A 113,194-nucleotide genomic window follows, 5' to 3' on the forward strand; every position below is an offset into this window, starting at 1 on the left:
CCCTGCAAGGGATCATGTTGGAAACCAACCCCGGCGCGCTGGTGACTGCGCCGTCAGATGGCTGGATCGTCTATGCAGGCAATTTCCGCAGTTATGGGCAGATGATCATTCTCAATCCGGGCGACGGCTACCATGTTGTGCTGTCGGGCATGGAGAAGGTGAGCGTACAGACCGGACAATTTGTCGTGGCGGGTGAACCGCTTGCGACGATGGGTGCGAAAAGAGTCGCAAGTGCTGCGGCCTTGGCGCTGGAAACCGACCGGCCGACGCTTTACATTGAATTCCGAAAAGACGGAAAACCGGTTGATTCCCGACCATGGTGGACCGCAGCAGAGGTTGGAAAGGCGCGAAATGATACGTAGGGCTTCACTTGTTCTGGTCGGGGCGCTGATGGGTGCGACCGCTATGGGCGTCATTTATTCGGCTGTCGTTCCGGCCGTCGCGGCCAATACCTCGACTTATCGCGAGCTGGCGATTTTTGGTGACGTGTTTGAGCGCGTGCGCGCGCAGTACGTCACCCCTCCGCAGGATGACAAGCTGATCGAGAATGCCATCAATGGCATGCTCTCTTCGCTTGATCCGCACTCGAGCTACATGAACTCGACCGACGCCGAGGACATGCGCACCCAGACCCGCGGCGAATTCGGCGGCCTCGGCATCGAAGTGACGATGGAAGACGACCTCGTCAAGGTCACGAGCCCGATCGACGACACGCCCGCGGCCCGCGCCGGCGTTCTCGCCGGTGACTTCATTTCCAAGATCGACGGCCAGGACGTTCGTGGCCTGAAGCTTGAAGATGCGGTCGAGAAGATGCGTGGCGCCGTCGGCACCCCGATCAAGTTGACGATCCTGCGCAAGGGCGCCGACAAGCCGATCGAACTGTCGATCGTGCGTGACGTGATCGCCGTTCGCGCCGTCAAGTTCCGCACCGAAGGCGACGTCGGCTATCTTCGCGTGATCTCGTTCACCGAGAAGACCTACGACGACCTGAAGAAGGGCATCGAGAAGATCAAGTCCGAAGTACCGGCCGACAAGCTGAAGGGCTATGTCCTTGACCTGCGCCTCAACCCGGGCGGTCTGCTCGACCAGGCGATCAACGTTTCCGACGCCTTCCTGGAGCGTGGCGAGGTCGTTTCGACCCGCGGCCGCAATCCGGACGAGACCCGCCGCTTCAACGCGACGCCTGGCGATCTGACCGACGGCAAGCCGGTGGTCGTTCTCGTCAATGGCGGCTCGGCTTCCGCATCGGAAATCGTTGCCGGCGCCCTGCAGGACCTGAAGCGCGCGACCGTGCTCGGCACGCGCTCCTTCGGCAAGGGCTCGGTACAGACGATCATTCCGCTCGGCGAAGCAGGCGCTCTGCGCCTGACGACGGCGCTCTACTACACGCCGTCGGGCAAATCGATCCAGGGAACGGGCATCACGCCCGACATCAAGGTCGAACAGCCACTGCCGCCGGAACTGCTTGGCAGGGTCGAAGCCCAGGGCGAATCCGATCTGCGTGGCCACATCCAGGGACAGAGCGAAACCGACGAAGGTTCCGGCTCGGTCGCCTATGTACCGCCGGAAACCAAGGACGACCTGCAGCTCAACTACGCGCTTGACCTCTTGCGCGGCAAGAAGACCGATCCGGCCTTCCCGGCAAGCCCGGAGCAGGCAGAGCTCAAGAAGTAAGCCATTGAAGGCGCCGGGCTGGTCAACCCGGCGCCTTTATACTATGTGGGCTGCAGGTGCTGCCGGAAACCGCCGATTCTCTTAAAAACGGCGCATCCCTCACCGGCAACTCTCCTTCAGGTCGACCGAGGCTCCGTTTGGGAACAGATCTCAATGCCCCCCTTGGCCAGAACCGCCGGGAAAAGACCGCGCCAAGACGCGACCGTCGTTGCCTTCTCAGCTATTCCCTTGTCGGCATCTTTGCCCTTTCCATAATCGGCCTTTCCGTCTGGAACGCCGTCGCTCCGGATGGGTTGCGCAGGCAGGCGTCCGAACCGGGTATGGTTGGGCCGGAACCGGCCGAAACGGCACAAAAGACACCCAATTCCACAAGCGGGCAAGCATCGAACACCAGCGGCGGCACGCTGAAGCCGGGCACCGCCTTCTCCGGCGCTCATGTCGAGGAAACCCTGACAAACGACGGCGCGACCGTCACCAAGTTCACGCCGCGCCAACGCGACGGCAGCGGGCCTGCGCTGATCAATGTCGGCCCGATCCGCGGCCAGGACCCGCGCATGGCCGCCCTTCCGAATGACGACCTGCTGGAAGACAGCGCTGAGGGCCGGCTACCGATCACCGCCGCCGACGGGCTGCGGCCGATGGATCAATATGCCCGACCCTGGTCGGGTGCACGCGGCACCCGTATCGCGCTTGTGATCGGCGGCCTTGGCCTCAGCCAGACCGGCACGCAGAAGGCCATCCGCGACCTGCCGCCCGACGTCACCCTCGCCTTTGCCGCCGCCGGCAACAGCCTGCAGCGCTGGATGCAGGAGGCAAGACGCAGCGGCCATGAGATCCTGCTGCAGATCCCGATGGAGCCTTTCGATTACCCCGACAACGATCCGGGACCGCGCGCGCTCCGCCTCTCGCTTGGTTCGACGAAGAACCTGGCCGAACTGCACAAGAACATGGCGCAGATCACCAACTACACCGGCATCATGAACTATCTCGGTGGGCGCTTTCTCTCCGATGCCGATGCTCTCGAACCGGTGATGCGCGATCTCGGCAAACGCGGCGTGCTTTTCCTCGACGACGGCACGTCGGCGCAATCGCTGTCCGGCAAGCTTGCCGATGCCTTTGACGTTCCGCATGGCTTCGCCGACATGACCGTCGACAGCGAGCTCAGCCGCAGCGCCATCCTGAAAAAACTCGACGAGCTGGAACGCATCGCCCGGCGCAACGGTACAGCCATCGGTGTCGCCTCGGCATTCGACGAGAGCGTGGCCGCCATCGCCCAGTGGGCCGGCGAGGCGGAAGGGCGCGGCATCGAGATCGTCGGCGTTTCAGCACTCGTCAAGGACCCGCAGCAGAGATAGGTCAAGCGTGCCTTGAGCGCCGCGCGTCTTATTGGACGCGCAAAGGTCGCTGTAGCACTTTGAATTGCTGCATGTAGGGCGCCATGTCAGAAGCCCAGCGCCTCAGGCGAGGCGCACGAAATCATTGCGAACCCGAAAGATGGGTGCGATGAGACTTCACAAAGGTTCGAACACTTCAGGGCCATACGCTGCCGTGCGCGAGCAGTGGGTCACGCCTTGAGCCAGGAGAGGACAGCGGATGAGCAAGCATAACGACAAGAACCTACGGGCCGAAGACCTGCCCTATCGCCCCTGTGTCGGCGTCATGGTGCTGAACCGCGCCGGCCTCGTCTGGGCCGGCCACCGGATCGCCGTCGGCAATTCCGAATATGACGGCTCGCCGCAGCAATGGCAGATGCCGCAGGGCGGCATCGACAAGGGCGAGGATCCGCTGAAGGCCGCCTATCGCGAGCTCTATGAAGAGACCGGCATGCGCACGGTTTCGCTGCTCGCCGAGGCACCGGGCTGGATCAACTATGACCTGCCTTCACACCTGATCGGCATCGGCCTCAAGGGCAAATTTCGTGGCCAGACGCAGCGCTGGTATGCCTTCCGCTTCGAGGGCGACGAGAACGAGATCGCCATCAACCCACCGCCGGGCGGCCACGAACCGGAATTCGACGCCTGGGATTGGAAGCCGATGCGCGACCTGCCGGAGATGATCGTACCGTTCAAGCGCAAGGTCTATGAGGAGGTCGTTGCCGCCTTCGCCCACCTGGCGCCGTAACTACGCCTTTCGCAACAGGGGCCGGGTCTGCGCTGACATCGACCTTTCGCGGGGGACCCAGCCGACAACACGCACACCGCAAAGCGATGCCCTGGCATCCGTCGCAGATTGCGAGCTGCCAGCGGACGATAGGCGGCCGCTCGCAGCGCGCGCTTTTGGTCTTGCGATTGCCGCGGCAACCCTCACCGACCGCCTGGTTCCGGTTGAGGTTTTGCCCTGCCCGGCAGCAATGCCACTCTGGGGCCGATCGCCAATATCCGGCAGGTTGGTATCGAGCAGGCGCCGGCCGGCCCGATACCAATTCGGTGCAGGGCGCATCGCCGTTTGAAGACGCATGGAGAAATGCGCTCGAGCCTGAGGGTTCACAGACCCCCACCGGGCTCTTTGAGGGTCTGCATGCGGGCGAACCGTCAGCCCGCGCGCCCATTCTTTAGAGCGTTTCCGATTTAGACGGAACCGCACAAACGCTCTATCTCTTTGTTTTTACGCATTTCCTGACGGAAAACCGCTTCGCACTTTTCCTGGAAATGCTCTAAGCGCGTCAGGCAACGGGGCGCCATAGATCGTCTTGGCCCGAAAACCAGAAAGCCGCCGAGGTGATCGGCGGCTTTCTCGTGTGAATGGTGCGAGACGCTCAGTCGATCTCGGCTTCGTTGGCCGGTGCTGCGTTGAGCTGGCCGTATTTCGCTTCGCCGATGGTTTCGAGCAGTTCGAGTTGGGTCTCGAGGAAGTCGATATGACCTTCCTCATCAGCAAGCAGCTCTTCGAACAGCTTCATGGAGACGTAGTCTCCGGCGTCATGACAGATGTCGCGTGATTTCTTGTAGGCCGTGCGGGCATCGTATTCGCCGGCGAGATCCGCCTTCAGCACTTCCTTGACGTTCTGGCCGATGCGCAGCGGTCCGACCGTCTGCAGGTTCGGATGACCTTCGAGGAAGATGATGCGCGCGACGAGCTTGTCGGCATGATGCATTTCTTCAATCGACTCGGCACGTTCCTTCTTGGCAAGGAGCGTGTAGCCCCAATCTTCGAGAAGGCGGAAATGCAGCCAGTATTGGTTGACGGCGCCGAGTTCGAGATAGAGCGCTTCGTTAAGCTGCTCGATGACCTTTTTGTCGCCTTTCAAAATCCGCCCTCCGGTTGTCTTCATGGAATTGTTTGAGGCGGGCCATGAAATCAAATATCTCGACATCCGTCGAGTCGCGACGGCCGTGATATTGCTCGGTGGTGCGGATGATGATGTCGACGACGTTGGGGAAACAGCCGCAGCAGCGACCGCGTTTTTCCATCGCGTGATAGACTTTCGCCGGCACGATCAGCTGCCAACAGTCTTCATCGAGAAGGCTGACAATCATGTCCTCGATCTCTTTTTCCGTGATGAAATTGCAGCTGCAAACCAGCATGTCGTCTTGCCTGTGAAACGCAACGTCCTGAATTCGCTCATAAAGCAAAAGAGGACATTTATTGTCAACAAAAAACTCCACAAGCGGAACTTGCACGCAGATTAGAACGAATCTAAACATGACAAAAAACATCGTATTTTCAGAATATTAGCGTAGCATTGATGACCTTTCTTTCTGTGGATTTCCCGGCGATTGCCGCAGGATACTGCGACATTTTTACGCAGGAAGACCAAGGTGAGTGGCCGAAATCCGGTACGGCAAGCCCAGCTCCGGAAGGACGGGTCATGAAACGGCTGTGAGGGACCGAGCCTTCGAAGCCAAGCCGAGCCCATCGTGTCTGTTCATCAATGGAAGTTGCGGCCTTTCGGCATGACGTCGGCAATTTCGGTCGCGACGGCCTGATGATCGGCGCCGGCGGCACGGCGGGCAGCCGCAAGGCGCAGTTCCTTCAGCACCTTCTTATCGCGCGCGTCGGCCGTCGGTCGCAGCACCTCGTCGGCACGATCGTTGGCGCCGAAGCGGCGCTCCTCCTTGCGCAACAGCCCGAGCATCGGGGTCATATCCTCGATATACTCCGCCACCACGTGGATGACCTCGCTTTCACGCTGGAGCCGGCCGCGGATCTTGACGAGACGCGCACCCATGATCACCGGCCGGTATTTTTCAAAAACCTTCGGCCAGACGATGGCATTGGCGACGCCGGTCTCGTCCTCGATCGTCATGAAGATCACGCCCTTGGCCGAGCCTGGACGCTGGCGAACGAGCACCAGCCCGGCAACCGTCACTCTTCGGCCGACGGGTGCCGTGGCAAGCGCGCGGTTTTCGACCAGCCCCTGCCCCGAAAACTCCGCCCGGAGGAAAGAAACCGGATGCGCCTTCAGCGAGAAGGAGAGATAGCGGTAATCGTTGATGACCTGCTCGCCCTCCAGCATCACCGGCAGCGAAACTGCCGGCTCCAGCTGGAATTCGTCCTGCGTCGCCTGCTCGAAGAGCGGCAACCGCTCGGCAGCACTTTTCTCATCCAGCGCCTTTACCGCCCAAAGCGCGTTGCGGCGATCGAGCCCGATCGAACGGAACGCATCCGCATCGGCAAGCTTCTCCAGCACGGAGCGCGGCAATCCCGAGCGCAGCCAGAGATCGCGAACCGAGGTATAGCCCCGGCCGCGATGGGCGATAAGCTTGTCCACGATCTCCATCTCTCTCAGCCCCTTGACCTGGTTGAAGCCGAGGCGGATGGCCTTTTCCGTCTTGATCACACCCAGCATGTCCCGATGGCGCGGCTCCACCGCACCACGATCATGCCCGCCCCTCTCGAGGTCCGCATCCCAATTCGAATGGTTGATATCGACAGGCAGCACCCGCACGCCATGTTCGCGCGCGTCCCGCACCAATTGGGCGGGAGCGTAAAAGCCCATCGGCTGTGAGTTCAGAAGTGCTGCGCAGAAGACATCGGGATAATAGGTCTTCAGCCATGAAGAGACATAGACGAGCAGCGCGAAGGACGCAGCATGGCTTTCGGGAAAGCCGTATTCGCCAAAGCCTTCGATCTGCTTGAAGCAACGTACGGCGAAATCTCTGTCGTAGCCATTGTTGACCATGCCCTCGACCATCCTTTGCTCGAAGGTGTGGATGGTGCCGGTTCGCTTGAAGGTCGCCATTGCCCGCCTGAGCTGATCGGCCTGGCCCGGCGTGAAATTTGCCGCGGTAATAGCGATCTGCATCGCCTGTTCCTGGAACAAAGGCACACCAAGGGTCCGCTCCAGAACCACTTCCAGCTCCTTGCTCGGATATTCGATGGGTATGTTGCGATTGCGCTGCTCCCGCCGCTTCAGATAGGGATGCACCATGTTGCCCTGGATCGGTCCGGGCCGCACGATCGCCACCTCGATGACGAGATCATAGAAGACACGAGGCCTGAGCCGCGGCAGCATGCTCATCTGAGCCCGGCTCTCGATCTGGAAGACGCCGATCGTATCGGCCCGGCAGATCATGTCGTAGACGTCATCCTGCTCATCCTTGAACAGCGTGTGCAGGTCTTTCCTCACGCCGTAATGCCGCTCCATCAGCTTGAACGCCCGGGCGATGCAGGTCAGCATGCCGAGCGCCAGCACGTCGATCTTCAGGATCTTCAGCGTATCGAGGTCGTCCTTGTCCCACTCGATCATGTAGCGGTCGGGCATCGCCGTGTTCATGATCGGCACCACCTCGTCGAGCCGATCGCGGGTGATGACGAAACCGCCGACATGCTGAGAGAGATGGCGGGGAAAGCTCATCAGCGCGGTGGCATAGTCGAGCACTCGCACCGTCGTTGGATCCTTGACATCGAGACCGGCGGCCTTGGCCTCCCGTTCCGACAGGTCGGCGGCCGACCAACCCCAGACCGAACCGGCAAGCGCCGATTGCACGTCCTCGGAAAAGCCGAAGGCTTTGGCCGTTTCGCGACCGGCCGACCGCGCCCGGTAGCTGATGACGGCGGCCGTAAGCCCCGCATGCTCCTTGCCGTACGTCCTATAGATATGCTGGATCACCTCTTCCCGCTTCTCGTGCTCGAAATCGACATCGATATCCGGCGGCTCGTCACGCTCCGTCGACAGGAACCGGTCGAAAAGCAGCGTCGTCGAAAGCGGATCGACCTCGGTGATGGCAAGGCAGTAGCAGACCGTCGAATTTGCCGCCGAGCCGCGGCCCTGGCAGAGAATGTCGACGCTTCGCGCATATTCCATGATGTTGCGCACGGTGAGGAAGTAGGGCTCATAGCGCTTGCTGGCGATCAGCTCGAGCTCGTATTCGATCTGGGTCGAGACCTTCGCGGGAATGCCTTCGGGATAACGCACATGGGCGCCTTCCATCGTCAGCCGCCTGAGGGTCTGTGTCGTCGTCTCGCCTGCAAAACTCTCATCGGGATATTGGTATTCGAGTTCCGCCAAAGTGAAATTCAGCCGGCGGAAAAAATGCCCGGTATTGGCGATCGCCTCGGGGTAGTCGCGAAAGATGCGCGCCATTTCCGCCGGTGGTTTCAGATGGCGTTCGGCATTCGCCTGAAGCCGGAACCCCGCCTGCGCCACCGTCACATGCTCGCGTATGGCGGTGACGATATCGGCCAGCGGCCGGCGCGCCGGCGCGTGAAACAGCGGACTGTTGGTGGCGATCAGCCTCGTGCCCACGTTGCGGGCGATGGTCGCCAGCCCGGCAAAGACAAGCTGATCGAAACCGTCATAGCGCGGCACCAGCGCCAGATAGAGCCGGTCGGCAAAATGCGGCTTCAGCCGCTTGAGAAATTCCGCAAGGTTTTTAGCCTCCGACGCCCCGATCACCGGGTCGGGCAGGACGGCAATCAGGATATCCTCGCCCCATTCGACAAGGTCGGTCTCGTAGAGCGTACAGGTGCCTTTCTTCGCCCGCAGGTTTCCAGCACTCAGCATGCGGCAGAGATTGCCCCAGCCCCGACGGTTGCGCGGATAGGCGAGCACATCCGGGATGTCTTCGGCAAAGGAAAGCCGGGCGCCGGGCTGGAAGGAAAACGCCTCCACCTTGGCCTGCGCATGAGCGCGCACCACGCCCGCCACCGTATTGCGATCGGCAACGCCAAGGCCGGAAATACCAAGGCGGCTGGCGGCAACGATCATTTCGCCCGGATGGGAGGCTCCTTCGAGGAAGGAGAAATTCGACCAGGCGCCGATCTCGAAATAGGGCGTGCTCATGCGAAGACCCCATGCATGAACCAGCGCGGCTGTGCGGGCCCGCCATAATGCCCTTCTCGAAACAGCCAGAAGCGCCGGCCTTTTTCATCCTCCACCCGGAAATAATCCCGCTCGGCCGCCTTTTCGCCATCGACCCACCATTCGGCCGCGATCCGTTCAGGACCCTCGGCGCGCGCTATGCGATGAAGGCTCCGCCGCCAGCGAAAGCTTCTGGGCGGGCCCTCCGGCACCTCGGCCACCGCCTCCACCGGCTCCGGACTTTGGAACAGCCGCTGCGGTCGAACGGAAGCCATCCTAAGGCAGGCCGGAACAGTGGAAGCGGCTTCCTCGACCGTCTTCAGCATTTCCACATCCGCAAGCGGCTGAAAGGCGGCGGCACGCTCCGGCACGTGGCTCTGCGACAGGACGGGCAGAAACAGGCTTTCTGCGCCCAGCCGCGCCATGACCCTGTCGGCAAAGGCCGCAAGCGGCTGCTGCCGATCCGGCGTGCCGGAAAAATCCTCCTGCATCACCTCGTATTTTTCGCTTTTGGGAACCGACAGCCGCAGGATCTCGAAACCGAAACCGGCATCGAGATCCTCGTGCACCGCCTGCAGCCGCTCGCGGAAAAGGCCGGCAATGCGGCTCGGTTCAATCAGCGGCGAAGACGTTCCGGCAGCGATGCGAAAGACCCGGCCGTCGACGCGAAACAGCAGCAGTTCGAACAGCCGTCCGCCTTCGCCGCGCTTTTCCAGCTCCGGCTTCAGCCTTGCTGCCAGCTCCTGCGTCAGGCCGAGAATATCGTCCTCACCCTGGACCGGCTCGGAAAGCCGCCGCTCGGCCGAGAGGCTGGCAACGGGGAGCCGCGGCGAGAGCGGCTCGTCCTCCAGCCCCATGGCCTGATCGAGGCGCAGGAGCAGAATGGATCCGAAGCGGCGGGCAAGCGGCGCCCGCGGCGCCTCGATGATATCGCCGACCTGCTTGAGCCCGACCCGGCCGAGCGTTTCGATCATGTCGACTGGAAGCCTGAGGGCAGCCATCGGCAGTGGCGCAAGCACGCGTACGGCCTCCTCCGGAGCGATCACGCTTTGCGAGCCGAAGCGCGCCACCGCCCAGGAAAGCCCTGCCGAAGACGAGATCGCCGCACGCGCCTCGATGCCGAGATGAAAGAGCCGGGCGAGCAGGTCGTCGAGAAGCGATTTCTCGCCGCCGAGAAGATGGGCGCAGCCGGTAATGTCGAGATAAAGGCCGCTTTCGCCGTCGAGCGCCACCAGCGGCGTGTAGCGGCTGCACCAGTCCGCAAGCCCTTCCAGAAGGGCGCGATCCGCCGCCCGGTCGGCGGGCAGCACATCGACCTCGGGACACATGGCCCGCGCCTCGGCAACGCCCTGGCCCAACTGGAATCCTGATTTCTCGGCAAGGCCATCGAGCGCGACGAGGCGCATCGCATTCCTGACCCGGTCGGCAAAGACGACAGGCGGATGATCAGGACGCCCGCGGGAAAGCCAGGAGGTTCCCCAGCGGCTCCGCGCCACCCGGTCGGCCGGAAGATGCGGAAAGTCGAGCGACAGAATGCGCTGGTTGTGGGTCTGCCGCAGCAGCGGCTGGTAGGGGCTCGACGGGGTAAAAGCGGCGGTCATGGGGGTTCCACTCCAGGAAGAGGCCGACGGGAGCAGGAGACCTGCTTTTTTCGGCAATGACGTGAAAGACGGGATGGCCGATGCTGCCGCAAAGCATCGAACCGTCAGGGAGGGCGCGCTCGCGGGCGGGCGCCGGTTCGATATGAAGCCGGAAGAAGGCGCTGCTCGCCTCCTCGTGACCGGACTGACGCAGAAGAAGAAGAGGAATGCGTCCGGCGCGCGCGCGAACATGCAGGCGCCGGCTTTCGCTCAAGGCCAGCGATGCCGGATTGCCGCGAATTTCGAGAATGACGGCACAGAAGGCCGGGACGGAAAGCGCCGTCTCGGCGATCCACAGCGCGTCCTTCACCGTGCGCGGCAGGCTGAGGATCAGGCTTCGAATGTCGAGCCCGTAAGCCTTGAGACCAAGACCGTAGGGCAGGCCGGCCTCGGTCGAGGCCAGCGACTGGCTGACCCACAGAACCGGTGCCCCGGCATCGCCCTTTTGCTGGCGCGCCTGCTGACAAAGGGCGCTGAGCGCGGTTGCAAAACCGGCCGCAGCGCCGGCATCGCGCGTCTCGGAATTGCGGATCTCGGTCATACCCTCGAGCGGCAGGCCGCCCTCGAGGATATCGTCGAGTTCGGGAATGCCGAGCGGCAGGACCTTGCGGCCGGAGGACTGGTGACCTTCTTCCTTGCGCCGAAAGCCTGCGGGATCGGCCGCCTTGACCGCCTTCACGACGCCCGCAAGCCTGCGATTTTCGATCCTGGCTATGGTTTCGCGAAGCGAAAGAACGGTCTCCCGCTGCACGGCGTTCTCGGCCATGACGGTCAACTCCCATTTAAGATGTTCCTGTTATGTTCTTATAGATTCCAGAGCTGACCACATGAGTCAACAGCCAAGTTTAAGAATTTATTCCTCGCCCACCCCAGCCGGAATTCAACACTCGAAAAACAAAGGCAAAATCGCTATATGGAGGGCAACAAGGAGTGCCTATGGCCCGCATTGACCAGACCGATGATTGGCGGGAACGCCACGCACCGACGCTCACGACATTCGAACAACTCGCAGTGGAAGCCTACAGCCACCTGCCGCAGGAGTTCCGCCAACTGACGACCGACCTCATCATCGAGGTTGCCGATTTTCCAAGCGACGACGTCTTCGAGGACATGGCGCTGGAGACGCCGTTCGACCTGCTCGGCCTGTTCGAAGGCCGTGGCATCAGCGAACGTTTCACCATGGAGACAGGTGAGTTTCCGAACCGGATCATCCTTTATCGCCGCCCGATCATCGACTATTGGGCGGAAAACGAGGAAACGCTGGGCGACATCATCACCCATGTGCTGATCCACGAGATCGGCCACCATTTCGGCCTCTCCGACGACGATATGGAACGGATCGAGGCGAGCGTGGAGCACGTGGGCAACTAAGCCCCCATCCGCTCCGAGGCAGAGCCCCCGAAAAACAATCGGAAAACAAAAAAACGCTCCGGCCGGAAAGTCGAAGCGTTCCTGCTTTTTACTGTTCCGACAGCTTGATGTCGGGGTGGTAGTCCTTGCCTTCGACTTCCTTGAATACGGCCTGTCCGCATTGCATGTGCTGCGTATCCGCATTGAAGGCGTAGGTCGGTGAGCCGTGCAGGGACCAACCCTGGTTCAGTGCCGCCGTCACCTTATGGCAGAAGGACGCATCGTCGGGGCCGGTGAGGAAGCGGTAAAGTTTCAAAATCTTGCCTTTCGTTTTTCAATCATCTCCGCCTTGGCGGCGAGCTTCAGGGCCTGATCGAGATGCAGCCGCTCGATCATTCGGCCATGAAGATTGATGACACCTTTTTCCGCGTTCTCCGGCAGCGCGAAGGCGGCGATGATGGCGCGCGCCTCGTCGACGGCCGCCTGCTCGACGCCGAAGCGTTCGTTGGCCGGGCCGATCTGCAGCGGGTGGATCAGCATCTTGCCGTCATAGCCCATGTCGCGCCCCTGCCGGCACTCCTCGTCGAAACCGTCGGCGTCACGGAAATCGTTGAACACCGCATCGATGACGTCGAGACCGCTCCCGCGTGCGGCCAAAAGGATCTGCATCAGCCAGGGGATGAGGTACGGACGGCCGGGCCGGTCGGGAACACCGGTTTCCTTGCGCAGGTCGTTGAGGCCGACGACGAAACAATCGAGCCTGCCGCCGAAGGTGCGGCCGGTCTCGGCGATAACAGGCGCATTGACGACACCGCGCGGCGTTTCGATCATCGCCCAGAGACGCAACGCCTCCGGCGCATCGTTATCGGCCAGCCAGTCGGCGACGATCTGGATATCGGCCGGACTTTCGACCTTGGGCAGCAGGATTGCGTCAGGCTTTGCCGAAACGGCCGCCGCCAGATCCCGCTGGCCGAAGCCCGATCCGAGCGCATTGATGCGGATGATGACCTCACAATCCGGCCTGTTTTCGACGAGGTGGCGAACGAGGCCGTCCCGCGCCTCGGCCTTGCGCTCCGGCGCCACCGCATCCTCAAGGTCGAAGATCGCGGCATCGGCCGCAAGTTCCGCAACCTTGGCCAGTGCGCGGGCATTGTCGGCCGGCACTGAAAGCACCGAACGGCGCAGGCGAACGGGGTGATGTTCGATCGATTTTGTCATGCGGCCAGTTGTGCCCGCCTTTCCTTTTTTCCGCAAGACGAGGCGAACGGCCGCACCCCTCTTGCAAGCGGCGGCGGCAACACCCACATCCCGAGCAGAAAGGTGACGATCATGCAAAGCATACGTTCTGTTCTTTTTACGGCTCTCGCCATCACCATTACGCTGGCAGCCTTCGTCTTCACCGCATCGCTTGCGCTTGCGCTCGCCGGCATCGCCGCCGTTGTCGCGATCGGCAGCGCCATTGCCGCCCGGCTGAACCTGAAGCAGGCTCGAGCAACGGCCCGCCCGACCTCCGGCGCCGCCCCGCGCGAAATGCGCATCTGGAACGACGGTCGCGGCACGATCATCGATCTCTAGGCATCGATCTCCAGAGCGTTTCCGGTTTAGACGACGTCGCGGAAGCGCTCTATCTCCTTGTTTCTACGCACTTCCTGACGGGAACCGCTTCGCATTTTTCCCGAAATGCTTGAGTCTGCCCGACGCGGCAGCCCAATCTCGCTCGATTTTTTTGCGACACCCGTGTCGGCAAGACCCGCTTGCGTTCGTCCTTGGGTCAGGCCAGCAAAGGTCATGGCCACTGCATCATTCCCTCAACAGGAGCATGACATGGACAGCACGACGCAGAAAACAGACGCAAACCAGCTGCCGAAGGCCCTCAACGGCCTGGTGCCTTATCTCCAGGTCGACGGCGCGGCCAAGGCGGCGGAATTCTACAAGCACGCCTTCGGCGCAAAGGAAGCCTATCGGCAACCGGTCGACGACCAGGGCCGGACGATGCATATCCATCTCCACATCAACGGCAGCTCGCTGATGCTCAGTGACGCCTATCCGGAATACGGCCATGCCCTGGAAAAGCCGCAGGCCTTCAGCCTGATGCTGCCGGTCGACGACATCGACGCGTGGTGGAGCCAGGCGGTCGCCGCCGGCGCCGAAGTCGTGATGCCGATCGAATTGATGTTCTGGGGCGATCGCTACGGGCAGCTGCGCGACCCCTTCGGCGTGCTCTGGGCGCTGAACGCCCCAGTAAAAGCAGGCTAGAGTCAAGACAGGCTGAGACAGAAGCCAGACACCGGCCGATTTCGGCAAAACCCTCGGGCAAGGCGCCCAACGGATAAAACAACCGCGACAACACTTGCCGGGCAGGCGATTTCACCCGCCCGGCAAGCATCTTCGGGATAGATTTTCCTTCATTTCGGCGCAAAACTGATCTAAACGCTTACGCAACATTTCGCTGAAATCGAAGGCCTGAAGTTATGGAAAAGTTCGTCAAGCTCACCGGCGTCGCCGCTCCCCTCCCCGTCGTCAACGTCGACACGGACATGATCATTCCGAAGGATTACCTGAAGACGATCAAGCGCACCGGCCTCGGCACCGGACTTTTCGCCGAAGCGCGCTACAACGAGGACGGCTCGGTCAACCCGGATTTCGTGCTCAACAAGCCCGCCTACCAGAACGCCAAGATCCTGGTCGCCGGCGACAACTTCGGCTGCGGCTCCTCGCGCGAGCACGCACCGTGGGCGCTTCTCGACTTCGGCATCCGCTGCGTGATCTCGACCTCGTTCGCCGACATCTTCTACAACAACTGTTTCAAGAACGGCATCCTGCCGATCGTCGTCAGCCCGGAGAACCTGGACAAGCTGATGGACGACGCCTCGCGCGGCTCCAACGCCATCCTCTCGGTCGACCTGGAATCCCAGGAAATTACTGGTCCGGACGGCGGCACGGTCAAGTTCGAGGTCGATGCCTTCAAGCGCCACTGCCTGCTGAACGGCCTCGACGACATCGGCCTGACGCTGGAGAAGGCAACGGCCATCGACAGCTTCGAAAAGTCGACCACCGCCTCGCGCCCCTGGGCGTGAGCGACGGGATGACGCGCAAGCTCATCTCTTCCGGTTCGCCCTTCGAGAAGACGGCAGGCTATTCGCGTGCCGTCGCCAAGGGCGACTGGTGTTTCGTCTCCGGCACCACCGGCTACGACTACGCCACCATGACCATGCCGGAAACGGTGGAAGAGCAGGCGCACAATTGCCTGAAGACGATCGAGGGCGCGCTGAAAGAGGCGGGCTTCTCGCTCTTAGACGTGGTGCGCAATCACTACTACGTCACCGATGCCAGTTTCGCCGACCGGGTTTTTCCGATCTTCGGCGAGATGTTCGGCGAAATCCGCCCTGCCGCCACCATGATCGTCTGCGATCTCATCCGCCCGGAAATGCTGATCGAGATCGAGGTTACCGCCTTCCGCGGCTGACGTCTGACGGGTCGCAGCCAGCGGCAGTGACACCTGCACCGCTTATGCGCTACTGCAGAAGCATGACGACGGCCCTCGCCCGCAGGACCGTTTTCCGCATCACTATGACCGGAAGAAGCCCATGCAATTCGAAGGCACCGCCGACTATATCGCCGACAAGGACCTGATGATCGCCGTCAACGCCGCGATCCGGCTGGAACGGCCACTGCTCGTCAAGGGCGAGCCCGGCACCGGCAAGACCGAGCTTGCGCGGCAGGTTGCAGCTGCTCTGGGACTCGACCTGATCGAATGGAACGTCAAGTCGACGACCAAGGCGCAGCAGGGACTTTACGAATATGACGCCGTCTCGCGCCTGCGCGACAGCCAGCTCGGCGACGAGCGCGTCAACGACGTCAAGAACTACATCCGCAAGGGCAAGCTTTGGCAGGCCTTCGAGGCCGGGAAGCGTGTGGTGCTCTTGATCGACGAAATCGACAAGGCCGACATCGAGTTTCCGAACGACCTGCTGCAGGAACTCGACCGGATGGAGTTCCACGTCTACGAGACCAACGAGACGATCCACGCCCGCCAGCGGCCGATCGTCGTCATCACCTCCAACAACGAGAAGGAACTGCCGGACGCTTTTCTGCGCCGCTGCTTCTTCCACTATATCCGCTTTCCCGACGCAGACACGCTCGCCCGCATCGTCGAGGTGCACTATCCCGGCATCCGCAAGACGCTGCTTTCGGCAGCCCTTGCCGCCTTCTACGATATCCGCCAGGTGCCGGGGCTGAAGAAGAAGCCCTCGACCTCCGAAGCGCTCGACTGGATCCGCCTGCTCGTCGCCGACGAGATCGACCCGGCCGACCTGCGCGCCGATCCAAAGACCATGCTGCCGAAGCTGCACGGCGCGCTTCTCAAGAATGAGCAGGACGTCCACCTTTTCGAGCGCCTGGCCTTCATGGCACGCCGCGACGGATGAGACCGGACGCCAACAAGGTCCTGATCTACGCCACCTGGCGAGGGCATCTGCTCGTCTTCGACGAGCCGGACTTTCCCGATGTAGATCTGCAGGTCCCGGGCGGCACGATAGAACCGGGAGAAAGCCCTGAAGCGGCGGCCTTCCGCGAATTTGTCGAGGAGACCGGGCTGACGCCGCCGCCGGCATTATTGCCATTTAAAACGCAGGACTATCACTTCACGCAGAACGGCCGGAAAATCTGCCATCGCCGGCACTATTTCCATGGGCCGTTAGCCGGCGAACAAAAGGAACCCTGGCTGCACCGCGAAATGACGCCGGAGAGCGGTGGCCCGCCGATCCGCTTTCGCTTCTTCTGGCTCAGTCAGAGCGAGGCCGGCAAGCGGCTGGGATATGGCATGCAGAACGGTCTGGACTTGCTGCACCTAGCAACAGATTGCCCCTCACCCTAACCCTCTCCCCGCAAGCGGGGCGGGGGAACGCGGCGACCGCAACCTCATCACCTGCTGTAAGCCTGAAAGGGAGCCGAACGGCCGCGGCAATGTCCCTTCTCCCCGCCTGCGGGGAGAAGGTGGCGGCAGCCGGATGAGGGGCCAACCCACACGAATCGTTTTTCATTGACCCCCGCGGCCTTGCCGCGCTATCAAACAATCCGTGGTGATTTGGCCGGCCGGCTTGCAGCCACGTTAAACAAATCGCTAAAGGGCCGAGGAAACGTGGATTTTCCGAGGACCGGTCGCGATCAATCGCCGCCGGTTTTTTTGTATTGATCGAGTGGAAGCCCCATGCCCATCAAGATACCCGATACGCTGCCCGCATTCGAGACCCTCGCGACCGAGGGCGTGCGGGTGATGACCGAGACCGTGGCGATCCGTCAGGATATCCGCCCGCTCCAGATCGGGCTGCTGAACCTCATGCCGAACAAGGTCAAGACCGAGATCCAGATGGCGCGCCTCATCGGCGCCTCGCCGCTGCAGGTCGAGCTGTCGCTGATCCGCATCGGCGCGCACCGCGCGAAGAACACCTCCGAGGAACACCTGCTTGCCTTCTACGAGACCTGGGAGGAGGTGAAGGCCCGCAAGTTCGACGGCTTCATCATCACCGGCGCCCCGGTCGAAACGCTGGAATACGAGGACGTCACCTATTGGGACGAACTCAAGCGCATCCTCGACTGGACGACGACCAACGTGCATTCGACGCTGAACGTCTGCTGGGGCGCGATGGCGGCGATCTATCATTTCCATGGCGTGCCGAAATATCCGCTGAAGGAGAAGGCTTTCGGCGTCTACCGCCACCAGAACCTGCAGCCCTCCTCCGTCTATCTCAACGGCTTTTCCGACGATTTCGCCGTGCCGGTGTCGCGCTGGACCGAAGTGCGCCGCGCCGACATCGATGCGGTGCCCGACCTTGAGATCCTGATGGAATCGAAGGAGATGGGTGTGTGCCTCGTGCACGAGAAGAAGGGCAAGCGCCTCTACATGTTCAATCACGTAGAGTATGATTCCACTTCGCTATCGGACGAATATTTCCGGGATGTGGATGCGGGCGTACCGATCAAGATGCCGCATGACTACTTCCCGCACAATGATTCAACCCTGCCGCCGCAGAACCGCTGGCGCAGCCATGCGCATCTTTTCTTCGGCAACTGGATCAACGAGATGTACCAGACGACGCCCTACGAAATGGACCTGATCGGCAGGAACGAAAGCTAGGGCCGGAGCCGCGGATGTTCATCCCCTTCTTCCTCGAATTGAAGGCCGCGAAGATCCCGGTGACGCTCCGGGAATTCCTGTCCTTGATCGAGGGCATGGAGGCGGGCATTGCCACCTTCGATATCGAGGCGTTCTATTTTCTCGCACGCACGGCATTGGTGAAGGATGAGCGCCATATCGACCGCTTCGACGGCGTATTCCGGCATTGTTTTTCCGGCCTTGAGGCCATCAATCCGCCAGACGAGTTCGCGCAGGGTGAAATCCCCGAAGAGTGGTTGCGCAAGCTTGCCGAAAAATATCTGACCGAGGAAGAGAAGCGCCTGGTCGAAAGCCTTGGCGGCTTCGAGACCCTGATGGAGACCTTGCGCCAGCGGCTCAGCGAACAGGAAGGGCGCCACCAGGGCGGCGCCAAATGGATCGGCACCGCCGGCACCTCACCCTTCGGCGCCTATGGCTACAATCCCGAAGGTGTGCGCATCGGCCAGGACGGCTCGCGGCACCGGCGCGCGGTCAAGGTGTGGGACCGGCGCGAATTCAGGGATTACGACGACACGGTCGAACTCGGCACGCGCAACATCAAGGTGGCGCTCAAACGGCTCAGGCGCTGGGTGCGCCAGGGTGCTGCCGACGAACTCGACCTCTCCGGCACGATCCGCGCCACCGCCGAGCACGGCTATCTCGATGTCGTCACCCGGCCGGAACGGCGCAATGCTATCAAGCTCTTGATGTTCTTCGACGTCGGCGGTTCGATGGACGACCATATCCGCATCGTTGAGGAGCTGTTTTCGGCGGCACGCGGCGAATTCCGCCACATGGAGCACTTCTACTTCCACAATTGCGTCTACGAAGGCCTGTGGAAGGACAATCGCCGCCGGCGCGCCGACATCACCCGCACGGCGGAGCTGCTGCGCACCTTCGGCAGCGACTACCGCGCGATCTTCGTCGGCGACGCATCGATGAGCCCCTATGAGATCAGCCACCCCGGCGGTTCGGTCGAGCATTGGAACGACGAGGCCGGCGGGCTCTGGCTCTCGCGTATCGCCGCCCATTTTCCCCGGTCTATCTGGCTCAATCCGGTTGCCGAGCAGCATTGGGGCTACACTCAGTCGATCGGCATGATCAGGAGCCTCGTAGGCGGACGGATGTTTCCCTTGACGCTTGCCGGACTGCAGGACGCGACGAAACAACTATCACGCTGAATCTACCGCAGAAAATCTCGATTTCCGGTTGCCGATCCACCTGAAATGACGCAGGTTGCTTGTCGTGAGGACTGCATGTTTCCGTAAATCGTAGAGCATCCCGCTTTCAAGTGGAATCACTGAAAGCGGATAAGATGCTCTAGAATCAAAGTGCTAGAGCGTCCTTTGTGTGTTCATCTGAACGCACGGCGCTCTAGCCGATTTAAGGATACAACATGCAGCAGTTCTAGAGTGTACAGCGACCTTTGCGCGTCTGCTAAGACGCGCGGCGCTGTGGGGGAGCCAGGCGATGGACAAGCATGCGGATACGGAAATCTTCGGACACCTGCCATCGGGTGAGCCGGTTCATCGTGTCGTGCTCTCCGGTGGTGGCCTTACTGCCTATATCCTCACCTGGGGCAGCGTGATCCAGGATCTGCGGCTGGATGGCCATGAGCCGCCGCTGGTGCTCGGGTTCACCGATCTCGAAAGCTATCTCGACCATTCCCCCTATTTTGGCGCGACGCCCGGCCGCTGCGCCAACCGTATTGGCGACGGTCGCTTCACGCTCGACGGCAAAACCTACCAGCTCGAATGCAATGAAAAAGGTGTGACCCACCTGCATGGCGGCAGCGACAACATCGGCAAGCGCAACTGGACGATCGTCAGCCACACACCGGACAGCGTCACGTTGGCGATCACCGACCCGGACGGCCGCGCCGGCTATCCCGGCAGCTGCCAGATCCGCTGCACCTACCAGCTCAAAGCCGGCGGCGTGCTCAGTGTCGTCTACGAGACGGAGACCGATCGGCCGACACTCGCCAATGTCTGCCAGCACAGCTATTTCAATCTCGATGGCGGCACGGACGCGCTTGGCCACGACATCATGATCGCCGCCGACCATTATCTGCCGACCAACGAGTTCCAGGTCCCGACGGGCGAAATCCGCCCGGTCGAAGGCACCGCCTTCGATCTCAGGGAAATGACCTCGCTCAAGCGCCAGACCGAGGGCGAACGCATCGCCTACGACCACAATTTCTGCCTTTCGCCGGAGCGCATGGCAAAACACTCAGTCGCCTTTGCCCGCAGCCTCAATTCCGGCGTGACGATGGAAGTGCTGACGACCGAGGCTGGCGTCCAGCTCTATACCGGCTTCAAGCTCGACGTGCCGGTGCCCGGCCTCGAAGGACGCCGCTACGGCGCCTTTGCCGGTTTCTGCCTTGAAACCCAGGTGTGGCCGGACGCGGTCAATCACGAGGGCTTTCCGAACGCGGTTCTGCGCCCCGGCGAACTCCGCCGCCAGGAAACCGACTATGTCTTCATGAAGAGCTGACAGGCGAGCGCATCGGCGCTGACAGCAGAGACAAGACGGCTGCTGCGTTTCGCCCGGGGCGAATGCATTGGCCGAAGCCAAAAGCATTTACAAGTAAAATGGTTGGGAAAATTGGAGCGGGTGAGGCGATTCGAACGCCCGACCCCAACCTTGGCAAGGTTGTGCTCTACCCCTGAGCTACACCCGCTCATTACCTCGGTCCGGGGGTAGTCGGTGGACCGTGGGTGCCGCGCTGTCTTGCGGCGACGGGCGCTATATGGCCTAAGCGATTTTGGAATGCAACAGGGAAATGTCGAGAAAGCGAATATTTTTTGGAAGCCTCCCCGGGAAGCCCGCAAATGCCGCGTTTTCGCGCCGCGCCGCCGTCTCTGAGATTGCACGCCGCGGCCGTTCTCCCCTAAAGCAGACTGGAAAAAAACGGAGCGGCAGGAGAATCACCCTCATGAACGAAGCGCAGCCGAAGACCGCGGACGAACTTTTCCGCTTTCTCGACGACCTCGGCATCGAACACAGCACCAAAAAACACGAGCCGGTGTTCACCGTGGCCGAATCGGTGGCATTGCGCGACGAAATCCCCGGCGGTCACACCAAGAACCTGTTCGTGAAGGACAAGAAGGACAACTACTTCCTTTTGACCGTAGAGGAACACGCGACCGTGGATCTGAAGACGGTACACCAGGTCATCGGTGCTGCGAGCAAGGTTTCCTTCGGCAAGCCGGAGAAGCTGATGGAATATCTCGGCGTCATCCCGGGAGCGGTGACCGCACTCGGCGCCATCAACGACACCGGCGGCAACGTCAAGGTGATCATCGACGAGGAATTGATGAAGTTCGATGTGATCAACTGCCACCCGCTTTCCAACGACGCGACGACCTCGATCGGCTCGAACGACCTGTTGCGCTTCATGGAAGCGACGGGACATGAACCGCTTGTCTTGAAAGTGACAGCCTGACATACGATCTTTGGCGCGAATGCAGGAAGCCGGATCACGAGCCGGCGAGGAGAGAAGAATGACGGGCAACGACAATCCCTATGCAGGGTCCTTCGGCAACCAGATGACCGCTTCGGCTTCCTTCGGCGGCCAGCCGGCCGCGGCCGCCGCACCGGGCGGCGACCTGATCAAGGAAACGACGACCGCCAACTTCAGCAAGGACGTGCTGGACGCCTCGCGCCAGCAGCCTGTTCTCGTCGATTTCTGGGCGCCCTGGTGCGGACCATGCAAGCAGCTGACCCCCGTGATCGAAAAGGTCGTGACGGAAGCCGCCGGCCGCGTGAAGCTCGTCAAGATGAACATCGACGACCATCCGTCGATCGCCGGCCAGCTCGGCATCCAGTCGATCCCCGCCGTCATCGCCTTCGTCGGTGGGCGACCGGTCGACGGTTTCATGGGTGCCGTGCCTGAAAGCCAGATCAAGCAATTCATCGAAAAGATCGCCGGCCCCGCCGTCGACGACAGCAAGGCCGAGATCGAGGCAGCACTTGCCGACGCCAAGGGGTTGCTCGAAGCGGGCGATGCCGAGAACGCCGCCGGGCTCTTCGGCGCCGTGCTGCAGGCAGACCCGGAGAATGTGGTGGCTATTGCCGGCATGGTCGATTGCATGATCACGCTTGGCCAGATCGCCGAAGCGCGCGAAGCGCTTACGAGCCTGCCGGAAGATCTTGCCAAGGATGCCGGCATCAGCGCGATCGCCAAGAAGCTTGACCAGATCGAAGAAGCCCGCAAGCTCGGCGATCCGAACGCCCTGGAACAGCGGTTGGCGGCAAACCCTGACGACCATGAGGCGCGCATGATGCTCGCCAAGATCCGCAACGTGGAAGGCGACCGCAATGGCGCGGCCGACCACCTGCTGACGGTCATGAAGCGCGACCGGGCTTTCGACGACGATGGCGCACGGCGCGAGCTCGTCTCGTTCTTCGAAGTCTGGGGCCCGAAAGACCCGGCGACGATCGCCGCCCGCCGCAAGCTGTCGTCGATCCTCTTTTCCTGAGCAGAGCAGCAAGATCGGTGCGTTTTTCCCTTGAGATTTTCGAAGGGCGCACCATTTCTTGATCTGGTTGGCTATGCCTATGGGCGTGGCGGGGCAGAACCGGACATCTGCAAGGTCAATTGGAATGCATGTCGGAAATGCACGTTATCTTGGTCCGCAGGACTTGCCGGAGATCATTCCGGTGTTTCCGCTGACCGGTGCGCTGCTGCTCCCGGGTGCCCAGCTGCCGCTCAACATCTTCGAGCCACGCTACCTGGCGATGCTCGACGACGCTCTTTCCGGCAATCGGCTGGTCGGGATTGTCCAGCCCTCCTTCTGCGAAGGCCGCAACGACATCGGCGTCGGGCCGGTGCCCGCGCTCTGCGAGGTCGGCTGCATCGGCCGCATCACCTCCTTTGCCGAAACCGGCGACGGCCGCTACATCACCTCGCTGACCGGCGTATGCCGCTACCGACTGTTTAACGAGGTGGCCGGCACACGCGGCTATCGCCGCTTCCGTATCGGGCCCTTCACGGCCGATCTCGAAAATCGCGACGATGAAAGCCTTGTCGATCGCTCGGCGCTGCTGGCAGCCTTCAGGGCCTATCTGGAGGCCAACAAGCTGAAGGCCGACTGGGAGAGTGTCGAGCGCGCCAGCAACCGCACGCTGGTCAACTCCATGGCGATGATGTCGCCCTACGGACCGGCAGAAAAACAGGCGCTGCTGGAGGCCCCCGACCTCAAGACCCGCGCCGAGACGCTGATTGCCATTACCGAGATCGTGCTTGCGCGCAATTTCGGCGATGTCGACAACATTCTGCAGTAAGCGAGGGGTCATGGACGTCAACGCCAGCAAGGTCGATCCGAAACTGCTCGAACTGCTCGTCTGCCCGTTGACCAAGGGCCGGCTCAGCTATCGCGCCGAAGCCAATGAGTTGATCTCGGAAAAGGCACGGCTCGCCTATCCCATCCGCGACGGTGTGCCGATCATGCTGATCTCCGAGGCACGCAAGATCGAGGACTGACGCCAGCGGCCGATCCCACATCCTTTGACGATCAGTCAAGGAATAGCCCGTAAGTTGCCTGGACTATCGGTAGCTCGGCGGGACACGATGAACATCTGGCACTACGTCGTCGCGATCGTGACTCTGACCGCGCTTGGCGCGGCGGTCCATGTCTTCCGCTCGTCGTTCAATTTCATTCCCGATCGCTTCAATGCCGCGCCCGGCCAGTTCTGGCGCAATCACGCCATCGACGACATGCTGAGTGCGAACTACGGTTTCTGGGACATGGTCGCCGGGACCGAATACGACGAGGACGGATTTTACGAGTTCTTCAGCCGCAGAAATCTACGCATCTGCTTCACGTGGACGATCGCGATCGGCATGACATTGCTGTTGTCGTACCAGGATCTGCAAGACAAATTCACTGCCGTCGTCGATGTCGCGCCCGGCTGGCTCTGGGCGCTTTTCGTCTACCGGATCGAGAATCTCACCATCTTCTGACCCCTCAGATCGGCTGGCCGGAAAGCAGCCGCGGGTCCGCGTCGCCGGCAACGCCGGCCGCCTGGCGGATGAAGAAGCTTTTGAGGGACGGCAGCCGATCGACAAGACCGAGACCGAAGTCGCGGGCGATCCTGACGGGTGTAATGTCGTTCGAAAACAGTCGGTTGAGCACATCCGTGGTCACCCCCATGCGGAAGGTGTCGAACCGGCGCCAGCTCTGGTAGCGCTCGAGGATAGCAAGCGAACCGATATCGAGCCCGAGACGATCCGCCTCGACGATCGTCTCGGCCAGCGCCGCCACGTCCTTGAAGCCGAGATTGAGGCCCTGGCCGGAGATCGGGTGGATCCCGTGGGCGGCATCGCCCGCAAGCGCAAACCGCGGTTTTACGAAATCGCGCGCAAGGGTCAGGCCGAGCGGAAAGGCGCGACGGCCGCCGACAACCTTGAGATGGCCAAGCCTGTGGCCGAAGCGGCGCTCCAGCTCTTCTTCGAAGAGGAAATCGTCGCCCTTGACCAGGCGCTCCGCGTCCGCAGTGCGCTCGGTCCACACCAGCGACGAGCGATTGTTCTTGAGCGGCAGGGTGGCAAAGGGGCCGGCCGGCAGGAAATGCTCCTCGGCCGTGCCTTCGTGCGGGCGCTCATGCTCGACGGTGGTAACGATGCCCGACTGGCCATAGTCGAATTCGACCGTCTTGATGCCGGCCGCATCGCGCAGCTTCGAGCGCACGCCATCGCAGGCAACCAGCAGACGGGCCTCCAACTGCTCGCCGCCGGTAAGCGTCACCGCAACCGCATGATCGCCGCTCTCGAAGGTTTCGACCATGGTCGACTGCCGCACGGTTACACCAAACTCCTCGCAGGCGGCGCGCAGCGCGCCGACCATGGCCGTGTTCGGCACCATATGGGCAAAGGGCCGCCCCTCCTCCCCCTCGCCGTCGAAGGTGAGGAAAACCGGGCGCACCGGATCGGATGTCTTCGAATCGGTGATGACCATGCGCCGGATCGGCTCGGCCTCCGGCACAATCGCCTGCCACACGCCGAGAACATCGAGCATGCGCTCAGCTGCCGAGGCGACGGCAGAGGCGCGCTCGTCGCGCTTCCAGGCGCCTTCCGGCGCACCGTCTATGACGGAAACTTCGAGATGCGGTGCCGCCTTCTTCAGCGATACCGCGAGCGAAAGGCCGACATAGCCGCCACCGGCAATCAACACATCGATCATCCGCTTTCTCCCGTCGCACTTGAGCATCGTTTCATGCCTATATAGATCAATGCCATCGCCGTTCCTACCATCGGAGACAGCCGAAATGTCGCGCCCCACTGAGACCGCAACGCCCATGGATGCGCTGCTTGCCACACTCGACCTCGAAAAGCTCGAGGAGAACCTGTTCCGTGGCCGCAGTCCCCAGGTCGGCTGGCAGCGCGTGTTCGGCGGCCAGGTGATCGGGCAGGCGCTGGTCGCAGCCCAGCGCACTGTCGACGAAGGCCGCTACGTGCACTCGCTGCACGCCTATTTCATGCGCCCAGGCGATCCGTCCGTGCCGATCATCTACGAGGTGGACCGCATCCGCGACGGCTCGAGCTTCGCCACGCGGCGTGTCGTCGCCATCCAGCACGGCAAGGCGATCTTCTCAATGTCGGCGTCGTTCCAATATGACGAGGACGGCTTCGAACATCAGATCGACATCCCCAACGTGGCGATGCCGGAAACCCTGCCGGGCGAGCAGGAGCTGAAGGACAAGTTCCTGGCGCACGCCCCCGAAGCGATCCGCCGCTACTGGGAGCGGCCACGGCCGATCGAGATCCGGCCGGTCTCGCTCACCCACTATTTCGCCCGCAACGATGGTAAGCCGACCCAGGACGTCTGGGTCAAGGCCGTCGGCCATGTGCCCGACGAGCGCCACCTGCAGGCGGCCGTGCTTGCCTACCTCTCGGACATGACGCTGCTCGACACGTCGCTCTATGCCCATGGCACGTCGGTGTTCGATCGCAACCTGCAGGTTGCAAGCCTCGATCACGCCATGTGGTTCCATCGCCCCTGCAAGATGGACGACTGGCTGCTCTATACCCAGGACAGCCCCAGTGCCCATGGTGCCCGCGGCATGACCCGCGGCAGCCTTTTTGACCGTTCCGGCGTGCTGATTGCCTCGGTGGCGCAGGAAGGCCTGATCCGGAAAAAGGCAGCTGAACAGGAATAGGGCACTTATTCTTTTCTGCCTATTTTTTAATCTTCTAAAGTGACGATTTTTTAGCGCGTCGCGGCACCGTCGCTGTGCGTGATAATTTTCCCATGCCTTTTCATAGGTTTAGCGTGCCACGACGAATCTGGCACGCCCCTTGAATGTAGCTGTCCGGTTGCACGGCGCTTTCAGCGTTCCGCAGCAAGGAGAGATGGCCTCCGACCGGAGGCGAACAAGGATGGGAAACCGATGAAAATTGTGATGGCCATTATCAAGCCGTTCAAGCTCGATGAGGTTCGCGAAGCCCTCACTGCTGTTGGCATCCAGGGCCTGACCGTAACCGAGGTTAAAGGCTACGGCCGCCAGAAGGGACATACTGAAATCTATCGCGGCACCGAATACGCCGTGAGCTTCCTGCCAAAGCTGAAGATCGAGATCGCGGTCGCCTCGGAGGTCGTCGACAAGGCCGTGGAAGCGATCGCCGTTGCCGCCAAGACCGGCCAGATCGGCGACGGCAAGATCTTTGTCTACTCCATTGACCATGCCGTGCGCATCCGCACCGGCGAAACCGATTCAGAAGCGTTGTAAGCCACGCCGTTCAGGGAGCACTACTCGATGTCGTCAAGCAAACTTTCCACCTCTCTGGTCAGGATCGGCGCAGCCTCTGCCGCCCTTCTTGCACCGGTCGTCGCCTTTGCCCAGGAAGCCGCACCGGCAGCCGCCGCTGCCACCACCGCAGCACCCGTTCCCGACAAGGCCGACACGGCCTTCATGTTCATCTCCACGCTGCTCGTCTTCTTCATGCTGATCCCAGGCCTCGCGCTGTTCTACGGCGGCCTCGTTCGCGCCAAGAACATGCTGTCGGTCCTGATGCAGTGCACCGTCATCGGCGCAACGATGATGATCGTCTGGGTCGTCTATGGCTATTCGTTCGCCTTCGGCGGCTCGACCAACCCCTATTTCGGCGGCTTCGCCAAGATGTTCCTCGCAGGCGTCTCGGTTGACAGCACGTCGGCCACCTTCTCCCAAGGCGTGGTCATTCCGGAATACATCTTCATGCTGTTCCAGATGACGTTTGCAGCGCTGACGCCGGCCCTCATCATCGGCGCCTTTGCCGAGCGCATCAAATTCTCGGCGGCCGTGCTCTTCTCCGTCCTCTGGGCAACCTTCGTCTACTTCCCGATCGCCCACATGGTCTGGGACGGCAACGGCCTGCTCTTCGGCATGGGCGCCCTCGACTTCGCCGGCGGCACCGTCGTGCACATCAATGCCGGTGTTGCGGGCCTCATCGGCGCGATCATGGTCGGCAAGCGCACCGGTTTCGGCAAGGACATGATGGCACCGCATTCGATGACGCTGACGCTCGTCGGCGCAGCGATGCTGTGGTTCGGCTGGTTCGGTTTCAACGCCGGCTCCAACCTCGAGGCATCAGGCGGCGCGATGCTCGCAACCGTCAACACCTTCCTCGCGACCGCAGCAGCCATCCTTTCCTGGTCGGTCGTCGAAACCTTCACCCGCGGCAAGGCCTCGATGCTCGGTGCAGCCTCGGGCATGATCGCCGGCCTCGTCGCCATTACGCCTGCCGCCGGCATCGCCGGCCCGATGGGCGCGATCGTCATGGGCCTGATCGTTTCGCCGCTGTGCTACTTCTTCGTCTCGGTGGTGAAGAACAAGTTCGGCTACGACGACACCGCTGACGTCTTCGGCGTTCACGGCGTCGGCGGCTTCTTCGGTGCGCTGGCGACCGGCATCTTCGCATCGTCATCGCTCGGCGGCATCGGCTATGCCGACGGCGTCACCATGGGCGGCCAGTTCATGACCCAGCTCACCGCCGTCGCCATCACCATCATCTGGTGCGGCGTGGTCTCGGCCATCCTCTACAAGGTGGTCGACGCGATCGTCGGGCTCCGGGTCTCGGTCGAAGCCGAACGCGAAGGTCTCGACCTCTCGTCCCACGGCGAAGCCGCCTACCACAGCTAAGCCAATCGCGGCGCCGTCAACAGGCGCCGCTCAACGTCCCGTCGCGGTCCGTCTGATACGGATCGCCTTTGGCCCGGATCGACTGATCCGGGCTTTTTTTCCCTTTCATGCGGATTGCACGCCTCGCCCACCGGTATTTTAGCGGCATACACGCATGGTTAATGTCGCATTAACCGTGCTTCGCTTAGGTTGATTCCATGGCACGCAATGTGTCTTGAAGATCGAGACGGGCAGCAGGCAACATGAGCAGAAGCAATCCGGCAACGCTTGACAGCCGTTCCAACCGGTTCGTGCTAACCACATTCGTATGGCGACAGATCGCGTCGCTGGCGGGCTTTGCGCTGTTTGGCGCACTGGCGCTGGCAATCGCGGCGCTATCGACATGGAACGTTGCCGACCCGAGCTTCTCCTACGCCACCTCCGACGAGCCGACCAACGTGCTCGGTTATGCCGGCGCGGCCTTTGCCGACATCTTCATGCAGTTTTTCGGGCTTGCAAGCGTCGTCGCCCTGCTTCCGGCCGTTGCCTGGGCGCTGGTGCTGATCGGCGGCAAGCGCTTCGACAAGATCTTCAAGCGCCTCGGCCTCTGGTTCGTCGGATCGGTGCTTGCAGGCGCGGCCTTGAGCTGCGTCCCGGCGCCGATCACCTGGCCGCTGCCCAACGGCCTCGGCGGCGTCTTCGGCGACATGATCCTGCGGTTTCCCGCGCTGTTCACCGGCGCCTTCCCGACCGGCACCTTCGCTACCGTGCTTGCCTGCATCTTCGCCGCTCCTGCCGCCTGGTGCCTGATCTACAGCGCCGGCCTGATCGGTGTCGGCGAGGAGGAGGACGAAGACGAGATCGAGGCGCCGACGCCGAGCAAGGCGCGCACCGTGCGCGACGAACTGGACGAAGACGACAGCGAAGGCCCCTTCACCCTGCTGATGGGCTCTTTCGCCCACTTGCGCTACACCGTGCAGGCACGCGTCCGCCGCATCTTCGGCATGAGCGGTACCCGCACGCCGACGAAGCGCCAGTACGATGAGCCCTACGATTTCAACAATGACGAATTCGGCACGCTGAACGAGCCGGTCCGGCCGAAGCCGATGGCCGGCGACCGCATCGAACCTTCGCTCGACCGTTCCGAGCGCCGCATCGTCACGCCACCGCCGATCATGGCTGATGACGATGACGACATGCCCTTCGACATGGACGAGCGCCGCCCCGCCGGCATTCTGTCCGATGACGAGGACGACGATCTTGACGCAGCAGCCGACTGGGCGCCGAAAGCAGCACCGCCGAAGCAGGGTCTGCCGAAGGCCGGCTCGCGTGTTGCCACCCCGCCGCCTCGCCCGAAGACCAGCCAGCGGCTCGAGCGCGAGGCGCAGCGCTCCTTCGTCGAGGACGATGACGGCGATTTCGCGCTGCCGCCAATGCATTTCCTCGCCGAGCCGAAGAACGTCACCCGCGACGCTTCGCTCTCCGCCGACGCGCTGGAGCAGAACGCCCGCATGCTCGAAGGTGTGCTTGAGGACTTCGGCGTCAAGGGTGAGATCATCCACGTCCGCCCGGGCCCGGTCGTTACCCTTTATGAACTGGAGCCGGCGCCGGGCATCAAATCCTCCCGGGTCATCGGCCTTGCCGACGACATCGCCCGCTCGATGAGCGCCATTGCTGCCCGCGTCGCCGTCGTGCCGGGCCGCAACGCCATCGGCATCGAATTGCCCAACCAGCGCCGCGAAACCGTTTATCTGCGCGAACTGATCGGCTCGCGCGACTTCGAGACCAGCAAGGCGCGCCTGGCCATGGCGCTCGGTAAGACCATCGGCGGCGAACCGGTGGTCGCCGATCTCGCCAAGATGCCGCATCTGCTCGTCGCCGGCACCACCGGCTCGGGCAAGTCAGTGGCGATCAACACCATGATCCTGTCGCTGCTCTACCGCCTGCGTCCCGACCAGTGCCGCCTGATCATGATCGACCCGAAGATGCTCGAACTCTCCGTCTATGACGGCATCCCGCACCTGCTTTCGCCCGTCGTGACCGACCCGAAGAAGGCGGTCGTCGCGCTCAAGTGGACGGTGCGCGAGATGGAAGAGCGCTACAAGAAGATGTCGAAGATCGGCGTGCGCAACATCGACGGCTTCAACACCCGCGTCGAGCAGGCGCTGGCCAAGGGCGATGCGATCACCCGCACGGTGCAGACCGGCTTCGACCGCCAGACCGGCGAGGCGATCTACGAGACCGAGGAATTCGATCTGTCGCCGATGCCCTATATCGTCGTCATCATCGACGAAATGGCCGACCTGATGATGGTCGCCGGCAAGGACATCGAAGGCGCGGTGCAGCGGCTGGCGCAGATGGCGCGCGCTGCCGGCATTCATGTGATCATGGCGACGCAGCGCCCGTCGGTCGACGTCATCACCGGTACGATCAAGGCCAACTTCCCGACCCGCATCTCCTTCCAGGTGACGTCGAAGATCGACAGCCGCACCATCCTTGGCGAACAGGGTGCCGAACAGCTGCTCGGCATGGGCGACATGCTCTACATGGCCGGTGGCGGACGCATCCAGCGCGTCCACGGTCCCTTCGTCTCCGACACCGAAGTCGAGGAAGTCGTCGCCTATCTCAAGACCCAGGGCACACCGCAATATCTCGACGCGATCACCGAAGATGACGACGAGGACAATGACGGCGGCGGCCCCGCCGGCACGTCCAATCTTGCCGATTCCGACGACCCCTACGACCAGGCGGTGGCGATCGTTCTGCGCGACGGCAAGGCCTCCACATCCTATGTGCAACGTCGCCTCGGGATAGGCTATAATAGGGCCGCTTCACTGATCGAGCGCATGGAACAGGAAGGCATCATCGGCCCGGCAAACCATGCCGGCAAACGGGAAATCCTCGTGCCGACCGAAGCGGAAATCACTGGCCGGTAAACCCGGCTTTCGTCCCGGGCGATGATCCATGCCCGGTAACGGTCATGTGAGAGCGCGGCCCGCCGAAGGCCATGAAAAACGCCTTGAAGGTGCCGCACTTGCGCTCCAGATGATTCAGGAAATGAAGGAGACTGTGATGACAGAGACGAAAACCACCCTGGGCAGCAATCCGGCGATGTCGCGCCGTGTATTCGTTTGCGGCCTCGCGGCGCTCGCGGGCATGGGTGGCGCCGGTCTTGACGTCACCAAGGCCTTTGCCCAGGCCCCGGCCTCCGCCCAGAAGATCGCCGATCATTTCTCGTCGGTGAAGACCATGTCCGGCGAATTCGTGCAGTTCGGCCCGCGCGGCGAGCAGACCGGTGGCAAGTTCTACATCCGCCGCCCCGGCCGCATCCGCTTCAACTACGAGGCGCCTTCGCCGATGCGCGTGATTTCCGACGGCAAGTCGGTGGTCATCGGCAATATGAAGCTGAAGACCTGGGATATCTACCCGCTCTCCAAGACGCCGCTGAACCTGTTGCTCAGCGAGCGGATCGACCTGACCGGCAAGATGGTGCGCGACGTCAAGGAAGAATCAGACCTCATCACCATCGTGCTCGGGGATCGCTCGATCTTCGGCGATTCGACCATCACCATGATGTTCGATCCGAAGACCTACGACCTGCGCCAGTGGACGATCACCGATGCGCAGAAGAAGGACACGTCGGTGATGATCTTCAACGTCCGGACCGGCATCGCGCTCGACGACAAGGTGTTCAAGATTCCTTACGACGAGGTTCGCAACAAACGGGGCGGCTAAGACCGCCTCAGCATAGGCATTGTGGACATCGGCCGCCCACTGCATGTGTCCTCGGATCCGATCTAAGGATAAAACATGCAGCGCGTCAAAGTGCGCAGCGACCTTTTCATGCATTCCTTGTCCCGACGCGCCAGACCTGCTTAAACCTCCCCGACATCGAAAACATATCCGTCCTGAGCCGGCTTTCCATTCGTCGAACGCCCGGACCTACCCAATCATGGGGAATGAGCAATGGCCCTTTCCGTCGCCACGTGGAATATCAACTCCGTTCGCCTGCGCATGCCGCTGATCGAACATCTGCTGAAGACCTGGCAGCCCGACATTCTCTGCCTGCAGGAAACCAAGTGCCCGAACGACCAGTTTCCGTCAAAGCCACTCAAGGCACTCGGCTACAACCATATCGAGATGCACGGCCAGAAGGGCTATCACGGCGTCGCGACGATCTCGCGTCTGCCCCTGCACGAGCTTAGCGACCGCCGCGACTATTGCGGCGTCGGCGATGCGCGCCACCTTTCGGTGGTGTTCGAGGCGGGCGGCAAGAAGATCCGCCTGCACAATTTCTACGTTCCCGCCGGCGGCGACGAACCGGACAGGTCGATCAACCCGAAGTTCGGCCACAAGCTCGATTTCGTCGATGAGATGAAGCTGCTGCACGCCGAAGCCGAGGCGGGCATCTCCTCCATCCTCGTCGGCGACCTCAACATCGCGCCGCTCGAGGACGACGTCTGGTCGCACAAGCAACTCCTGAAGATCGTCAGCCATACGCCGATCGAAACCGAGGGCCTCAACACGGTGATGAACGGCGGCGCCTGGGTCGACCTGATGCGCCAGCATGCGCCGGCGCCGACCAAGCTCTATACCTGGTGGAGCTACCGCGCGAAGGATTGGGAAGCGGCCGACCGCGGCCGACGCCTCGACCACATCTGGTCGTCGGCCGACCTCGCGCCGAAGCTGACGCAGGTGGATATCCTGCGGGAAGCGCGCGGCTGGGAGCGGCCGTCGGACCATGTGCCGGTGATCGCGCATTTCGATATTTAGAGCGGCAACGCTCTACTGCGTGTTTCCTTAAATCCTATTCGATTTAAGGATAAAAACATGCAGCAATTCAAAGTGCTACAGCGCCGCGCGTCTAATAAGACGCGCGGCGCTGTAGCACGATCAGCTGCATCAAGAAAAGATGAGTAAAAATCTCATATTTTTCTTGATCCTGTTTTTCGAAGCGATTATCCCTTTTTGCGAGCGGCGGGGACACCGCCTCCGGCGGCTAAGCAGCCGTCGTTTCCATTGATTTTCGGGTGCTTCGCTCCGGGCCAGTCCGGAGGGCTTTCGTGCGCCCGCAAAAGGGGCCAGATCATGCGCAAGATTTTTCCGAACAGACCCGTTCGCACCTCGCTTCGTTCCCTTTCGGCAACAACGGCACTACTCGCGATCACGATCGGACTGCTATCAAATTCCGCCACCGCGCAGACGGCCACGAGTGAGAAGACGACGCGGCTGCAGAAGATCGAGGTTTCGGCCGCACAGGCGGCCACCAGCATCGCCGAGGACAATGATACCATCGCACCGTCGCGCAATATCACGGCGCTGAAGACCGACACGCCACTGGTCGAGACCCCGCGCTCGGTCTCCGTCGTCACCCGCAAGGAACTGGAGGAGCGTGGCGCCCAGGACATGATCCAGGCAACCCGCTATGCCGCCGGTGTTACCACCGGCGCCTTCGGCTTCGACCCGCGCTTCGACCAGATCTACATTCGCGGCTTCGAGACGACCACAACCGGCGACTTCCGCGACGGCCTGCGCCAGCCCTATATGAACTACGGCACCTTCCCGACCGAGATCTACGGTCTCGACCGCATCGAGATCATCAAGGGACCGGTGTCGGTGCTGTACGGCGCCGCCGGTGTCGGCGGCATCGTCAACCGCATTTCCAAGATGCCGCAGGACGACACGCACCGCGAGGTCGAAGTTCAATACGGCACGATCGGCCGCGCCCAGACGGCCTTCGATTTCGGCGGCCCGGCGACCGCCGAAGGCGACTTTCTCTATCGTATCGTCGGTCTGCTGCGGAACGGCGAAACCAGCTACGACGTTGCCGACGACCGCTACCTGCTGCAGCCCTCCTTCACCTGGAAGCCGGACGAGGCAACGTCGCTGACCGTCTACGGCCTCGGACAGAAGGGCGAGAGCGATGCCAGCCCGCGGGTGTTCGAATATGGCGGCAAGCTGCTGCGCTACAGCGATCCGGAATACGATCACCAGAAGGTGCGGCAGTATCAGGCTGGCTTCAAGCTCGAGCACGAATTCGACAATGGCCTGATCTTCCGTCAGCACGCCCGCGTCAGCGACATGGATTTGGACGCCCGCTATCTCGAGTTCGGCACGGCAACTGGCAATGTCTACGAGCGGTCGCCGGTCGCGATTACCGACAATCAGCGCACCTACCAGATCGACAACCAGTTGCTGGCGACCTTCGATACCGGCGCCATCTCGCACACACTGCTGACCGGCCTCGACTATACCTGGATCACGTCAGACTTCGGGCTCGGCTTTGGCGCCAGCGATCCGGCCTATCGCTTCGACCTCGACAATCCGACCTTCGGCATCACCGGCCCGACGCCCGCGCTCACCAGCTTCAGTGGCCGCGATCTGCGCCAGACCGGCATCTATGCTGAGGACCAGGCGGAATTCGGCAACTGGCGCGCCGTCGCCGGCCTGCGCCACGACTGGGTGGACCAGACGAGCACCAACAAGAACACCGGTGCAGTCGACCGCAAGGACGACGGTGAAGTCACCGGCCAGGTGGGCCTGCTCTACCTCTTCGACAACGATATTGCGCCCTACGCCAGCTACGGCACGTCCTTCGTGCCGAGCACGCAGCTCTCGGCAGATGGTACGGTTCTGGATCCGACGACGGGCGAGCAGATCGAACTGGGCATCAAATACCAGCCGGAAGGCGAGGCCTATTCGCTGAGCGCCGCCGTCTACCGGATCGTCGAAACCGGGGCGCCGCAATATGTCGCGGACGCGTCGCTGCCCGTCGGCTACTACTACAAATCTTCGGGCGAGGTGACCACCAAGGGCTTCGAGGTCGAGGCGCGACGCGAATTCGACAATGGCTTCAGCCTGATCGCCGCCTACACCTACAACGACGCCGAGATCACCGGGAACGTCAATCCCGCACTGATCGGCAACGTGCCCTCGACCAAGCCGCGCAACATCGCATCCCTCTGGGTGAACTACCTCGTGCCAGACGATACGCAGCTCGCCGGTCTCAGCCTTGGCGGCGGTATCCGCGCCACCTCCAAGTCCTTCACCTCCGACGACAATACGGCGGAAAACGGCGGCGCCGTCTACTTCGACGCGTCGATCGCCTATGATTTCGGCGTGAAAAATCCCGATCTGAACGGATTGTCGCTGGCCGTCAGCGCAACCAACATTGGCGACCGGCGCGAAGAAGTCTGCACCGACGGTTACTGCTACTTCGGCCAGGGCCGCACCGTGCTCGGCACGCTCAAGTACAAATGGTAGGTGAAAACGCCTGGCGTGCGACCGTCTATCGGGAGTGCGTCAGGCGAAACGGCCGGCCAGTGCGCCTGCGCGGCGGATCATCGCCTGCAGGTTCTCGCGGATGCGCGCCTCCACGAGGGCGGCAACTTCCGGGTATTCTTCCAGCATGCGCCGGAACAGCGGGCGATTGATGCGGATCACTTCGCTGTCTTCGTCCGCGGTCGCGGTAAACTTGCGTTCCACCATCGAGATCAGCGCCAGTTCCGAGAGAAGCGCGCCGCGGCCGACGGTGGTGACATCCTCCATCGCGCCGTCGGCATTGGCTTTCGAAAGCGAGAGGCTGCCGCTGGCAATGGCAAAGGCGCAATCGGCCGGAGCGCCCTCGCGAAACAGCTCCTGCCCTTTGAACACGCGTCGACGTTCGGCGCCAAAGGCAATCAGCCTCAGCTTGTCCTCGCTGATATCGGCAAAAAGCGGCACATTGGACAGAAGAACGATGTCGTCGTTGAGCGCCAAACGGCTAACCTCCCTGAATCACGATGCTCCGGGGTTCGAAACCCAAGAGCATAGCAATCGATGCAAATAGTCCGAAGCAGCTGACGTGCGGAGAAATCATCGGACGTCGCCGCCTCACGGAACGATCTTGTAGCCGCCGTTCTCTGTCACCAAAATCTCGGCATTGGAAGGGTCTCGCTCGATTTTCTGGCGGAGCCGATAGACATGTGTTTCGAGCGTATGCGTCGTCACGCCGGAATTGTAACCCCAGACTTCTTCGAGCAGCACGTCGCGCGTCACCACCTTCTGGTCGGCGCGATAGAGATAGCGGATGATCGCCGCTTCCTTTTCGGTCAGCCGGATCTTCTGGCCGTTTTCGAGCGTCAGCAGCTTCTGGCTCGGCTTGAACGTGTAGGGACCGACACTGAAGGTCGCATCTTCGCTCTGTTCGTGCTGGCGCAGCTGCGCGCGGATACGGGCGAGGAGGACGGCGAAGCGGAACGGCTTGGTGACATAGTCGTTCGCGCCGGCTTCCAGACCGAGGATCGTATCCGAATCCGTGTCATGACCGGTGAGCATGATGATCGGCGCCTTGAAGCCGCCCTTGCGCAAGAGCTTGACCGCCTCGCGCCCGTCCATGTCGGGCAGACCGACATCCATGATCAGCAGATCGACCTGCTGGGCGCGCGCCGCCTGTATCCCCTTGCCGGCAGTCGCTTCCTGAAGAAGATCGAACTCCTCGTACAGCGAAAGCTGTTCGACCAACGTTTCGCGCAGGTCATTGTCGTCGTCGACAAGAAGAATGGTACGGGTCGCCATGGGACAATTCCTGTTTGCTTCCGGTTTCAAACTAGCTCAAATGCCCGTGTTGGCAAGCGAACCGGTTTTGGAACCTCGTTATATATGCAACCGTGCTTATGGTGCCCGCCAAATCACGGACAATTCAAAAATCTGTGAGAGAGATGCGCAAGAAAACGTCGGGAAGAAGGCCAGTCAAATCCGTCATCACCGTCCGGCCTGCCCCGCTTGATCGCAGGCGTGCACTGGTTACCTTCGATGGCCGCACGGAGCAAGCGGCCATCGGCCGCAGCGGCATTACCAGCCGCAAGCGCGAGGGCGACGGTGCCACGCCGCGCGCCGCGATGAAACTCATCGGCGGCTATGTCAGGCGCGACCGCATCCTGCTGCCGCCGACGCCGCTGCCGATGCGGGCCACGCGTAACGGCATGCTCTGGTGCGACGCTCCCAGTCATGCCCGCTACAACCGTCCAGCCAATGCGCCCTTCGCGCCGAGCCACGAGGACATGATGCGCACGGACAGGCTCTACGACATCTGCCTGGTGATGGACTGGAACCTGACCAGCCGGCGCCGTTATGCCGGGTCGGCAATATTCTTTCACCTCATCCGCCCCGGATACGAGCCGACCGAGGGCTGCGTCGCCATAAGCCTTGCCGCCATGCGCCGGCTGATCCCGCATCTGCGTCGCGGCACCGTCGTCAAAGTTGTCTAATGTCGACGCTGCAATATGAGGCATGACCGGCGATCGAAAGAAGAATTCGGAAAGCATAGATCACGCGAGAAACCTCACCGGCCACAACCATCAACACTTCCGCAAGCTCTGGTGTCTATGTAGCCTCAAGCGAGATTTGCAGGACGAGTGCTGCCGATGCTGACCAAGACGGCCAAAGCGATACCGGCGACCGACGGACGGTTCTTCGGGATAAAAGAGGTTCGTGATAGCGCGGACGGCGTCTCGCAAGGTTCCGACATTGCGCAGCTGCTCGACTGGGTCGAATCCTATCTGATGGCCGGCCATTCCGATCTCGGACGAACCGGCGCTGTCTGCCCCTTTACCCGCCAGGCCGCCAAGATCGATACCGTCCGGTTGGCGATTTCTGACGCGCGCGCCGAGGACGAAGACACGGTCTTTGCGCTCATCCGTGGCGCATTCGGCGAACTCGAAGCCATCCCCTGCAAACCCGCGATGAAGCATTTCCGCACGGTGATCGTTGGCTTTCCTGACTGCGCCGATGCGGATGGGATCGCGATGTTGAAGCGCATCCAGCGGCGGCATCGGTTCTATTCACTCGCCCGCGCCCGGATGATCGGCATGATGCATGCAGGCTCCGAGGATCGCGGCCTGTGGAACCCGGACTTCCGACCACTGCGCTCGCCGATGCCGGTTCTCGCGATCCGGCATCTGGTCGAGAACGATGCCCCGTTCGCCGCTCTCCACCCCGCCCTCATGGTTGCCTATCTTGCCCGTTTCCCGATCAGAGGAACGCGGCGGCTCGTCAATCACTTCCGAAGCGGCTGAGCCATGCCCGGCCGAGCGACGTCGCCGATCGCCGACGCAGTTGAGATAACTCCGAGCTCTCAGCTTTTGGGCGACAATCTCCAAATCAGTTGCGTCACAAGTCTCGAAGGCTTCGAGGCCCTGCACAAGGAATGGGACGACCTGTTCGAGCGGACGGCGGAGCCTCAGCAGGTGTTCCAGCGTCATATCTTCCTGCGACACTGGGCGCGGCACTATCTCGATCCAAAGACGCAGCTCTGCATCCTCATCGGTCGTATCGACGGGCGTCTCGTCACCCTCTGGCCACTGGTGCGCCGGCGCAAGCTTGGTTTTGATGTGCTTGGTTTCATGGGAGCGCCGGTGACCCAATTCGGCGACGTGCTCGTCGAGGCCGGCGAGAACAGACACGCCTTGCTCGAAGCCGGCTGGAACGCCGTCGCATCGCTCGGCGCCGATCTCTTCGAAGCACGGCGGGTAAGAGCGGATGCTGCCCTATGCGGATCGGTGATCCCAAGCGGCGCCTCCTTGCCTGGCGACGTGCAGGCGCCTTTCGCAAGCCTGTCACGGCGGGTGACAGCCGATGGCCCCGGCATCGCCTATTCCGCACGCGAGCGCTCGAACTATCGGCGCCGGCTGCGAAGGCTGCGAGAGCACGGCGACATCACCTTTACCGAGCCGGAGCCGGGGTCAACAGCCGCAACGGCCGCAGCCGCTGCCATCACCATCAAGAAGAACTGGCTGCTCGAAAACGCGATCCTGTCGCCGACCGTCATGGACAGCCGCTTCCAAGCGTTCTTCGAGGACCTGGCCGGCGATCCCGGCGCCGGCCTCTGCGCCTCGACGATCGCCTGCGATGGGCGGCCGATCGGCGTCGATCTGTCCTTCGATTGCAAGGGCCACACCTTCGGACACGTGCTGGCAACCGACCCTGGCTATGACCGCGAGGGCCTCGGGCGGCTGCTGATCCACCGGACATTCGCGGCCGCCGCCGATCGCGGCAGCCGTGTCTTCGACCTGCTGGCGCCAGCGGATGGCTACAAGATGCAGCACGCCGACGGGCTGGTTGCCGTCAGCGACTATGCTTTCGCGTTCTCCTGGCGCGGCTGGCTGCTGCGCGAGCTTGTCATGGCGCGGCTGCAACCGGCGGCCAAGGTCTTGGCAAAGCGCCTTCCGTCCGCCCTTGTGCGCAGGCTGGCAAAACACAAGATCTGATCCAATCAGGCAAGCCGGCGCGGCCTCAGGCGAGTTGGCGCGGCGTGACGAAATCGATGAGACGGCACCGGCCCGATGCCAGGTCCTCCCAACTGGAGCCGTCGAACGCGAGTACGGCAAGCGCCGCTGTCGGAAACTTCTCCCGCATGCGCGCGAGCGCCTCCTGCCTGCCCGATCCGGCCAGCAGATGCGCAAGTTCCTCCATGCCCGGATTGTGGCCAACGACAAGCAGGTTACGGATATCAGGGTCAACGGCGCGAATGGTCGCCAGAATGGCGGGTGCCCCAACTTCGTAGATGTCGCGCGTCTCACGGGTGGGGATTGGCGGCGGCAGGTTATCCCGAACCAGCGCCCAGGTTTCCCGCGCACGTCGCGCAGTGGAAACGATCGCGAGCCCCGGGATCAGCCCTTTGCGCTTCATATCTGCGCCGATCAGTGGCGCCGCCTTGCGGCCGCGCTCGCCGAGCGGCCGGTCGTGATCCGGCACGCCGTCCGGCCATGCGGACTTGGCATGGCGCAACAGCATCAGGCGGTATGTTTTCGCCCCGCGATCCCCGGCCATCACGTCCTCCTTCGCAGCGAAGTACGATCTACTCCGTCAGGTCCATTCTGGCATCGCTTCGACGTTTTGTCCCCGTACTGCATAATTCCTTAAATCGGAATCGATTTAAGGAGGAAATTATGCAGCAGGTTTAATGCGCTACAGCGTCCTTTGCGCCTCATATCTGACGCGCAAAGGACGCTGTAGGAGTGAACCACAAAAAAGGCCGCCCCGAAGGGCGGCCATCAACGCCGGAAAGCTCAGGAACCGGCTTATTTCCACTCGCGCCAGCTTACTTCCACTCACGAATGTCGACGAAATGTCCGGCGACCGCTGCGGCCGCCGCCATTGCCGGCGATACCAGATGTGTGCGTCCCTTGAAGCCCTGGCGGCCTTCGAAGTTACGGTTGGAGGTCGAGGCACAGCGCTCGCCCGGCTTCAGCCGGTCGTCGTTCATCGCCAGGCACATCGAGCAGCCCGGCTCGCGCCAGTCGAAGCCCGCTTCCCGGAAGATCTTGTCGAGGCCTTCGGCTTCCGCCTGCTCCTTGACGAGGCCGGAGCCCGGAACAATCATCGCCGAAACGGTCGGCGCAACCTTGCGGCCTTCGACGACAGCGGCAACGGCGCGCAGATCCTCGATGCGGCCGTTGGTGCACGAGCCGATGAAGACGCGGTCGATGGCGATGTCAGTGATCTTGGTGCCGGGCTTCAGGCCCATGTAGTCAAGCGCGCGCCACTTGGAGGTGCGCTTGTTTTCTTCCGGGATCTCGTCCGGGTTCGGGACGATGCCCTGAACCGAGATGACGTCCTCAGGCGACGAACCCCAGGAGACGATCGGCGGCAGATCGGCAGCGTCGAGCACGACGACGCGATCGTAATGCGCGCCTTCGTCGGTGTGCAGCGTCTTCCAATAGTCGAGCGCCATTTCCCAGGCCTTGCCCTTCGGCGCGCGCGGCTTGTCCTTGATGTATTCGAAGGTCGTTTCGTCGGGCGCGATCAGGCCGGCGCGGGCACCGCCTTCGATCGTCATGTTGCAGATGGTCATGCGGCCTTCCATCGACAGCGAGCGGATCGCTTCGCCGGCAAACTCGATGACGTGTCCGGTGCCACCGGCGGTACCGATCTCACCGATGATGGCAAGGATGATGTCCTTGGCGGTCACACCTGGCGGCAGCTGGCCGTCGACGCGCACCAGCATGTTCTTGGCCTTCTGCTGGATCAGCGTCTGGGTCGCAAGCACGTGCTCGACTTCCGACGTGCCGATGCCATGCGCCAGCGCGCCGAAGGCACCATGCGTCGAGGTGTGGCTGTCGCCGCAAACGATGGTCATGCCCGGCAGCGTGAAGCCCTGCTCCGGGCCGACGATGTGCACGATGCCCTGGCGCTTGTCGTTTTCCGAGTAGTATTCGACACCGAACTCGGCTGCGTTCGTGGCGAGCGCCTCGACCTGGATGCGGCTCTCCTCGTTCTTGATGCCGAGATGGCGATCAGGTGAGGTCGGCACGTTGTGGTCGACGACGGCGAGCGTCTTTTCCGGAGCGCGGACCTTGCGGCCAGCCATGCGCAGGCCCTCGAAAGCCTGCGGGCTCGTCACCTCATGAACGAGATGACGATCGATGTAGAGAAGACAGGTGCCATCGTCCTGGCTGTTGACCAGATGGTCGTCCCAGATCTTGTCATAGAGAGTACGCGGTGCGCTCATGGCGATATATCCATCGAATTTTCAGAAGTAAGGGAAAAGCCGGCAGCAAGGCAGCCGGAAACACTGATCAAGGGATCAGGATAGGAGGCTTGTCAGCGCCCCGGATACGCGCGCAAAAAAGCGTGCCGGCAGACGCTTGTGGTCCTGCAGCACGACGATTTTTTGCTCTCGACATCCGAACTTGGATTCCATGAGGCCGTACATATCAATTTTTTGACACTTCGGCAATCGGTGGAAGCAGCCTCAACGCTGCTCGGCGCGCCGCAACCGCCGCTCGATCCCCCGCAAGCCCAGCGACAGGCCAATGGTCAGGACGAGATAGACATAGGCAACGATCGAATAGGTCTCGAAGAAGCGAAAGGAACCGGAGGCGTAGACCTTGCCCATCTGGGTGATGTCGGCGACGCCGAGCACCGAGACCAGCGAGGAGTCCTTGACCATGGCGACGAAGTCGTTGCCGAGCGGCGGCAGGATCACGCGGATCGCCTGCGGGAAGATCACCAGGCGAAACCGCTGGTAGCGCGTCAGGCCCAGCGCCTTGGCTGCCTCGACCTGACCCTTGTCGACCGAGAGGATGCCGGCCCGAAAGACTTCGGCGATGAAGGCGGAATAGCCGATCATCAGCGCCATGATCGCCCGCCACATCAGCGAGATGTCGCGCACCACCACCGGCTCCATCCAGCCGGCCGATATCAGCGGCGCGGTGATGAAGTTGGCGACCGTGACGAGCGTCGGCGCGCCGACGAAGGCGATGTAGAACAACAGGACGAGGATCGGCACGCCGCGGATGACCTCGGTGTAGAAGCGTGCGATCTGGCGAAGTGCCGCGTGCTCCGACAGCGCCATCAGCGCAATGCCGAGACCGAGCGTCGTCGCCAGCACGAAGCCCATCAGGGTCACGAAAATGGTGACGCCAATGCCCTTGAGGACGACGTTGAAGACTTCGGTGTAGATGTCATTGGTGACGATAACAGCGGCGAGCGCCACGGCAATCACCAGAAGGGCGACCAGCCACCAGGGATAGTCGCCCTTTCCGGACTTATCAGTCGATTGTGGGGAGGCCATGGCCTGCGATCAGCCGCCCATCTTGTAGTCGAGGAACCACTTCTTATCCAAGGCGTCGAAGGTTCCATCTTCCTTCAGCGCCTTGATCGCGGCGTTCACCGGGCCGACCAGGTCCGAACCCTTGGGATAGATGAAGCCGAAATCCTCGGTGCCGAGCGGGCCGCCGACGACCTTCAGCTTGCCTTCGGACGAATCGACATACCCCTTGGCGGCAACGCTGTCGGTCAGGACGACGTCGACGTCGCCGGCCTTGAGCGCCTGCACGGTGGCACCGAAGGTTTCGAACAGCTTGATGCGCGGGTTCTGCTCGTTGCCATCGAGCATTTCGTAGACGGCGGTGTAGAACGGCGAGGTGCCCGGCTGTGCGCCGACCAGACCGTCGGCGAAGGCGCCGAAGCTCTTGCCGTCGTTGAAGCGGTTCTCGTCGCCGCGCACCAGCATGAACTGCTGCGAGCGCATGTACGGATCGGAGAAGTCGACCTTCTCCTTGCGGTCGTCCTTGATGGTAATGCCGGTCATGCCGATCTGGTACTGGCCGTCGTGAACAGCCTGGATCATCGCGTCCCAGCTGGTGTTCTGGTACTCGACCTTGAAGTTCAGACGCTTGGCGATCTCGTTCATCGCATCATATTCCCAGCCGATCGCCTCACCGGTCTTCGGATCGACGAACTGCAGCGGCGGGTAGGCATTTTCCGTGACGACGACAACCGTCTTGCCACCGAGATCCGGCAGGTCGCTGGCGAAAGCCGGTGCAGAAAAAGCAAATGGAACGGCAAGTGCGGCTGCGATGCCCGCAAGCACATGGCGACGGATTGTCATTGGAAGAGCTCCCGAAAAGTGTGGCAGCGAAAAATGTCACGGATTGCTAAGAAAAGACAAGCGCATAGTACCAAAAAAGAAAGGCGGCCCGAGGCCGCCTTCCCTACAATCCCAAAGGATTGAAATCTTATTCCGCTGCGGCTTCAGCTGCCTTGGCTTCGGCGGCTTCTGCTGCTGCCTTGGCTTCTGCGGCTTCGGCTGCTGCCTTTTCGGCTGCAAGAGCCTGAGCTGCTGCGATCTTTTCAGCTTCGATCCGTGCCTTTTCCTCGACAACGGCCTGGCGCTCGGCGTCGTTCAGCTTGCGGGCGCGCGTACCGGTGTTTTCAACGATACGAGCCGACTTGCCGCGACGATCGCGCAGGTAGTAGAGCTTGGCGCGACGGACCTTACCGCGGCGAACCACTTCAACGCTCTCGACGAGCGGCGAGTAAACCGGGAATACGCGCTCAACGCCTTCGCCGTAGGAGATCTTGCGAACGGTGAAGCTTTCGTTGATGCCGCCGCCCGAACGAGCGATGCAAACGCCTTCATAGGCCTGAACGCGGGTACGCGTGCCTTCGACAACGCGGACGTTGACGCGCAGCGTGTCGCCTGCGGAGAAATCGGGGAGCGTGCGCTTGGCGGCAATCTTGGCGGCCTGTTCGGCTTCCAGCTGCTGGATGATGTTCATCGGGTTAACCTTTCAAGTTCTTCTGAAACAGCCAGAGCGCTCTCGATCGACCTGTCGGACGTACCTTCAGATGTTGCCGGACCCCGGCAGGAGCGGATTCACCATTCTTTGTTGGTGGTCGACGGGCAAACAACCCGAACCGGGGCGGCACTTACACGAAGAAAACCCGCTTGTCATCCCCGCAAGCCATATTTTCCGGGCCATGGAGGCGTTCGGCGCGAATTCTATCAGAGATTTCGAAATAACGCGCATTGAAATGCATTCAATCGCGGGCTTGCGGCTGCAAAGCCCGCGGGCTATGCCGAGCTGGGGGCGATGGGGGAGACCATGCATTTCTTCGAAGTACTTCTGCTTTTCGTCGCCGGTTTCCTGTCGGGCGTGGTCAATGCGATTGCCGGTGGCGGAACCTTCCTCACCTTCGGCGCCATGACCCTTGGCGGGTTGCCGCCGATTGTCGCCAATGCCACGTCGTCGATCATCCAGCTTCCCGGCTATATCACCTCGACCCTTGCCTATGCCAAGGAGATCCGCGCGGACCGCCGCCAGGCGATCCTTCTTGGCGTCATTTCGGCGGTCGGCGGACTTGCCGGCGCGGTGTTGCTGATCTCCCTGTCGAACGCCTCGTTTCGTGCGCTCGTCCCCTGGCTGCTGATCGCCGCGACGGCGATCTTCGCCGCCGGGCCGCTCCTGAAGCCCAAGGCCCGCATCGACGAGCATGCGATCAGCCCGGCCGGTGTCGTCAGCCAGTTCGCAACCTCGATCTATGGCGGCTTCTTCGGCGCCGGCATGGGCATCATGATGCTGGCGGTGTTGGGACTTGCCACCGGTGGCGGCTATCACCGCCTGAATGCGCTGAAGAACTTCATCTCGATCGTCATCGCCACCATCGCCATCGTGGTCTTCGCCGCCGGCGGGGTCGTGTCGTGGCTGCATGCGGCGATCATGGTTCCCGGTGCCGCCCTCGGCGGTTATCTCGGCGTCTGGGCGGCACGGCGCGTGCCGCAGGCGGTGATCCGCGCCTTGGTCGTCGCGGTCGGCTTGCTGCTCGCCGCCTATTACTTCTTCACGGGTTGAGGAAGCAGGTCCGGCCGACGCGCCTCGGTCAGCCGACGGGCTTCCGCCTCGCGCCACTTGGCGATGGCGCCGTGATTGCCCGAGGTCAGCACGGCCGGGATCTCCCTGCCCTCGAAGACCTGCGGACGGGTATAGTGCGGATGCTCCAGCAACCCGCCTTCGAAGCTTTCGTGAACGCCCGACAGCTCGTTGCCCATCACCCCGGGCAGGATGCGCACGACGGCATCGAGCAGCGTCAGCGCTGCCGGCTCGCCGCCCGAGAGGATATAGTCGCCGATCGACACTTCCTCGAGCGCGCGCCCGTCGATGACGCGCTGGTCGACACCTTCGAACCGCCCGCAGACGATGACCACGCCGGGACCGTCGGCAAGTTCGCGCACGCGCTTCTGCGTCAAGGGCCTACCGCGCGGGCTCATCAGCAGCCGCGGGCGATGATCGTCCTGCGACACCGCGTCGATCGCACGGGCGAGGACGTCGGGCCTCAGCACCATGCCGGCGCCGCCGCCGGCCGGCGTATCGTCGACGGTCCGGTGCTTGTCCTCCGCAAAGTCACGGATCTGCACGGCATCGATCGACCATTGGCCGCGCTCCAGCGCCCGGCCGGAGAGCGAGGCGCCGAGATGGCCGGGAAACATTTCGGGATAGAGCGTGAGAACCGTTGCGCGGAAGGACATTGCCTTGGCGCTCACTTGCGCTTGGCCGAAAACGGGCTGCCGGGCTCGTCCTTGTCGTCGATGAGGCCGGCGGCCAGCGGATCGACCAGCAGCTTGCCGCCTTCCAAATCGATCTCCAGAACGGACCATTCAGTAAAGGGAATGAGCACGGGGCGCTTGCCCGGCCCCTTGAGCTCCAGCAGGTCGCCCGCGCCGAAATCGAACACGCCCGTCACGGTGCCGTAGCTCTTGCCGCTGCCGTCGATGGCCTCGAGGCCCTCGAGGTCGGCATAGAAGAATTCGTCTTCGTCGAGATCGTCGTCGGGCAGATTGTCGCGATCGACGAACAGTTCGAGGCCATTCAGCGCCTCGGCGGCCGTGCGGTCGTTGACGCCGCGAAAGCGGACGACGACCACGTTCTTGGCCTCGCGGATTTCCAGCACCTCGAACACGCGCCCATCGGCGCTATGGAGATGGCCATAATCGCCGAGTGCCGTCGGGTCGTCGGTGAAAGACTTGACCCTGACCTCGCCGCGCAAACCTTGCGCCGCGCCGACAGTCGCCATCAGAACCGGGTTTTCGAGTTTGCTCATCATCCGTATCCGTTTGGGGATTTCAGGGTGCACATAACGGAAAACGGGCGGCATGGAAATGCCGCCCGTCTCCTTCATCCGTTTGCCGGATATTATTCCGCGGCACCTTCGGCAGCGGCAGCAGCGGCGTCTTCGGCCTTCTGCTTGGCTTCAGCAGCGCGCTCCTGAGCCTTCTTGCCCGGCAGACCCTTGTTCGGGTTGCTGCGAGCCGGACGCTGAGCGATACCGGCCTGGTCGAGGAAGCGCATGACGCGGTCGGTCGGCTGGGCGCCCTGGGCGATCCAGTGGCTGATGCGCTCGGCGTTCAGCTCGACGCGCTTTTCGTCGTCCTTGCCGAGCATCGGGTTCCAGGAACCGATCTTCTCGAGGAAGCGGCCGTCACGCGGGCTGCGGGCGTCGGCAACGACGATCTGGTAGTAAGGACGCTTCTTGGAACCGCCACGGGCGAGACGAATTTTCAGTGCCATTTGAGTAACTCCTTGCAGGCTTTCTTGACCGCTTCGTTCAAGCGGAATGGGTGGTGCCGACGGTGCCCGCGGAATGCGTGCGATCGGCGGCGATGGCTTCATGATGCCGGATGACTTCCTTGATGATGAAGTTCAGGAACTTCTCGGCGAAATCCGGATCCAGATTGGCATCCTTCGCCAGGTGGCGAAGACGTTCGATCTGGTATTCTTCGCGCGCCGCATCGGCCGGCGGCAGATTGTGCTTGGCCTTGAGAACGCCGACCGCCTGGGTGCAGCGGAACCGTTCGGCCAGCATGTGGACGAGCGCGGCATCGATGTTGTCGATCGACTGCCGGTAACCCGCCAATTCCTTTTTGATTTCGGGATCAATCATCTCTCACCGATCCTCACTTCTTCTTGGGTAGGCCCGGAAGGCCGGGGAAACCGCCAAGGCCCGGAAGCTTGGCGCCGCCGAGACCGGGCAGGCCGCCGCCGCCAAGGCCCGGCATGCCGCCGGGCTTGAGGCCGGCTGCTTCCGCCTGCTTCTGCAACGCTTCGAGCTGCTTGGGGTCGAGGCTCGACAGATCGGGCATGCCGCCGCCACCAAGGCCGCCGAGGCCCATCTTGCTGGCAAGGCCGCCCATCATCTGCTTCATCATGCCGCCTTTGCCCTTGCCGCCCATCATCTTCATCATGTCCGCCATCTGGCGGTGCATCTTCAGAAGCTTGTTGATGTCGGCAGCATCGGTGCCGGAACCGGCGGCGATGCGCTTCTTGCGGGAATGCTTCAGCATGTCCGGGTTGGCGCGCTCGGCCCTGGTCATCGAGGAGATGATGGCGATCTGGCGTCCGAACAGCTTGTCGTCGAGACCGGCCGAGGCCATCTTGTCCTTCATGCCGGCCATGCCGGGCATCAGGCCCATGATACCGCCCATGCCGCCCATCTTCTGCATCTGACGCAATTGGTCGGCGAGGTCGTTCAGGTCGAACTTGCCCTTGGCCATCTTGGCGGCCATTGCGGCCGCCTTTTCGGCGTCGATGTTCTCGGCAGCCTTTTCGACCAGCGAGATGATGTCGCCCATGCCGAGGATACGGTCGGCAACGCGGCGCGGATGGAACTCTTCGAGTTCGCCCATCTTTTCGCCGACGCCGATGAGCTTGATCGGCTTGCCGGTAACGGCGCGCATCGAAAGTGCTGCACCGCCGCGGCCGTCGCCGTCCATACGGGTGAGCACGAGGCCGGTGATGCCGACGCGTTCGTCGAAGTTGCGGGCGAGGTTGACGGCATCCTGACCGGTCAGCGCATCGGCGACCAGCAGGATCTCATGCGGATTGGACTTCCGCTTGATTTCCGCCATCTCGATCATCAGCGGCTCGTCGATATGCGTACGGCCGGCGGTGTCGAGGATGACGATGTCGTGGCCGCCGAGCTTGGCGGCCTGCACGGCGCGCGCGGCGATATCGGTCGGCGACTGGCCGGCGATGATTGGCAGCGTATCGACGCCGGCCTGAACGCCGAGCTGGCGAAGCTGCTCCTGGGCGGCCGGACGACGGGTGTCGAGCGAAGCCATCAGGACCTTCTTTTTGTCCCGCGTCTTCATCCGGCTGGCGATCTTGCCGGTGGTCGTCGTCTTGCCCGAGCCCTGCAGACCGACCATCATGATGACGACCGGTGCCGGCGCATTGAGGTCGATAGTGACGCCCTCGGAGCCCAGCATCTCGACCAGCTCGTCATGGACGAGCTTGACGACCATCTGCCCGGGCTTGATCGATTTCAGGATCTCGGCGCCAACGGCCTTCTCGCGAACCTTTTCAGTAAAGGAGCGCACGACGTCGAGGGCGACATCGGCTTCGAGCAACGCACGGCGAACCTCGCGAAGCGCCGCGGAAACATCTGCTTCCGACAATGCGCCGCGGCCGGTCAGTCCATTCAATATGGAACCAAGGCGGTCCTGGAGGCTCTCGAACATTCTCACTTCCTTCTGGTTTCCGGTGGCATGGAGACTAGCCGGAAACGTGGGTTCCTTCGCCTGAAAAACAAGGCGCAAAGCCAAAAACCACCCGAGGGCGCAACGCGCTGTCGGATGTTGACCTCCGGGCTCTCTTTATACCTTTACGGGGCCTGGTCGGTGGCTTCGAAGTCATCAACTTGCGAAGGAATTTGCCGCGATAAACAGGAAAGCGGCCGAAAAGTCAAGAACGGCCGGCAAATCCGGCAGCAGGGATTTCAGGCACGGACTGCGCCGCGACGCTCACAGCACCAATCCCGGCGGTCAAGAGCCTTCCTTGTCATCCGCTGCGCCAAGTTCACGTGCCAGCTCATCGAACGCCGTCGCGACGCGGGTCATGACCCTGAGTGCCGCAACCACTTCGGTCTGGTTGATATCGCCCAGAACCGCGTGCAGCAATTCGAGTTCGCGCCGGTGGATGGCCTCGAACAGGTCGCGACCGACAACGCTCGGCGCACAGAAATAGGCGCGTCGATGTTCCGGGTTGGGTTGCTTTTCCAGAAGTCCCTTTTCCAGCAGTCCGACGACGACGCGCAGCACGAACTGCCGTTTCATCGACAACCGCCGCGCCGCCTCCGGCACTGTCAATGGCTCCACGCAGAGAAGCTCGAGCACCGCCCTTTCGGCGACGGATATGCCCGAACCTTCCAGCATGTGCTCGATCGAACGATGCACATTGAGATGGATCGGCCGGACCAGTTTGATGGCCTTGTACAGACGTTCCTGTTTGTCGAAGCGAACCAGCATGAGGCACGATAGCAATCAAGTTGCTATTTTCAAGAATTTCTTAAACCTTGTCCCCTCACCCTGTCACGACGCATCGCAAGCGCCTATCTTTTTCAGACACCGCCACCAAACAATCGCCGGAAAGCGACGATGCCGAAGGTCAATCCTTATTATCGGGGGCCCGCCTCCGACCACTTCGACGGAACGCGGTTCTTCAACCCCAATGGCCGGCAGCCGCGGGGCATGGGCGACCTTCTGCGCTGGCAGCTCGGTCGAGGCAAGGTGAGGTGGCCGACGCATTATCCAAGCCCGTTTCAGCAGGCAAAGCCGGATCTGAGCATCGAGGCCGACCGCCTGCGGGTGACGATGATCGGCCACGCGAGCCTTTTGATCCAGGTGCATGGCTTCAACATACTGACCGACCCGGTCTGGGCACACAGGGTGAGCCCGTTTTCCTTCGTCGGCCCAGCACGGCGCAATGCGCCAGGCATCGAGATGGACGATCTGCCGCCGATCGACCTCGTGCTCGTCACCCACAACCACTACGACCATCTCGATCTCGATACGCTGGCAGCCCTCAACGAAGAGCACAGTCCGCTGATCGTCACGCCGCTCGGCAACGACACAATCATCCGCCGCGCCGTGCCGGACGCGACCATATCCGTTCTCGACTGGGGCGACCGGCTGGACCTTGAAGACGAACTGGTGATCCATGCCGAGCCCTGCCATCACTGGTCGGCGCGCGGCTCCGGCGATCGCCGCATGGCGCTCTGGGCGGCCTTCGTCATCGAAACCCCTGTTGGCAAGATTTACCACGTCGGCGACACCGGCTTTCACGGCGGCATCAACTATCGCGCCGCCCGCGAAAAACATGGCGGCTTCCGCCTCGCCAACCTGCCCTTCGGCGCCTACGAGCCGCGCTGGTTCATGCAGGATCATCACCAGAACCCGGAAGAGGCGGTGCAGGGCATGATCGACTGCGCCGCCGACCACGTGGCTGGGCACCACTGGGGAACCTTCCGCTTGACCGATGAAGGCGTCGATGCACCGGTCAAGGCGCTCGAACAGGCGCTTGACGAGGCCGAGATTGCCCGCACGCGCTTCAGGGCCATGCGCCCCGGCGAAATCTTCGATGTGCCGCCTTCGTCGTCGACGCGCCAATGAAGCCGGCACTGGGAAGCCGGCACTGGTAATTTCCGGGCTTTTCCGCCATATACAGCCCAAATGAAGGGTGCCTCCGCTTGGCGAGGCTGGTTTGGACAATCGCGACATGGTCGACAACGTGCAATTTGCCAGAATGAACGGGCTTGGAAACAAGATCCTGGTCGTCGACATGCGCGGCCGCCGCGACCGCGTGACGCCGCAGGCTGCCATATCGCTCAACGCCGATCCGGCCACCGCCTTCGACCAGATCATGGCGATCCACGATCCGAAGGCCGCCGGCACCGACGCGTGGATCGATATCGTCAATTCCGACGGCTCGATGGCCCAGGCCTGCGGTAACGGCACGCGCTGCGTCGTCCAGGCGCTTGCCGCCGAAACCGGTAAGAAGGCCTTTCTCTTCCATACGGTTGCTGGCCTGCTCGAAGCCAAGGAGCACGACGACGGCACGATCTCCGTCGACATGGGAAGCCCGCGCTTCGGCTGGGACGAAATCCCGCTGTCGGAAGAGTTTCACGACACGCGCCGGATCGAGCTGCAGATCGGCCCGATCGACAATCCCGTGCTGCATTCGCCGTCGGTTGCCTCGATGGGCAATCCGCACGCGATCTTCTGGGTCGACAACGACGTCTGGTCCTATGACCTCGAACGCTTCGGGCCGCTGCTCGAAAACCACCCGATGTTCCCGGAGCGGGCCAACATCTCGATTGCGCGCGTGCTTTCGCGAAATGAACTGGACCTCAGAACCTGGGAACGCGGGGCCGGCCTGACGCTTGCCTGCGGTTCTGCTGCCTGTGCTGCGGCCGTCAGCGCCGCCCGGACCGACCGCACCGACCGCAGGGTGATCGTCAACGTGCCCGGTGGCCCACTGTCGATCGAGTGGCGTGAAGCGGACGACCATGTCGTCATGACCGGCCCGGCCGAATGGGAATGGTCGGGAACCGTCGACCCTGCGACCGGCGCCTGGCAGCGCGATGAAACCCAACCGGGAACCGCCGAGGCCCGGGCGCTTTGAGCGGCGTCGAGGTCATAACCTTCGGCTGCCGTCTCAATACCTACGAATCCGAAGTGATGCGGGCGGAAGCCGAAAAGGCGGGGTTGAACAACGCCATCCTCGTCAACACCTGTGCGGTGACCGGCGAGGCCGTGCGCCAGGCGCGCCAGGCGATCCGCCGCGCCCGCCGCGACAACCCGCATGCCCGCATCATTGTCACCGGCTGCGCCGCCCAGACGGAGAAGGAAACCTTCGCCGGTATGGCCGAGGTCGACGCCGTGCTCGGCAACGAGGAGAAGCTGAAAAGCGCCTCCTACCGATCGCTGCCCGATTTCGGCGTCTCGGCGGAAGAAAAGCTGCGCGTCAACGACATCATGAGCGTGCGGGCCACAGCACCACAGATGGTCAAGCATATCGACGGTCACGTACGCGCCTTCATCCAGGTGCAGAACGGCTGCGATCACCGCTGTACCTTCTGCATCATCCCTTATGGACGCGGCAATTCCCGCTCGGTACCGATGGGTGCGGTGGTCGACCAGGCACGCAGGCTCGTCGAGGGCGGCTACAGCGAGATCGTGCTCACCGGCGTCGATGCGACGAGCTACGGCGCCGATCTGCCGGGAACCCCGACGCTGGGACTGTTGGCAAAGACGCTTCTCAAACAGGTGCCGGATATCCGCCGCCTGCGCCTTTCCTCGATCGACGGCATCGAGGCCGACGGCCATCTGTTCGATTTGATTGCCGACGAAGCGCGCTTCATGCCGCATCTGCATCTGTCGCTGCAGCATGGCGACGACATGATCCTGAAGCGCATGAAACGTCGCCATTCGAGCGCCGACGCCCTCGCCTTCACGGACAAGGTCCGGCGCTTGCGCCCCGATATCAGTCTCGGCGCCGACATGATCGCCGGCTTCCCGACGGAAACCGAAGAGATGTTTGAAAATGCCGTGCGGCTTGCCAAGGATTGCGGCATCGCCCATCTGCACGTCTTTCCCTATAGCCCCCGTCCCGGCACGCCGGCAGCGCGTATGCCGCAGCTTGACCGGGCGCTGGTCAAGGATCGCGCCGCCCGCCTTCGCGCGACGGGCGCGGCCCTTTATGCCCGCCATCTCGAAGGCATGGTCGGCAGCGCGCAGACGCTGCTGGTCGAAAACAACGGCCTCGCTCACACCGAAAACTTCACGCTCGTCGACGCCGCCGGCCTCAAACCCCGTGCGCTTGTGCCGGTCACGATCACCGGCCACAATGGCAAGCATCTGACGATGCAGGTAAAACAGATGGCTGCGGCCTGACTCATGCGGAATCCCTGAATGGCAATCGGTTTCATCAAGAAGATCTTCTCCTTCGGCAAGGGCACTGTCGAGGAAACCAAGCCGCAGGATGCCGCGCCGGAAGCGGACGTCGCAGCAGCGGTACCGGCCGAAGTGCCGCCGGCGCCGGAGCCCGTTATCCCCGAGGCGATCGCCCCGGTCGACGTAGAAATCGACGAGCCCGTTGCCGAGCAGTCCGCGGCCGAAGAAGCCTCTGAAGAACTGCTTGAGCCGCTGTCTGATATCGAAGCCCTGCCGCTTGCCGTCGAGGACCCGATCCTGCCGGCCGAGATCGAGACCGCGGGCGGACCGGCATCGGACGAGGCGCGCAACGACGAGAATACCTCTGTCAGCGAAGACGCGGTCGTGCCCGTGGATGCAGCGGCAGAACAGGGAGAACTGTCGCCCACAACGCAAGAGGCGCTTGAGGCCTACGCCGCGCTTCAGGAAACAGCACCGGAAGAGCCGCCTGTCGAGCCAGAGGATCTGGCCGAGCAGGAGGAAATCGCAGCCGTCGAAGATCAGCCGATCGGCGACGATGCGAGCGATGAACTGGCTGCAGATGCGGCACCTGTCGAGGATGTCGTCGAACAAGACGACAGTGTTTTCGAGGCGCCAGTTTCAGAGGCAGCGGTCCCCGAGGAGCCGGTCCTCGGAACGCCGCTGCCCGAAGCACCTGCCCCCGAAGCTGTTATTGCCGCCAGCCTGCCGAAGGGTTTTGCCAGCGCTGCCGAGCGCGCGCAGGAAGAGCCCGTTGCCGCGCCACAGCCCAAGCTTACCTGGTATCAGCGCCTGCGCCGCGGGCTTGCCCGCACCTCGTCGCAACTGACCGGCCAGATCGCCAGCCTCTTTACCAAGCGCAAGCTCGACGAGGCGACGCTGCAGGACCTGGAGGATCTGCTGATCCAGGCCGATCTCGGCGTCGAGACTGCCATGCGCATCACCGATACGCTCGCCTCCGAGCGCTACGGCAAGGACGTGTCCGGCGAGGACGTGTCGCGGATCATGGCCGGCGAAATCACCAAGGTGCTTTCGCCCGTCGCCAAGCCGCTGGAACTCGACCTCAGCCACAAGCCGCATGTCATCCTGGTCGTCGGCGTCAACGGCACGGGCAAGACCACGACGATCGGCAAGCTCGCGGCCAAGTTGTCGGGCGCCGGCCTCAAGGTGATGCTCGCCGCCGGCGACACCTTCCGCGCCGCCGCCATCGAGCAGCTGAAGATCTGGGCCGATCGCACCAAGTCCGACATCGTTTCATCGAAGCTCGGCGCCGATGCCGCCGGCCTTGCTTATGAGGCCTTCCAGCAGGCGCGCGAAAAGAAGGCCGACGTGCTGATCATCGACACCGCGGGTCGGCTGCAGAACAAGGCCGAGCTGATGGCCGAACTGGAAAAGATCGTGCGCGTGCTCGGCAAGCTCGACCCGGACGCACCGCACACGGTGCTGCAGACGCTTGACGCCACCACCGGCCAGAACGCGCTGCAGCAGGTGGAGATCTTCCGCAACGTCGCCGGCGTCAGCGGGCTGATCATGACCAAGCTCGACGGCACGGCCCGCGGCGGCATTCTCGTCGCCATCTCCGCCAAGCACAAGCTGCCGGTCTATTTCATCGGCGTCGGCGAAGGCATCGACGATCTCGAACCATTCGAGGCCAAGGATTTCGCCGAGGCGATCGCGGGCGTCGCCGCGTGACGGCGGATGTCCGCCACGTCTTGTTCGAGGCAATGCGCCATAAGAGGCAATCTTTGATCGGCAGCATGATTTGCCCGTAAATCGGTTCCGATTTACGGAAATGTCCGGTGGCGTTTGCGCAAGCCGGCTGCCTTGATATGGTTTTGCCGCAAAGCTGGTGTTATGAGCGGCAGGCACATGCAAAAACAGGATCCCGAAATGTCGACGATCGAGGCTACCAAGCCGCAGAAGGAAGTCAGCCCGCTGTTGAAGCTGGTGCTGGAGCTCGGACCCCTGATGGTCTTCTTCTTCGCCAATTCCCGCGGCGAGTGGCTGGCCGGACATTTCCCGACGCTCTCCGAACTCGGCGGCCCGATCTTCATCGCGACCGGCCTGTTCATGGCCGCCACCGCGATTGCGCTCGTGGTCTCCTGGATGCTGACGCGCACGCTGCCTATGATGCCACTGATCTCCGGCATCGTCGTCTTCGTCTTCGGCGCGCTGACCCTCTGGCTGCAGAACGATACCTTCATCAAGATGAAACCGACGATCGTCAACACGCTGTTCGGCACGATCCTGCTCGGCGGGCTTCTCTTCGGCAAGTCGTTGCTCGGCTACGTCTTCCACTCCGCCTTCAAGCTCGATGAAGACGGCTGGCGCAAGCTGACGGTGCGGTGGGGCATTTTCTTCCTGGTGCTGGCCGTACTCAACGAGGTCATCTGGCGTTCGTTCTCCACCGATTTCTGGGTGGCGTTCAAGGTCTGGGGCACGATGCCCATCACCATCCTGTTTACACTGGCGCAAATGCCGTTGATCATGAAGCATTCGCTGGATCAGGATAGCGCCAAGTGAGCACAGCCATCGACGGCAATGACAGTCAGAACCGGCGGGCGCTGCTCTGGTTCGTGGCCTGTGTCGGCGTTCTCGCGATCCAGGTCATCACCCAGCATCTGATGGGTCGCATCTGGATCTGCGACTGCGGCTACGTCAAAATCTTCGAACCCGTCGTCAAATCGAGCGGCAATTCCCAGCACATTGCTGACTGGTACACGCCGTCGCACATCATCCACGGCTTCCTGTTCTATGGCCTCGGCCACCTGCTTCTGCGCGGCAAGCCACTGACCGCCAAGCTGTTCCTGGCGATGGTCATCGAATCCGCCTGGGAGATCGCCGAAAACACCCCAATGGTGATCGACCGCTACCGCTCGGCGACGATCTCGCTCGACTATTTCGGCGACAGCATCCTCAATTCGACGATGGACACGCTGGCCATGGTCGCCGGCTTCCTGTTTGCCGCCCGCATGCCCGTCTGGCTGACCGTTTTGATCGCCATCGGCTTCGAACTCTTCACCGGCTGGCTGATCCGCGACAACCTCACCCTCAATGTGCTGATGCTGGTCTGGCCGCTGGATGCAATTCGCGAGTGGCAGGCGGCGATTTAAGGCGGCGGTTCGCTCATCCCCGCCCCCGGAAAGTTGGCTGGAGGCGAACAATCAACCTCCTTCATCCCTGTGCTTGTCACAGGGATCCAGCAGCGCCGCGTCGGCGGCGCGCGAGACTCCGCCCTGACTGCAAGGCGAACTTTCTTGGAAAATTAAGCAGCCCATGGTCATTCACGGTGCGGACGCACCGTGGCTGGATCCCTGTGACGAGCACAGGATGAGGCGCGAATCGTAGCCGTTGCACGAAACGTTACGAGGTCAATTGCGGACTTGGCCTGAACCGCTCAAGAACCAGCGGCAGCCTTCTCGATCGCCGGCATCAGCCCTTCCTTCACGCTCTTCTCGTCGAACGGACCGACGCGCTTGTAAAGGATCGTGCCGTCGGCGCCGACGAGATAGGATTCGGGAATACCGTAGACGCCCCAGTCGATCGCCGCCTTGCCGCGCGGATCAACACCGACGGCTGCAAAGGGATTGCCGAGTTCGCCCAGGAACCGGAGGGCGTTTTCGTTCTGGTCCTTGTAGTTGATGCCGACGACCGTCAGACGCTCGTCCTTCGACAGTTCGAGAATGAACGGATGCTCCTGCCGGCACGGCACACACCAGGAAGCCCAGACATTGACCAGCGTCAGCTTGCCCTTGATGGCAGCGTCGGTCAGCGCCGGCATCGGCTGGCCGTCCCGGGTCGCGCCTTCGAGCGGCGACATGTCGAGCATCGGCGCCTTGGTGCCGATCAGCGCCGAGGGGATTTCGCTGACATCCTTGCCGGAATTGAGCTGGCTCCAGAAGATGGCGGCAAGCGCCGCGAAGATCGCCAGCGGCAGCAGCGCAAGGCCGACACGCAGGGCTCCGGGCTTGCGCTCCTCGCTACCGGGTGCGGGGCTGCTTGTCATCGCGGCTCTCCGGTTGCTGCTTCCGCCGAACGCCGGCGTACCCCTGCCGCTTCGAGTTCGCGCAGCTCACGCTGGCGCGCGCGCCCGTCGGCGATCACCCAGAGACAGAGGCCGACGACGGTCAGCGTCGCGATCCCGTAGCTGGCAAAAACATAGGCAGCGTGGCTCATCATTTGGATCAGACCTCCCGGCCGGCACTTCGGGCCGCCAGACGGCGAAGCGACGTCACACGCCGGCGCCAGATCTCGTTGCGCATGGCGGCGATGTGCAGCGTGAAGAACAGAAGCGTGAAGGCGATGGCCATGACGACGAGCGGGCGGAGAAACTCCGGGTCGATCGTCGGGCCATCAAGCCTGAGTACGCTCGCCGGCTGATGCAGCGTGTTCCACCATTCGACCGAAAACTTGATGATCGGAATGTTGACGAAGCCGACCAGCACCAGCACGGCCGAGACGCGCGACGAACGCGCCGGGTCGTCGATGGCGCGGTTGAGCGCCATCAGCCCGAGATACATCAGAAACAGCACGAAGACCGACGTCAGTCGTGCATCCCAAACCCACCAGGCGCCCCACATCGGTTTGCCCCACAGCGAGCCGGTGACGAGCGCCAGGAAGGTGAAACAGGCGCCGATCGGCGCTGCGGCCCGCGACGACACGTCGGCCAGCGGATGCCGCCAGACGAGCGTGCCAATGGCAGCGAGCGCCATCACCGAGTAACACATCATCGACAGCCAGGCGGCCGGCACATGCACATACATGATGCGCACCGTCTCGCCTTGCTGATAGTCGCCTTCCGTCGTGAACGACAGCCAGAGGCCGAGGACGAAGAAAAGCGCCGTCAGCGCCGCAAACCACGGCAGGACGCGATCGGCCAGCGCCAGAAACCGCGTCGGGTTGGCGAGATCGCTGAATTTGCGGATAGCAAGGCTGTTTTCGCTCATGATGGCTCTTTAACGCCTAAGGCCCTTTGCTGCAATTGATCCCCGTCAATCACGAGATCACGATGGTTCTTCTGTCGCATCAACCCAACGATCATAAACGTCATCGATTTTAACAGGTTAGAGCGGGAGACAGACGGAAAACCGCAAACAGTTTATCGGTTTCCCGCACCATCCGCGTCAGTCGGACGCATGGCGAAGCGCCGCGGCGGCGGCAACCGGCCCGATGACGGCAAAAAACAGGGTGATTGCCATCAATATCATCAAGGGCGGCAGAAACGGGGCCGGGTCCTCGATCGCCGCATAGACGGCGCTGACGCCGAAGATCAGCACCGGAATGGCAAGCGGCAGCACCAGGATCGACACCAGCAGACCACCGCGCGGCAGCGACACGGCAACGGCCGCACCGACGGCACCGATGAAGGTGATCGCCGGCGTTCCGACAAGCAGCGTCAGCATGGTGGCGCCGATTGCAAGCTCGTCCATGTTCATGAACAGGCCGAGCAGCGGTGCAGCGATCACCAGCGGCAGGCCGGTGGCGGCCCAGTGGGCCGCGCATTTGACGAACACGGTGGCGAGCAGCGGCGTTTCCTGCATCAGCATCAGATCGAGCGACCCGTCTTCGCGCTCCGCCTGGAACAGCCGGTCGAGACCGAGCAGCGACGCGAGCAGCGCCCCGATCCACAGGATGGCAGGCCCGATCCGCGCGAGAAGATTAAGGTCAGGGCCGACACCGAAGGGGATGACGGCGACGACCGTCATGAAGAACAAAACGCCGATCATCGCGCCGCCGCCGGCGCGGATGGAAAGCTTGAGGTCGCGGAGGAAGAGCGCGATCACCTGCACGCCCCTTTCATCTCTTTGCCCGCGATCGCCAGATTACGCGTCATGCCACATGCCTCCGCCGACGCCGGCAAAGCCGGTCATCCGCAATTCCCCAGTGCGCTCGAGCCCGAGCGGCTGATGCGTGGCCGCAACGACGATGCCGCCCTGATCCAGATGCGCGTTGACCAATCCGGCAAAAAGCCTGTCGGCACCGGCGTCGAGCGCCGCCGTCGGCTCGTCGAGGATCCAGATCGGACGGTGGGCGACAAGCAGCTTGGCCATCGCCATGCGCCTCTGCTGGCCGGCCGAAAGATAGCCGAAGGGTAGGTGCGCGATCCCAGGAAGGCCGACGGCTTCCACCGCTTCGACCAGGTCCCTGCCCGAGCCACCGGGCGAATCACCCATGAAGTTTTTCCAGAAGGAAAGATTTTCCGCGACGGTCAGCTCGCGTTTCATCGCATTTCGGTGGCCGAGATAGTGGCTGAGCTCTGACGGATGGCGCATTTCAGGAGGGCCATTCTCAAGTTTGAGACTGCCCTTTTCAGCCATGAGAAGACCGGCCAGAACACGCAGCAAAGTCGATTTTCCCGACCCGTTCGGACCCGTCACCACAAGGGCTTCGCCGGCACTAAGAGCAAAGGAAATATCGTTAAAAATCAGATCCTCGCCTCGCCTCGCACTCAGACCTTCAGCCAGCAGGCGCATGAATTTTCAGTTTCCCTTTACACTCTTTGCCGCAGGGCAAAAAAAAGTCCCGATTGGACCTTGGTTGGTCTGGCACGATTTGGAGAAATTATCTATAAGGCGGCCAACACGCCAGCGGTCGGCGTGAATTTCATCCTAGCGCCGAACATGGAATGAATTTCCACGTACGGACAGCGGAAATGGCCGCACCCGCATCCCAATTCGCGCTTCATTGCGCTCGGGCGTTCGTACGTCAGTTTTTGGCGATCAGACGGAACGGGGTATTATCCAGTGTCCAAGTCCCTAGACAGTTTCAATTGTCGCTCCACGCTCACCGTCAACGGTGTCGACTACGTCTATTACAGCCTGCCCAAGGCTGAGGCGAACGGTCTTGCCGGCGTTTCGAAGCTCCCCTACTCGATGAAGGTGCTGCTCGAAAACCTGCTGCGCAACGAAGACGGCCGCTCCGTCACCAAGAAGGACATCGAGAACGTCGCAGCCTGGCTGAACGACAAGGGCACCGCCGAAAACGAAATCGCCTACCGCCCGGCCCGCGTTCTGATGCAGGACTTCACCGGCGTTCCCGCCGTTGTCGACCTCGCTGCCATGCGCGACGCCATGGTGTCGCTTGGTGGCGATCCGGAAAAGATCAACCCGCTGGTGCCCGTCGACCTCGTCATCGACCACTCGGTTATCGTCGACGAATTCGGCACTCCGAACGCCTTTGCCCGCAACGTCGAGCTGGAATACCAGCGCAACGGCGAGCGTTACCGCTTCCTGAAGTGGGGCCAGCAGGCGTTCAAGAACTTCCGCGTCGTGCCGCCCGGCACCGGTATCTGTCACCAGGTCAATCTGGAATATCTGGGCCAGACTGTCTGGACCCGTGAAGAAGACGGCGAAATCACGGCCTACCCGGACACCTGCGTCGGCACCGACAGCCACACGACGATGATCAACGGCCTCGGCGTTCTCGGCTGGGGCGTCGGCGGCATCGAGGCTGAAGCCGCGATGCTCGGCCAGCCGGTCTCCATGCTGCTGCCCGAGGTCATCGGCTTCAAGCTCACGGGCAAGCTCAAGGAAGGCGTGACGGCGACCGACCTCGTGCTGATGGTCGTGCAGATGCTGCGCAAGAAGGGTGTTGTTTCGAAGTTCGTCGAATTCTTCGGCCCCGGCCTCGACAACATGACGCTCGCCGACCGCGCCACCATCGGCAACATGGGTCCGGAATACGGCGCCACCTGCGGCTTCTTCCCGGTCGACAGCGAAACCATCAACTACCTCACCATGTCCGGCCGCGAAGAACAGCGCATTTCGCTGGTCGAAGCCTACTCCAAGGCTCAAGGGATGTGGCGCGATGGTGACGGCTCCGAGCTGGTGTTCACCGACACGCTCGAACTCGACCTCGGCGACGTTGTTCCGGCCATGGCCGGTCCGAAGCGTCCGGAAGGCCGCATCCCGCTGGAAAGCATTGCATCCGGTTTCGCAACCGCCCTCGAAGGCGACTACAAGAAGCCGGGCCAGCTTTCGAACCGCTACGCTGTCGAAGGCACCGACTTCGATCTCGGCCATGGCGACGTTGCCATCGCTGCGATCACGTCGTGCACCAACACGTCCAACCCGTCGGTTCTGATCGCCGCCGGCCTTCTCGCCCGCAACGCCGTTGCCAAGGGCCTGAAGTCCAAGCCGTGGGTCAAGACCTCGCTTGCACCGGGATCGCAGGTCGTCGGCGAATACCTCGCCAAGTCGGGCCTGCAGAAGGACCTCGACGCGCTTGGCTTCAACCTCGTCGGCTTCGGCTGCACCACCTGCATCGGCAACTCCGGTCCGCTGCCGGCCCCGATCTCCAAGACGATCAACGACAAGGGCCTGATTGCCGCCGGCGTTCTCTCCGGCAACCGCAACTTCGAAGGCCGTATTTCGCCGGACGTTCAGGCCAACTACCTCGCCTCGCCGCCGCTCGTCGTCGCCTATGCACTCGCCGGAACGGTTCAGAAGGACCTGACCAACGAGCCGCTCGGCGAAGATCGGGACGGCAACCCGGTCTTCCTCAAGGACATCTGGCCGACCTCCAAGGAAATCCAGGAGTTCATCTTCAAGTACGTGACCCGCGAACTCTACGCGACCAAGTACGCCGACGTGTTCAAGGGCGACGAAAACTGGCAGGCCGTTCAGGTTCCTCCGGGCCAGACCTACGCCTGGGACGATGGTTCGACCTACGTGCAGAACCCGCCCTACTTCGTTGGCATGGGCAAGTCCGGCTTGGGCATCTCCGATATCAAGGGTGCTCGCGTTCTCGGCCTGTTCGGCGACAAGATCACCACCGACCACATCTCGCCGGCCGGTTCGATCAAGGCGGCTTCGCCGGCCGGTTCGTACCTCATCGACCATGGCGTCGGCGTCGCCGACTTCAACCAGTACGGTACGCGTCGCGGCAACCATGAGGTGATGATGCGCGGCACCTTTGCCAACATCCGCATCCGCAACCACATGCTCGGCCCGAACGGCAAGGAAGGTGGCTACACCATCCACTATCCGTCGAAGGAAGAGATGTCGATCTACGATGCGGCCATGCAGTACAAGGAAGAGGGCGTTCCGCTCGTCATCTTCGCCGGCGTCGAATACGGCAATGGCTCGTCGCGCGACTGGGCTGCAAAGGGCACCAACCTGCTCGGCGTCAAGGCCGTGATCGCCCAGTCCTTCGAGCGTATCCACCGCTCGAACCTGGTCGGCATGGGCGTCATCCCGTTCGTCTTCGAACAGGGAACGACTTGGGAATCGCTGGCCTTGAAGGGCGACGAGATCGTCACGATCGACAATCTCGCCAACGTTCAGCCGCGCGAAAAGCGCGTCGCCAAGATCACCTATGGCGACGGCAGCGTGAAGGACGTTCCGCTCGTTTGCCGCATCGATACGCTCGATGAAGTCACCTACGTCAACAATGGCGGCATCCTGCAGACGGTTCTGCGCGACCTCGCCGCCTGATCGCTCTGGTTGCTTGAAACATTGAAAGGCCGGGATACCGCAAGGTGTCCCGGCCTTTTCACGTTTCCTATAGGTTGCCTGCCCATATCCTCACTCCAACGTGACTTCCCGTTGAAGCATCGGCGTCGTATGTAATGGACTTCCCCGTGAAGTAGGCCTGTCGGCCGCCAATGAAGTGACGCCATGACATTCGCAGACAGATATTTCCTTCGCCCCGTTGCAATGGCTTTCGGGCTTTTTGCTGCAGCGTCGGTTCCGGCTATGGCTGAGGATGGCAAGGTTATCAAAGGCGTCGTCGAACTCTTCACCAGCCAGGGCTGTTCCTCCTGCCCTCCAGCCGATGCCGCCTTGAAGAAGCTGGTCGATGACGGCGACGTGGTGGCGCTGTCCTATCACGTCGACTACTGGAACTATCTCGGTTGGAAAGACACGCTCGCCTCGACAGAGAACACAGACCGGCAATATGCCTATGCCCGCATGCTGGGTCGAAATGGCGTCTACACACCGCAGGCGATCCTCAACGGTCGCGACCACGTCAACGGCGCCAATCTGCAGGCGATCAAATCCCGGCTCGACGCCATGAAGACCGCCGGCAAGGGGCTTGCCGTTCCGGTTGACGCGAAGATCAACGGCGAGGAGATTTCGATCAAGGTCGGCGCGGGTGACGGCAAGGCAAATGTCGTCGTCGTCTATTTCGACCGGGCGAAGATCGTCAATGTCGAGAAAGGCGAAAACAGCGGCAAGAAGATCGCCTACTGGCACGCAGTGCGCGATATCCAGACCATTGGCATGTGGGATGGCAAGCCTGCGACCTTCACCCTGCCTGCAACCGTCCTGACGGAGCAGCGTGGCAAAAGCGGCTGCGCGGTGCTGTTGCAGTCGATGAAAGATGCTGAAACCCCGGGCGCGATCATCGGCGCGACTGCCGTGCTCGCCGGCCCGCAGGGCAAACTGTGAGCGGCTGCAGGACGCTTTAAGTCGGAATCGATTTAGGGAAAATAGGCGGCATGCCTGAACCATTACAGCGTCCTTTGCGCGTCATACTTGACGCGCGGCGCTGTAAGGGGTGGTTCGGCCCGGCAGCATCGAGGGGCTGGGGCTGAGGGTTCGAAGTTACCGGACCGAACCGGCCATGACTGCGTTCTTTGAAGGTCACGCAGCATGACGATCTGACCGGACATACGGTGGCAACGACTCTGTCCGTCAGCGCCCGCGAGTTTTGCGGTGAATTGGGGCGGCGATTTGACTGAAATGGGGCAGAGGCAAGAAATGCCATCTGCACCCAGCGGCTCCGGCCGGTTCCGGCTTGCTTTTCGGCTCGTGTCAGGCAAACTGTTATCGTTCTGTCACAACAGAAGGCCGGATTGCCGATGACCGATGAGCCGGATTTGCCGCGAGGCGAGGCGCGACATCAGCGCCAGACCACTTCTGAAGTGGTCGTCGATCTCTCGGAATACAAGAACGCCCGGAATGCTCCTCCCATCACCTTTCACCGCCGAGAACTCGACCAGATCCTGTGGGTCTACGGCCGCATGGTCGGCGAAGGCGAATGGCGCGACTACGCCATTGACCACCTGAAGGACCGCGCCGTCTTCTCCGTTTTCAAGCGCGCGGGCGAGATGCCTCTCTTCCGCATCGAAAAAAACCCGAAGCTGGCGGCCAAGCAAGGTGCCTTTAGCGTGCTCAACGTCCACGGCACGATTCTGAAGCGCGGGCACGAGCTCGGACAGGTCCTGAAGGTTTTCGACAAGGCGCTCAAGCTGGTCGAAACCTGAGACGCCACATCGGAACGATCGGAGAGTCAGGCCCACATGCCGGCTCTGGCTTCGCTGACATCTGCCCTCAGGCTTGATAAAGCGTATCCGGGTAGACGCCCTCGGGCGGATCGCTCGTCGCTCGATCGCCCAGCGCAAGCTGCATGATCGCGGTATCGAGCCACCGTCCATGCTTGAAGCCGGTCGCCTTCATCAGCCCATGATGTTCGAAACCCAATGATTGATGGACCGCGATCGATGCGGGATGGGCACCGCCGATGACCGCCACCATCTGGCGAAATCCAAGCGCCGTGCAGCGGCGAACAAGCTCGGCGAGCAGCATCCTTCCTGCCCCCTTCCCCCGTGCCGAAGGCGCCAGGTAGATCGAATCCTCGACCAGGAAGCGATAGGCCGTCCGCGTGCGGAAGGCCGAGGCATAGGCGTAGCCGATGATCATGCCCGCCGCGTCGATCGCGACGATGTAGGGATAACCATGGCCGACGATGGTGGAGAAGCGCGCTGCCATTTCCGCCTGCGACGGAGGCGCGACCTCATAGGTCGCCACGCCGTTCAGAACGGATTCGCGATAGATCTCGGCAATGGTGGGCAGATCGGAGACGGTGGCGTCGCGCAGGGTCAGGGACATGGAAGGATCTTGACGGTTGGATTTTTTCATTCAGTCACATGGATCGCACCCGTGGATCAAGCCCTTTTCCGGGCAACAAAAAAGGCGGCCGAAGCCGCCTTTTCCGTCAATCTCTTCAGGCTTAGTTGTTCCGGTTGCCCATGAACTGCAGCATGAACATGAACAGGTTGATGAAGTCGAGGTAGAGCGTCAGCGCGCCCATGATCGCCTTGCGGCCAGCAACGGTGCTGTCGTCGGCATCGTAGTACATTTCCTTGATCTTCTGCGTGTCGTAGGCGGTGAGGCCTGCGAAGATCAGCACGCCGATCACGGAGATTGCGAAGCCGAGTGCCGAAGAGCCGAGGAAGATGTTGACGATCGACGCGATGATGACGCCGAACAGACCCATGATCAGGAACGAGCCCATGCCGGACAGGTCCTTCTTCGTGGTGTAGCCGTAGAGCGACAGTGCACCAAACGAGGCGGCGGTCACGAAGAACGTCTGCACGATGCTCTGGCCGGTAAAGACCATGAAGATCGACGACAGCGAAACGCCCATCAGGGCCGCATAGACCCAGAACGTCATCTGCGCGGCAGAAACGCTCATGCTATTGATGCGGAAGCTCATGAAGAACACGAGACCCAGCGGAGCGAGCATGACGACCCATCTCAGGGGCGACGCATAGAGAAGTTGGGCGAATGCCGGATTGGAGACGGCAAGCGCGAATGTTCCGTAAGCTGCCAGGCCGGTGATCGCCAGGCCGAGGGCCATCAAGTTGTAGACCTTCAGCATGTAGGTGCGAAGGCCTTCGTCGATCACGGCACCCGCCTGAGCGCCGGCGGGCGACATTCGGGTTTGGTAGTTTCTCAGATCAGCCATTGTTTCCTCATTTAAGCCCCGGTTGAACTTACGGTGTCGGGCGGATGACCTGACCGATCGGCCATCATCCCATGCCCAGGCGCCGCTGCGGGGCTCCAGCATGCCTGTGGATAAATATGATGCCGAAAGCCCTTGCGTACAAGACCTTCAGACCCGTGATTCGGCACAGCCTGGGCGTTTATGGCCTTGTATGACAGGGATTTACGGTTAACTCCGTCCGCTCAGAGCTCCCGCAGGACCGGCGCCGCCTTCTGACCCAGCACACGCCAGGTGCCGGCAAGCCCGATGCCAACAGTCATCACCAGCGCAATGACGACCGTGGCAACCGCAACATCCGGCAGGAAACTCGACGGCAGCTTCATGATCCGGCTGACGACGTACCAGGCGGAGACGCCGCCCGCAAACAGCGCAAAGACCGCGGTTGCAAGGCCAAGGATGATGTATTCGTAGCTGAAGGCACGGATCAGCGTGGCGCGCGTGGCGCCCAGCGTCTTCAGCACCACCGCATCGTGGATGCGCGCCCGATTGCCGGCAGCAAGCGCGCCGGCCAGCACCAGGACGGAGGCGACGAGCGCGACGGCGGCGGCAGCACGGATCGCCGTTGCCAGCTGCCCGAGAAGCGCGTTCACAATGTCGAGAGCATCCTTTACCCGCACGCTGGTGATCGTCGGATAGGCGTTGGTCACGGCTTTCAGCACCGTCGCCTCCTCCTCCGGCGTCGCGCCGGGATCGATCACCGTTGCGAGCCACGCATGCGGAGCGCCGGCAAAGGTGTTGGGCGAGAATACCATCACGAAGTTGATCGACAGCGATTCCCATTCGACATTGCGGAAGTTGGCGATCTTGGCGGTGATGTTGCGGCCAAGCACGTTGACCGTCACCATGTCGCCGATCTTCAATCCGAGCTCGCGCGCCTCTTCCGCCGAAAACGACACCAGCGGCTCGCCGCTATGGTCGGGCGCCCACCAGCTGCCTTCTGCAAGCGTCGAATTCTCCGGCTTGTTCTTGGCATAGGTGATGCCGCGGTCGCCGCGCAGCACCCACTGGCCACTCGGCGGGACGTTGCGACTGTTCACGTCCTCGCCGTTGAAGGCGACGATACGGCCGCGCAGCATCGGCACTTCGATGACCTTGCCATCAGGCATCGATCCGTTGAGCAGCGCGCGGAACCCCTCGATTTCGCTTCCCTGGATATCGACGAAGAAGAAATTGGGCGCCCGCTCGGCCATGCTGCCGGTCAGTTCGCGCCGAAGATTGCCGTCGATCAACGCAAGCGTGACGAGAAGCGCAAGACCGAGGCCGAGCGACAGCACCACCGAAGGCGTGAGCGCGCCCGGTCGATGGATGTTGCCGATCGCCAGCCGTAACGACGGCGAGTTGACGCGCGGGCTACGGCGCGCAAGCCATGAGATCAGCAGCGAGACGAGACGCAGAACGATGAAGGCGAAGGCGATCGCGCCGAGGAACACGAGCGAGATGTAGCGGTCATAGGCGGTCCAGATGGCAAGTCCTGCAAGCGCGCCCAGGCAGGCGAACGCGCCGACCAGATAGGGCCATGCGGGAAAGCCCGAGGGGTCGAAGCCCTGCTGGCGAAAGAGCGCTGTCGCCGGGATGCCGCGTGCGCGGCCGAGCGGAAGGATGGCGAACGCAAGCGCCGTCAACACGCCGAACAGGGCGGCGATGCCGAGCGCACCGGGATAGAGCCTGAACTCCGTCGAAATCGGTAGCAGATCGGCAAGAAACTGTGCGGCGACGAAGGGAATGAGCGCACCGAGAACAAGCCCTATGGCGATGCCGATCAGAGCGATCAGGAGGATCTGCGACAGATAGATCATCGCCACCAGCGAGGCAGGCGCACCCAGGCACTTGAAGGTGGCTATGACGCTGCGCTTCTGGTCGAGATAGGCGCGCACGGCATTGGCGACACCAACGCCGCCGACGATCAGGGCCGTCAACCCGACAAGCGTCAGGAACTGCGAAAAACGGGTGATATTGGCGGTCAGCGACGGGGCCGCGTTGGAGCTGGTGCGGATCGACCAGCCGGCCGACGGAAAGCGCGTCTCGGCGTCGCCGCGGACCGCGTCGACCCGGGTCGGATCGCTCACCTTCACCTTGTAGCCGTGTTCGACAAGACTTCCCGTCTGCACGAGACCCGATGCGTTGAGCGTTTCATCCGAAACCATCAGGCGCGGTGCGAAGCCGAATCCGTCGGAGAGCGCATCCGGCTCGCGCACGATCTTGCCTGAAATCTTGATGCGGGCATTGCCCAGCAGGATTTCATCACCGACGGAAATGCCGAGGCGATCAAGCAACAGCGGTGCGGCCACCGCACCGAACACGTCGCCCTGCCGCGCCAGCAGACTGCCAAGCGGCTGATCCGGTTGGCTTTCCAGCTTGCCATAGAGCGGATAGGCTGCATCGACGGCTTTCAACTCGACGAGTGCCTGGTTCGATCCATCGGGCAAACGCGCCATGGAGCGAAGGCCCGCTGAAACCGAGACGGGTCCGAGCCCGTCGAGGAACGCGCGCTCCTCTGTCGTTGCCACCCGGTTGTTGAGCTCGAAGCGGATGTCGCCGGCAAGCAGCTCGCGCCCCTGGGACGCGATCGTCGCGGTGATCGATTGCGACAGCGAGTTGACGCCGGCGATCGCCGCCGTGCCAAGCGCGATGCAGGCGAGGAAGATATAGAACCCCTTGAGGCCGCCGCGCATTTCGCGCAACGCCAGCCGCAGGGCGAGCAGTGGGCGCAGTCGGATCGCGAGGGCCTCGCTCATGCGGATGCCGCTTCCTGGCGCTGCGTTTCGACGACCGGTTCGAACGCGCCACTGGAAATGATCTCGCCGGAGCGCACCCGCACCTGCCGCGAGCAACGGGCCGCGAGCGCTGCGTCATGGGTGACCAGCACCAGTGTCATGCCCCGGTCACGCTGTTCGGCGAAAAGCAGATCGGCGATCTGCCGGCCCGTCTCGTCATCGAGATTGCCGGTCGGCTCATCGGCGATCAGCAGCTTCGGCGACGGCGCGAGTGCACGGGCGATCGCCACGCGCTGCTGCTCGCCGCCGGAAAGCTGGCCGGGATAGTGGCTCAAGCGCTCGCCGAGGCCGACGGCCACAAGCTCCTTGCGCGCGATCTCGAAGGCGCCGGGAACATTGGCGAGTTCGAGCGGCACGGCAACGTTTTCGAGGGCTGTCATGTTGGGGATGAGGTGGAAGGATTGGAAGACGATGCCGATGTTGCGCCCGCGGAAGTCGGCGACCCTGTCCTCGTTCAGCCGGTGCAGCGGCGTGCCGTCGATAATGATTTCGCCGCGGTCCAGCCGTTCAAGGCCAGCCAGCACCATCAGCAGCGTCGACTTGCCCGAACCGGAAGGCCCGACGATGCCGACGGACTCGCCGGCGTCGATTGTCAGGCTCATGCCTTTCAGCACATGCACCGAGGCCGCGGCTTCGCCGAGGGTGAGGTCGGCATTTTTGAGCTCGATGATGGTACTGGCCAAGCGAAACAATCCTATATGAAACGGAAAGGGAATAAGAAAACAGCACCCGCGATTTAGGAACAGACCCATGGCATTAAAAGGATTTCAACGGTTTTTCTTGGGGCTCGCAATGACAATTGCGTTATCGGCGGCAGCACGGGCCGAAACGATCAGCCTCGTCGGCTTCGGCGACAGCCTGATGGCGGGTTATCAGCTGCCTCCCGAGGATGCCTTCCCGGCCCGGCTTGAAAAGGCGTTGAAGCAAAAGGGCCTCGATGTCACGGTGGCGAACGCCGGCGTTTCTGGCGACACCAGCTCAGGCGGCCTTGCGCGCATCGACTGGTCGATACCCGACGGCACCAAGGGTGTCATCCTGGAGCTTGGCGCCAACGACGCGTTGCGCGGCATTCCGCCGGAAGAAACCCGCAAGAACATCGAGGCGATGATTTCACGATTGAAGGAGCGCGGCATCGCCGTGCTGCTCGCCGGCATGATGGCGCCGCCGAACATGGGTGCCGACTATGCCGCCCGGTTCAATCCGATCTATCCGGAACTCGCAGAGAAATACGGGCTGCAGCTCTACCCCTTCTTCCTCGACGGCGTTGTCACCGACGCAGCACTCAAGCTTGAGGACGGCATGCACCCGAACGGCAACGGCGTCGGCACGATGGTCGATAAGGCGCTGCCCGTGGTCGAACGTTTCATTGCAACATTGTCAAAGGCGGAGTGAACAAATCATCCACAGTTAAGAGAGTGTTAATATTCGCAAGCGTCAAATAGTAGTTGCCTGCAGACTCGATGCGTGATTCGCTGAGACATCTGCAAGAGATTCGGGGAGCTCGCCATGCCGAGACTATTCACCGCCCTCGAAATTCCGCGCAATGTTGCGATGAGTCTTTCATTGCTGCGCGGAGGTCTTCCCGGAGCTCGCTGGATCGATGTGGAGAACTACCACATCACCTTGCGCTTCATTGGTGACGTCGACTGGCGCACCGCAGACGAGATCATCGACAAGCTTGACCGGATCGAAAGACCGGAATTCCAGCTGCAACTGACCGGCACCGGCGCCTTCGGCTCGAAGAAGCCACACTCGGTCTGGGCTGGGGTCAGCAATCACCCGGAAATGTACGCGCTGCAGGCCGAAATCGAGCGCATCTGCCAGAGGCTGCGGCTGCCGGCCGACCCGCGCAAGTTCACGCCGCATGTCACGCTTGCAAGGCTGCGCTCCAGCCGCGTCGAGGATGTGGTCGAATATCTCTCCGGACGCGGCAACTTCATGGCCTCACCCTTCACCGTCTCACGTTTCGTGCTTTTGTCGTCGCGCGATTCCGTCGGCGGCGGCCCCTACCTCACCGAAGAGGTGTTTCCGCTTCACGAAGTCCGCTCTTCGAGCCTTTCCAGCAACGACGAGCATCCGGCCTCCAACATCTGGTAAAGGCGTTTGAACGCTTCGGGACCGTCATAATAGGGATCAGGAACGTCCTGGTCCCGCCCCGAAGCGTAGCTCAGAAACAGATCGATCCTGTCTTCAAGCCCCGCCGGCGCGAGCTGGCGAAGCGTCTTGACGTTCTCCCCATCCATGCCGAGGATCAGGTCGAACGCCGCAAAGTCGGCCTTTGAAACCTTGCGCCCGCGAAGGCCGGAAATGTCGATGCCGTGCCGGCGCGCCGCCTCGATCGACCGGCGGTCCGGTGGATCGCCGATATGCCACCCACCCGTACCGGCAGAATCGACAGAAATCTGTGACGCCAGACCCTTTTGCGCCGCGAGCTCGCGCAGCACGCCTTCAGCCAGAGGTGACCGGCAGATATTGCCGAGACAAACAAAAAGAATTCGGACCGGTTTCATGCTATCCATTTCAAGGAGATAAGAGGCCAGCCGACTTATACGCGGCGGCACAGCCTTGGAACAGACGCGGTGAAAGGGAGGAACGGATGAGGCCGGAGAAACTCGACGAGGCGGCAATCGCCGAGCATTTGCACAAGATGGAAGGGTGGGTGCGCGCCGAAGACGGCGCCTCCATCTGGAAAGCTTTTCGCTTCAAGAATTTCGTCGAGGCTTTCGGCTTCATGACGGAGATGGCGATCGTTGCCGAAAAGCTCGATCATCACCCGGAATGGTTCAACGTCTACAACCGCGTCGACGTGACGCTCACGACGCACGACGCCAGCGGCCTCACCGAACTGGACTTCAAGCTGGCTGCCAGAATGGACAAGGCTGCGGCCGGCCGCATGCCCGACCATTTGAAATAGATTTTGAAATGGATCTGGCACTTCCCATATTGTTGAGCGTTGCAACATCGGAAGCGAGGCGATGGACGACGTAAAGATTGGTGAAATTCTCCTGCCCGGCGAAGAATCCGAACAGGAGCGCAGGGAAAAGCGCGTCAAGCGACGCTTCTGGCCGACCTTTCGCCGCGCCGCCCGGCAGATACCGTTCAGCCGGGAACTCGTGGCTGCCTATTATTGCGCGATCGACCCGAAGACGCCGACGCGCACGCGCGGCATCCTGCTGGCGGCACTGGCCTATTTCGTGCTGCCGCTCGACTTCCTTCCCGATGTGCTCGCCGTCGTCGGATTTTCCGATGATGTCGCGGTTCTGACTGCCGCCTTTGCCGCCATCAGCGGGCAAATCAAGGAAGCCCACTACCTCAAGGCCGACGAGACGCTGGCCGACAATCCCGAGGAATGACCGCGGAAAATGCGGTCCGTCCGTGTGTGCGCCGTATTCCTGCCCAAAAGTCAAACTCTTGCCCAATTCTTTGTGGCATAGACATTTTGGAACGACACGCATCGAAACGTCTTGGTTGAGACGCGCGTTGTTTGGAATGGCATGGGGCAGGAAACGATCCGGAAGAGCTGTTCGAGGCGCCGAACACTCGACGCCGGAAGAGCGCTCCAAAAAATTGACGGACGGCAGATCTGCGGATGCTGGAGCGAAGGCGACAAATGCTTCGTTTCGGGGCTGAAACCAGCGGATTTTGGCCCTCGTTGACGGTTTGGTAACCTGAATTAAGTCACAACAATTGAAATCATGACTACGCGTCGCCCGTCTGACCTGTTTCGGGTGATCGAAAAGCAAGAAAAGCGGCAGGACCTCATGTTTGTAAGAAAGATCGCAACCGCAATCGCACTCGTTCTGGCAACCGCCAGCATGGCTGCCGCCCAGTCTCCGACGCGCATCCAGCAGTTCAACGCCTGGGGCGCCTATTCCTACAATTCCGGCGGCGGCAAGGTCTGCTATGTCCTGTCGGTTCCGAAGGAAAAGAGCCCGGCCGGCGTCGACCACGGCGACATCTTCTTCCTCGTTTCCCAGCGCCCCGGCCAGAACATCAGCTACGAGCCGCAGGCCATGATGGGCTACCCGCTGCAGGAGAACTCGAAGGTCAACGTCGTCATCGACGGCCGCACCTTCGTGATGTTCACCAAGGGCAACTCTGCCTGGGTCGAGAACGCCGCTGAAGAGCCGGCGCTCGTTGCCGCGATGAAGACCGGCAAGGCGATGTCGGTCAACGCCAAGTCGCGCAAGGGCACCACGACCACCTACGCCTATTCGCTGTCGGGCATCTCGGCTGCACTGAAGCAGATCGAAGCCTGCAAGTAGGCTCTCGCCACTTTGGCAGAACACAAGGCCGGCGCCTGACGCCGGCCTTTTTGCATTCAGGATTGACGCCTGCGCGTGACTCTTGAGCAAAACAATGCTACAGCCCCGGCAAATTAAGAGCCCCCGCGCCCTATTGGCCGCGCTTGAAGGCTCGACCGATTTCAATTCGAGCATCAGGACAATCTCCGGACCCTTCTCCGGACGGGCGTTTTCTGTACGACAGGACACCAGAGCATGGCAGCCACTGAAATCTTGAACCGGGTGGATACCGTCAAGGCACCGCAGGCGCGCATCGCACCGCAGGCCGAGAAGCCTTCGCTGATCGGGCTGTTGCGCGAGGACATGGCCAAGGCCCTGGTCGAAAAAGGTATTCCCGAGCGTCAGGTGAAGATGCGCGTCAGCCAGCTCTGGCACTGGCTCTACGTGCGCGGTGTTTCCGACTTCGACGAGATGCTGAACGTCTCGAAGGACATGCGCGAGATGCTGAAGCAGCATTTCACCATCGCCCGGCCGGAGATCGTCGAGGAGCAGACCTCGGGCGACGGCACCCGCAAGTGGCTGCTGCGCTTTCCCGCCCGCGGCGCCGGCCGCCCGGTCGAGATCGAAACGGTCTACATCCCCGAAGAGGGCCGCGGCACGCTCTGCATCTCCAGCCAGGTCGGCTGCACGCTCACCTGTTCCTTCTGTCACACCGGCACGCAGAAGCTGGTGCGCAACCTGACGGCCGAGGAAATCCTGGCGCAGCTGCTGCTCGCGCGCGACCGGCTCGGCGACTTCCCGGAGCGCGACACGCCCCAGGGCGCGATCGTGCCGGCGGAAGGCCGCAAGATCACCAACATCGTCATGATGGGCATGGGCGAGCCGCTCTACAATTTCGAGGAGGTCAAGACCGCCCTGTTGATCGCCTCCGACGGCGAGGGCCTGTCGCTCTCCAAGCGCCGCATCACGCTTTCGACCTCCGGCATCGTGCCCGAGATCTATAGGACCGGCGACGAGATCGGTGTCATGCTGGCGATCTCGCTGCATGCGGTGCGCGACGACCTGCGCGACATGCTAGTGCCGATCAACAAGAAATATCCGCTGAAGGAACTGATGGATGCCTGTCGCGCCTATCCGGGCCTGTCGAACGCGCGCCGCATCACCTTCGAATATGTGATGCTCAAGGACGTCAACGACAGCCTCGAGGACGCCAAGGAACTGGTGAAGCTCTTGAAGGGCGTGCCGGCGAAGATCAACCTCATTCCGTTCAACCCTTGGCCGGGCACCAACTACCAGTGTTCCGAGTGGGAGCAGATCGAGAAATTCGCCGATTTCATCAACCAGGCGGGCTACGCCTCGCCGATCCGCACGCCGCGCGGCCGCGACATCCTGGCCGCCTGCGGCCAGCTGAAGTCCGAATCCGAGCGCATGCGCAAGGTCGACCGGCTCGCCTTCGAAGCAATGATGATTGCCAATCACGGCGAGGACTGAGCCATCAGGTGGGTGCGGCGCGGTTTTCCGCCCGCATTTCACCTTTCACGACTCAAAGACGATCGCAACGCCCTCGGATTGTGTCGATCCGCACCATCTCAACCGCAGGCATGTCGTGATCGATGAAGAACTTTGATGGGTGATGCAGTTCCTATCGATTGATTTCATGTCACCGGTTTCCTAAGAAAGCGGGCAATCAATCTAGGAGGACACCCATGCGCTCACTTCTCGTCGCCCTTGCCGCCACGGTGGCATTTACCCTGCCCGCACGCGCCGATGAGGTGACCGTCGCCGTAACCGCGATCGTCGAACACCCGGCTCTCGATGCCGCACGCGACGGTGTGAAGGACGCGCTGGCCGCAGCCGGCTACAAGGAGGGCGAAAACCTCAAGTTCCTCTACGAGTCCGCCCAAGGCAACCCGGCGACCGCAGCACAGATCGCCCGCCAGTTCGCCGGTGAAGCGCCTAATGTCATCGTTCCGATCTCGACCCCGTCGGCCCAGGCCGTCGTTTCCTCGACGCGCGATATTCCGGTGGTCTTCACCGCCGTGTCCGACCCGATCGGCGCACAACTGGTCAAGGACATGGACAAGCCGGGCGGCAACGTCACCGGTCTTTCCGACATGTCGCCGGTCGCCGAGCACGTCGCGCTGATCAAGGAAATCCTGCCGAACGCCAAGTCGATCGGCTACCTCTACAACTCCGGCGAAGCCAACTCCGTGTCGCTTCTGGCAGTCTTGAAGACGGAAGCCGAAAAGGCCGGCCTGACCGTGGTCGAATCCGCGGCAACGAAGTCGGCCGAAGTCCAGGGTGCGGCCCGCGCACTCGTCGGCCGCGCCGACGTGATCTACGTTCCGACCGATAACACGATCATCTCCGCGCTCGAAGGTGCGATCGCCGTGGCTGAGGAAGCCAAGTTGCCGCTCCTCACCGCTGACACGGATTCGGTCGCGCGCGGCTCGCTCGCGGCTCTCGGCTTCAACTACTACGATGTCGGCAAGCAGACCGGCGAAATCGTCGTTCGCATCCTCAAGGGCGAAAACCCGGGTGATATCGCCGTCAAGGTTGCCGCCGGTTCCGACCTGGTGATCAACAAGAAGGCCGCTGAAAAGATGGGCGTCACCCTTCCGGAAAGTGTCGTCAAGCGCGCTACACGCGTTGTCGAATAAGGCTTTGAGCCTTTTCAGGTTCAAGTTTATTGCGTTTTGGCCGCCCTCGTTCCATACGAGGGCGGTTCGTTATTGGAGCACGGCGTTTCCCTCGGGGCACGCAAGATGCGCTCTGACAGTTTGAAGCTGCGCCGACGCCGGATCTCTGGACGTCATGGCCAACCGGAGACGCCGCGCTGATAGAACAAGCTTAAGGCGCGCGGCAAAAAAAGAGGGTCGGGGGTTTGAGTCAAATCGCTTTCTGGGGAGCCGTCGAACTGGGGCTGGTCTACGCCTTTGTCGCCGTCGGCGTCTTTCTCGCATTCCGGGTTCTCGACTTCCCTGACCTGACGGTCGACGGTTCGTTCCCGCTCGGCGCCGCGGTGACCGCGGTGCTGATCATCGCCGGCGTCAACCCGTGGATCGCGGCCTGTGTCGCCATGGTGGCGGGTGCCGCCGCCGGCATCGTCACGGCGATGCTCAACGTGCGCTTCAAGATCCTCAATCTGCTGGCCTCGATCCTGACGATGATCGCGCTGTTCTCGGTCAATCTGCGCGTGATGGGCAAACCCAACGTCGCGCTGATCAACGCCGACACCATGCTCTCGCCGTTCTTTGGCCTGGGGCTTCGTGATTTCTACGTTCGCCCGCTGTTCATCGGCATCCTGGTGCTCGTTGCCGTCATCGTCGTCTGGCGCTTCCTCGAAAGCGATGCGGGTCTTGCGATGCGGGCAACCGGCGCCAATGCGCGCATGGCCCGTGCGCAAGGGGTCGACACCAACCGGCAGATCTATCTCGGTATGGCGATCTCGAACGCGCTCGTTGCCTTCGGCGGCGCGCTCTTTGCCCAGACCAACGGCTTTGCCGACGTCACTTCCGGGGTCGGTACCATCGTCGTCGGCCTTGCAGCCGTCATTATCGGCGAGACGCTGCTCGGCGCCCGCGGCATCCTGATCGCGCTGATCGGCTGCGTGCTCGGCTCGATCCTCTATCGCATCGCCATCCAGCTGGCGCTGTCGACCGACATGCTCGGCTTGCAGGCCTCCGATCTCAATTTCGTGACCGCCGTGCTCGTCACCTTCGCCCTCATCCTTCCCCGACTTCGTCGCGGAGGTGCGGCATGATCAGCGTCAAGAACATCCAGGTCGTCTTCGGCAAGGGAACGCCGCTGCAGAAGCAGGCGCTGAACGGCGTCGACCTCACAATCGAGCAGGGCTCCTTCGTCACCGTCATCGGCTCCAATGGCGCCGGCAAATCGACGTTGCTCGGCGTTCTCGCCGGCGACGTGCTGCCGAGTGCGGGCCAGGTGACGATCGGCAAGACCGATGTGACCCGCAAGGGCACCGCCGCTCGCGCCGGCCTTGTCGCCCGCGTGTTTCAGGATCCGCTGACCGGTAGCTGCGGTGCGCTTTCGATCGAAGAGAACCTGGCGCTCGCCGCCAAGCGCGGCGAGAAGCGTGGCCTGATGGCAGCGCTCGGGCCGAAGCGCCGCGAACATTTCCGCGAGCGCATCGCCGAGCTTAATCTCGGCCTCGAAAACCGCATGGGCGACCGCATGGACCTGCTTTCGGGCGGCCAGCGCCAGGCGGTCTCGCTGGTCATGGCGACACTTGCCGGCTCCGAAGTGCTGCTGCTCGACGAACATACCGCCGCCCTTGATCCCGGGATGGCCGAGTTCGTTATGAACCTCACCCAGAAGATCGTTTCCGAGCGCAGGCTGACGACGATGATGGTTACCCACTCGATGCGCCAGGCGCTCGACTATGGCCATCGCACCGTCATGCTGCATGGCGGCGAGATCGTGCTCGACGTTGCCGGCGACAGCCGCAAGGAATTGCAGGTCGAGGACCTCATCGCCATGTTCCGCCGCATCCGCGGCCAGACGCTCGACGACGACGCGCTGCTCATCGGCTGACCCCGTCGCTTACGGGGCGATCAGAGCTTGCCCCTCATCTGCCTGCCGGCATCTTCTCCCCGTAAAGACGGGGAGAAGAGACAAGTGGCAATCTCTCAGCCGTTCTCCGGCAAACGGCGTGAAGTGCCATCTACCGTTTCACACGTCTCCCCATGCTGCTCCGGCGATCGCCGTTGCCGCCGAACGATGCAGCACGTGCTCTTCTCCCCACATGCGGGGAGAAGATGCCGGCAGGCAGATGAGGGGCGAAACCCTCCGAAGACGCCCTATCGCGCCGTCGTCATGAAGATCTTCACCGCAAAGACAGGGAAGACGCCGGCAAAACTGTAGTCGAGCGCCCGCATGAACCCCTTGTTGCGCTGCAGCCAGGAGGACAGCCAGTCGGCGGTAAATACCACCAGCATGTTTACAGGCATGCCGATGACGATGAACATCGCGCCGAGGAACAGAAGCTTGCCCGTCACCGATGCATCGTTGGCGCTGACGAACTGCGGCAGGAAAGTCATGAAAAAGATGATGACCTTGGGGTTGAGCAGGTTTACCCAGAAGCCCGACGAGACGTTGGAAAGAGCCGTACCGCCGGAACCTTCGACGGTCTTGACCGAAAGCGTCGATCCGTGGCGGATCGCCTGAACCGCAAGCCAGAGCAGATAGGCGGCACCTCCGGTCTTCAGCACCATGAACGCAGCAGGCGAGGCCGTGATCAGCGCCGAGATGCCGAAGGCGACCAGTAGGGTGTGAACGACGATGCCGAAGCTCGTCCCGAGCACCACGAATAGGGCGGCCTTCTTGCCTTGCGACAGCGCGCGGCTGATCGAAAGCGTCATGTCCGGCCCCGGCGTTGCCGCAAGCAGCAGCGTGGCGGCAGCAAAGCCGAACAGCGTGGGCAGGCTGGGAAGGAAGTCCATGTGCGCGATTCCTGGAACACTCGGTGACCTCGTCTATTCCGGAGCGTCGGCTTTTGCCAGCGGATTTGGGTGTCGCAGCGTTCTTCCGCTTGTATCCAGGCGTGTTCCGGATAAAGTGCCGCAGAATTTCCAAGGCGGCACGCCGCCCTCTTCCAAGACCAGACGGACGGAAACCATGGCATCGCATAAAGACGTGAAAAAGGTCGTTCTCGCCTATTCGGGCGGTCTCGACACCTCGATCATCCTGAAGTGGCTGCAGACCGAACTCGGCGCCGAAGTTGTGACGTTTACGGCAGACCTCGGCCAGGGCGAAGAACTGGAGCCGGCGCGCAAGAAGGCCGAGATGCTCGGCATCAAGGAAATCTACATCGAGGATGTGCGCGAAGAGTTCGTGCGCGATTTCGTCTTCCCGATGTTTCGCGCCAACGCCGTCTATGAGGGCGTCTACCTGCTCGGCACCTCCATCGCGCGTCCGCTGATTTCCAAACACCTGATCGACATCGCCAAGAAGACCGGCGCTGACGCGATCGCCCACGGCGCCACCGGCAAGGGCAACGACCAGGTTCGCTTCGAGCTGTCGGCATACGCGCTCAACCCCGACATCAAGATCATCGCTCCATGGCGCGACTGGTCGTTCAAGAGCCGCACCGACCTGCTCGAATTCGCCGAGAAGCACCAGATCCCGGTCGCCAAGGACAAGAAGGGCGAGGCTCCCTTCTCTGTCGACGCCAACCTCTTGCACTCCTCCTCCGAGGGCAAGGTTCTGGAAGATCCGTCGCAGGAAGCCCCGGAATACGTGCACATGCGCACGATCTCGCCGGAAGCGGCTCCCGACAAGGCAACCGTCATCAAGGTCGGTTTCGAGCGCGGCGACGCCGTCTCGATCAACGGCGTGCGCCTTTCGCCGGCAAACCTGCTGGCAAAGCTCAACGACTACGGCCGCGACAATGGCATCGGCCGGCTCGACCTCGTCGAAAACCGCTTCGTCGGCATGAAGTCGCGCGGCGTCTACGAGACCCCCGGCGGCACCATCCTGCTGTCGGCACACCGCGCGATCGAATCGATCACGCTCGACCGTGGCGCCGCCCACCTCAAGGACGAGCTGATGCCGCGCTACGCCGAGCTGATCTATTACGGCTTCTGGTTCTCGCCGGAGCGCGAGATGCTGCAGGCGGCGATCGACAGGAGCCAGGAGCATGTCGAAGGCGAAGTGACGCTGAAGCTCTACAAGGGCAATGTCATGGTCACCGGCCGCGAAAGCCCGAAGTCGCTCTATTCCGACAAGCTGGTCACCTTCGAAGACGACCAGGGCGCCTACGACCAGAAGGATGCTGCCGGCTTCATCAAGCTGAATGCGCTGCGCCTGCGCACGCTGGCTGCACGCAACCGTTAAAAGCGGCAAGCACCTGACAAGAAAAAGCCTCCGCGACCCGGGTCGCGGAGGCTTTTTCGTTTCGTCTTATTCAGCCGCTTCCGGCAGGGGCTGCGTGCCATCGACTGGCGCCGCCAATGGCGTCAGGCGAACGGTGCGGCGATACCAGAGATAGCTGAACACGCAGAGAAGGCCGAAGCTCGGAATGATCGTGCCGAGCGCCAGCACCGGCACGCCGACAACGGCCGCCAAGGCGCCGCCGAGAAGGCCGGCGCCCATCTGGATGAAGCCCATCATCGCCGACGCCGTACCGGCGATATGCGGGAAAGGCGCCATGGCCGCCGTCATCATGTAGGGCATGACGAAGGCGATGCCGAAGGCGTAGACGCCGACCGGCGCCATCACCGCCAGGAAGCTCGGTTCGAGCGCGTGCATGGTGTAGGCGAGCGCCACACTGCCGAGCGCGATGAAACAAAGACCGACCGGCACCAGCGCCTGCGGCGTGAACCGCCGCATTAACAGCCGCACCGTGACCGTGCCCGAGAAGAAGAAACCGGATTGCATCAGCATGCCGACGCCGAATTCGGTCGGCGTCAGCCCGACCGTGCCGATCAGGACGAAGGGCAGCATCGTCGCTTGGGCGTAGAGCGCGCCGACGGCGCCGGCAATCACCAGGGTCGAGGAGACGAAGCGGGTATCTGTCAGAAGCTCGCGATAGGCGGCAAGGATCGGCCGCAGATGGCCCTTGGCCGGATCGGGCGTCGCGGTTTCGGCCATGAAGAACTGCACGCAAACGCAGGCCATCAGCGCAAAGCCGACCATCAGGAAGAAGATAGACTGCCAGCCGAAGAGGCCAAGCGCCAGGCCGCCGAGCGTCGGCGACACCGCCGGCCCGATGGCCAGCATCATGCCGATCATGTTCATGATCCGCGCCGCCTGAAGGCCGGTGAACTGGTCGCGCACGATGGCGCGCGCAACCGTCATGCCGACGGAGGCGCCGATGCCCTGCACCAGGCGCCCGGCGAGCAGGACCGCGACCGATGGGGCAAAGGCTGCCATCAGGCTGCCGGCGAGGTAGATGGTCATGAAGATCAGCGTCGTGCGCCGGCGGCCGATGACGTCGGAGAGCGTGCCCGAAACCAGCTGTGCGAAGGCGAAGCCTGCGAAGTAGAGCGACAGCGTCATCTTGATCGCCGCCTCGCTGGAGGAGAAGGCGCGGACCAGTTCGGGCATTGCCGGTGTATAGAGCGCCATGGAAACGGGGCCGAGCGCGACAAGGAAGGCGCCGATGATGCTGGTGCGCCGTTCGCTCATGCGGCGCGTCATGGCTTTGCACCCTTCTCCTTGCCGGCGACGCACGGATCGAGGCCGCGCAAATTTTCGCGCAGGATACGCAGGTTGGCGCAGAGCATGTCGCGCGTCGCCTCGTCGAGCCCTTCCGTATAGGCATTCATCATCTCGCGCAGCCCCGCCATCAGCTCGGCGAGCAGCGGATCGGCCTTGTCGGTGATGACGACGTTCTTGGCGCGGCGGTCGGCCGGGTCGGGCAGACGGGCAACCAGCTCCATCGCCTCCAGCCGGTCGAGATAGGCCGACAGCGTCATCGGCTCGATGCCCATGCGCGTGGCGATTTCCGCCTGCTTGATGCCCTCGGTCAGCGCCACCTGGATCAGCGTGCGCGCTTCACCGGGCGTGATGCCGAGATCCATGGCGTTGACCTTGCGGTCAAAAGCGCCACGCAGAAGGCGGGAGACATCGGTCAGCAACATGCCGATGGTTTCGGATTCGAGTTTTGTCGGCATCAGGATCGTTCACGAGAGATATAATAAGTTTTCCTTATCATACCCCTTGCCAACTTTCAACGCGGGAGCGGCGAGGCTCAGCCCTCGAGCTCCTCGCGCAGCATCTCCAGTTCCAGCCATTCCTCTTCCATGCGGGCGAGATCGCCGCGAAGCTTTTCCAGCTCCTTCGCCAGTTTCGCAAACGTATTCGGGTCCTTGGCAAAGAGGTTGGGGTCGGCCATCCGCTCCTCGCGCTTGGCTGCCTCCGCCTCCGCCTTGGCGATTTCCTTCGGCAGGTTTTCGAGTGCAAACTTCTGCTTGTAGGAGAGCTTGCCCTTGGCCTTCGGTGCCTCGGCTGCGGGGGCAGCGGCATCGGCCACCTTGGCCTTTTCCGCCTTCTCCGTCTTGCGCCGCTCTTCGATCGCGCCCTTGCGCTGCGCCATCATGTCGGTGTAGCCGCCGGCATATTCGATCCAGCGGCCGTCAGGCGCTTCGGGATTGGCCGGCGCGATGGTCGAGCTCACGGTGCGGTCGAGGAAGTCGCGGTCGTGGCTGACGAGGATGACGGTTCCGGCAAAGCCGGCGACGACCTCCTGAAGCAAGTCCAGCGTCTCGATGTCGAGATCGTTGGTCGGCTCGTCGAGGATCAGCAGGTTGGTGGCGCGGGCGAGAATGCGTGCCAGCATCAGCCGGGCGCGCTCACCGCCCGACAGTTCGCGGATCGGGGTGCGCGCCTGCTCCGGCTGGAACAGGAAGTCCTTCATGTAGCCGGTGACATGGCGCTGCTCGCCGTTGACAATCAGGCTCTCGCCCCGGCCGTCGGTCAGGTAGTGGGCCAGCGTATCGTCGAGGTTGAGATCCTCGCGCTTCTGGTCGAGCGTCGCCATCTCAAGATTGGTGCCGAGTTTCACCGTGCCGGTATCCGGCTCGATCTGCCCGGTCAGCATCTTCAAAAGCGTCGTCTTGCCGGCACCGTTCGGGCCGACAAGGCCGATCCGGTCGCCACGGTGCACGCGAATGGAAAACGGCGCAACGATCGTCCGCTCGCCGTAAGCCTTGGTGATCTTCTCCGCCTCGATCACCAGCTTGCCCGATTCCTTGGCGTCGGAAGCCGCCGCCTGAACGGAGCCCTGCGGCCCCTTGTGGCCGCGATGGCGCGAGCGCATGTCCTGCAATTCGCCGAGACGACGCATGTTGCGCTTGCGCCGGGCGGTAACGCCGTAGCGCAGCCAATGCTCCTCGCGCTCGATCGCCTTGCCGAGCTTGTGCTGCTCCAGCTCTTCCGCCTCCAGCACCTCGTCGCGCCAGGCCTCGAAATGGCCGAAGCCGCGGTCGAGCCGGCGGGATTGGCCGCGATCGAGCCAGACCGTCGCGTTCGAGACCTTTTCGAGGAAGCGCCGGTCGTGCGAGATCAGCACCAGGGCCGAACGGCTGCGGGTCAGCTCGTCTTCGAGCCATTCGATCGTCGGCAGATCGAGATGGTTGGTCGGCTCGTCGAGCAGCAGGATATCCGGCTCCGGCGCCATCACCCGGGCAAGCGCTGCGCGGCGCGCCTCGCCGCCGGAAAGGCGTGCCGGGTCTTCTTCGCCGGTCAGACCCAGGTGCTGCAGTAGGTAAGCGACGCGATACGGGTCGTCGCTTGGGCCAAGGCCCGACTCGGCATAGGCCTGCACCGTGTCGTAGCCTTCGAAATCCGGTGCCTGGGGCAGGTAGCGAACGGTCGAGGACGGATGGCGGAAGACCTCGCCCGATTGCGCTTCGGCAAGACCGGCGGCGATCTTCATCAGCGTCGATTTGCCGGAACCGTTGCGCCCGACAAGGCAGATGCGATCCCCCGGCTCCACCTGCAGGTTGGCGCCGGCCAGAAGCGGCGTGCCACCGAAGGTCAGGAAGATATCGTCGAGTTTCAGAATGGGAGGCGCCAAGGCTCAGGCTCCGGAAAGGTCATAGGGGCGGGCGAGAACGATCGCCCGGCCGGTGTCGAGGGAAATGCGAAGGGGACCCTCCGCGACATTGGAAACGGTGCGCGAAGACCCGAACGGCAACGTGAAATCGGTGAGCGGATAACGCGCGTTGACGATCGTAAGCCCGATGAGATCGGTCAGTCCGAGGATCGAGAATAGGCTGCCCTTCGGCAGATCGATTTCGATCTCGCCTGCAAGCAGCGGATAGGCCTCCTCCTCACCCGAGGTCATGAACACCGGCAACCCACGTTCGGCCAGCGAAGCAGCCTGAAGCAGGTGCAGGAAGGCATGGTCGCTGCGTGATCCTCCGAGCGCGCCGGCAAAGATCAAGGCTTCGGCGCCACGCGACAGCGCCGCCTCGACAGCGATTTCGCCATCGGTCGCAGCCTTGGCGGCGGGATAGGGCTCGCGCGGGACATCGGCAAATTCCGCGAGCAGCGCCTCCTCGGTCGAATCGAAATCGCCCACCCAGACGTCGGGGGTCACGGATAGCACCCGCGCATGCCGCATGCCGCCATCGGCCGCAACGAAGCGGCTGCCTGCGAGCTGGCGCGCAAGGCGATCGGTCGGGGTCAGTGCACCGCCGAGCAGAATGGTGAAGGTGGATCGGGCCATGGCAAAGCCCATAGCGCAAAGGCACGGGCAAGGAAAAGCAAGAAAACCGAACAAGGGCGCGATCCGGCGATTTTGCGTCCTCGTTGTCAGTGATCTTCGGGCAAGGTATCGGGAAACAGCATCTCCGCATAGATCCCGGGGTTGGAATCGGGGATCTCGATGGCGCCGACCGTGCGTCGGTAGAATTCGGCCGGGCCGACGCCGCCGATGATGGCGTAACCGTAGCCTGCGTCACGCATCGCCGTCAGGCTCACGCGCAAGAGCGCCTCGCCGATCCCCGTCCGCGCATGGCCTCGTCGACGCCCGTCGGCCCGAAGAAACCGAGCGCTGTGACATCGTGGCAGGCAAAGCCGACGATCCGGTCCTCGAACACCGCGATGTGCATGCACGTCGGCGTCGATCTGAAGGCCGCCTCCGCCTCGCCCGCCCAGCCGGAGCCAAATGTCTGCTCGATCCAGGGAACAACAAGCTTCGTTCGGGTGCCATTGCGCGGTGAATGCCGATACCGTCAGCAAGCGGTGATCTCGCTTGTGCCGGCAGTGCATAAAGGCGAACGAGCATGTCAGTCATCGCAGGCTCCTTCGGCGTCTGCAAACTCTGCCGACGATTTTACCCCATGCGCCGCGGCGCGAAAATGCGGGGCGGGCGCTTTTGCCGTCCTCAAACTTCGCTTGCCATCAAACCGGCTCGGCGGTAAATCTCTACCCGCTCTAACGGGGTGCCTTCCGACCGCATGGCGGCCGAAGGCTGAGAGGCGTTGAACGCCAACCCGCGGAACCTGATCCGGCTCATACCGGCGGAGGGATTAGACGCGATCGGATCGATACGCCCTTTTCCCATGCAACATCATTTTTAGGGAGAGGTGCCTGCCATGTCCAATTCATCGCAACTCAAGGTTCTTAGCCGGCTAGCGCTTGCCGCGACGGCAGGACTTGTCTTCGCGGCCAATGCCGTTGCTGCCGACAAGACGCTGACCGTCTACACCTATGAAAGCTTCATCACCGAATGGGGGCCGGGTGCCAAGGTCGCCGAAGCTTTCGAGAAGACCTGCGAATGCAAGGTCACCTATGTCGGCGTCGCCGATGGCGTCGAGCTTCTGACCCGCCTCAAGCTCGAAGGCGCGGCCTCCAAGGCCGACATCGTGCTCGGCCTCGATACAAACCTCGTCGCCGAGGCCAAGGCCACCGGCTTCTTCGCGCCGCACGGCATCGAGCCTGCCAACGTCAAGGTACCCGGCGACTTCACCGACGACACCTTCCTTCCCTATGACTACGGCCATTTCGCCGTCGTCTACGACACCCAGACCTTGAAGACGCCGCCGAAGAGCCTGAAGGAACTGGTCGAAGGCGACGCCTCTCAGAAGATCGTCATCGAGGATCCGCGCACCTCGACGCCGGGCCTCGGTCTGCTTCTCTGGGTCAAGGCCGTCTATGGCGACGAAGCCGGCGCCGCCTGGGCCAAGCTCAAGGACAGGGTACTGACCGTAACGCCGGGCTGGTCGGAAGCCTATGGCCTCTTCACCAAGGGCGAAGCGCCGATGGTGCTTTCCTACACCACGTCGCCCGCCTACCACATGGTGGCGGAAAACACCGACCGCTACCAGGCGGCCGAATTCTCGGAAGGTCACTACATCCAGATCGAAGTTGCCGGCATGACCAAGAGCGCCAAGGAGCCGGAGCTTGCCAAGCAGTTTCTCGCCTTCATGACCGGCCCGGAGTTCCAGTCGATCATTCCGACGACCAACTGGATGATGCCGGTCGCGGCGACCAAGGAGCCGCTGCCGGAGGCTTTTAGCAAGCTGGTCAATCCGGAGAAGACTTTCCTGCTGCCGTCGGAAGAGGTGGCGGCGAACCGCAAGGCCTGGATCGACGAATGGCTGGCCGCCATTAGCAAGAACTGAGGCGCATTTGTTCGCGCCTGCCGAAAATCGCATCACGATGACCGCCGGGACTTTAAGTCTCGGCGGTATCCTGCTGTTTGTCGGCCTGGCGATTGCAGCCCTTTTGCTCCAGAGCGGTGACTTCGGCAACAGCGTGCTGTTCGATGCCTATATCTGGCGGGTAACGCGCTTCACCTTGCTGCAGGCGAGCCTTTCGACGCTGCTTTCCGTTGTTCTTGCCATCCCGATCGCACGGGCGCTTGCGCGCCGGCCGAGCTTTCCCGGCCGCGTCTGGGTTCTGCGGGTGATGGCCCTGCCGCTCGGCCTGCCCGTGCTTGTCGGCGCGCTCGGGCTGATCGAGATCTGGGGCCGGCAGGGCGCGCTCAACACCGCCCTCGCCGGCCTCGGGCTGCAGCAGCCGATCAGCATCTACGGCCTTTTCGGCATCCTGCTCGCCCACGTCTTCTTCAACATGCCGCTTATCGCACGTCTCTTTCTCGCCGGGCTCGAGCGCATCCCTTCGGAATACTGGAGAACCGCCGCCAATCTCGGCATGCCGCCAGCCGCACTCTTCCGCTTTGTCGAGTGGCCGGTCCTTCGGGGATTGCTGCCAGGTGCTGCCGGCCTCGTCTTCATGCTCTGCGCCACCAGCTTCACGCTGGTGCTGACGCTCGGCGGCGGGCCTGCCGCCAGCACCATCGAGGTCGCGATCTACCAGGCGCTGCGCTTCGATTTCGACCCGCCGCGGGCGATCGCCCTGTCCGCCCTACAGATCGTCATGACCGGAGCCCTGCTCCTGGCTCTAACGCGTGTCGCGACCGAACCTGCACAAAGCGCAACCGCGGGCAAAATCTCCAGACGCTATGATGCAGGAACCGGCCTCTCCCGGACGTCCGACGCCGGCTGGATCCTGTTCTCGCTGCTCTTCATCGGCGCACCGCTGATCGCCGTCGTCGGTTCCGGCCTGCGTGCGGATCTGGTGAAGCTTGCCGGCGACCCGACCGTGCATCGTGCTCTCGTCACCAGCATTGTCATCGCCGTCCTCTCGGCATTCTTTTGCGTCACCATGGCCGCCGCGATGATCCGCGCCGCCGGCATCGTCGTGGCGCGTCGCCACGCCCCGACCTTGGCCAGGGCATTTGCGGGCACTGTCACCGCCAGCACGTCGCTGGTGCTGCTGGTGCCGCCGGTCGTGCTCGGTGCGGGATGGTTTCTGCTCCTGCGCCCCTTCGGCGATGTCGCCCGTTTCGCCCCCGCCATCGTCGTCGCCATCAACGCATTGATGGCGCTGCCGTTCGTGCACCGGATCCTGGCACCGGCGATGGCAACACATGCCGCACGCACCGACCGACTGACAGCAAGCCTCGGCATCCGCGGCTTCCATCGCCTGCGATGGATCGACTTGCCGCCGCTCCGGAAACCGTTGCTGATGGCGTTCTCCTTCGCCATGGCGCTGTCGCTCGGCGACCTTGGTGCAGTGGCGCTGTTCGGTTCGCAGGACATGGTCACGCTTCCATGGCTGCTCTACAGCCGGATGGGCAGCTATCGCACCGCGGATGCAGCCGGTCTGGCGCTCTTCCTCGGCCTCATCTGCCTGATCTTCACCATGCTCGGCACGGCCGGCGACAGGCGAGTGCCGGAAGGACGAAACGCATGAATTCCCAGGCGGCGGTAGAACTTGTTGGCGTCGACGTTCGTTACGACACCACCGCACTGGACTTCGATTGCGCCATTCAGCCAGGTGGCATCGTCGCAGTTGCCGGGGCCTCCGGGTCGGGAAAGTCGACCCTCTTTCATGTCATCGCCGGTTTCGAGGAGCCGGACCGGGGCGAGGTTCGCATTCTCGGCAAGACGATGTCGGGACAGGCGCCGGCAGAACGACCCGTCTCCGTGATCTTTCAGGACAACAACCTGTTTGCACATCTCGACGTCGCGACCAATGTCGGCTTCGGCATCAGCCCCTCGCTTCGCCTGTCGGTCGCTGATCGCGCACGGATAGACGATGCCCTCGGCCGCGTCGGGCTCGACAGCTTCGGCAAGCGCCTGCCGCCGACGCTGTCCGGCGGCGAACGACAGCGTGTGGCGTTGGCGCGCGCCTTGGTGCGACATCGCCCGCTGCTGCTGCTGGATGAGCCTTTTGCCGCTCTCGATCCCGGCATGAGGGCCGGTATGCGGGCACTGCTGCAGGACCTGCATGATCAGGAAAACAACACGATCCTGATGATCACGCACCATCCCGATGACGTGAGGGCGCTGGCCGATAGCGTGCTTTTTCTGGACCAGGGGCGTATCATCGCCCATGACCCGGTCGAGCGCTTTCTCGAACGGCGCGATATGGCGTCCATCAACCGCTTTCTCGGCAACGCGTGATGCGACGTGGAATCTTGGAGCATTTCCAGGAAAAGTGCGAAGCGGTTTTCCGTCAGGAAATGCGTGGAAACAGGCAGATAGAGCGTTTCCGCGACGTCGTCTAAACCGGAAATGCTCTAGCGCGCGTGGTACTCCGCCACAATTTGACCGCCGCGCCATGCGACGCGCGGATTGTCCGGCCGGAGCGTCACGAATATTCGCGTATCCGTTGCCGTGATACCACGGGGCAACTATTTCTACCGGGGTAAACTAGGCAGGTGGCGCTGAAATCAGATACAGCAAGACCAGGGCTGGAATACTCTTCCCGGATCGGACGTATCCGGCTGAAAAAGTAAGACTTTCAACGCCGCCCGAGTCCCTGTTGTGGGGTGGCGTTGGACGGGAAACGGGCTGAGGCATGGAAAGTCATACAGTCAGAAACGACCGGTTCCCGCCCAAGCGCGGAGGCCTCCGGACACGTGCTGTGGTTGCATTGCTTGCGACGACGCTGCTTTCCGCCTGCCAGTCGGTGATCGAGCAGACCTACGAGCCGACCGTATCGCCGTCCTCCAATCCGCAGATCGTCGACGAAGTCCAGAAGAACGACCCCCGTGCCCAGCTCGGCGCGCGCGAACACCCGCGCATCGTCGCGAGCTACGGCGGGGAGTACAAGGACGCAAAGACGGAGCGGCTGGTCGCCCGCATCGCCGGCGCCCTGACGGCCGTCTCGGAAAACCCGCAGCAGTCCTACCGCATCACCATTCTCAATTCCCCGGCGATCAACGCCTTTGCGCTGCCCGGCGGCTATCTCTATGTCACCCGCGGCCTGCTTGCGCTTGCCAATGACGCGTCCGAGGTTGCGGCCGTGCTGTCGCATGAAATGGCGCACGTCACCGCCAACCATGGCATCGAGCGCCAGCAGCGCGAAGAGGCGGAAGTCATCGCCAGCCGCGTCGTCTCCGAGGTGCTGTCCTCGGATCTCGCCGGCAAGCAGGCACTGGCGCGCGGCAAGCTGCGTCTGGCCGCCTTCTCCCGCAACCAGGAGCTCCAGGCTGACGTCATCGGCGTGCGCATGCTGGGCGAGGCCGGTTACGACCCCTATGCGGCGGCACGCTTCCTCGATTCCATGGCCGCCTACAGCCGCTTCTCCGCGGTCGATCCGGAAGCAGACCAGAGCCTCGACTTCCTATCGAGCCACCCGAATGCCCCGCAGCGCGTCGATCTCGCGCGCCGGCACGCGCGCGCGTTTGGCGCCGAGGGCACCAGCGGCGACCGCGGGCGCGACTATTATCTCGCCGGCATCGACGGCCTGCTCTATGGCGACAGCCCGCAGGAAGGCTATGTCCGCGGCCAGACCTTCATGCATGGCCAGCTCGGCATTCGTTTCGACGTGCCGACCGGCTTCCAGATCGACAACAAGGCAGAAGCGGTCCTGGCAACCGGCCCCGGCGACGTGGCGATCCGTTTCGACGGCATCGCCGATACGGCCCGCAAGAGCCTGACGGATTACATCGCCAGCGGCTGGGTGACCGGCCTGCAGCCCGATACCATCCGTCCGATCAGCGTCAACGGTCTTGAGGCCGCAACGGCCCGCGCGTCTGCCGATCGCTGGGACTTCGACGTCACGGTCGTGCGCATCGACAACCGCATCTACCGCTTCCTGACTGCCGTTCCAAAAGGGTCGCGCGCGCTGGAGCCGACGGCAAACCAGCTGCGCGCAACGTTCCGCAAGATGACGCCGGCCGAAGCACAGTCGCTGAAGCCGCTGCGCATCCGCGTCGCCGTGGTCAAGCCCGGAGAGACGATCGCCATGCTGTCGGCCCGGATGATGGGTACCGACCGCAAGCTCGATCTGTTCCGGCTGATCAACGCCATGCAGGTGACCTCGACCATCAAGCCGGGCGACCGGGTGAAGATCATTTCCGAATAAACGCCAACGGCGCCGCACCATTCAGTCCGACGCCGTCTTATGTCTTCGTGTCAAAGATGCGAAATCGCTTGCCGTGCCCGACGCGCGTTTGACGCGTTGAGGTTTCCGGCGCGAACGTGCAACTGCGTCATCACGTGTTCACCCGTCCTATGGACGGGATGGCCACCCACTGCATGTTTCCTTAAATCCTATTCGATTTAAGGATAAAAACATGCAGCAATTCAAAGTGCTACAGCGACCTTAGCGCGTCTAATAAGACGCGCGGCGCTGTAGGCACGTCTCCCGAAAATGCTTCAGTGCACGACCGATGTCAGCGCCGGAGCCTTGGTTGCCAGCGCCGCCCTGAGCTTTTCAAGCGCCCGCGTCTCGATCTGGCGGACCCGCTCCTTGGAGATGCCGAGGTCGAGCCCGAGCTCCTCCAGCGTTGCGCCTTCCTCTGACAGACGTCGTGCGCGGATGATCCGCATCTCGCGCTCGGTCAGCGCACCCATGGCGTCGTGCAGCCAGATGCGGGCACGCTCGCCGTCGATCATGTCGCTCACCTGTTCGTCAGGCAGCGGCGCGTCGCTTGCGAGAAAGTCGAGGCGCTCTCCCCCATCGGAATCCGCCCCACCGACCGGTGCCTGCAGCGAGGTGTCGCTGCCGGAAAGGCGGGCATCCATGGTCTGGACGTCGGCAATGCTGACCCCGAGTGCGGCGGCAATTTCCTCATGCATAGCCTGCGATGTGAGCTGACGATCGCCTTGGGCAAGCCGCGCGCGCAGCCGGCGAAGATTGAAGAACAGCGCCTTCTGCGCCGAACTGGTGCCGCCACGAACGATCGACCAATTGCGCAGAACGTAGTCCTGCATCGAGGCACGGATCCACCAGGTCGCGTAGGTCGAGAAGCGCACTTCACGGCTGGGCTCGAAGCGCGCGGCGGCTTCGAGCAGGCCTATATGCCCCTCCTGAACGAGATCGCCCATCGGCAGGCCGAAATTGCGGAATTTTGCCGCCATGGAAATGACCAGCCGCATATGCGACATGGCGATCTTGTTGCGGGCGTCCTGATCGTGATCGTTTCGCCAGGCCGTGGCCAGGGCGTGTTCTTCTTCACGCTCGAGATAAGGCGCCTCCATCGCAATCTTGATCATGCGCCTGTCTGCTGTGAGAGTCCTCATCGATCGCTCCATGGCGGGCGCCTGGACGCCGCTAACGGGTGAAGTCCAAGGGCCGGACGGAAGGACCCGACCGACGCCGACGGCGGCTGGTGCGACGACACCGAAGCTTGAAGAACCGGTGCAGCGCCCTACTTCCAAACTACGAAGCTGAATTCTGACAGAAGATCAGAGCACCCAGATCGCCCCGGCAGGAAGGCGGCGCATCCCTGCCGGCTTTGATAAATGCGCGCCGGCGAGAAAAGTTCCCTCGCCCCGACGAAAAAGCTGCAAGCAGGAATGGTGCAAACGAAAAAGCCCGGCGCGATGGCCGGGCTTTGTCTTGTCGTGATGGTATGGGACTGGCGCTCTTTAAGCTGCCTCGTCCTGGGCGTCGTCTTCTTCGATCGCCTTGCCGCGCTTCGGACCCTTGTTAAGATTGGCTTCGACCAGGCGAACAGCCTCGGTCTCGGACATCTTGTTCACGGCCGCGATTTCGCGCGCCATGCGGTCGAGGGCAGCTTCATAGAGCTGGCGTTCGGAATAGGACTGCTCCGGCTGGTTTTCTGCGCGGTAGAGGTCGCGCACGACTTCTGCGATCGAGATCAGATCGCCGGAATTGATCTTGGCATCGTATTCCTGTGCGCGGCGCGACCACATGGTCCGCTTGACGCGAGCCTTGCCCTGCACAACCTTCAACGCGCGATCGACGAAATCGGTCTCCGAGAGCTTGCGCATGCCGATGCTGACGGCCTTGGCGACCGGCACCTTCAGGCGCATCTTGTCCTTTTCGAAATCGATGACAAAAAGCTCAAGCTTCATGCCGGCAACTTCCTGCTCCTCGATAGCGACGATCTGTCCGACGCCATGGGCCGGATAGACAATCGATTCACCGGTCTTGAAGCCGTGGCGTGTCGAAGATTTTTTCTGCTGGGTCGTCATTCGTTTCAAAAACTCCCTGTTTCGCACCCGGCCATTCTTGGCCGGGGCCGGGTCAGTGAGGCCCGGGATAGACGGGGATACCGCCGGGTGGGTCCATCCTGGTCCGTCCAAAGGAACCCAAACAATCCCATCAAACGCGGTCACAATAGAGAGACGCAACGGTGCGTATCTGGAAAAACCGCGCTGTGGAGATCGTTTGCTTTCGTGAGGTTTTCGGGCGCGCAAAAACACCCTCTGTGGATCAGTAGAAGGACCCTATCACAAAAAACTGCGGAAATCAATAATTTGCTGCATGGCAGCCATCAAGCCGCCATTCTCGCAGATGCGAGGGCGGAGCCTGATTTTCCCCAGATTTGACGCCGGGGTCATTATCGTCTCGCCAGCCTCGGCGCACGGACCGAGGCCGAGCGCCTCAGTCGCCCTGGCCGGGTTCGGCAGAGAAGTACTTCTCGTACTTGCCTTCGACCCCGTCCATTTCCTTGGCTTCCGGCATCGCGTCGCGCTTGATGGTGACGTTCGGCCACTTGGTGGCAAAATCAGCGTTCACTTTCAACCACATATCGAGGCCCGGCTCGGTGTCTGGCTTGATGGCCTCGGCAGGACATTCCGGCTCGCAGACGCCGCAATCGATGCATTCATCGGGATGAATGACGAGAAAATTCTCGCCTTCGTAGAAGCAGTCCACCGGGCAGACTTCAACGCAATCCATGTACTTGCAGCGAATGCAATTGTCGGTCACGACATACGTCATGAGGTACTCCAGCCAATGCTCACGTTTGATGGCGGACCGCAATCAATGGTGATGCTCATGTCCGCGCATGCTAGGAATGTCCGGCGCGCATAGCTGCCGAAGCAAGACCGATGCACTCAACGTGGGTTGTCAGGTAAAGGCTTTATGGACCCTTTGCAAGAATATTCAATGCGCAAAACGCCGCGCTGAAGGCAGAGTTTTCTAATCGTCGAGCGGATTGAAACCGGGCTTCAACCGGTCGGTTTCGCGCCGCTCTTTCTTGGTGGGTCGCCCCGCCCCCGGCTCACGCGTCGCGAGGTCAAAAGTCGAGAGCTTTTCCCGCGGCTCCGCCGGCGTCAGGTCCTCGTAGAGCAGCCGCGCCTCATCGAAAGGGCCGCGTCGTTCGCCGGGCAGAAGCACACGCACGATCACGTCGCGCCGCTCGAGCGACACAGCGAGCACATCGCCCGCTTTCACCTGGAAGGAGGACTGCTTGACCCGTTCGTCATTGACAGTGACGTGCCCCGCCTCGATCGCCTTTTGGGCGAGCGAGCGGGACTTCAACAGGCGCGTGAAGAACAGCCATTTGTCGAGACGCTGGCGCGATGCCGGGTTGGACGCAGACTGTTTCTCCATGGCGTTCCTACTTCTTCATCTGCTCCTTGAGAGCGGCAAGCTTGGCAAAGGGCGAATCCGGATCGATCGGCTTCTCCTTGCGCGGCGGGCGCGCCTCGAACTTGGCCGCGTTCGGCTTGCCGCCGCGATCGTGACGATCATGGCGATCCTGCCGCTGGCCACCCTCGGGCTTGCCGTCGTGCCGCTTGCCGCGGGCCGGTGCGCCGGCCTTGCGGCCGCCTTCGCGTCCCTCGCCCTGGCCTTGGCCTTGCCCCTGGCGCGGACCGCCACGGCGCTGATCGCCCTGGTGACGGCCACCCTGGCGCTGATTGTCCTGGCGGGTGCCCGGACGCCAGAGGAGAACCGGCTTGGCTTCGGCAGCCTCGGCACCCTCTTCCGCGGCTGCCTGGGGAGCGGCAGCTTCGCCTTCGGCAGTCGCCGGCTCGACGGAGGCAGGTGCCTCGGTTTCAGCCGCCGGTTCGCCTTCACCGCTTGCATCCGCATCGTCGTGGTCGGCGGCAGCTTCCGTGGACGCCTCGGCCGGGGCTGCAGGCGCCACGCCCTGGCTTGCCAGGAACGCTGCGGCATCCTCGGCCTTCACGCTATCGGCGCGGTAGCCAAGCCCCTTGAGAATTTCTTCCATATCGTCAGGCGTTGCGCCGAGAATGGAGAGCATGGAGGTCGTCGCGGTGAAGCGACGGCCGTCATAGGCGCCTTCGGGACGCGGCTGCGCACCCGGCTTCCACTGCAGCAGCGGACGGATGAGATCCGCCAGACGCTCGAGGATGTCGATGCGAACGGCACGCTTGCCGAGGAAACGGAAGCCCGCGAGCTTGTAGAACGTCCGCTCAAACGAGGGATCGGTAACGACCGAGGTGCGGCCAGCGGCCAGCATCGGGATCAGATCGCCATAGCCAGCCTTGTCGAGGCCATCGTTCTTCAGCGCCCAGAGCAGCGTAATGAGCTCGGCCGGAGCCGGCTTCAACAGCGCGGGCAGGAAGATGTGATAGGCGCCGAAGCGGACGCCATACTTGCGGATCGAGGCGCGACCGTCCTGGTCGAGCGACTTCACCTCTTCGGCGACGTCGCGGCGGAACAGCACGCCGAGATTTTCGACGAGCTGGAATGCCAGCCCCTTGGCGAGGCCTTCGAGATCCTCGGCGCGCGAGATATCGTCAAGCGGTTTCAGCACCGTGCCGATATGATGGTTCACGAAACGCTCGATGCGGGCGACGACATGCTCGCGCGCATTGGCCTGCAGCTGCTCGTCGGCAAGCAGGATGACGCGCGGACGCATGACATGGTCGCTGGCCGCAAGCCGAGCCACGGGATCGCCGAGCCAACGCACCAGTCCGTCGGACGATAGCGCAAGGTCGCCATTGCCGGAGGCGTGCAGACGCGCCGCACGCGCTTCGAACTCGAGCGCCAGCGCCTTCTGCGCAGCACCCTGCACGGCCTTGGCATCCGGTCCGTCTCCGCCGGTCGCCAGCGTAAACCGGAAACCGGTTAGTTGTCCTACGTGATGGCCTTCAACGAAGACGTCACCATTCACACTGATTTCAGCTTCCAGCATAGCATTCTCTCTCAGGCGCTTCATGAGCACAGATGTCCTGCGATCAACAAAGCGTTTCGTCAACCGTTCATGTAGTGCGTCGGACAATCGATCTTCAATTTCCCGCGTCTTTTCTTGCCAGTGTGTCGGATCGGCAAGCCATCCGGGCCGGTTCGACACATAGGTCCAGGTTCTGATCTGCGCGATTCGCGCCGAAAGTGTGTCGATCTCACCATCGGTATAATCCGCCCGACGGACTTGCTCGGCCATGAAATCTTCGTTCACGGCGCCACGTCGGACAAGATCGGCGTAGATCGTGGAGATCAGATCGGCGTGTTGAGCCGGTGTAATGCGGCGATAATCCGGCAATGCACAGGCTTCCCACAATTTTTCGACCCGGTCCGGCGTCGTCGCCAGATCGGCCACTTCGGGATAGCGCGACAAATGTTCGAACGCCTGCTGATCCACCGCAGGTAGAGCGCGCGCAAGCCCCGGAATTGTCGGGGCGGCATCCAGGCTTCGCTTCAACGCGGCAAGCGACGCATAGTCAAACGCCTTGGAGCGCCATTGCAGCACCTTGAGCGGATCGAATTCATGTGACTCGATGCGATGCACCAGCTCGTTGTCGAACGGATCGACCCGGCCGGTGACGCCGAACGTGCCATCGCGCAGGTGCCGCCCGGCACGCCCGGCGATCTGCGCCAGTTCGGCCGGATTGAGGTTGCGGAACTGGTAGCCGTCGAACTTGCGGTCCTGTGCGAAGGCGACATGGTCGACGTCGAGGTTCAATCCCATGCCGATCGCATCGGTCGCCACCAGAAACTCGACGTCGCCTTCCTGATAGAGCGCGACCTGGGCATTGCGCGTGCGCGGCGACAGCGCCCCGAGCACGACGGCAGCGCCGCCGCGCTGACGGCGGATCAGCTCGGCAATCGCATAGACTTCGTCTGCCGAAAAGGCGACGATGGCCGAGCGATGCGGCAGGCGGGTGATTTTCTTCGACCCGGCATAGAGCAGCTGCGACATGCGCGGGCGTTCGACGACGGTGATGCCCGGCAACAATTGTTCGAGGATCGGCCGCATCGTCGCGGCCCCGAGCAGCAGCGTCTCGCCGCGGCCGCGCAGATAGAGCAGCCGGTCGGTGAAGATGTGACCACGCTCGAGATCGCCGGCGAGCTGCACTTCGTCGATCGCCACGAAGGACGCCGTCGTTTCGCGCGGCATCGCCTCGACCGTGCAGACCGAGTAGCGGGCGCGATGTGGGGTGATCTTTTCCTCGCCGGTGATCAGCGCAACGTTGTGATGGCCGACCTTTTCGACAACACGCGTATAGACCTCGCGCGCGAGCAGCCGCAGCGGCAGCCCGATGACGCCGCTATCGTGCGCGATCATGCGCTCGATCGCATAATGCGTCTTGCCGGTATTGGTTGGCCCGAGCACCGCGGTGACGCCGCGGCCGCTCAGGATCATGGGGTGAACGGACACGTCATCGATCCCGGGCATTCAAGAACATAAGAGGCGCCTTTACGCGCCGGCGGCAAACACATGCCCACGCACCGCGGCAAACGCAAGGGGCGCCGGCAACTAAAACCATTTCCCGGCAAACCAGCGCCTGCCCGCACCACCATATCTGGACGTGCGAAATTAAGGTTCGGAACAGCCACGGAACGAATCGGCGACGAATCGCTGACTCCACTCGATTCACTGTATGTTCACGGCTACATATAGATTGCAACTGCCAATATTGCACCACATGCTGAATCAGGTCTCTGGCAGCGCGTGCGCCGTGCACCCCGAGCGTTAATCTGGGTTGCCGAAGCATTAAAGGTGGCAAAGGATTCGGAATCCAAGACTCTGGAAAGTTTAGGAAATTTTAACCGAAGAATCAGGCTGATTCGCCGGAATCAGGGAATGGGAATCGCTGCGTTAACACATCGACCAAAGCCGGAACGAATCGACGACGAATCACAGACATCACTGCGTTCCACATTCGTTCTCCACAACATATGGTATGTCGACGCACGGCAAACAACAGGCCAGAAACCGGCTTTCTCCAACTTGCGGACAGATTCCGGTGCGCCATTAACCTTCTGTCTTTGAACCGAGCAGGCAATAAAAATGAAACGGCGCCCCAAACGGAGCGCCGTCGAAAGTGCGGGCGATAACAGGATCAGACGAAGAACTGTCCGCCATTGGCGGAGATCGTCGACCCCGTGATGAAGCCGGCATCGTCGGATGCGAGGAAAACCACGCAGCGGGCAATCTCCTCCGGCTCGCCCAGACGACCGACCGGGATCTGCGGAATGATCCGCTCGTTGAGAACCTTTTCCGGTATCGCCCGCACCATCTCCGTGCCGATGTAGCCCGGGCAGATGGCATTGACAGTGATGCCTTTGGCAGCCCCTTCCTGGGAGAGTGCCTTGGTGAAGCCGAGATCACCGGCCTTGGCGGCCGAGTAGTTCGCCTGCCCCATCTGGCCCTTCTGGCCGTTGATCGACGAAATATTGATCACCCGCCCGAAGCTGCGGTCCCGCATGCCGGTCCAGACCGGATGGGTCATGTTGAACAGGCCGGTCAGGTTGGTGTTGATCACCTCGCCCCATTGCTCCGGGGTCATCTTGTGGAACATGGCATCACGGGTGATGCCGGCATTGTTGACAAGCACTTCGATCGGCCCAAGGTCGGCCTCGACCTTGGCAATGCCGTCGACGCAGGACTGATAGTTGGAGACATCCCACTTGTAGACCGGGATGCCGGTTTCCTCCTTGAACGCCTGCGCCTTCTCGTCATTGCCGGCGTAGTTGGCAGCAACCTTGTATCCTGCATTCTTCAGCGCGATGGAAATCGCGGCGCCAATGCCGCGTGACCCACCCGTAACCAATGCTACCCTGCTCATGCTCGCCTCCCACTTGATTAATTCAGTTTATCAAAGGCCTTCTTCATCAATTTTTCGCCCATATGCTGCCCGTAGATCCTGGCCGCAGCCTGAAATTGCGGATCAGCGAGCATGGACATTCCGACCTCGCACTTGGTCAGCGCGAGGTTCATCAACAGACTGCTCATCTGGACGACGTAGGATTTGACACTGCCGCTGTCGTCGTTGAGGGCAGCGATCATCAGGTTCTTGAAAACGGTCTCGTCATCGACAGTCGTGTGGTCCAGCATGCACTGGACCACTTTTGCCTGTTCGAACGGCGGAGATGTCGCATGACCCTGGTTCGCCGACGAAGCGACAAACAGGACCGAAAAGATCAACCCGCTGACATGACGCATGCGGTCGGGCCGGTCAGAGACGCTCGACGCACATGGCGACGCCCATGCCGCCACCGATGCACAAGGTCACAAGGCCCTTGGAAACGCCGCGGCGCTTCATTTCGAACAGCAGCGTGTTGAGAACGCGGGCGCCGGACGCGCCGATCGGATGTCCGATCGCAATCGCGCCGCCATTGACGTTGACGATCGACGGATCCCAGCCGAGGTCCTTGTTGACCGCGCAGGCCTGTGCCGCGAAGGCCTCGTTGGCTTCGACGAGTTCGACATCACCGATCGCCCAGCCGGCCTTCTCCAGCGCCTTGCGCGATGCCGGGATCGGGCCTGTGCCCATCACCTGCGGATCGACGCCGGCCGTGGCCCAGGAAACGATGCGCGCGAGCGGCTGAATGCCGCGCTTGGCGGCCTCTGCCTCGGTCATCAGCAGGGTGGCGGCGGCACCGTCATTGAGGCCGGATGCGTTGCCGGCGGTCACGGTTCCCTCCTTGTCGAAGGCCGGACGCAGCTTGGTCATCTGGTCGATGGTCGCGCCATGGCGGATATATTCGTCCTGATCGACGATGACGTCACCCTTGCGGCCCTTGACGACGAACGGAACGATCTCGTCAGCGAAGCGGCCCGCCTTCTGCGCGGCCTCGGCCTTATTCTGCGACGCCAGCGCAAACTGATCCTGCTCCTCGCGGGTCAGCTGCCACTGACGGGCGACATTCTCCGCGGTGATACCCATGTGGTAGCCGTAGAAGGCGTCCGTCAGGCCATCCTTGATCATCGTGTCGATCATCTTGAAGTCGCCCATCTTCACGCCGCCACGCAGGTGCGAGCAATGCGGTGCCATCGACATCGACTCCATGCCGCCGGCAATGATGATTTCTGCATCGCCGGATGCGATCTGCTGCATGCCGAGCGCGACTGCGCGCAGGCCCGAGCCGCAAAGCTGGTTCATGCCCCAGGCGGTCTTTTCTGGCGGAATGCCCGCCTTCATCGCGGCCTGGCGCGCCGGGTTCTGGCCTTCGCCTGCCTGCAGCACCTGCCCGAGGATCACTTCATCGACCTCGTTCGCCTCGACGCCGGCGCGTTCGAGTACCGCCTTGATGACGGCGGCGCCAAGCTCGTGGGCCGGTGTGTTGCCGAAGGCACCGTTGAAGGATCCGACGGCGGTACGTGCCGCGCTGGCGATCACGATGGAGGGATTGCTCATGGGGGACGTTTCCTCAGATTTTCTTGCGTGACGACAGCAGACTGGCAAAGCGCGGGGCGCAAGTCAAACGCCTTGATGCACTGCCGCAAAACCGTCATCCCCTGCCGACCGCGAGATTTCGCACTTGCGTCGCCGCATCGCACAAAGACATTGTCAGCGGCATTCGTTTGCGGATACTCTGAAAAGTAGAAAAAGACGGACCGCGGGTAATGAGGAGAGCCTGATGGCGAAGAACGACGGCCAGATCGTAATCAAGAAATATGCGAACCGGCGGCTCTACAACACCGGGACCAGCACCTACGTCACGCTCGACGACCTGGCCGTGATGGTGAAGAAGGGCGAGGAGTTTACCGTACAGGACGCCAAATCAGGCGAAGACATTACCCATTCGGTTCTGACGCAGATCATCTTCGAGCAGGAATCCAAGACCGGCAACACGCTGCTGCCGATTTCGTTCCTGCGCCAGCTGATTTCCTTCTACGGCGACCAGATGCAGATGGTCGTGCCGAGCTATCTCGAGCACTCGATGCAGGCCTTCACCGAGCAGCAGGTGCAGATGCGGGAGCAGATCAACAAGGCCTTCGGCGACACGCCGCTCGGCAAGAACCTGCAGGCGCCGCTGCAACTGGTCGAGGAGCAGGTTCGGCGCAACACAGAGATGTTCCATCAGGCGATGCAGATGTTTTCGCCGTTCATCGCCTCGCCTCCGGTCAAGGAGACCAAGAAGGCGGAAGCCAAGGATATCGACGAGTTGAAGGAGCAATTGCGCGCCCTTCAGACCAAGCTCGACAATCTCGGCTGAGCGTATCGCGACGGCGCCGCGGTCCTCATCGGCACGCGGCGATGTGAGCGTTCTTCTTCAGTCCGCTTCAAAGACCGATTGAAACGTCCCGGCCGGCCGATCGCATCGACACGGAGAAGCCGGCGATGACGTCGATGAAGCTGATCGTCATCAGGATGAAGAAGATTTGTGTGGCCGCCGGGGCGACCAGTAGGAACTCGACCAGGAACGCGATGAAGAGCACCATCGACAACAGATGGTCCATCAGCGCCCGCGTGCCGGTGCGGGTCGCCTTGAGAATTTCCACGAAAAGCAGAAGCAAGGCCACGACGATCAGGAGATCGCCGAAGCTCATGGCCCATGTCGCGCCGGACAGCATGGACAGCGACATCACGCCGGCACCGAGGCCAGCCGTGCCGCCGAAAAGGCCGAGCATGGCAAGGTTGTAGATGGCAAAGGGCAGGATCAGCAATGGAATGGCGGCAAGCATGAACAAATGCGCTCCCTCTTCAATGAGTGATCGCTACATGCGCCACGTGACGCCAGAGATCACCACGCCGACTTAATACCAACCTCTCCGTCGAGAAGATGTCAGGCATGCAAAAGAAAAGGGCTGGCAAAGCCAGCCCTTTAACTCGGTCCGCCAATGTCAGCGCTTATGCGCTTTCCTTCGGGGTCAGAACCTGACGACCACGGTACATGCCGGTCTTCAGGTCGATGTGGTGCGGGCGACGCAGTTCACCGGAGTTCTTGTCTTCGATGTAGGTCGGCGTCTTGAGGGCGTCAGCAGAACGGCGCATGCCACGCTTGGACGGGCTCGTTTTTCTTTTAGGTACAGCCATTTCATTCTCCACTTATCGGGCAAAACACTGTTCAGCAGCCGAAATGGCCGTATAAAACAGATGTTAATCACGGAAATTTGGCGCGCTTATACATGGCGAACTGCCGCTTGACCAGTCCCCGAGCGCAATTTTTCGACTCCTCCTCGCAAGGAAGTCGAATCAGACTTCTTCCTCGGCAACGATCCACGGTTCCGCTCGTGCGGCCGCTTCCCATTTCCGGGATGCCGGATGCGCCTTTACTCGCTCCATATATCCCAACGTCGTGGGGTCGCTAACGAGATTGTAGACGTCGAAGCGGTTAACCACAGGCGCGTACATCGCATCCGCAGCCGTGAACGACCCGAAAAGGAACGGACCGCCGGAGCGCGCGAGCGCGTCGGCCCAGATCGTCTCGATGCGGGCGACATCGGCGCGCACGTCGCCCGAAACCCCAAGCGTCTGTTTCTGCCGGCGAATGTTCATCGGGCAGGCGCTGCGCAAGGCACGAAAGCCGGAGAGCATTTCGCAGGCATAGCTGCGCGCCCGCGCCCGGTCCTGTTGGTCTGCCGGCCAAAGCCCGGCATCCGGAAACAGTTCGGCGACATATTCGATGATCGCCAGCGACTCCCAGATCTTGACGTCGCCATGCTCGAGAAGCGGCACACGCCCGGTCGGCGAGATTTCCCGCAGCTTCGGGTTTCCGGCCGCAAAATCGAAGGGAATGACCACGTCCTCGAAGGCAATGCCTGAGGCTTCGAGCGCCAGCCACGGTCGCAGCGACCAGGACGAATAGTTCTTGTTGCCGACGTAAAGGACGAGTTTGTTCAAGATTGGATCTCCCTATGCACCCTGCTGCAACCATTACAGCGCCGCGCGTCTTATTAGACGCGCAAAGGTCGCTGTAGCACTTTGAATGGCTGCATGTTTTTATCCTTAAATCGAATAGGATTTAAGGAAACATGCAGTAGGCCACGGCGAGCATCAGGACCAATGAATAGGCGTCATCTCAATCATAAAGGCAGGTGATGTATCCGCCCGATCGGCTGGCCCGGCGCTCGATCAGTGATGCCAGGCGTTTCAGTCCGCGCCCCGGTTTTCCGGCGTTGCGCTCTTTCGGGTTGGGCAGCGACACGGCGAGAAGAGCGGCCTGGCGCCTGGAAAGCTTGGCGGCGGAAACGCCGAAATGGTGGCGGGCGGCAGCCTCGATGCCGTAGATACCGTCACCCCATTCGGCGACATTCAGGTAGATCTCCATCATCCGCTGTTTGCTCCAGACGAAGTCGGCGGCGATGGCGAGCGGCAGTTCCATCGCCTTGCGCACGAAGGAGCGGCCGTTCCAGAGGAAGAGGTTCTTCACCGTCTGCATCGGGATGGTGCTGGCGCCGCGCGTCGATTCCCCATCGAGCGCATCCTCAACCACGCCCCGCATCTGCCCCCAGTCGACGCCGTCGTGGATGCAGAACTGGCCATCCTCCGACATCATCACCGATTGCACCAGCACCGGCGCTATCTTGTCGAACTCGACCCACTGTCGGTCATAGCCGCGCAGCAGCACGAGGTCGCGCAGCATCAGCGTCGAAACCGGGCGAATGAAGTCGATGAGATAGAGCGCAATCAGCGCATAGGGCAGAAGCAACAGGCCAAGAACGACGAAAATGATGCGACGGCGATGCAGGCGCCACGTCCGACGGAGGGACGACCAGCGACTGGCGGGCATATCGCCCTCCTCACGCGCCTCGGGAACGATGTCCACGGCCTGACTGTCCACCTCTCTGTCCATCCGTTTCTCTTAGTGCATGGGCTGGCAAAGTTGAACGGGCTTTCTGGCAAAAGGCAAGGCACTCACAGGTCTGTCCTCGACAAAGCGCACTGCCGCGACACGAAAGCCCGTTGAAAGCGCCTTTCGCGCATGTCAAAGAGCGCTCATGAGACAGGAAACACCGACCTTCGAGACCCAACTGAAACGCAACGCGCTCGCGATCGAGACGCTGCTGGGGCGCCTGCTGGGTTTGAGCATCGAACCCGACGAGATCGGCCGCCCGGAAAACCTGCTCGGCGCGATGCGTCACGGCGTCCTCAACGGCGGCAAGCGGTTGCGCCCGTTTCTGGTGATCGAATGCGCCAGCCTGCTGGGCGGACGCTTCGATGCAGCGCTGCGGGTCGGTGCGGCGCTCGAATGCGTCCACTGCTACTCTCTGGTCCATGACGACCTGCCGGCGATGGACGACGACGACATCCGGCGCGGCCAGCCGACCGTACACAAGGCTTTCGACGAGGCGACTGCGATCCTTGCCGGCGACAGCCTGCTGACCTTCGCCTTCGACATCATCGCATCGCCGGAGACGCCGCTTGCCGACGCACAGAAGGCGGCGCTTGTCCTCGCGCTGGCGCGTGCTGCCGGCCATGGCGGCATGGCCGGTGGACAGGCGCTCGACCTTGCGGCGGAGAAATCCACTCCCGACGAAGCCGGCATCGTCACCCTTCAGGCGATGAAGACAGGCGCGCTTCTGCGCTTTGCCTGCGAGGCGGGCGCGATCGTCGCCGGAGCAGACGCGAACGACCGTCACCGTCTGCGCAGCTTCGGCGAAAAGATCGGCCTTGCCTTCCAGCTCGCCGACGACCTGCTTGACCTCACCGCCGACGCCGAGACCATGGGCAAGGCAACCGGCAAGGATGCCGCACGCGGCAAGGGCACGCTCGTCGCGCTCCACGGACAGGCCTGGGCCGAGACCCGGCTGGAACAACTGGTGGCGGAGGCAGAGGCGCTGCTCGAACCCTATGGCGAGCGCTCGTCGATCCTTGCCGAAACCGCCCGCTTCATCGCCAATCGCAGGAATTGAATCGTGAGCAAATACTGGTCGCCCATCGTTTCGACGCTCAAGCCCTATGTGCCAGGCGAACAGCCGCGCATCGCCAACCTCGTCAAGCTCAATACCAACGAGAGCCCCTACGGCCCTTCGGACAAGGTTCTGAGCGCAATCACCGCAGCGGCCAACAGCGATCTCAGGCTCTACCCCGACCCCCTGGCGCTCCGCCTGCGTGAAACGATCGCGGCCCGTCACCGGGTCACCGCCGGCGAGGTCTTCGTCGGCAATGGTTCGGACGAGGTCCTGGCCCACATCTTTGCCGGGCTGTTGAAGCACGACGCCCCGCTGCTCTATCCCGACATCTCCTACAGCTTCTATTCGACCTACGCCCGGCTGTTTGCGATCGATGCCGTCGAAGTCCCGCTCGACACTCAATTCCGCATCGATCTAGCCGATTACGACAGGTCCTGCGGCGCCATCATCCTGCCAAACCCGAATGCGCCGACCGGCATCGGCCTGCCGCTTGCCGAAATCGAGCGGCTCGTTGCCGCCCACCCGGATCAGCCAGTTGTCATCGACGAGGCCTATATCGACTTCGGCGGCCAGTCGGCGATCGCGCTGGTGCCGAAATACGAAAACCTGCTGGTCGTCCAGACCTTCTCCAAGTCGCGTGCGCTCGCGGGCCTGCGCGTCGGCTTCGCCATCGGTCAGCGGCCGCTGATCGAGGCGCTGGAGCGGGTGAAGGACAGCTTCAACTCCTATCCGCTTGGCCGCCCGGCCCAGGCAGGAGCGACCGCTGCGATCGAAGACGAAGCCTGGTTCGAAACGACCCGCAAGAAAATCATGGCATCCCGTGAACGCCTCACCGGTCAACTCGCCGAGCGCGGTTTCGAGGTCCTCCCATCGCAGGCAAACTTCGTCTTCGCCCGCCATCCCGGCCATTCCGGCGACGCGCTGATGCAGGCGCTGCGTGAGCGTGCCGTGCTCGTGCGCCATTTCGCCAAGCCCAGGATCTCCGATTTCCTGCGCATCACCATCGGCACCGATGCCGAATGCGCCCGGCTGATCGAAGCGCTCGACGACATTCTCTGAGATCTGGTCCCGAGACGGGGGCTCTCAGACTTGGCTCAGGCACTTGGCCGCGAAAGACACATTCGCTAAGGTCCGGCGATCCACGCCGGAGCCCTCTCCATGTTCGACCTGTCGCCATACCTTTCGCAACTCGCGGTCGCCTGGACGGCCTATATGATTGCGACCGCATCGCCAGGTCCGGCGGTGCTTGCAATCATCACCACCTCGATCAGCCAGGGGCGCAAGGCGGGCCTGGCGCTCGCCTTCGGCGTACTGTCCGGCAGCTACACCTGGGCGATGCTAACGGCATCCGGCCTTTCTGCGCTCATCGGCGCTTACGGACAGGCGCTGATCGTCCTGAAGATCGCCGGCGCCTGCTACCTGTTCTGGCTCGCCTACAACGCGCTACGCGCCGCCATGCGCGGACATGCGCCCCCAAAGGCGATGCCGGGCCAACCACAGGCGTTGCTGAAGAAGCACTATCTCAAGGGGCTCGGCATCCACCTGACCAATCCCAAGGCGATTTTCTCCTGGATCATGCTGGTCTCGCTCGGCATGCCCGCCGGCGCGCCGACGGCCGTGACCGCCGCCTTCATCGCCGGATGCATGCTGCTCGGTCTCGTGACCTTCTGCGGTTTTGCGATCGTGTTCTCGCTGCCGCCGGTGCATCGCGGCTATCTCAAGTCGCGACGCATCATCGAGAGCCTGATGGCAGGCTTCTTCGCTTTCGCAGGATTGAAACTGCTGACGACGCGGCTCTGAGCTAGAGCATTTCCAGGAAAAGTGTGAAGCGGTTTTCCGTCAGGAAATGCGTAGAAACAAAGAAACAGAGCACTTGTGTGATTCCGCTTAAACCGGAAACGCTCTATTCGGCCGCGGCCTGACCCTGGCCGTAACGCTTTTCGATATAGTCGGAAACGAGCGTCTCGAAATCGCCGGCAATGTTGGGGCCGCGCAGCGTCATCGCCTTCTGGCCGTCGATGAAGACGGGTGCGGCCGGCGTTTCGCCGGTGCCGGGCAGCGAGATGCCGATATCGGCATGTTTGCTTTCGCCGGGGCCGTTGACGATGCAGCCCATGACCGCGACCTTGAGGCCTTCGACACCCGGATATTTCTCGCGCCAGACCGGCATGTTGCGGCGGATGTCGTCCTGGATCTTCTGGGCGAGCTCCTGAAACACCGTCGACGTCGTGCGGCCGCATCCGGGACAAGCGGCAACGACGGGAATGAACTGGCGGAAGCCCATGACCTGCAGCAGTTCCTGCGCCACCTGCACCTCGCGGGTGCGGTCGCCGCCGGGCTCCGGCGTCAGCGAAATACGGATTGTGTCGCCGATGCCCTGCTGCATGAGAATGCCGAGCGAGGCCGACGAGGCAACGATGCCCTTGGTGCCCATGCCGGCTTCGGTGAGGCCGAGATGCAGCGCATGGTCCGAGCGCGTCGACAGCATGGCATAGACGGCGATCAGGTCCTGAACACCCGACACCTTGGCCGAAAGAATGATGCGGTTGCGCGGCAGGCCGATGTCTTCGGCAAGTTCGGCCGAAAGCAGCGCCGACTGCACGATCGTCTCGCGCGTCACCTGCTGGGCCGTCAGCGGAAACCCGTTCGCCTGGTTCTCATCCATCAGCCGCGTCAGCAGTTCCTGATCGAGCGAGCCCCAGTTGACGCCGATGCGCACCGGCTTGTCGTAGCGGATCGCCATCTCGACGATCTCGGCGAACTGCTTGTCCTTCTTGTCCTTGAAGCCGACATTGCCCGGGTTGATGCGGTACTTCGCCAGCGCCTCGGCGCAGGCCGGATGGTCGGCAAGCAGCTTGTGGCCGATATAGTGGAAATCGCCGACGAGCGGCACGTCGAGGCCGAGGCGCTCGAGCCGATCGCGGATCTTCGGCACCGCAGCCGCACTTTCGTCGCGGTCGACGGTAATGCGCACCAGCTCCGAGCCGGCCTTGTGAAGCGCCGCCACCTGCGCCACCGTTCCGTCGATATCGGCGGTGTCGGTATTGGTCATCGATTGGACGACCACCGGCGCACCGCCGCCGACTATGACTCCGCCGACATCGACGGCGACGGACGCGCGGCGGGGCTGCGGATCAAAATCAAAGGCGGCAGACATGAAGGCCTCTTGGTCCCCCAGGTCACGCCGGTGACCTGGTCTCATCGTTTCAGCGCGGGATGCAGACGGAAACCCGCATGGGTTTTCCCGTTCCGCTCCTGCTTTTCGTCCATCAGGTGGATGAGGAAAGCATCGTTGTCAACGGCGACATCATGCCCTGACGGCGATTTGATGGCAGGCGCCCGACCTCAATGGCCCTTTCCATGGTCCGCATGAACGGCATGGTGCGACAGCATCAGCACGACGATGAACAGCACCGGCACCGAGGCGAAGATGATCGCAAAGCCTGTATGTTCGGCGACGAAGCCGATCAGCGACGGTGCGAACAGCATGCCGGAATAGCCCATGAAGGTTGCGACCGAGAGGCCGATACCCGGCTGCAGGCCCGGCATGTTGCCGGCGGCCGAAAACGCGATCGGCACCATGTTGGAAATGCCGATCCCGGCAATCGCAAAACCGAGGATGGCGAGGTAGGCATTCGGCGCGAGGCCCGCCAGCACCATGCCGACAAGCGCTGTGACCGTGCAGATGCGCAGCGTCCGCTTGGCGCCGAAACGATCACGCACATGGTCTCCGGCAAAACGCATCGTCGCCATCGTCGCAGAGAAGGCGGCAAAGCCGAAGCCGGACAGTTCGACCGAAGCGCCGAGTTCGTTGCGCAGATAGAGCGCACCCCAATCGAGCACGGTTCCTTCCGGCACCATCGAAAACAGCGCCATGATGCCGATCAGCCAGGGAAGCGGCGTCATCGGCAGGCGCAGCTTTTCCTTGGTGGCGGCGGGGTGCGGCTTGTCGGCCAGGATCATCGGCCAGGCGATCGCGAGCACTGCCAGGCTGAGCAAGGTCACGACGATGACGTGCGGCAGAACGCCGAAGCGCGCCATCAGGAAGCCGCCAATGCCGGCACCGATCAGGCCGCCGAGGCTCCAATAGGCGTGGCAGGAGGACATGATGGCGCGGCGCATCGATTTTTCGACCTCGACCGCATTGGCGTTCATCGCCACGTCCATCGCGCCGACGAAGCCGCCGAGCAGGAACATGCCGACGGCAGCGGCCCAGACATTCGGCAGCAGCGTCAAAAGCAGGAGCAGCGGCGACAGCAGGATGGCGGTGACCTTGACGACCTTCTGCGAGCCGACCCGGGCGATAAAGCCGCCGGCGATCGGCATCAGCACCAGCGAGCCGACGCCGAACATCAGGATGAGCAGGCCGAGCACGCTTTCGCTGATGCCCAGCCGATCCTTGAATTCGGGGATCTTCGGTGCCCAGCTTCCGGTGACGAAGCCGTTCATCAGGAAGAGCAGCGACACGGCAAGCCGGTCGCGGGTCATGTAACCCTGCCGAACGGCGGTGGGAGCGGAACGTTGGTCCATGATTGTGCCTCTATGCCGGAAGCCGCCGGCTCAAATGGTAATTTCGATCAGATTGCCGTCGGGGTCGCGAAGCACCGCCTCGTAGAAGCCGTCGCCCGTCCACCGCGCCTGCGATACCAGAATGCCCTCAACCGAGGCCCGGGCCGCCATCGCGTCGACCGCCGCTCCGCTGCCGAGCGACAGGGCTACATGCGCGAGCCCCGTACGCTCGACGCCTTCGGGCTCGGCCGGAGCCACCCAAGGCCCCTCCATGATTTCGATTGCCGGCCCATCGCCAAAGGTCAGAAAGCGGGAGCGAAACCCCGGACGACGCCGGCTCTCATAGGCGTCTCCGACGCTCGCGCCGAAGAAACGCGACCAGAAGGACGCGACCCCCTCCAGATCCCTGGTCCAAAGAGCCACATGCGCGATGCTCATCGTTCGCTCCCTCCAGCCATGATCACGGTCGTCCCAGATGCCTCGAAGGCGGCGACGTGGTGCGCCGGCGCGTCGGCCTCCAGCACCAGCGTCGTCACCTGGTCGATGCCGACAACCGCGTGGGATGCGGCCGTGCCGAGTTTGTCGTTGGTAACGGCGACAAGCAGGGCGCGGCTGCGCGATGCGATCAGCCGCTTGAACTCGGCGTCCTCGAAAAAGATCGCCGTCAGGCCGGCATCAGCATCGGCGCCGCAGGTGCCGAGGATGCAAAGGTCGGGCCGAAGCTGTTCGATATCCCGTTGCGCCCGCGCGCCGACGGCAGCACCAACGGCGCGGTTGAGTGGGCCGCCGACGAGAATGAGGTCGATGCCCGGCTTCTCCATCAAGGCGGCGGCGATCAACGGCGTGTTGGTGACGATGGTCGCCTTCAGGTCCGGCTCGATACGCTGGGCGATAGCAAGATTGGCCGAGCCGGCGTCGAGGAATACCGTGCTACCGGGCGCTATGAAGCCGACCGAGGCGCGCGCCAGCGCGGCCTTGCGCTCCGGCGCCATCGCCACGCGCTGGCTGAGCGACAGGGCGCTTGGCGCAAGCGGCAACGCGCCACCATAGACCCGCTCGCACAGGCCGGCCGCGGCCATCTCGCGCAGATCGCGCCGGATCGTGTCTTCGGAGACCCGGAACTCGGCGGCAAGGTCGGCCGCCAGCACCCGGCCGTCGGCCTTCAGCCGTTCCTGGATGAGTGTCTTTCGTTCGCGAAGAAGGAGTTCCGTGGACATTTGGCCAATCGTGCATAAACGTGCATGAATCGATGTAAATGTGCATAGCGAATTTTGAAAGCGATTTCAACCGCGATCCGGCGACAAAATCGAAAAGGGCCAGATTTGCCGACAGGCGCGTGTTTCGGATGAAAATTCTACCGGTCCGGGGAAAAATCTTCACAAAAACGCTCAGCAATTGGAGTTTTATGCGCTCAAGCGGCGATTTTTTTATGAGATTCTCTCCTCAATCCGGACGACGGGCCGGAACACAAAAAAGATGGAAAGACAAGATGAAACTCCTCCCCACGCTTTTCGCCGCCGCCCTCCTGCAGGTTGCCGCCTTCGTCCCCGCTATGGCCGGTGAGAACCTCGACCAGATCAAGTCCGCCGGCGTGCTGAAGATCGGCACAGAGGGCACCTATGCGCCCTTCACCTATCACGACAAATCTGGCGCGCTCGTCGGCTTCGACGTCGAGATCGGCCAGGAAGTGGCCAAGAAGCTGGGCGTCAAGGCCGAGTTCCTGGAAGGCAAGTGGGACGGCCTGATCGCCGGCCTCGACGCCAACCGTTACGACGCGGTGATCAACCAGGTCGGCATCACCGAGGAGCGCAAGAAGAAGTACGACTTCTCCGAGCCCTATATCGCCTCCAAGGCCGTGCTGATCGTCAAGGGCGACGACGCCGAAATCAAGGACTTCGCCGACCTCAAGGGCAAGAAGTCCGCCCAGTCGCTGACGAGCAACTTCGGCAAGCTTGCGCAGGCTTCCGGCGCCGAGCTGGTCGGCACCGACGGCTTCGACCAATCGATCCAGCTGGTTCTGACCGGCCGCGCCGATGCGACCATCAACGACAGCCTTTCCTTCCTCGACTTCAAGAAGCAGAAGCCTGATGCCAACGTGAAGATCGCCGCCGAACAGGCCGACGCCGACTATTCCGGCATCATCATCCGCAAGGGCGAGCCGGAACTTCTCGAAGCCGTCAACAAGGCGCTTGCCGAAATCAAGGCCGACGGCACCTACGAGACGATCTCGCAGAAGTACTTCGGCGCCGACGTCTCGAAGTAACACCCGCCTGACATTAAGGCCGGCAGCTTCTCCCCCGGCCTTGCTCGCTACGGCGCCGCGCGTCGGACATGACGCGCAAAGGACGCGGTAACACTTCAAGCTCGCTGCATGCCCCCGCCTCAAACCAATTTCGATTTAAGGCATCATGCAGTATGAATCGCGATCCGTTCCGGCCTCCGGAGCGGATCGCGCTTTTTCGAAAGGCCCATCCCTTGCCCACCTGGCTTCAACTCATGCTGGATTCGCTGCCGTCCCTGCTTTGGGCCGGGCTGACGTTCACCATCCCGCTGACGCTGCTTTCGTTCATTCTCGGCCTGGCGCTTGGCCTGGCAACGGCCATCGCCCGCCTCTTCGGGCCGGCGCCCGTCGTTGCCGTCGCGCGGTTCTATGTCTGGGTCATCCGCGGCACGCCGCTGCTCGTCCAGCTCTTCGTGATCTTCTACGGCCTGCCGAGCATGGGTATCCTGCTCGACGCCTTCCCGGCCGCGCTGATCGGCTTCACGCTCAATGTCGGGGCCTATACCTCCGAGATCATTCGCGCGGTGATCTCCTCGGTGCCGCGCGGGCAATGGGAAGCGGCCTATTCCATCGGCATGAGCTGGAGCCAGGCGATGCGTCGCACGATCCTGCCGCAGGCAGCCCGCGTCGCCGTGCCGCCGCTGTCGAACACCTTCATCTCGCTGGTGAAGGATACCTCGCTTGCCGCCGCGATCACGGTTCCAGAGCTTTTCCAGACCGCCCAGCGCATCGTCGCCACCACCTACGAGCCGCTGATCCTCTATATTGAGGCAGCGCTGATCTATCTCGCCATGAGTTCGGTACTGTCAGCCCTGCAAGTGCGGCTGGAGCGCCGGTTCGCCCGCTATGGCGGCTTCCTGGAGGCCCGGACATGATCGAGCTTTCCCACATCGAAAAACGCTTCGGCGACAATCTCGTGCTGAAGGACATCTCCGTGACGCTGGCCGAAGGCACGGTTACGGCGCTGGTCGGCCCTTCCGGCGGCGGCAAGAGCACGCTCCTGCGCTGCATCAATCTCCTGGAGATCCCGACATCGGGCTCGATTCGACTTGGCGACGAGGCGCTGGACTTTCAGCCCGGGCGCAAGACCGGCTGGCAGGCGATCCAGCGCCTGCGCCGCCAGACCGGGATGGTGTTCCAGAATTTTCAGCTTTTCCCGCACCAGACCGCACTCGGCAACGTCATGGAAGGCCTTGTCACCGTGTTGAAATGGCCCGCCGACAAGGCGCGCGCCCGCGCCATGGAGCTGCTTGAAAAGGTCGGCATGGCCCATAAGGCCGATGCCTGGCCGGCCACGCTTTCCGGCGGCCAGCAGCAACGCGTGGCGATCGCCCGCGCATTGGCGCCGTCGCCACGCGTTCTTCTCTGTGACGAGCCGACCTCGGCGCTCGATCCGGAGCTGGCAGAAGAAGTCGTCGAAGTGCTGAGCCGGCTTGCCCGCGAAGGCACGACCATGGTGATGGCGACGCATGACCTGAGGTTAGCCTCGCGCGTCGCCGACAAGGTGGTCTTCCTCGACGGTGGCGTCATCGTCGAAAGCGGCGCGCCGAAGACGATCTTCTCGACGCCCGAGCGCGAACGCACCAAGAAGTTCATCGCCTCGCTGAGTGCGCCGCACAGCTACGACATCTGAGCGACGTTTGGGGGCCGATCGCCCGGGTGACTGATAGCGGGCCAGGGTCGGTGGAGGGCGAACTATCTCTCATTCGCCATTCTCCACCCTCTCCTCCGTCATCCTCGGGCTTGACCCGAGGATGACGGAGGAGAGGGTGGAGCTCACCGGCAAGAACTGCGTACCAAGGCGTCTTGAGGCGCGGCGGAGGGCCGTGCTTGCGGCTGGATCCTCGGGTCAAGCCCGAGGATGACGACAGGGATGGCGGCCTATCCCCTCTCACGAAAACGGCCGGACTCACGCCCGGCCGTTTCTATTTATTCTTGCCCGAAACCTCAGGCGCCGAAAACGATCAGCAGGTCCTTGGCATCGATCTGGTCGCCGGCGCGCACCAGAACTTCGGCAATCGTGCCGTCCTTCTCCGCATGCAAGGCCGTTTCCATCTTCATCGCTTCGATCGACAGCAGCACGTCGCCCGCCTTGACCGCCTGGCCCGCGTGCACCGCGACCGTCGAGATCACGCCCGGCATCGGCGCGCCGAGCTGCGTAGCGTTGCCGGCCTCCGCCTTGCGGCGGATGGCGCTGGAAGCACCGCGGTTGCGATCGGGAACCTTGATCGGGCGCGGCTGGCCGT

113 protein-coding genes, 1 tRNA gene, 1 pseudogene and 2 riboswitches (2 of these 117 cut by a window edge) are annotated in these 113,194 nt (G+C 62.4%); of the genes and pseudogenes, 60 read left to right on the plus strand and 55 right to left on the minus strand.

The features are described 5' to 3' along the window. The 4 genes from IB264_RS17580 to IB264_RS17595 all read left to right on the plus strand — a co-directional run. Positions 1-362 carry the 3' end of a murein hydrolase activator EnvC gene (locus tag IB264_RS17580; RefSeq protein WP_246811782.1) on the plus strand. The gene continues 1,054 nt to the left of window position 1, outside the view, so the window shows 362 of its 1,416 coding nt (coding positions 1,055-1,416); the start codon falls outside the window, past its left edge; it ends in the stop codon at positions 360-362. Further along, positions 352-1,674 (plus strand): S41 family peptidase, encoded by a 1,323-nt coding sequence (locus IB264_RS17585; RefSeq protein ID WP_025425130.1) that lies wholly within the window; start codon positions 352-354, stop codon positions 1,672-1,674. Before IB264_RS17580 ends, IB264_RS17585 begins: the two co-directional genes overlap by 11 nt. Positions 1,675-1,811: 137 nt before the next feature. Continuing rightward, positions 1,812-3,029 (plus strand): divergent polysaccharide deacetylase family protein, encoded by a 1,218-nt coding sequence (locus IB264_RS17590; protein WP_025425131.1) that lies wholly within the window; start codon positions 1,812-1,814, stop codon positions 3,027-3,029. Positions 3,030-3,267: 238 nt separating this feature from the next. Then, positions 3,268-3,795, plus strand: a complete 528-nt coding sequence (locus IB264_RS17595) for an RNA pyrophosphohydrolase (RefSeq protein ID WP_025425132.1) — start codon at positions 3,268-3,270, stop codon at positions 3,793-3,795. A gap of 634 nt (positions 3,796-4,429) precedes the next feature. On the opposite strand, the gene bfr is transcribed toward IB264_RS17595, so the two are convergent. From bfr to IB264_RS34665, 5 genes are all read right to left on the minus strand, one after another. Continuing rightward, complete coding sequence (gene bfr, locus IB264_RS17600; protein WP_025425133.1) at positions 4,430-4,921, minus strand: bacterioferritin; 492 nt, start codon at positions 4,919-4,921, stop codon at positions 4,430-4,432. After that, positions 4,887-5,300 carry a (2Fe-2S)-binding protein gene (locus tag IB264_RS17605; RefSeq protein WP_239637581.1) on the minus strand — a complete coding sequence of 138 codons (414 nt, stop codon included), beginning with the start codon at positions 5,298-5,300 and terminating at the stop codon, positions 4,887-4,889. The genes bfr and IB264_RS17605 overlap by 35 nt, the downstream gene beginning before the upstream one ends. Before the next feature lie 242 nt (positions 5,301-5,542). Further along, positions 5,543-8,899 (minus strand): error-prone DNA polymerase, encoded by a 3,357-nt coding sequence (locus IB264_RS17610; RefSeq protein ID WP_038575756.1) that lies wholly within the window; start codon positions 8,897-8,899, stop codon positions 5,543-5,545. Beyond that, positions 8,896-10,413 (minus strand): DNA polymerase Y family protein, encoded by a 1,518-nt coding sequence (locus tag IB264_RS17615; RefSeq protein ID WP_239637582.1) that lies wholly within the window; start codon positions 10,411-10,413, stop codon positions 8,896-8,898. The genes IB264_RS17610 and IB264_RS17615 overlap by 4 nt, the downstream gene beginning before the upstream one ends. Next, complete coding sequence (locus IB264_RS34665; RefSeq protein WP_025425136.1) at positions 10,364-11,323, minus strand: ImuA family protein; 960 nt, start codon at positions 11,321-11,323, stop codon at positions 10,364-10,366. The genes IB264_RS17615 and IB264_RS34665 overlap by 50 nt, the downstream gene beginning before the upstream one ends. Positions 11,324-11,493: 170 nt before the next feature. Between IB264_RS34665 and IB264_RS17620 the strand changes: the two genes are divergently transcribed. Continuing rightward, entirely contained in the window at positions 11,494-11,928 is a 435-nt protein-coding gene (locus IB264_RS17620) for a metallopeptidase family protein (protein ID WP_025425137.1), read from the plus strand. Between the two features lie 88 nt (positions 11,929-12,016). Here IB264_RS17620 and IB264_RS17625 read toward each other — a convergent pair whose 3' ends face one another. After that, positions 12,017-12,223, minus strand: coding sequence for a DUF1737 domain-containing protein (locus IB264_RS17625; protein WP_025425138.1), 207 nt, complete (start codon positions 12,221-12,223; stop codon positions 12,017-12,019). Next, a complete protein-coding gene (locus IB264_RS17630; RefSeq protein WP_192433869.1) occupies positions 12,220-13,125 on the minus strand; it encodes a CoA ester lyase in 906 nt (301 codons plus the stop codon). The genes IB264_RS17625 and IB264_RS17630 overlap by 4 nt, the downstream gene beginning before the upstream one ends. Positions 13,126-13,236: 111 nt before the next feature. On the opposite strand from IB264_RS17630, the gene IB264_RS17635 reads away from it, so the two are divergent. The 9 genes from IB264_RS17635 to IB264_RS17675 all read left to right on the plus strand — a co-directional run bounded on the left by IB264_RS17635 (position 13,237) and on the right by IB264_RS17675 (position 20,554). Further along, positions 13,237-13,482, plus strand: a complete 246-nt coding sequence (locus IB264_RS17635; RefSeq protein WP_025425140.1) for a hypothetical protein — start codon at positions 13,237-13,239, stop codon at positions 13,480-13,482. A 249-nt stretch (positions 13,483-13,731) separates the two neighbouring features. Then, positions 13,732-14,163 (plus strand): glyoxalase/bleomycin resistance/extradiol dioxygenase family protein, encoded by a 432-nt coding sequence (locus tag IB264_RS17640; protein WP_025425141.1) that lies wholly within the window; start codon positions 13,732-13,734, stop codon positions 14,161-14,163. A 215-nt stretch (positions 14,164-14,378) separates the two neighbouring features. Then, positions 14,379-14,984: a 3-isopropylmalate dehydratase small subunit gene (leuD, locus tag IB264_RS17645; protein WP_025425142.1), complete on the plus strand. Its 606-nt coding sequence runs from the start codon at positions 14,379-14,381 to the stop codon at positions 14,982-14,984. 8 nt (positions 14,985-14,992) lie between these two features. Beyond that, positions 14,993-15,373, plus strand: coding sequence for a RidA family protein (locus IB264_RS17650; protein WP_025425143.1), 381 nt, complete (start codon positions 14,993-14,995; stop codon positions 15,371-15,373). A 121-nt stretch (positions 15,374-15,494) separates the two neighbouring features. Continuing rightward, positions 15,495-16,334, plus strand: a complete 840-nt coding sequence (locus IB264_RS17655; protein ID WP_025425144.1) for a MoxR family ATPase — start codon at positions 15,495-15,497, stop codon at positions 16,332-16,334. Further along, positions 16,331-16,783, plus strand: coding sequence for an NUDIX domain-containing protein (locus IB264_RS17660; RefSeq protein WP_025425145.1), 453 nt, complete (start codon positions 16,331-16,333; stop codon positions 16,781-16,783). The genes IB264_RS17655 and IB264_RS17660 overlap by 4 nt, the downstream gene beginning before the upstream one ends. Before the next feature lie 192 nt (positions 16,784-16,975). Further along, positions 16,976-17,053, plus strand: a riboswitch (SAM riboswitch). Between the two features lie 63 nt (positions 17,054-17,116). Further along, the gene (gene metA / locus IB264_RS17665) at positions 17,117-18,043 is read left to right on the plus strand and encodes a homoserine O-succinyltransferase (protein WP_025425146.1); all 927 of its coding nucleotides are present in this window, start codon (positions 17,117-17,119) and stop codon (positions 18,041-18,043) included. A 14-nt stretch (positions 18,044-18,057) separates the two neighbouring features. Next, positions 18,058-19,242, plus strand: coding sequence for a VWA domain-containing protein (locus tag IB264_RS17670; protein WP_025425147.1), 1,185 nt, complete (start codon positions 18,058-18,060; stop codon positions 19,240-19,242). Positions 19,243-19,531: 289 nt separating this feature from the next. Continuing rightward, positions 19,532-20,554: an aldose epimerase family protein gene (locus tag IB264_RS17675; protein WP_025425148.1), complete on the plus strand. Its 1,023-nt coding sequence runs from the start codon at positions 19,532-19,534 to the stop codon at positions 20,552-20,554. A 112-nt stretch (positions 20,555-20,666) separates the two neighbouring features. Here IB264_RS17675 and IB264_RS17680 read toward each other — a convergent pair. Further along, positions 20,667-20,741, minus strand: a tRNA-Gly gene (locus IB264_RS17680). 255 nt (positions 20,742-20,996) lie between these two features. On the opposite strand from IB264_RS17680, the gene IB264_RS17685 reads away from it, so the two are divergent. The 5 genes from IB264_RS17685 to IB264_RS17705 all read left to right on the plus strand — a co-directional run bounded on the left by IB264_RS17685 (position 20,997) and on the right by IB264_RS17705 (position 24,026). After that, complete coding sequence (locus tag IB264_RS17685) at positions 20,997-21,506, plus strand: prolyl-tRNA synthetase associated domain-containing protein (RefSeq protein ID WP_025425149.1); 510 nt, start codon at positions 20,997-20,999, stop codon at positions 21,504-21,506. A gap of 58 nt (positions 21,507-21,564) precedes the next feature. Beyond that, positions 21,565-22,542, plus strand: a complete 978-nt coding sequence (trxA, locus tag IB264_RS17690; protein WP_025425150.1) for a thioredoxin — start codon at positions 21,565-21,567, stop codon at positions 22,540-22,542. Positions 22,543-22,666: 124 nt separating this feature from the next. Further along, on the plus strand, positions 22,667-23,347 hold the full coding sequence (locus tag IB264_RS17695) for an LON peptidase substrate-binding domain-containing protein (RefSeq protein ID WP_025425151.1): 681 nt from the start codon (positions 22,667-22,669) through the stop codon (positions 23,345-23,347). 10 nt (positions 23,348-23,357) lie between these two features. After that, positions 23,358-23,546 carry a Trm112 family protein gene (locus IB264_RS17700; RefSeq protein ID WP_025425152.1) on the plus strand — a complete coding sequence of 63 codons (189 nt, stop codon included), beginning with the start codon at positions 23,358-23,360 and terminating at the stop codon, positions 23,544-23,546. Between the two features lie 87 nt (positions 23,547-23,633). Then, positions 23,634-24,026: a hypothetical protein gene (locus tag IB264_RS17705; protein WP_025425153.1), complete on the plus strand. Its 393-nt coding sequence runs from the start codon at positions 23,634-23,636 to the stop codon at positions 24,024-24,026. A gap of 4 nt (positions 24,027-24,030) precedes the next feature. Here IB264_RS17705 and IB264_RS17710 read toward each other — a convergent pair whose 3' ends face one another. Then, positions 24,031-25,245 carry a ubiquinone biosynthesis hydroxylase gene (locus IB264_RS17710; RefSeq protein ID WP_057210855.1) on the minus strand — a complete coding sequence of 405 codons (1,215 nt, stop codon included), beginning with the start codon at positions 25,243-25,245 and terminating at the stop codon, positions 24,031-24,033. A gap of 85 nt (positions 25,246-25,330) precedes the next feature. On the opposite strand from IB264_RS17710, the gene tesB reads away from it, so the two are divergent. The 7 genes from tesB to IB264_RS17745 all read left to right on the plus strand — a co-directional run bounded on the left by tesB (position 25,331) and on the right by IB264_RS17745 (position 35,425). After that, positions 25,331-26,221: an acyl-CoA thioesterase II gene (gene tesB, locus IB264_RS17715; RefSeq protein WP_025425155.1), complete on the plus strand. Its 891-nt coding sequence runs from the start codon at positions 25,331-25,333 to the stop codon at positions 26,219-26,221. 231 nt (positions 26,222-26,452) lie between these two features. Continuing rightward, complete coding sequence (locus IB264_RS17720; RefSeq protein ID WP_025425156.1) at positions 26,453-26,791, plus strand: P-II family nitrogen regulator; 339 nt, start codon at positions 26,453-26,455, stop codon at positions 26,789-26,791. Between the two features lie 27 nt (positions 26,792-26,818). After that, complete coding sequence (locus IB264_RS17725; RefSeq protein ID WP_057210857.1) at positions 26,819-28,183, plus strand: ammonium transporter; 1,365 nt, start codon at positions 26,819-26,821, stop codon at positions 28,181-28,183. Between the two features lie 242 nt (positions 28,184-28,425). Then, on the plus strand, positions 28,426-31,098 hold the full coding sequence (locus tag IB264_RS17730) for a DNA translocase FtsK (RefSeq protein WP_025425157.1): 2,673 nt from the start codon (positions 28,426-28,428) through the stop codon (positions 31,096-31,098). A 136-nt stretch (positions 31,099-31,234) separates the two neighbouring features. After that, entirely contained in the window at positions 31,235-31,897 is a 663-nt protein-coding gene (locus tag IB264_RS17735; RefSeq protein WP_025425158.1) for an outer membrane lipoprotein carrier protein LolA, read from the plus strand. A gap of 231 nt (positions 31,898-32,128) precedes the next feature. Then, positions 32,129-32,935, plus strand: coding sequence for an exodeoxyribonuclease III (locus IB264_RS17740; RefSeq protein ID WP_025425159.1), 807 nt, complete (start codon positions 32,129-32,131; stop codon positions 32,933-32,935). A 315-nt stretch (positions 32,936-33,250) separates the two neighbouring features. Further along, positions 33,251-35,425 (plus strand): TonB-dependent siderophore receptor, encoded by a 2,175-nt coding sequence (locus IB264_RS17745; protein WP_025425160.1) that lies wholly within the window; start codon positions 33,251-33,253, stop codon positions 35,423-35,425. Positions 35,426-35,464: 39 nt separating this feature from the next. Here IB264_RS17745 and IB264_RS17750 read toward each other — a convergent pair whose 3' ends face one another. Beyond that, the gene (locus IB264_RS17750; RefSeq protein WP_025425161.1) at positions 35,465-35,920 is read right to left on the minus strand and encodes a cyclic nucleotide-binding domain-containing protein; all 456 of its coding nucleotides are present in this window, start codon (positions 35,918-35,920) and stop codon (positions 35,465-35,467) included. 114 nt (positions 35,921-36,034) lie between these two features. Continuing rightward, on the minus strand, positions 36,035-36,718 hold the full coding sequence (locus IB264_RS17755) for a response regulator transcription factor (protein ID WP_025425162.1): 684 nt from the start codon (positions 36,716-36,718) through the stop codon (positions 36,035-36,037). Between the two features lie 143 nt (positions 36,719-36,861). Between IB264_RS17755 and IB264_RS17760 the strand changes: the two genes are divergently transcribed. The 3 genes from IB264_RS17760 (at position 36,862) to IB264_RS17770 (ending at position 39,408) form a co-directional block, all read left to right on the plus strand. Continuing rightward, a complete protein-coding gene (locus tag IB264_RS17760) occupies positions 36,862-37,410 on the plus strand; it encodes a L,D-transpeptidase (protein WP_025425163.1) in 549 nt (182 codons plus the stop codon). 156 nt (positions 37,411-37,566) lie between these two features. Continuing rightward, positions 37,567-38,217, plus strand: a complete 651-nt coding sequence (locus IB264_RS17765; protein ID WP_128090482.1) for a DUF6875 domain-containing protein — start codon at positions 37,567-37,569, stop codon at positions 38,215-38,217. 3 nt (positions 38,218-38,220) lie between these two features. Further along, positions 38,221-39,408: a GNAT family N-acetyltransferase gene (locus IB264_RS17770; RefSeq protein ID WP_081788825.1), complete on the plus strand. Its 1,188-nt coding sequence runs from the start codon at positions 38,221-38,223 to the stop codon at positions 39,406-39,408. Between the two features lie 25 nt (positions 39,409-39,433). Here IB264_RS17770 and IB264_RS17775 read toward each other — a convergent pair whose 3' ends face one another. The 5 genes from IB264_RS17775 to rplS form a co-directional block, all read right to left on the minus strand. Beyond that, on the minus strand, positions 39,434-39,970 hold the full coding sequence (locus tag IB264_RS17775; RefSeq protein WP_025425166.1) for a histidine phosphatase family protein: 537 nt from the start codon (positions 39,968-39,970) through the stop codon (positions 39,434-39,436). Between the two features lie 271 nt (positions 39,971-40,241). Next, positions 40,242-41,651, minus strand: a complete 1,410-nt coding sequence (gene leuC / locus IB264_RS17780) for a 3-isopropylmalate dehydratase large subunit (RefSeq protein WP_025425167.1) — start codon at positions 41,649-41,651, stop codon at positions 40,242-40,244. 243 nt (positions 41,652-41,894) lie between these two features. After that, a complete protein-coding gene (locus IB264_RS17785; RefSeq protein ID WP_025425168.1) occupies positions 41,895-42,716 on the minus strand; it encodes an amino acid ABC transporter permease in 822 nt (273 codons plus the stop codon). A gap of 9 nt (positions 42,717-42,725) precedes the next feature. Beyond that, entirely contained in the window at positions 42,726-43,535 is an 810-nt protein-coding gene (locus IB264_RS17790; RefSeq protein ID WP_025425169.1) for a transporter substrate-binding domain-containing protein, read from the minus strand. 127 nt (positions 43,536-43,662) lie between these two features. Further along, a complete protein-coding gene (gene rplS, locus IB264_RS17795) occupies positions 43,663-44,205 on the minus strand; it encodes a 50S ribosomal protein L19 (protein WP_025425170.1) in 543 nt (180 codons plus the stop codon). A 327-nt stretch (positions 44,206-44,532) separates the two neighbouring features. On the opposite strand from rplS, the gene IB264_RS17800 reads away from it, so the two are divergent. Continuing rightward, positions 44,533-45,279 carry a sulfite exporter TauE/SafE family protein gene (locus IB264_RS17800; RefSeq protein ID WP_025425171.1) on the plus strand — a complete coding sequence of 249 codons (747 nt, stop codon included), beginning with the start codon at positions 44,533-44,535 and terminating at the stop codon, positions 45,277-45,279. On the opposite strand, the gene trmD is transcribed toward IB264_RS17800, so the two are convergent. The 6 genes from trmD to IB264_RS17830 all read right to left on the minus strand — a co-directional run bounded on the left by trmD (position 45,261) and on the right by IB264_RS17830 (position 49,727). Then, the gene (gene trmD / locus IB264_RS17805) at positions 45,261-45,953 is read right to left on the minus strand and encodes a tRNA (guanosine(37)-N1)-methyltransferase TrmD (protein ID WP_025425172.1); all 693 of its coding nucleotides are present in this window, start codon (positions 45,951-45,953) and stop codon (positions 45,261-45,263) included. The two genes, IB264_RS17800 and trmD, sit on opposite strands and share 19 nt — an antisense overlap. 11 nt (positions 45,954-45,964) lie before the next feature. Beyond that, a complete protein-coding gene (rimM, locus tag IB264_RS17810) occupies positions 45,965-46,525 on the minus strand; it encodes a ribosome maturation factor RimM (RefSeq protein ID WP_025425173.1) in 561 nt (186 codons plus the stop codon). 92 nt (positions 46,526-46,617) lie between these two features. After that, positions 46,618-46,992, minus strand: a complete 375-nt coding sequence (gene rpsP, locus IB264_RS17815; protein ID WP_025425174.1) for a 30S ribosomal protein S16 — start codon at positions 46,990-46,992, stop codon at positions 46,618-46,620. Positions 46,993-47,029: 37 nt separating this feature from the next. Further along, the gene (locus tag IB264_RS17820) at positions 47,030-47,365 is read right to left on the minus strand and encodes a chorismate mutase (protein ID WP_025425175.1); all 336 of its coding nucleotides are present in this window, start codon (positions 47,363-47,365) and stop codon (positions 47,030-47,032) included. A 13-nt stretch (positions 47,366-47,378) separates the two neighbouring features. Continuing rightward, positions 47,379-48,941 carry a signal recognition particle protein gene (ffh, locus tag IB264_RS17825; protein ID WP_025425176.1) on the minus strand — a complete coding sequence of 521 codons (1,563 nt, stop codon included), beginning with the start codon at positions 48,939-48,941 and terminating at the stop codon, positions 47,379-47,381. A gap of 303 nt (positions 48,942-49,244) precedes the next feature. After that, complete coding sequence (locus tag IB264_RS17830) at positions 49,245-49,727, minus strand: MarR family winged helix-turn-helix transcriptional regulator (RefSeq protein ID WP_025425177.1); 483 nt, start codon at positions 49,725-49,727, stop codon at positions 49,245-49,247. Positions 49,728-49,856: 129 nt separating this feature from the next. Between IB264_RS17830 and IB264_RS17835 the strand changes: the two genes are divergently transcribed. From IB264_RS17835 to IB264_RS17860, 6 genes are all read left to right on the plus strand, one after another. Continuing rightward, positions 49,857-50,870 carry an MBL fold metallo-hydrolase gene (locus tag IB264_RS17835; protein ID WP_025425178.1) on the plus strand — a complete coding sequence of 338 codons (1,014 nt, stop codon included), beginning with the start codon at positions 49,857-49,859 and terminating at the stop codon, positions 50,868-50,870. A 106-nt stretch (positions 50,871-50,976) separates the two neighbouring features. Further along, positions 50,977-51,882 carry a diaminopimelate epimerase gene (gene dapF / locus IB264_RS17840; RefSeq protein WP_171520372.1) on the plus strand — a complete coding sequence of 302 codons (906 nt, stop codon included), beginning with the start codon at positions 50,977-50,979 and terminating at the stop codon, positions 51,880-51,882. Further along, the gene (gene mtaB / locus IB264_RS17845; RefSeq protein ID WP_025425180.1) at positions 51,879-53,153 is read left to right on the plus strand and encodes a tRNA (N(6)-L-threonylcarbamoyladenosine(37)-C(2))-methylthiotransferase MtaB; all 1,275 of its coding nucleotides are present in this window, start codon (positions 51,879-51,881) and stop codon (positions 53,151-53,153) included. Before dapF ends, mtaB begins: the two co-directional genes overlap by 4 nt. An 18-nt stretch (positions 53,154-53,171) precedes the next feature. Continuing rightward, the gene (gene ftsY, locus IB264_RS17850; RefSeq protein ID WP_025425181.1) at positions 53,172-54,863 is read left to right on the plus strand and encodes a signal recognition particle-docking protein FtsY; all 1,692 of its coding nucleotides are present in this window, start codon (positions 53,172-53,174) and stop codon (positions 54,861-54,863) included. Positions 54,864-55,061: 198 nt separating this feature from the next. Continuing rightward, on the plus strand, positions 55,062-55,694 hold the full coding sequence (locus IB264_RS17855) for a septation protein A (protein ID WP_025425182.1): 633 nt from the start codon (positions 55,062-55,064) through the stop codon (positions 55,692-55,694). Then, the gene (locus tag IB264_RS17860; protein ID WP_025425183.1) at positions 55,691-56,284 is read left to right on the plus strand and encodes a DUF2585 domain-containing protein; all 594 of its coding nucleotides are present in this window, start codon (positions 55,691-55,693) and stop codon (positions 56,282-56,284) included. Before IB264_RS17855 ends, IB264_RS17860 begins: the two co-directional genes overlap by 4 nt. A 284-nt stretch (positions 56,285-56,568) precedes the next feature. Here the strand turns inward: IB264_RS17860 and IB264_RS17865 are convergent, their stop codons facing one another. The 5 genes from IB264_RS17865 to ccmA all read right to left on the minus strand — a co-directional run bounded on the left by IB264_RS17865 (position 56,569) and on the right by ccmA (position 59,644). After that, positions 56,569-57,177, minus strand: coding sequence for a DsbE family thiol:disulfide interchange protein (locus IB264_RS17865; RefSeq protein ID WP_025425184.1), 609 nt, complete (start codon positions 57,175-57,177; stop codon positions 56,569-56,571). After that, positions 57,174-57,350, minus strand: a complete 177-nt coding sequence (gene ccmD, locus IB264_RS17870) for a heme exporter protein CcmD (protein WP_171520373.1) — start codon at positions 57,348-57,350, stop codon at positions 57,174-57,176. The genes IB264_RS17865 and ccmD overlap by 4 nt, the downstream gene beginning before the upstream one ends. Positions 57,351-57,355: 5 nt before the next feature. Beyond that, the gene (locus tag IB264_RS17875) at positions 57,356-58,117 is read right to left on the minus strand and encodes a heme ABC transporter permease (RefSeq protein ID WP_025425185.1); all 762 of its coding nucleotides are present in this window, start codon (positions 58,115-58,117) and stop codon (positions 57,356-57,358) included. 177 nt (positions 58,118-58,294) lie between these two features. Continuing rightward, positions 58,295-58,954 carry a heme exporter protein CcmB gene (gene ccmB, locus IB264_RS17880; protein WP_025425186.1) on the minus strand — a complete coding sequence of 220 codons (660 nt, stop codon included), beginning with the start codon at positions 58,952-58,954 and terminating at the stop codon, positions 58,295-58,297. A gap of 39 nt (positions 58,955-58,993) precedes the next feature. Next, on the minus strand, positions 58,994-59,644 hold the full coding sequence (gene ccmA / locus IB264_RS17885; protein WP_025425187.1) for a heme ABC exporter ATP-binding protein CcmA: 651 nt from the start codon (positions 59,642-59,644) through the stop codon (positions 58,994-58,996). 270 nt (positions 59,645-59,914) lie between these two features. Between ccmA and acnA the strand changes: the two genes are divergently transcribed. The 3 genes from acnA to IB264_RS17900 all read left to right on the plus strand — a co-directional run bounded on the left by acnA (position 59,915) and on the right by IB264_RS17900 (position 64,380). Continuing rightward, positions 59,915-62,605 (plus strand): aconitate hydratase AcnA, encoded by a 2,691-nt coding sequence (gene acnA, locus IB264_RS17890; RefSeq protein ID WP_025425188.1) that lies wholly within the window; start codon positions 59,915-59,917, stop codon positions 62,603-62,605. 183 nt (positions 62,606-62,788) lie between these two features. Continuing rightward, positions 62,789-63,562, plus strand: coding sequence for a thioredoxin family protein (locus IB264_RS17895; protein WP_025425189.1), 774 nt, complete (start codon positions 62,789-62,791; stop codon positions 63,560-63,562). A 413-nt stretch (positions 63,563-63,975) separates the two neighbouring features. Beyond that, positions 63,976-64,380 carry a DUF2794 domain-containing protein gene (locus tag IB264_RS17900; RefSeq protein ID WP_038576579.1) on the plus strand — a complete coding sequence of 135 codons (405 nt, stop codon included), beginning with the start codon at positions 63,976-63,978 and terminating at the stop codon, positions 64,378-64,380. Positions 64,381-64,447: 67 nt separating this feature from the next. Here IB264_RS17900 and IB264_RS17905 read toward each other — a convergent pair whose 3' ends face one another. The 4 genes from IB264_RS17905 to IB264_RS17920 form a co-directional block, all read right to left on the minus strand. Continuing rightward, positions 64,448-65,005 carry a GNAT family N-acetyltransferase gene (locus tag IB264_RS17905; RefSeq protein ID WP_025425191.1) on the minus strand — a complete coding sequence of 186 codons (558 nt, stop codon included), beginning with the start codon at positions 65,003-65,005 and terminating at the stop codon, positions 64,448-64,450. Between the two features lie 121 nt (positions 65,006-65,126). Next, on the minus strand, positions 65,127-65,864 hold the full coding sequence (locus tag IB264_RS17910) for a Bax inhibitor-1/YccA family protein (RefSeq protein ID WP_025425192.1): 738 nt from the start codon (positions 65,862-65,864) through the stop codon (positions 65,127-65,129). 221 nt (positions 65,865-66,085) lie between these two features. Then, entirely contained in the window at positions 66,086-68,638 is a 2,553-nt protein-coding gene (locus IB264_RS17915; RefSeq protein WP_025425193.1) for an ABC transporter permease, read from the minus strand. Further along, positions 68,635-69,360, minus strand: coding sequence for an ABC transporter ATP-binding protein (locus IB264_RS17920; RefSeq protein WP_025425194.1), 726 nt, complete (start codon positions 69,358-69,360; stop codon positions 68,635-68,637). Before IB264_RS17920 ends, IB264_RS17915 begins: the two co-directional genes overlap by 4 nt. Positions 69,361-69,427: 67 nt before the next feature. Here IB264_RS17920 and IB264_RS17925 point away from each other — a divergent pair, with 67 nt between their 5' ends. Together IB264_RS17925 and thpR are read left to right on the plus strand one after the other, a co-directional pair. Next, entirely contained in the window at positions 69,428-70,069 is a 642-nt protein-coding gene (locus IB264_RS17925; protein ID WP_025425195.1) for an arylesterase, read from the plus strand. 114 nt (positions 70,070-70,183) lie between these two features. Further along, positions 70,184-70,774, plus strand: a complete 591-nt coding sequence (thpR, locus tag IB264_RS17930) for an RNA 2',3'-cyclic phosphodiesterase (protein WP_025425196.1) — start codon at positions 70,184-70,186, stop codon at positions 70,772-70,774. On the opposite strand, the gene IB264_RS17935 is transcribed toward thpR, so the two are convergent. Further along, positions 70,711-71,187, minus strand: a complete 477-nt coding sequence (locus tag IB264_RS17935) for a low molecular weight protein-tyrosine-phosphatase (RefSeq protein ID WP_025425197.1) — start codon at positions 71,185-71,187, stop codon at positions 70,711-70,713. The genes thpR and IB264_RS17935 overlap by 64 nt on opposite strands. Before the next feature lie 86 nt (positions 71,188-71,273). Here IB264_RS17935 and IB264_RS17940 point away from each other — a divergent pair, with 86 nt between their 5' ends. The 7 genes from IB264_RS17940 to IB264_RS17970 all read left to right on the plus strand — a co-directional run bounded on the left by IB264_RS17940 (position 71,274) and on the right by IB264_RS17970 (position 77,475). Then, positions 71,274-71,591 carry a 4a-hydroxytetrahydrobiopterin dehydratase gene (locus tag IB264_RS17940; RefSeq protein ID WP_025425198.1) on the plus strand — a complete coding sequence of 106 codons (318 nt, stop codon included), beginning with the start codon at positions 71,274-71,276 and terminating at the stop codon, positions 71,589-71,591. A 61-nt stretch (positions 71,592-71,652) separates the two neighbouring features. Then, complete coding sequence (locus IB264_RS17945; protein WP_025425199.1) at positions 71,653-72,030, plus strand: YkvA family protein; 378 nt, start codon at positions 71,653-71,655, stop codon at positions 72,028-72,030. Positions 72,031-72,438: 408 nt separating this feature from the next. Continuing rightward, positions 72,439-72,942 (plus strand): invasion associated locus B family protein, encoded by a 504-nt coding sequence (locus tag IB264_RS17950; RefSeq protein ID WP_025425200.1) that lies wholly within the window; start codon positions 72,439-72,441, stop codon positions 72,940-72,942. Between the two features lie 234 nt (positions 72,943-73,176). Then, a complete protein-coding gene (gene rlmN, locus IB264_RS17955; RefSeq protein ID WP_025425201.1) occupies positions 73,177-74,412 on the plus strand; it encodes a 23S rRNA (adenine(2503)-C(2))-methyltransferase RlmN in 1,236 nt (411 codons plus the stop codon). A 215-nt stretch (positions 74,413-74,627) separates the two neighbouring features. Next, positions 74,628-75,581 (plus strand): ABC transporter substrate-binding protein, encoded by a 954-nt coding sequence (locus tag IB264_RS17960; RefSeq protein WP_025425202.1) that lies wholly within the window; start codon positions 74,628-74,630, stop codon positions 75,579-75,581. A 224-nt stretch (positions 75,582-75,805) separates the two neighbouring features. Beyond that, complete coding sequence (locus IB264_RS17965; protein ID WP_025425203.1) at positions 75,806-76,684, plus strand: ABC transporter permease; 879 nt, start codon at positions 75,806-75,808, stop codon at positions 76,682-76,684. Beyond that, positions 76,681-77,475 carry an ABC transporter ATP-binding protein gene (locus IB264_RS17970; protein ID WP_025425204.1) on the plus strand — a complete coding sequence of 265 codons (795 nt, stop codon included), beginning with the start codon at positions 76,681-76,683 and terminating at the stop codon, positions 77,473-77,475. Before IB264_RS17965 ends, IB264_RS17970 begins: the two co-directional genes overlap by 4 nt. A gap of 266 nt (positions 77,476-77,741) precedes the next feature. Here the strand turns inward: IB264_RS17970 and IB264_RS17975 are convergent, their stop codons facing one another. Next, complete coding sequence (locus IB264_RS17975; RefSeq protein ID WP_025425205.1) at positions 77,742-78,383, minus strand: LysE family translocator; 642 nt, start codon at positions 78,381-78,383, stop codon at positions 77,742-77,744. 175 nt (positions 78,384-78,558) lie between these two features. Between IB264_RS17975 and IB264_RS17980 the strand changes: the two genes are divergently transcribed. Next, positions 78,559-79,776: an argininosuccinate synthase gene (locus IB264_RS17980; RefSeq protein WP_025425206.1), complete on the plus strand. Its 1,218-nt coding sequence runs from the start codon at positions 78,559-78,561 to the stop codon at positions 79,774-79,776. Between the two features lie 66 nt (positions 79,777-79,842). Here the strand turns inward: IB264_RS17980 and IB264_RS17985 are convergent, their stop codons facing one another. The 5 genes and pseudogenes from IB264_RS17985 to IB264_RS18005 form a co-directional block, all read right to left on the minus strand. Then, positions 79,843-81,081: a multidrug effflux MFS transporter gene (locus IB264_RS17985; protein ID WP_025425207.1), complete on the minus strand. Its 1,239-nt coding sequence runs from the start codon at positions 81,079-81,081 to the stop codon at positions 79,843-79,845. After that, positions 81,078-81,557 (minus strand): MarR family winged helix-turn-helix transcriptional regulator, encoded by a 480-nt coding sequence (locus IB264_RS17990; RefSeq protein WP_025425208.1) that lies wholly within the window; start codon positions 81,555-81,557, stop codon positions 81,078-81,080. The genes IB264_RS17985 and IB264_RS17990 overlap by 4 nt, the downstream gene beginning before the upstream one ends. A 77-nt stretch (positions 81,558-81,634) precedes the next feature. Continuing rightward, complete coding sequence (locus IB264_RS17995) at positions 81,635-83,461, minus strand: ABC-F family ATP-binding cassette domain-containing protein (protein WP_025425209.1); 1,827 nt, start codon at positions 83,459-83,461, stop codon at positions 81,635-81,637. A 3-nt stretch (positions 83,462-83,464) separates the two neighbouring features. Further along, on the minus strand, positions 83,465-84,115 hold the full coding sequence (locus IB264_RS18000) for a thiamine diphosphokinase (protein WP_025425210.1): 651 nt from the start codon (positions 84,113-84,115) through the stop codon (positions 83,465-83,467). 86 nt (positions 84,116-84,201) lie between these two features. Then, positions 84,202-84,685: pseudogene (locus tag IB264_RS18005) on the minus strand (GNAT family N-acetyltransferase). Positions 84,686-84,819: 134 nt separating this feature from the next. Beyond that, positions 84,820-84,937: riboswitch (TPP riboswitch) on the plus strand. Between the two features lie 49 nt (positions 84,938-84,986). Here IB264_RS18005 and thiB point away from each other — a divergent pair. The 4 genes from thiB to IB264_RS18025 all read left to right on the plus strand — a co-directional run bounded on the left by thiB (position 84,987) and on the right by IB264_RS18025 (position 90,273). Beyond that, the gene (thiB, locus tag IB264_RS18010; RefSeq protein WP_025425211.1) at positions 84,987-86,015 is read left to right on the plus strand and encodes a thiamine ABC transporter substrate binding subunit; all 1,029 of its coding nucleotides are present in this window, start codon (positions 84,987-84,989) and stop codon (positions 86,013-86,015) included. A gap of 31 nt (positions 86,016-86,046) precedes the next feature. After that, positions 86,047-87,651, plus strand: a complete 1,605-nt coding sequence (thiP, locus tag IB264_RS18015) for a thiamine/thiamine pyrophosphate ABC transporter permease ThiP (RefSeq protein ID WP_025425212.1) — start codon at positions 86,047-86,049, stop codon at positions 87,649-87,651. Beyond that, positions 87,648-88,364, plus strand: a complete 717-nt coding sequence (locus tag IB264_RS18020; RefSeq protein ID WP_192433872.1) for an ATP-binding cassette domain-containing protein — start codon at positions 87,648-87,650, stop codon at positions 88,362-88,364. Before thiP ends, IB264_RS18020 begins: the two co-directional genes overlap by 4 nt. A gap of 397 nt (positions 88,365-88,761) precedes the next feature. After that, a complete protein-coding gene (locus IB264_RS18025) occupies positions 88,762-90,273 on the plus strand; it encodes a M48 family metalloprotease (protein WP_025425214.1) in 1,512 nt (503 codons plus the stop codon). A 293-nt stretch (positions 90,274-90,566) separates the two neighbouring features. On the opposite strand, the gene IB264_RS18030 is transcribed toward IB264_RS18025, so the two are convergent. The 8 genes from IB264_RS18030 to IB264_RS18065 all read right to left on the minus strand — a co-directional run bounded on the left by IB264_RS18030 (position 90,567) and on the right by IB264_RS18065 (position 99,716). After that, the gene (locus IB264_RS18030) at positions 90,567-91,433 is read right to left on the minus strand and encodes an RNA polymerase factor sigma-32 (protein WP_025425215.1); all 867 of its coding nucleotides are present in this window, start codon (positions 91,431-91,433) and stop codon (positions 90,567-90,569) included. A 348-nt stretch (positions 91,434-91,781) separates the two neighbouring features. Then, positions 91,782-92,351, minus strand: coding sequence for a CarD family transcriptional regulator (locus tag IB264_RS18035; RefSeq protein WP_025425216.1), 570 nt, complete (start codon positions 92,349-92,351; stop codon positions 91,782-91,784). A gap of 412 nt (positions 92,352-92,763) precedes the next feature. Further along, a complete protein-coding gene (fdxA, locus tag IB264_RS18040) occupies positions 92,764-93,102 on the minus strand; it encodes a ferredoxin FdxA (RefSeq protein WP_025425217.1) in 339 nt (112 codons plus the stop codon). A gap of 201 nt (positions 93,103-93,303) precedes the next feature. Next, on the minus strand, positions 93,304-93,717 hold the full coding sequence (locus tag IB264_RS18045; protein ID WP_025425218.1) for an RNA-binding S4 domain-containing protein: 414 nt from the start codon (positions 93,715-93,717) through the stop codon (positions 93,304-93,306). A gap of 7 nt (positions 93,718-93,724) precedes the next feature. Continuing rightward, a complete protein-coding gene (locus tag IB264_RS18050; RefSeq protein ID WP_063997122.1) occupies positions 93,725-96,718 on the minus strand; it encodes a DEAD/DEAH box helicase in 2,994 nt (997 codons plus the stop codon). A 700-nt stretch (positions 96,719-97,418) separates the two neighbouring features. Continuing rightward, positions 97,419-98,144, minus strand: coding sequence for a beta-ketoacyl-ACP reductase (locus tag IB264_RS18055; protein ID WP_025425220.1), 726 nt, complete (start codon positions 98,142-98,144; stop codon positions 97,419-97,421). A 17-nt stretch (positions 98,145-98,161) separates the two neighbouring features. Then, positions 98,162-98,521: a hypothetical protein gene (locus tag IB264_RS18060; RefSeq protein WP_025425221.1), complete on the minus strand. Its 360-nt coding sequence runs from the start codon at positions 98,519-98,521 to the stop codon at positions 98,162-98,164. Between the two features lie 13 nt (positions 98,522-98,534). Continuing rightward, entirely contained in the window at positions 98,535-99,716 is a 1,182-nt protein-coding gene (locus tag IB264_RS18065; protein ID WP_025425222.1) for an acetyl-CoA C-acetyltransferase, read from the minus strand. A gap of 223 nt (positions 99,717-99,939) precedes the next feature. Here IB264_RS18065 and phaR point away from each other — a divergent pair, with 223 nt between their 5' ends. Beyond that, on the plus strand, positions 99,940-100,518 hold the full coding sequence (gene phaR / locus IB264_RS18070; protein ID WP_025425223.1) for a polyhydroxyalkanoate synthesis repressor PhaR: 579 nt from the start codon (positions 99,940-99,942) through the stop codon (positions 100,516-100,518). 67 nt (positions 100,519-100,585) lie between these two features. Here phaR and IB264_RS18075 read toward each other — a convergent pair whose 3' ends face one another. From IB264_RS18075 to mtgA, 4 genes are all read right to left on the minus strand, one after another. Next, the gene (locus tag IB264_RS18075) at positions 100,586-100,987 is read right to left on the minus strand and encodes a hypothetical protein (protein WP_025425224.1); all 402 of its coding nucleotides are present in this window, start codon (positions 100,985-100,987) and stop codon (positions 100,586-100,588) included. Positions 100,988-101,153: 166 nt separating this feature from the next. Then, positions 101,154-101,339, minus strand: a complete 186-nt coding sequence (rpmF, locus tag IB264_RS18080) for a 50S ribosomal protein L32 (protein WP_025425225.1) — start codon at positions 101,337-101,339, stop codon at positions 101,154-101,156. Between the two features lie 159 nt (positions 101,340-101,498). Continuing rightward, positions 101,499-102,146, minus strand: coding sequence for a glutathione S-transferase family protein (locus tag IB264_RS18085; RefSeq protein ID WP_025425226.1), 648 nt, complete (start codon positions 102,144-102,146; stop codon positions 101,499-101,501). A 178-nt stretch (positions 102,147-102,324) separates the two neighbouring features. Next, positions 102,325-103,071, minus strand: a complete 747-nt coding sequence (mtgA, locus tag IB264_RS18090) for a monofunctional biosynthetic peptidoglycan transglycosylase (protein WP_025425227.1) — start codon at positions 103,069-103,071, stop codon at positions 102,325-102,327. Between the two features lie 172 nt (positions 103,072-103,243). Between mtgA and IB264_RS18095 the strand changes: the two genes are divergently transcribed. The 3 genes from IB264_RS18095 to IB264_RS18105 all read left to right on the plus strand — a co-directional run bounded on the left by IB264_RS18095 (position 103,244) and on the right by IB264_RS18105 (position 105,958). Continuing rightward, entirely contained in the window at positions 103,244-104,158 is a 915-nt protein-coding gene (locus IB264_RS18095; RefSeq protein WP_025425228.1) for a polyprenyl synthetase family protein, read from the plus strand. Positions 104,159-104,161: 3 nt separating this feature from the next. Continuing rightward, on the plus strand, positions 104,162-105,217 hold the full coding sequence (gene hisC / locus IB264_RS18100) for a histidinol-phosphate transaminase (RefSeq protein ID WP_025425229.1): 1,056 nt from the start codon (positions 104,162-104,164) through the stop codon (positions 105,215-105,217). A 99-nt stretch (positions 105,218-105,316) separates the two neighbouring features. Then, on the plus strand, positions 105,317-105,958 hold the full coding sequence (locus IB264_RS18105; protein ID WP_025425230.1) for a LysE family translocator: 642 nt from the start codon (positions 105,317-105,319) through the stop codon (positions 105,956-105,958). 103 nt (positions 105,959-106,061) lie between these two features. Here IB264_RS18105 and ispG read toward each other — a convergent pair whose 3' ends face one another. The 4 genes from ispG to IB264_RS18125 form a co-directional block, all read right to left on the minus strand. Continuing rightward, a complete protein-coding gene (gene ispG / locus IB264_RS18110; protein ID WP_025425231.1) occupies positions 106,062-107,315 on the minus strand; it encodes a flavodoxin-dependent (E)-4-hydroxy-3-methylbut-2-enyl-diphosphate synthase in 1,254 nt (417 codons plus the stop codon). A 188-nt stretch (positions 107,316-107,503) separates the two neighbouring features. Continuing rightward, positions 107,504-108,688: an MFS transporter gene (locus tag IB264_RS18115; protein WP_025425232.1), complete on the minus strand. Its 1,185-nt coding sequence runs from the start codon at positions 108,686-108,688 to the stop codon at positions 107,504-107,506. A 30-nt stretch (positions 108,689-108,718) separates the two neighbouring features. Beyond that, positions 108,719-109,105, minus strand: coding sequence for a glyoxalase/bleomycin resistance/extradiol dioxygenase family protein (locus tag IB264_RS18120; RefSeq protein WP_025425233.1), 387 nt, complete (start codon positions 109,103-109,105; stop codon positions 108,719-108,721). Next, positions 109,102-109,884 (minus strand): DeoR/GlpR family DNA-binding transcription regulator, encoded by a 783-nt coding sequence (locus IB264_RS18125; RefSeq protein ID WP_025425234.1) that lies wholly within the window; start codon positions 109,882-109,884, stop codon positions 109,102-109,104. The genes IB264_RS18120 and IB264_RS18125 overlap by 4 nt, the downstream gene beginning before the upstream one ends. A 272-nt stretch (positions 109,885-110,156) precedes the next feature. Here IB264_RS18125 and IB264_RS18130 point away from each other — a divergent pair, with 272 nt between their 5' ends. The 3 genes from IB264_RS18130 to IB264_RS18140 all read left to right on the plus strand — a co-directional run bounded on the left by IB264_RS18130 (position 110,157) and on the right by IB264_RS18140 (position 112,581). After that, positions 110,157-110,930, plus strand: a complete 774-nt coding sequence (locus tag IB264_RS18130; RefSeq protein WP_025425235.1) for an amino acid ABC transporter substrate-binding protein — start codon at positions 110,157-110,159, stop codon at positions 110,928-110,930. A 212-nt stretch (positions 110,931-111,142) separates the two neighbouring features. After that, entirely contained in the window at positions 111,143-111,823 is a 681-nt protein-coding gene (locus IB264_RS18135) for an amino acid ABC transporter permease (protein WP_025425236.1), read from the plus strand. Next, positions 111,820-112,581: an amino acid ABC transporter ATP-binding protein gene (locus tag IB264_RS18140; RefSeq protein WP_025425237.1), complete on the plus strand. Its 762-nt coding sequence runs from the start codon at positions 111,820-111,822 to the stop codon at positions 112,579-112,581. Before IB264_RS18135 ends, IB264_RS18140 begins: the two co-directional genes overlap by 4 nt. A gap of 314 nt (positions 112,582-112,895) precedes the next feature. On the opposite strand, the gene pyc is transcribed toward IB264_RS18140, so the two are convergent. Then, a protein-coding gene (gene pyc / locus IB264_RS18145) for a pyruvate carboxylase (protein WP_025425238.1) crosses the window boundary here: on the minus strand, positions 112,896-113,194 show its 3' end. It continues 3,160 nt past the right edge of the window; the window shows 299 of its 3,459 coding nt (coding positions 3,161-3,459); its start codon lies beyond the right edge, outside the window; its stop codon occupies positions 112,896-112,898.

It is taken from the genome of Ensifer sp. ENS11 (genome assembly GCF_014851895.1).
Lineage (GTDB): Bacteria > Pseudomonadota > Alphaproteobacteria > Rhizobiales > Rhizobiaceae > Ensifer > Ensifer canadensis.

Coding starts and splice junctions, on each gene's coding strand:
- IB264_RS17585 (WP_025425130.1), top strand. CDS start 352: ATGATACGTAGGGCTTCACTTGTTCTGGTCGGGGCGCTGATGGGTGCG.
- IB264_RS17595 (WP_025425132.1), top strand. CDS start 3,268: ATGAGCAAGCATAACGACAAGAACCTACGGGCCGAAGACCTGCCCTAT.
- IB264_RS17610 (WP_038575756.1), bottom strand. CDS start 8,899: ATGAGCACGCCCTATTTCGAGATCGGCGCCTGGTCGAATTTCTCCTTC.
- IB264_RS34665 (WP_025425136.1), bottom strand. CDS start 11,323: ATGGCCGAGAACGCCGTGCAGCGGGAGACCGTTCTTTCGCTTCGCGAA.
- IB264_RS17620 (WP_025425137.1), top strand. CDS start 11,494: ATGGCCCGCATTGACCAGACCGATGATTGGCGGGAACGCCACGCACCG.
- IB264_RS17630 (WP_192433869.1), bottom strand. CDS start 13,125: ATGACAAAATCGATCGAACATCACCCCGTTCGCCTGCGCCGTTCGGTG.
- IB264_RS17635 (WP_025425140.1), top strand. CDS start 13,237: ATGCAAAGCATACGTTCTGTTCTTTTTACGGCTCTCGCCATCACCATT.
- IB264_RS17640 (WP_025425141.1), top strand. CDS start 13,732: ATGGACAGCACGACGCAGAAAACAGACGCAAACCAGCTGCCGAAGGCC.
- leuD (WP_025425142.1), top strand. CDS start 14,379: ATGGAAAAGTTCGTCAAGCTCACCGGCGTCGCCGCTCCCCTCCCCGTC.
- IB264_RS17650 (WP_025425143.1), top strand. CDS start 14,993: ATGACGCGCAAGCTCATCTCTTCCGGTTCGCCCTTCGAGAAGACGGCA.
- IB264_RS17655 (WP_025425144.1), top strand. CDS start 15,495: ATGCAATTCGAAGGCACCGCCGACTATATCGCCGACAAGGACCTGATG.
- IB264_RS17660 (WP_025425145.1), top strand. CDS start 16,331: ATGAGACCGGACGCCAACAAGGTCCTGATCTACGCCACCTGGCGAGGG.
- metA (WP_025425146.1), top strand. CDS start 17,117: ATGCCCATCAAGATACCCGATACGCTGCCCGCATTCGAGACCCTCGCG.
- IB264_RS17670 (WP_025425147.1), top strand. CDS start 18,058: ATGTTCATCCCCTTCTTCCTCGAATTGAAGGCCGCGAAGATCCCGGTG.
- IB264_RS17675 (WP_025425148.1), top strand. CDS start 19,532: ATGGACAAGCATGCGGATACGGAAATCTTCGGACACCTGCCATCGGGT.
- IB264_RS17685 (WP_025425149.1), top strand. CDS start 20,997: ATGAACGAAGCGCAGCCGAAGACCGCGGACGAACTTTTCCGCTTTCTC.
- trxA (WP_025425150.1), top strand. CDS start 21,565: ATGACGGGCAACGACAATCCCTATGCAGGGTCCTTCGGCAACCAGATG.
- IB264_RS17695 (WP_025425151.1), top strand. CDS start 22,667: ATGCATGTCGGAAATGCACGTTATCTTGGTCCGCAGGACTTGCCGGAG.
- IB264_RS17700 (WP_025425152.1), top strand. CDS start 23,358: ATGGACGTCAACGCCAGCAAGGTCGATCCGAAACTGCTCGAACTGCTC.
- IB264_RS17705 (WP_025425153.1), top strand. CDS start 23,634: ATGAACATCTGGCACTACGTCGTCGCGATCGTGACTCTGACCGCGCTT.
- IB264_RS17710 (WP_057210855.1), bottom strand. CDS start 25,245: ATGATCGATGTGTTGATTGCCGGTGGCGGCTATGTCGGCCTTTCGCTC.
- tesB (WP_025425155.1), top strand. CDS start 25,331: ATGTCGCGCCCCACTGAGACCGCAACGCCCATGGATGCGCTGCTTGCC.
- IB264_RS17720 (WP_025425156.1), top strand. CDS start 26,453: ATGAAAATTGTGATGGCCATTATCAAGCCGTTCAAGCTCGATGAGGTT.
- IB264_RS17725 (WP_057210857.1), top strand. CDS start 26,819: ATGTCGTCAAGCAAACTTTCCACCTCTCTGGTCAGGATCGGCGCAGCC.
- IB264_RS17730 (WP_025425157.1), top strand. CDS start 28,426: ATGAGCAGAAGCAATCCGGCAACGCTTGACAGCCGTTCCAACCGGTTC.
- IB264_RS17735 (WP_025425158.1), top strand. CDS start 31,235: ATGACAGAGACGAAAACCACCCTGGGCAGCAATCCGGCGATGTCGCGC.
- IB264_RS17740 (WP_025425159.1), top strand. CDS start 32,129: ATGGCCCTTTCCGTCGCCACGTGGAATATCAACTCCGTTCGCCTGCGC.
- IB264_RS17745 (WP_025425160.1), top strand. CDS start 33,251: ATGCGCAAGATTTTTCCGAACAGACCCGTTCGCACCTCGCTTCGTTCC.
- IB264_RS17755 (WP_025425162.1), bottom strand. CDS start 36,718: ATGGCGACCCGTACCATTCTTCTTGTCGACGACGACAATGACCTGCGC.
- IB264_RS17760 (WP_025425163.1), top strand. CDS start 36,862: ATGCGCAAGAAAACGTCGGGAAGAAGGCCAGTCAAATCCGTCATCACC.
- IB264_RS17765 (WP_128090482.1), top strand. CDS start 37,567: ATGCTGACCAAGACGGCCAAAGCGATACCGGCGACCGACGGACGGTTC.
- IB264_RS17770 (WP_081788825.1), top strand. CDS start 38,221: ATGCCCGGCCGAGCGACGTCGCCGATCGCCGACGCAGTTGAGATAACT.
- IB264_RS17775 (WP_025425166.1), bottom strand. CDS start 39,970: ATGGCCGGGGATCGCGGGGCGAAAACATACCGCCTGATGCTGTTGCGC.
- leuC (WP_025425167.1), bottom strand. CDS start 41,651: ATGAGCGCACCGCGTACTCTCTATGACAAGATCTGGGACGACCATCTG.
- IB264_RS17785 (WP_025425168.1), bottom strand. CDS start 42,716: ATGGCCTCCCCACAATCGACTGATAAGTCCGGAAAGGGCGACTATCCC.
- IB264_RS17790 (WP_025425169.1), bottom strand. CDS start 43,535: ATGACAATCCGTCGCCATGTGCTTGCGGGCATCGCAGCCGCACTTGCC.
- rplS (WP_025425170.1), bottom strand. CDS start 44,205: ATGAACATCATCCAGCAGCTGGAAGCCGAACAGGCCGCCAAGATTGCC.
- IB264_RS17800 (WP_025425171.1), top strand. CDS start 44,533: ATGCATTTCTTCGAAGTACTTCTGCTTTTCGTCGCCGGTTTCCTGTCG.
- trmD (WP_025425172.1), bottom strand. CDS start 45,953: ATGTCCTTCCGCGCAACGGTTCTCACGCTCTATCCCGAAATGTTTCCC.
- rimM (WP_025425173.1), bottom strand. CDS start 46,525: ATGAGCAAACTCGAAAACCCGGTTCTGATGGCGACTGTCGGCGCGGCG.
- rpsP (WP_025425174.1), bottom strand. CDS start 46,992: ATGGCACTGAAAATTCGTCTCGCCCGTGGCGGTTCCAAGAAGCGTCCT.
- IB264_RS17820 (WP_025425175.1), bottom strand. CDS start 47,365: ATGATTGATCCCGAAATCAAAAAGGAATTGGCGGGTTACCGGCAGTCG.
- ffh (WP_025425176.1), bottom strand. CDS start 48,941: ATGTTCGAGAGCCTCCAGGACCGCCTTGGTTCCATATTGAATGGACTG.
- IB264_RS17830 (WP_025425177.1), bottom strand. CDS start 49,727: ATGCTGGTTCGCTTCGACAAACAGGAACGTCTGTACAAGGCCATCAAA.
- IB264_RS17835 (WP_025425178.1), top strand. CDS start 49,857: ATGCCGAAGGTCAATCCTTATTATCGGGGGCCCGCCTCCGACCACTTC.
- dapF (WP_171520372.1), top strand. CDS start 50,977: ATGGTCGACAACGTGCAATTTGCCAGAATGAACGGGCTTGGAAACAAG.
- ftsY (WP_025425181.1), top strand. CDS start 53,172: ATGGCAATCGGTTTCATCAAGAAGATCTTCTCCTTCGGCAAGGGCACT.
- IB264_RS17855 (WP_025425182.1), top strand. CDS start 55,062: ATGTCGACGATCGAGGCTACCAAGCCGCAGAAGGAAGTCAGCCCGCTG.
- IB264_RS17865 (WP_025425184.1), bottom strand. CDS start 57,177: ATGACAAGCAGCCCCGCACCCGGTAGCGAGGAGCGCAAGCCCGGAGCC.
- ccmD (WP_171520373.1), bottom strand. CDS start 57,350: ATGATGAGCCACGCTGCCTATGTTTTTGCCAGCTACGGGATCGCGACG.
- IB264_RS17875 (WP_025425185.1), bottom strand. CDS start 58,117: ATGAGCGAAAACAGCCTTGCTATCCGCAAATTCAGCGATCTCGCCAAC.
- ccmA (WP_025425187.1), bottom strand. CDS start 59,644: ATGCGCCTGCTGGCTGAAGGTCTGAGTGCGAGGCGAGGCGAGGATCTG.
- IB264_RS17895 (WP_025425189.1), top strand. CDS start 62,789: ATGACATTCGCAGACAGATATTTCCTTCGCCCCGTTGCAATGGCTTTC.
- IB264_RS17900 (WP_038576579.1), top strand. CDS start 63,976: ATGACCGATGAGCCGGATTTGCCGCGAGGCGAGGCGCGACATCAGCGC.
- IB264_RS17905 (WP_025425191.1), bottom strand. CDS start 65,005: ATGTCCCTGACCCTGCGCGACGCCACCGTCTCCGATCTGCCCACCATT.
- IB264_RS17910 (WP_025425192.1), bottom strand. CDS start 65,864: ATGGCTGATCTGAGAAACTACCAAACCCGAATGTCGCCCGCCGGCGCT.
- IB264_RS17915 (WP_025425193.1), bottom strand. CDS start 68,638: ATGAGCGAGGCCCTCGCGATCCGACTGCGCCCACTGCTCGCCCTGCGG.
- IB264_RS17925 (WP_025425195.1), top strand. CDS start 69,428: ATGGCATTAAAAGGATTTCAACGGTTTTTCTTGGGGCTCGCAATGACA.
- thpR (WP_025425196.1), top strand. CDS start 70,184: ATGCCGAGACTATTCACCGCCCTCGAAATTCCGCGCAATGTTGCGATG.
- IB264_RS17935 (WP_025425197.1), bottom strand. CDS start 71,187: ATGAAACCGGTCCGAATTCTTTTTGTTTGTCTCGGCAATATCTGCCGG.
- IB264_RS17940 (WP_025425198.1), top strand. CDS start 71,274: ATGAGGCCGGAGAAACTCGACGAGGCGGCAATCGCCGAGCATTTGCAC.
- IB264_RS17945 (WP_025425199.1), top strand. CDS start 71,653: ATGGACGACGTAAAGATTGGTGAAATTCTCCTGCCCGGCGAAGAATCC.
- IB264_RS17950 (WP_025425200.1), top strand. CDS start 72,439: ATGTTTGTAAGAAAGATCGCAACCGCAATCGCACTCGTTCTGGCAACC.
- rlmN (WP_025425201.1), top strand. CDS start 73,177: ATGGCAGCCACTGAAATCTTGAACCGGGTGGATACCGTCAAGGCACCG.
- IB264_RS17960 (WP_025425202.1), top strand. CDS start 74,628: ATGCGCTCACTTCTCGTCGCCCTTGCCGCCACGGTGGCATTTACCCTG.
- IB264_RS17970 (WP_025425204.1), top strand. CDS start 76,681: ATGATCAGCGTCAAGAACATCCAGGTCGTCTTCGGCAAGGGAACGCCG.
- IB264_RS17975 (WP_025425205.1), bottom strand. CDS start 78,383: ATGGACTTCCTTCCCAGCCTGCCCACGCTGTTCGGCTTTGCTGCCGCC.
- IB264_RS17980 (WP_025425206.1), top strand. CDS start 78,559: ATGGCATCGCATAAAGACGTGAAAAAGGTCGTTCTCGCCTATTCGGGC.
- IB264_RS17985 (WP_025425207.1), bottom strand. CDS start 81,081: ATGACGCGCCGCATGAGCGAACGGCGCACCAGCATCATCGGCGCCTTC.
- IB264_RS17990 (WP_025425208.1), bottom strand. CDS start 81,557: ATGCCGACAAAACTCGAATCCGAAACCATCGGCATGTTGCTGACCGAT.
- IB264_RS18000 (WP_025425210.1), bottom strand. CDS start 84,115: ATGGCCCGATCCACCTTCACCATTCTGCTCGGCGGTGCACTGACCCCG.
- thiB (WP_025425211.1), top strand. CDS start 84,987: ATGTCCAATTCATCGCAACTCAAGGTTCTTAGCCGGCTAGCGCTTGCC.
- IB264_RS18020 (WP_192433872.1), top strand. CDS start 87,648: ATGAATTCCCAGGCGGCGGTAGAACTTGTTGGCGTCGACGTTCGTTAC.
- IB264_RS18025 (WP_025425214.1), top strand. CDS start 88,762: ATGGAAAGTCATACAGTCAGAAACGACCGGTTCCCGCCCAAGCGCGGA.
- IB264_RS18030 (WP_025425215.1), bottom strand. CDS start 91,433: ATGAGGACTCTCACAGCAGACAGGCGCATGATCAAGATTGCGATGGAG.
- IB264_RS18035 (WP_025425216.1), bottom strand. CDS start 92,351: ATGACGACCCAGCAGAAAAAATCTTCGACACGCCACGGCTTCAAGACC.
- fdxA (WP_025425217.1), bottom strand. CDS start 93,102: ATGACGTATGTCGTGACCGACAATTGCATTCGCTGCAAGTACATGGAT.
- IB264_RS18045 (WP_025425218.1), bottom strand. CDS start 93,717: ATGGAGAAACAGTCTGCGTCCAACCCGGCATCGCGCCAGCGTCTCGAC.
- IB264_RS18050 (WP_063997122.1), bottom strand. CDS start 96,718: ATGATCCTGAGCGGCCGCGGCGTCACCGCGGTGCTCGGGCCAACCAAT.
- IB264_RS18055 (WP_025425220.1), bottom strand. CDS start 98,144: ATGAGCAGGGTAGCATTGGTTACGGGTGGGTCACGCGGCATTGGCGCC.
- IB264_RS18060 (WP_025425221.1), bottom strand. CDS start 98,521: ATGCGTCATGTCAGCGGGTTGATCTTTTCGGTCCTGTTTGTCGCTTCG.
- IB264_RS18065 (WP_025425222.1), bottom strand. CDS start 99,716: ATGAGCAATCCCTCCATCGTGATCGCCAGCGCGGCACGTACCGCCGTC.
- phaR (WP_025425223.1), top strand. CDS start 99,940: ATGGCGAAGAACGACGGCCAGATCGTAATCAAGAAATATGCGAACCGG.
- IB264_RS18075 (WP_025425224.1), bottom strand. CDS start 100,987: ATGCTTGCCGCCATTCCATTGCTGATCCTGCCCTTTGCCATCTACAAC.
- rpmF (WP_025425225.1), bottom strand. CDS start 101,339: ATGGCTGTACCTAAAAGAAAAACGAGCCCGTCCAAGCGTGGCATGCGC.
- IB264_RS18095 (WP_025425228.1), top strand. CDS start 103,244: ATGAGACAGGAAACACCGACCTTCGAGACCCAACTGAAACGCAACGCG.
- IB264_RS18105 (WP_025425230.1), top strand. CDS start 105,317: ATGTTCGACCTGTCGCCATACCTTTCGCAACTCGCGGTCGCCTGGACG.
- ispG (WP_025425231.1), bottom strand. CDS start 107,315: ATGTCTGCCGCCTTTGATTTTGATCCGCAGCCCCGCCGCGCGTCCGTC.
- IB264_RS18115 (WP_025425232.1), bottom strand. CDS start 108,688: ATGGACCAACGTTCCGCTCCCACCGCCGTTCGGCAGGGTTACATGACC.
- IB264_RS18120 (WP_025425233.1), bottom strand. CDS start 109,105: ATGAGCATCGCGCATGTGGCTCTTTGGACCAGGGATCTGGAGGGGGTC.
- IB264_RS18125 (WP_025425234.1), bottom strand. CDS start 109,884: ATGTCCACGGAACTCCTTCTTCGCGAACGAAAGACACTCATCCAGGAA.
- IB264_RS18130 (WP_025425235.1), top strand. CDS start 110,157: ATGAAACTCCTCCCCACGCTTTTCGCCGCCGCCCTCCTGCAGGTTGCC.
- IB264_RS18140 (WP_025425237.1), top strand. CDS start 111,820: ATGATCGAGCTTTCCCACATCGAAAAACGCTTCGGCGACAATCTCGTG.